Below are 115,343 nucleotides of genomic sequence, written 5' to 3' on the forward strand. Positions count from 1 at the left end.
TTATCTCCGACAATAATGAATCTACAGCGATTAGTTATGATCAGCTAAATAAATTAGTGCTACAAAAAGCTTCTATTTTACACAGTGAGATCGGCAGTAATCGGATAGCCTTGTTAGTGTTTCCAACTTGCCTTGAGTTTGTCACAAGTTTTCTTGCATGCATTGTGTCTAATGTCATTGCGGTTCCACTTCCCCTTCCTAAAAGCACCAAAGATAGAGTGAGTTTTGAGCGTGTACTAGGAGCATTAGATGTCACTGGAGCGAAGACGTTATTGTTGCGTTCATCAGACTTTTCTTTGTTTGCTAATCTCGATTTCAACGTACAGTTATTGGATTTGGATAGTACAAACAGTGGCAATTCGCCCACTTTTATAGCTCCCAATATTGAAGCAAAAGATACCGCTTATCTGCAATTTACATCGGGTTCTAGCGGTGCACCACGAGGTGTTGTTTTATCACATCGAAATGTTCTGGAAAATCTAGCTTCTATTAAGCGGGCATTTAATCATTCTGAGTCAACGGTTACGTTAAGTTGGCTTCCACTGCACCATGATATGGGACTAGTTGGGCATGTGCTACAACCCTTATTTGAGGGAGGGAGTAGTGTCCTTATTCCCCCTTCTAAATTTTTACGTGATCCGCTTTTGTGGCTTCGCTCAATCGATAAATACAAAGCCAATACGAGTGGTGGGCCTGCGTTTGCCTACCAGTTGTGTGCTTCTAAGCTAAAAGAAAATACTGACCTGGATTTAAGCAGTTGGAAAAATGCCTATGTTGGCTCGGATCATATACCTGCAGAAGTATTAAACAATGCATCTGAGTGTTTTAGTCGACATGGTTTTGATTCAGCCAGTTGGTTGCCTTGTTATGGACTGGCTGAAGTCACCTTGTTTGTCGGAGGCACAAACGAGCGTAATGTATTAATGCTGGATGTTGATGCATTAGCAAAAAATCAAGTTTCTGTATTGAACGAAGAGCTGCGCGGTAAACCCATATTTGGATATTGGATTAACTCATCAGATTTTGATGTCAAAATTGTCAATCCAGAAACGCTTATCGAATGTACAGAGGATGCGATTGGTGAAATCTGGCTAAGGGGGCGGTCAATAGGTGATGGGTATTATCAAAATGACGTTGCGAGTCATCAAACATTTAACCGTAAGCTACGTGGCGCTGAAAACGAGGGCTACCTATGTACTGGTGACTTAGGTTTTTTTAAAGATAATCGTTTGTATCTCACTGGAAGAAGTAAAGATTTGATCATTATTCGTGGTGTGAACCACTACCCTCAGGATATTGAGAAGACGGTTTTGATGGCGGATCCAGGCCCTGTTCATCATGAAGTAGCCTGTTTTTCGGTTGAGCGAAAAGGGCATGAGCAGCTTGTGGTGATCCGTGAAAGTCGTAATAGAGGTACAACGAGCGACGAGCAGACAATACGGCGTGAGTTAATAGCGTCAAAAATCGCTGACAATCATGCCATACAGGTCAGTCATGTGGTGTTCGTTAACCCTGGAACTATTGCCCGAACCACGAGTGGAAAAATATCCAGAAGCCAATGTAAGAAAGATTTTTTAGCCAATAAATACCATGATGCTCTTGCGGAGCAATCGAATAGTCAGCAAAGAAAAATACCAAACATGAACAATCGAGTGCCTATTGTGGGTATGGCATGTCGGTTTCCCGGATCCGCTAATAGTCTGGATGAATTTTGGGCGTTGTTAAGTGAAGGTCGGGATGCGATTAGTGAAGTGCCAGCGGATCGTTGGGACGTTGATCAATATTATAGTGAAGTTGCTCAAGCGGGAAAAATGAATACTCGTTGGGGAGGGTTTATAGACGATGTGGATCAGTTCGACCCTCAGTTCTTTTCGATTTCCCCACATGAAGCCGCGGAAATGGATCCTCAACAGAGAATACTATTAGAAACATCATGGCGAGCATTTGAACATGCTGGCATTACGAAAGAGCAATTAAAAGGCAGTAATACGGGCGTATTTGTCGGTATATCCAATGGCGATTATTTACGTTTAAAGTGTAAAAAAGACCCAGACTTTATCGACTTCAACGCCTATTCTGGTTTAGGGAATGCCTATAGCATTGCGGCTAATAGAATCAGTTATGTGTTTGATTTGAGAGGGCCAAGTGTGGCCGTGGATACGGCGTGCTCTTCTTCTTTAACGGCCATTCATGCCGCCGTTAAAAGTATTTTAGATGGCGAATGCGAGACTGCGATTGCAGGCGGTATAAACTTAATGTTGGCACCAGATGCAACCATTCTTTTATCGCAATTTGGCATGATGGCGGATGATGGACGCTGTAAAACGTTTGATAACTCTGCAAACGGTTATGTTCGATCTGAAGGTTGCGGTATGGTCGTGCTTCGACGATCCGAACTGGCTTTGGAAAATAGAGATTCTATCCTCGCTTGGATTTTAGGATCATGGCAAGGGCAAGATGGCCGTAGTAATGGTATTACCTCGCCAAATCCAGATGCTCAAAAGCAGTTGCTATTAAATACTTTAAAAAAGCACAGGTAGACCCTTCTGATGTGACTTATATTGAGGCACATGGAACGGGTACCAAGGTAGGTGATCCGGTCGAGATGGAACAGCTCAATGCTGTTTACGGTCTTGATACTAAAAAAGGTGTTATGTTGGATCAGTAAAAGCAAACATTGGCCATTTAGAGGCGGCGGCAGGTGTTGCTGGTTTGATCAAACTGATCTTAGCCATGCAGCATAAAAAGATTCCAAAACAAATTCATCTTAATGAGCTGAATTCTGATATCGACTTATCACAAAGTCGTTTTTATATCCCGACCACTGAAACCGATTGGCAAAAAGCTGATTCCGCGAGGTTGGCGGCCATTAGTTCTTTTGGTTTTGGTGGTGCTCTTGTGCACATGCTTTTGGAGGAAGGGAGCACTTGCCATGAGCCAAGTTCTCATGGGCAAGAGAGTGGCAATTATCATTGTATTTTGCCCATTTCAGCCAACACATTGGAAGCGATGGATAGCGTCACAAATCAGTGGAAAACGCTGTTAGCTGAGCGAAGATTTTTCTCGTTAAAACAGCTATGTCAGGTAGCGGCGACTCGTCGTTCCCATTTCCGATATCGTGCTTCTGTCGTAGCATCGTCCCAATTTGAATTTAGACAAGCATTATCCAACCTTGATATTAAAGACACAGCAGTAAGTCATCTTGCTGCTATGTCACCAGAAGCCGTATTTTTATTTAGTGGGCAGTCTGGTCATTTTGCAAGTATGGGAAAGTACTTATACCGCAACTTTTCGGTTTTTAAAGACGCATTTGATTTATGTGCGGATGCTTTTGAACGGAAACAACAAAGGTCACTGGTGGAGTTAGTCTTTTGCGACGAACAGGAGCCAGGTAGCAATGGCCTCACAGAGCTCGATGAATATGCGCAACCGGCTTTGTTTGCGGTTGAATACGCATTGGCACAACTGTGGATATCGTGGGGAATCATACCCAAAGTGTTGTTAGGGCACAGTTTGGGAGAAATAACAGCCGCCTGTCTGGCGGGCTGTATGACAGTTGAAGAAACCATGTCTCTTGTTATCGTCCGAGGGCGACTTATGATGCATGCCCCTGGACATGGCGGCATGCTGAGTGTGCTTGCTGGATACGAGGATCTTCGCACAAGTGTTGATTTGGATGCTTTAGAATTGGACATTGCTGCCATAAATGGAGAGTCCATAACCATAGTGTCAGGCCCAATGACATCAATATACGCATTGGAAGAGATACTGAAAACAAGACATATCAATAGTGGCAGGCTAAACGTTGTTCACGCATTTCATAGCCGAATGATGGATCCTATTTTGGATGAGTTCGAACAGGTTGCCGCAGAAATAGACTACAAAGCCCCAGTGTTACCTCTTATTTCAAGCGTCACGGGTAAGTCAATGCTTATGGCTCCGAGTGCTTCTTACTGGCGGCAACATTTAAGAGAATGTGTGCAATTTGATACCGCAATAGATCAAATACTCAAGGATACGTCATCAGCTATTTTTATTGAGATAGGCCCCGGAAAAACACTCACAACCTGTGTTAAACATAACCGGAATGTCTCGAAACATACCGTATTGTGTCAGTCACTTAATGATGATTCTTTAGGTCTTTCAACCATTCTGCAAGCGCTTGGTCAATTATATTTGGCAGGTGTGTCATTAGATTGGAATCGAATTTACGAGGCGACTGAATCTTCTCCATGTGATCTCCCCGAGCATCCGTTTAACCGAAAACGTTACTGGTTTGATGACGTTCCGGAAAACGAAATCGCAACGATTGAAGCCAGTGTTGAAAATACTTTACCAGATATCTATGACATAGTTTGGCAACCACGGCCGCTTGCAGAAATGGTTAAACCTGCGACTAAATCAACTGGTTGGATTATTATCGGACATGGTCGAGGTTATGCAAGGCGTTTACAAAGGCTCCTTGAATCTCAAAATAAGCCTGTGTTTTGTATCGTAGCGGGTAAAGAAAATAGCTTATGGCGAGACATACTGTGGTTTTTAAACTGGGGTAGTGCTTCAACTATATCGATGTGGGATCTTTGTGATTCGGAGGAATATGCAAAAACCTTAAATCGAATTATTAATAAACTGGCACGCTACAATGTCACAAATTGGCGCGTCGTTTACTTAGGAGCAATGGATTTAACAATCAGCACACAAACCTCTACTAACAGTTTAGAACAGGATCATGCGGGCGTTGGCGTATCTGGCTTGCTTGCGCTGATCAAAGGAATCAACAAAGTAGCTTTAAGAACCTCTTTATGGGTTGTGACACAAAATGCGGTTGCCGTGAATGAGTCTACAACCGAAGTTGAATGTGCAGACGTGTCAGTGGCACAAGCGCCTATTTGGGGGTTAATGAAAACCGCTTACTTGGAACACCCAGAATTAAGAGGTGGCTTGATAGATATCGAGGAAAAATTGGCGGATGAACAGCAACTTACCCTGTTGATCGAGCAAATGGAGGGTGGGATTGACGAGGCTCAGGTCGCCTTTAGGAAGGGGATTCGTTATGTGCAAGTACTTGAAACACTGCCATTAAACAACCATTTGCCTTACGTTGCTGATAGTGAATCAGCCTATATTATCACCGGTGGGCTGGGAGGGATTGGTTTAGCTTGTGCTGCTTGGTTGGTTGAAAAGGGTGCAAAACACATTTATCTATTAGGACGTCGTTCACTGCTTGATATAGAAGATCACATTAGCTTTGTTTCAGGCACATATGAGGCCGATTTGAATGTGTTGGATAAGGTTGAGCAATTAAGACAGGCAGGCGCGAATGTAGAATCGATCGCTTGCGATATTCGGGATCATCAAAAGGTATCCGAGGTTATACAGCAAATCAGAAGTGTTAGACCGATAAAAGGGTGCTTCACGCGGCAGGGGTGAATTGGGTAGCGAAGACCATTGACGTTGATCGACAAAAGCTACTCGACTCGATGGCCATTAAAGTATCAGCAGCATGGAATCTTCACCAGTTGACGATAAAAGATGATGTTGATCTATTTGTTTTATTTTCATCCGTCTCGGCGCTCTGGGGGTCTGTTAACCTTGCTCACTATACGGCTTCGAATTACTTTCTTGATGCTTTGGCTCAGCTAAGGCATCAGCAAGGAAGAAAAGCGGTGTGTATTGATTGGGGACCTTGGTCTGATGTGGGGATGAGTGCGAAAGAAGAAGAAACGAAATTACTTGAAATGTTGGGACTCAACCTAATAGCACCTGATCAAGCACTCGCGTTTATGGAACGTTTAATTGTCAATAACCAGCCTCAGGCTGTGGTGGCGAGCTTCAACTGGAAACGTTTTCAGTCTTTTGCTAATTTTTCACTTTCTCCTTCCATGTTTGAAAAGATTACTGTGGAAAGTGCCTTAGTATCATCTTTACCTAACCTAGCAAATTTCTCTAATCTTACTAAAGAACAAGCGCGGGAAGAGCTGCTTAAGATCATTAAAACGCATCTCAGTTCGGTATTGCATCATGCCTCTGATAAGCAATTTGATGACAACACGCGTTTTAATTTTATGGGAATGGACTCGTTAACGGCGATGGCATTGTGCGCGCGTTTAGAAACCCACTTGGGAATCGATATTTCAGCGATGGCCGTCTATAACTACCCAACGATAGGCAAATTAGCGGACTATCTGTATTCGTTAATGGATTGTGGCTCTGAAACGACAGAAGGAGAAGCTGAACAGATTTTGTCTTCTCGTTTTTTTAATGTGCCAAATGTAAACGACAAGGGCTTTAGGTTGTTTTGTTTTCCTTACGCAGGCGGTGGTGCATCGGTTTTTGCTGAATGGCGATCCATGATGAACGCTGAGGTAGATATTATCCCATTGGAATTACCAGGACGCGAAAATCGGATATCTGAGCCATCAATGACGCAAATGCCAGATATAGTGGATGCGATTGTTGAAGAGTTAAAACCTTATATTGGCAAACCATTTGGCTTTTTTGGACATAGTTTAGGTGGGTTGTTGTGTTTTGAGGTCGCTAGAAAGCTGCAAAGCTTGGGGCTGCCACTTCCTGAACCAATTGTGATATCTGGCAGTGTACCCTCTCAGTATCGGAAAAGCGAAGGTCTGCATAGGCTACCTGATAATGAATTACTTGAGGCATTGTCTAATCGGTTCGGTATTGTACCACGGGGCGGTTGGAGTGAAGATTTACAAAAAGCGCTCATTCCCACTTTGAGGGCTGATATGCAGCTCTCCGAAAGCGTGGAAATCTTAGATCATAGCCCACTTAATGAACGTATTCATTTATTTGTTGGACGCGATGATGAGTGGGCACCACCTGAATCCATGAAACATTGGCGGGAGATGACGACAAAATTGCCAGTTATTGAGTTATTTGAAGGGGATCATATGTTCATTCGAGGTGAGGCGAAAAATGATGTGATCCAATGTGTTAAACAGTTGATATCCGAGCGTCGAGAGGAAACCCATATATGAGCAAAGCAAATCAGGCAATTTGGTATGAAATATATGGCGGTCGATATATAAGTGATGATCCCTTTTTCTTTGACGAAAAGGATTTTGAGTGGACGCAAACACTGAAGGATAATTGGCACATTATTCGAGATGAAATGTTAGCATTACTCCAAGAACATCCAGAAAAACTTAAACCGTATTTTAGTAAAAATCTTGTTTTTCCGCCAAAACATTGGAAAACAACGGGCTTCTTTTTTTGGAATTGGCGTATTCATAAAAATTGTCGTAGGTGCCCAAAAACCACAGCAATATTAGAATCCATACCAAATTTAACGGGTGGGAATTTGAGTATTCTTGAACCAGGGGCGAACATTAACCCGCACCAGGGGGATACGAATGCTCATGTAAAAGTTCATATCGGATTATCGATTCCAAAAGGTTTACCTGATTGTGGTTTTCAAGTAGGTGATGAAATTCGTGGTTGGAAGGAGGGGGAATTACTCTTATTTTGCGACGCACATCGCCATACAGCGTGGAATCATTCAGATGAAAGACGGCTGGTGTTTATTATTGATGTTATTCGTCCAGAGTTTGCGCATAAAAAGCAGTCTATCTGTGTCAATGTGTTGGCAACCTCTATGCTACAGTTGCTTTATCAAAATGTTTCTTGGCTTAATCGGCTGCCAGGAAAAACCCATCACGTACTTCATTTTTTGATTCGTAATGTACTGAGGCTTGTGTTACCGATCCAAAATAAGCTTCGGTTGTTATAGTTTATCGGCCTATATATTTTTGAATTAGAATGAAACCGCCTCCCTGAATAACGCATAGGGAGGCGTTTGATTGATTAATGGTTAGCAGATTGTTACTTGGTTAGATAATCACATACAAAATACTTTGTACTTTGGTGCCATCACTCGCGGCTCCTACCAGCGTGTAGGTACCGGCAGAAGGTGCTTCGTACTGCCCATGGTCTATGGCACTCATGTCTTTCCCGTTTAACGTGAGAGAGACAAGGTTTGCAGTAACCCAGCTGATGGTTGACGTGTTTTTTTGCTGTCCGAAGTATTGAATCTGAGGATGAGATGTATCGGCTCCTCCCAAATAGTAAATACTATTATTGCCACCAGGTTGATAAATGGTTAATACGGCAGAACCATCATGTTCGAAAACATATTGAGAACCTAGCCAGTTGTCGGGAATGGTTTTGTGTATGATGCCTGATAGTTGTCCATCGTCATTATTGGCGTATTTGAAGTAAGCGAGTTGAACTTCTTGGATATCAAGTGTTATGGATGTACTGAAGCTATGGCCTTTATTCGTCGGGTCGTAACCTGTCAAGGTTAGGCTGTATTCAGCTGTTCCAGGAAGCTTACTCTTATCATTTGCTGCGTTATATACATCTAGACCAGGGGTGATTGATGGGAACTGAGATTTGGTTGGATTGGTATACCATTGTGAGCGACCTAAAGGACCAGTCCAATAAGCTGCTGTGGCGAACAGGCTGGTCCAAGCTAAATTGTTTGATTCTGTTGGGCCAATGTTCATGCCTCCTTCTTGAGTTTCTTCAGCTAACTCGAAAGAGGTAATGGCAGGAATATGCTTTGTCAAGGTCGCCGTCGCTTTCTGCGGTGCTTTACCAGTTGCGAATACTTGCAAAGTATAGGTTGTCTGAGCGTTCTGGCCTATGGGAGCGTCAATGGTATAGCTTTCGGTATGGGGTGGTTTACCGGATACCGGAAAACTGTCTGGAAATGGTTGTGATGAAGAGCCTGCCACGGTAACCGTTTCGCCTCCGGTCGTCTGCCACCATAGTGTGCTAGTGGCACTTTCTCCGATTGTTAGGGGATCAATCCATGCATAAATACCGAGTTCCTCTTTTACTTTATTCACCGGAATGGATGTGCTTGCTGATAATGAGGTAATGAATTCTTCAATCTCAATCGATGTTGATGCAGCCGTACCTGAGACACTGACATTCGTAAAGGTGACAAGAATACTTTGACCTGGGTTCAGTGTTGTTCCCGACGCAACACTCGATGTAACCTGATATTTACCACTGATTTTTGAAACACTAAACCCAGTTGTATTGGTTGATGCCGTAAAGGTATCCGCCGTTGTCAAATCGTTATCGTTTTGACCTACGGGGATGGTAATTTCTATAGAAGAGGGATCTCTTCCCCCTTCGAATAACAAAGCAGGAGAAGTAATCGGATTGCTAATGGTCAGTGTTAGGTTTGTCGTGGTTGCGATAAAAACCTGTTGTGGTTCAATTAGGTACGTCAGTAAAGTGTTCATTGTTTGATTCCTTTTTAATGGAGACTAATTGGAGTTACCACCAAGATTCTTCGGAGATAAAGTAAGCCAGCCTTCACTTAATGTCGGAGGCAAATCAGATAGAGTGGCAATGCCATTTTGGCTTCCCACATTGTCAGATGTTGTCCATTCGGTGACGTCTGTACGTGCAGCCCATCCCCACTTGCCACGAATTTCTGCCGGTAATGGCATTTGAATCGAAGCCGGATTTGTTAAAATAGGGCCTACCCTGAAACTTGCTTCCATCCTATTGAGTGCACTGATGTATTGACTTGATGACAGTCCGATAGTAATTGCAGGTTGACTTCCCATAATGAGAGGGATTTCTTTGGTTGGATCAACCAGCAGCGTAATGTACAAATCTTCGGCATCCGGTGCTATTTCGATCAAATAATTGGTGGTGACGTATGCTGAATCTGGCGTAGAGGTCATATCCAGAATTTTAGGAATACTTTGCCCAGACATCGGGTGTACTCTTAGTCCCGCTCTAATACCGCTAGTCGGAGTGTAAGCATGGGCTGAATATATAGTGTCGTATTGATTGCCAATAAAATAGCCGATGACACCGTTGGTCTGAAAACCTAGATCTCCAATACGGATATTGAAGTTAAATTGATTGATTGGCGTTTGTTGAGGGTCGTAAATTGGGGTGTTTCCATTACTTCCGACATAATATTGCCCAGTGTTTGCCCGAGATTGATTGTATAAAGGTCTGCCATGTAGGCTGAATTGCACTTTGGCGCGGACAAGAGCGAGGGGTTTACCTAGTAAAACAGATAGATTGCCCGTAGTGGAAACACTGCCTACAGCGTCGTTTGCCCATAATGCCGAGTCGATAATATTAAGTAAATCTCCGTAAGCTGAGCTACTGACAGTTCCAAAGTTTAATAGACTGGTCACGAAACCTTGTAAATGGGAGTTGGATAAGGCATGGCGAGGAACCTAAGGGAGCATCAGATCCAACGGGCTGATCCCACCTTAACCCCGTTGTATTGTTCGATCCCTTCAATAGCAATGATGGATCCTTGGTTTATCCCTTCGGCATCAAAGACAATAAGCGAGTCATCAAGATGATTTGGCATAATCCAGCCGCAGATTGGCGAGGTAAGTACAGATGAGTTAGTCAGTTCTCCATCGTTCTTTGCGTTAACGAAGTTGAGTCTCTGTGCGTGTGGGCTGAATAATTCGTGGTGGTAACTGTGCAACGCTTTCATTTCCAGAACCTTTTGTAACCATGCTCTGAGAGACGAGCATGTCAATAGGATCTGGTTCTTTTTGTGGATTTTGCCCAACGAGTATTTGGCCGTAGGAGTCGACTACCCACAGTTTCATTAATTGAATATGGCCTGCGCGAACAGGAAAGAAAGGTAAAGACCCTGCATCAGAAATGGGTTTGGTATTGGGTGCGGTTCCTGTGTTGGGCTGGAAGTTCCAAGGTCCAGAACCGATTAAATCGATTTGTTCCTGTGTAACCGGAAGCTTAGAAGAAGCAAGTGCATAGGGTTGCATCATATTCATCAGTCGGGTTGTTAGTTGTTCACTAAACCCGCTCAAAGATTGTGCGACCATATCAATGCCACCCACTAAATCAGCGACTAACTCCAGATCGTCACGAATGTAATCAGGTAAATCATCATAGTCTGGGTTGTCTTTAAAGCTTGAAAATTGTGCTTGCAGAGTTTGCGCCGCCTCGGCATTTATAATTGAACGACCGACGAAATTTAAGGCGTTATTCGAAGGATTATCTAACTCAAATGTGTCCTTATATAAATAATCAATTTCGCTCAGCTCCCAGCCTTCTAACTGGTCAGATAAGGGGAAGTGCTTGAAGCGTTTGGTATCCAGCGGACTTGCCAGTCGACGAAAACCGGAGTCCAAGGTTGTGCGCTTCTTAAACTGACCGCTGCGGCGGAAGGAACAATGCCTTCGAATCCGGTTGTGGTTTGTACTAAAAGCTCATTTAATCCACCTGGCTCTGACCAGAGAGACGTTTGCATTGATTTTATGTCATTCGTTAGTTTATTCAGTTCGTCTTGTGAGGGTGTATGGTTTACTTTTTGAAACCAAAGTGTTGCTAGAAACAAGGCACTTGAGGGATCGAGTAAAATACCTTCCAGAATAAAACTACTTATTTCCTTTGGTAAACCAGCTAATACCGAAGTGGGTGAGCCACTGTCTTTTAGTGGTAATATTACTTGGTTGATGGCGAAAATATCGCTGGCTTCTAATGTTGCTGTGTTTTCTTCTGAATTGATCGTGAAAGTCAATTCCAGCCCCGTTATGGTTTGGCCTGTTACTCTCACTCGTAGCGTGTCTTCGCCACCGTAGGTGCCCGGAGCGGACCATTTTGTATCGATATCAGCGCCAGCCACGAGAACCACAGGATTATTAGGTTGAAAAAAGGGCGATTCGGATACGGGTTTAAGAATAAAGTCGCCTCCAAGTTCAGAGACTAACGAATCCTTTTGAAGCTTTATTTTATCGGTAAGGTCAGATAGATCCAATGCAGATGATGACACCGCCTGAGCCATAACATCCAGTGCGGCAGAAATGTCAGGTGTTAGCCAATTTGGTGAGCTTCGGTCTAGGTGGTTGGCTTTGAAAATAACCGCTCCCAGTTCTCCCCGTTGAGACTCAAGAATTCGGTTCTTTTCGTTATATTCTTGCTGTAGTGTATTGAGTTGCGTAAGCGATTCCGTTTGTGATTCCGTTAATACCACTACTTGGGTGTCCGAACTACTGAGTCCATCGCTGTTTGATTCTGAAACCACAGTCCATACTGAACCGCCAGAGACGCTATTAAATCTTGCTTGTTGCAATAGGGCTTCTGTTCCAACCACATCTGTCGTGAGTTGGTTTAGGATGCCGAGTTGGAACGCTTCAATTGCTTTTTCAATAATAGGAATATTGTCTGGCTGTTGCTGATAGGTATTTACAACCAGATTCGCCATATAGGCAGCAATGGCCTCAGCTCCGGTATTACCCATAGCAATAGTAGGGTATTTGATTCCTCCCCAAGTACTCCTGTACCGTATGCAATGTCTTTTCCTTGCCAATTAATGGTTGCGATCAGGGAATGACAGATTAGTTGCTTCGCTAAATTTGGTTGTGCTTCGCTGATACCGTTTGTGTTGCGCCAAGTGGCCCAAGCTTTGGCGGCATTTTGCAATTGCTCTGGAAGGCTAGAGCTAGGCGTCCCAGAGTTGATTCCCCACACATTGGCAAACTCAGACCATGCTTGTATGGCATCAGTGACCTCATTGAGACCAGTACCGATACTCCAATCTAGTTTGTCTAATGCGTCTTGCCAGTCATCCTCATTGTCGGTTGGTAAGGCGTAGGCTGGATCAGAGGTAGGGGCTGAGTACCAACCTGCGACAACATACGCATAGTTTCCGGCCTGATTTGGTAGGTCGTCGTGAAAAGAAAAAACGTTCTTTATGTTATCGTAGCCCGCTGACCAGCTTATATTTCCGGGTACCAGTGCCTTGAGGAAATCTCCGCCGCTATTGAGTGGTGCTGTCCAAGCTTCCAAACTCTGAAATTGGCCAATTGTAGATGGAGCCGCGCCTGACCCGTCTGGGTACTGAGACAAATTAGGGTCAAATGTACTAAGCACGTCCGAATTGATAACGGCAGCGGTTAGAGTAGGTGCAGAAGCGTTATTGGGGTAGGCAATACGCATGACCAACCAACGGTTTGGTGCTAGTGGAAAATCCACCTCTCCAGTGATAGTACTTTGTGTACCATGGCGGAGTGTACTGGGGAGCGTCCACATTAAGTGAGCGCCTGGCGCAGGGCGGTTCGTTGTACTAAAAGGTAGTGGTACCGCATCGGCTCCCATATATAGGTTTTGATAGTTCGTCTGAGTATTTGCCCAATCTCCTACGGATTGTTGATCGGGGAGACCAAATAACAACACATCGCATGCCATTGGAACTAACAGCCTAGGGCCTGGCCAAACAGGTGCTACATTACTCATAATTAGAATCTCCTTTAACTATTCGTTATCCTGCTGATGTGCGGAATGTGGTGTTTGATAGTCCATGAGCCTCAGCACCTCGAACCAACTGAACGGCTATTGCGGCTGGTGTTACGGTGCCATCGTCTGGTAACGCGCTCAGCCCAGGCTGATAACCATCAGGAGTGGTATAAGTGCTGAACGCTGTTCTGATGGCATTTTGTAAATCCAGTACGTTGACAATACCTTCCTGTCCATTGTTGTTATTGCGAAACGTGGCTGGTGCCGTTAAATAGTCGTCTGAACTGCCGCTTGTTTTAAGCTGCTCCCCACCTTTTAATGGTTTGTCTTCAGGCAGTCCTAGACCTCTTACCAGTACCTTGCTTGTTTCTTTTCCATGGTCATCTAGCAGTCCAAAGTGGAGCCCTTCACGCAGCCTATAAACTGTACGTCATCAGGAACACCTGCAAATAAGCACAGTAATACACCGCTGGAGAGGCGATCCATACGCAAAATAGGTAGGGGAATTCCGTCCTTGGTGCCGATGATTTCAATCCCCGGCCAAGCTTCGACGACGATAGATCTAAAAAGAAAACCGGAAATTATCGAATCCGCTTCTTTTAACGCGGATTGATTGCGCATGTCGGTTCGTATCTTAAGGCGTTGAGCTTGGACCTCTGCATAAAGCGCTTCGTACCATGCCGCATTGAACATATTATCCTGAGTTGAAGACACCCCGACACTGATTGCGCCATCTACCAGCCTATCCTGCCAGTTTTCATCAATGTAGAAAAAACGAATGGATTCATGGGGCAGTAAAGCGCTGTAAGGTACCAGATACTCAAATGGTACACCTTGAAGTAACGTCAGTTGTGCTAGCCAATCGACTAGGTCTTTTGGTGGGGCATTTTCTAATGATGAATTATTTGTATCTGAACGCACTTTACTCGTATTAAGTTGACGCAATGCAGAAGTCTGAATGGAAGGTTTAGGCATCGCCAGAGAAAATATAGACTGTCTGTCTTTCCAGGATTTCATGGTTTAGTTCCTGTCTTCATTTTGTTGTTTGGCGAGTGCCACCAGAGGGTCAGAGCTTTCTTTACGGTTTGATTCGCTAACCGTATTAGCTTTTAGTTTTCCTGTGGATTTTATCGGTTTACGCACATTCACTTTCGGGAAAATAGTGGTCTCTGGATGTGCAACAAAATGCATAAAATGATGAAGTTGAGTGATGACGTTATCGTTTGTGTTGTTTAATTCAGCAGGTTTCGAAACGACGTTTAAAGCAGGTGCTATTTTGGATTTAATGCTTGTTTGTTCTGCCGTGGATTGCATTTTTCCGAGATACGTTCGTCGCCAATTAGATAAAGATTGCGAAAAAGCGCCATCGGACAGTGCTAAAAGTCTACCTACCTGCCAGGCTGCGGCATAGGATAAATCGAATATCCCGGTTTTGGGGTCGTACTGTATGGCGTGATCTGAATAATGATAAGGCGCATAATCTGTGACTTGTTTGGTCGGCGCGGGAACACATGGGCCTCTATACCAAGAGGTACTTTGTTCGCCGATACGCAAGTCATTATTGAGCGCTACATAGCCAATTTCAACCGCCTCTTTAGCCGTTTCATTGATCGCATCGTTAGGGTTCCCTGGTGCTTGTAGCAGCTTGACACCACCTTTGCTTGCGACACCCAGCATTAGCTCTCGAAAGCTTCCCTGGCATTTTTGATGCTGTAAATTCCCAACCACCCAAAACGACGACTCGAATAGATTGATCGGCATTGGCGGATTTAGGTGGCGCGTAAGTGGGTAAATGATCTTGATGACCTTCTAAGGAAATCAGAAACGCCGTGCATTTTCCTCCTGCTGCAGGAGGCACTCGATTACTGACCACCACAGAAAACAAACCGTCAGCATCCATACCTAACATGATTTTGTTATCAGTATCTACTTCTCTCGCATGAGATAGCAGCGGAAGCTCTTCTAGAGTAGGGGCTATGTCCAAGAAGAATTGATATTTCATCTCCATAATTTGTGCTGAGGTGTCTGGTCCATTTTCGATGTCTGCATGGCTAATAGCAGGAACAATGACATTGGTTTTGGCCGCGATCACATCCTCTGCTGGCACTGTGGTTGGACCTACCCACTTTCCGCTTGTTGTATCGTAACGACCTATATTAGGTGTTTCGCCCAGCATGTCACTTTCATAAGCCAAAAGAATGGTCATCCATGGAGGCGAGGTGTCGGTCTGAGCCGCGCCAGGTGTCAGTGTTCGAGTCTCAAGGAAGAGCAAAGCGGTTAAACACAATAAAGGGCATTTGCTTATAATAATTCCCCGTTTGACCTTTTGGTGGATAAACGGAATGAATACTGGACGGGTCTATTGTAAATTGTGGTGCGGTAACAAAAAAACTTTGGTTTGAGATGTAAGGATCAACACCTCCTTGTTCAAGATTGTTAATCTGTTGTGTTCCTTTTACCGTATAGCTTCCAGATGCGAGTGGTGGGTGCACGGCGCTAAGAAACCGAATATTGCCTGGGCTTACGGAGCTATTCGATGTTTTAATGGTCATATCGATATCCTTTTCTGGCATTTAACTGACGACACGTTTTGTTAATGACACCTCGGATTGCATAATATGAGGTGCTTTAGGATTGATGGCGGAGCCTCATAAGTAGACTGCTCGAATGGCTTGTTTTTAATGTAGAAACTGGATCAAATACGCTGGCTTGCATGCCTATTACCTCAGCTTGATTATGAAGAGGGCGAACCACAACTTCTGTATAGAGTGAGACTTCCGTCAGCTTATAAATCAAAACGGTATGGTTATTGACTGTTTCAGAGTACACGGACTCTATCGTGACCGAAGTGCCCTGATTAGGTTGAATATCGTGATTAATTGACACGACTATTTGGTCCTGAGGATCCGAAACAATGGCGTTAAGCGTTACTGCAATGTATTGAATCTGATTGCTGAAAATGGTTTTAATCCATCCGGAATGTTCCGTATTATCGGGAGACAGGTACTTGTTCTGTTTTAGTAATCTACTAACGCTGACTAAACCACGGGCGATGTTTTTTCCTCTGATTTTTAGACGGCTTCCATTTTGAGTCTGGACGGCGATATTAGGCGCAATATAGAGTCCACCACTTACTTTCCCTAATACGGTATTCGCATCCCAGCCAACGAGAGAATCAACGCCTTGATTGGCAGCTATACCTTCTAGCGCCACGGAGTTTACATTGCTGTCCAATGCTGCAGTCGCACCAGCTTTTGTTATGGAATCGCTAACCAGATTGCCGTACTTGTCCATACAGACGACCCTGAGGTCGACCGAGCCATCATTGGAGAGCCTCATACGGTTCATTATTTTTTAACGCCCAAAGCAACATTGTCCCTTCATGAACGTTTTGAACCGTATCTCTGTTGCTATGTTGTGCCAATGTACTGTCTTTCGAGTCAACCCAACAATGTTGAATACACTGTTGTGAAACATGGCTACCATAACCCGTTTTGTGGTATTGGCGCCGAATGGCCAGTAGCTTCGGCTTGGCTGGCGCTGTCACCTTGGTTGTCGACGTATTTTTGATTTCAGAAAGCATTATGGTATTCGTGCTAGTGACGCCTCCATTCTGATACAAGCCTATTGGCGCTAGTACAGGAGGCGCTTGCATAACCAAAGCCGCAGACGTTGCCATAACGGAAAGGTTTGGATTTGCTGGTGCTTGCATGCCTAACAAGCGTAATGATTCGAAGACCGTATTTCTTGAAGCAATCACGTCGCTATTCATAATGCTGGCTTGTAATATTTCCAGCGCCTGATCTTGCATTGTTTTGTCGTAGGGTGTGGACGCTGTGTATTGTGGTGTTAAGTAATAGGGAAGAATGCCCTTCGCAAGGTCATATTTAAGATTATCAATCGCAAATTCAGCAATAGCCTGAATCTGAATATAATCGTTAGCGAGTAACTGTATGCCAACAAGAACATCGGAAATAATCATCTCTGATGCATTGGGTGCGTATTGTTTTTCGAGCGATTTACGGGACCATAGAGCCGCTGGAACCCCATTGTTTATCGGTGCAATACTAAGATTGTGTGCCTTCAGGTCAATGGGGGTGTCATCGCCTTCTCGGGTAATGATTATGCTTAATGGCGCATCTAAGGGTGTGGTTTTCCCCATGGGTCTCACGCCAATTTCCGTACTACCTATAGTGTCTTGGAAACCAGTTACTGTTAGTTTGCTAACGGGAATAGCACTCGAAATATTAAAGCTAAATGGCACATTGCGGATTTTCCATAAGCCTGTTTCCGCTCCAGCCTCTGAGCCTGGACCTTGCAGCAATCCATTTTCAACCGTAATTTTGATAACCTGTTGCGTCTTATCGCTAGCCGCATTGGTTAACGTCATAGAGGTGAATGAGCTATTCGCTCCTTGAATGTTTGTCTGGGTTCCGTTATCTGTACTACTAGGCAACAATTTATCAGCGAAGGCTTGCCAGTCTAGGTTATTGTTACTGGTGGCATTTGTTTCATCACCAATTGGAATGGTAAACGAGATAACGTACCAAGATACTTTTGCATGGCCGTGAGTCGGTGGGCCACTAAGATAAAGTGCAGCGCCAAGTTCTGCGCTGATCGTGATGGAAACCCCCGCGATTTCGGTATGGAAAGCCGCACCGATGCTGACACTGATTTCAACGTCAAAGTAGAAAGGTTGCCATTCAATTAAAAAGTTGGCCTGTGCCATTAACCAGGCGCGAAGAGGGCCAGCGGTGAAGACAACATTTAACGCGCCGCCAGCCATAATGGCGGTTGGTACGATGGCGAAGTAAGCGCCACCATTTATGTCTACTCGACCAATATCGCCGACATCCAACAACCATTGGAAGCCGAGTCTAGGCACAACAGGATAGTAGCTTGGGGCAACAAACGCGGGGTGATAACCCCCAAGACTGATGACAAAATCCCCCGCAGAAATAGGCGTACCATCTTCGGCTTGAATGTTCTTCATCCAAAGATAGAAGGCAAATCCGCCGGTTAACTTACAATCTTTCGCAATAATGTATGAATTGGGGGTTAATTGAGCTTCTGCCGATACAACGCCTTGTTCTGGGTTAATACTCACCTTGATCGCAAGCTCAACATAGGCAAGCGCGAGCGATTTAGGTACTTCTGGTGGCAATAAAGCAGAGGAAAGTGCCAGTAAGTCGATTTCAAATACTCGACCAAATTTCAGTATCATAAGCGCTTGAGAGTTGAGCAGTTTATAGGTTGTAAAGCTCAACCCGGCGGCTAGCCAGTAGTCGCCAACGCATGGCGCTATGACGTTGTTGAGTACTTCTAAAGCACTTTCCGGATTCTGTCCTTCACTAAATGAGCCATCATTGACGCCAGAAACCAAGGGAAAATTCTGTACTTCACCGACGGAAGGAATGTCCAAGGAGCGGTTGTAGCCAAATCCAGCCGCTAAACCGGTTACAAAGAAGGCTGGAATACCACCCAGTGGGGCATTTAAGGCACCAAATATGAATAGGGAAGGGGACGTTGCCCCTGTCTTTCCATCGGTGAGCAAGGTGTAGGAACCCATCGCCGAGATAGAGAAAGAGGCCGCCTTGACCAAGGCGGCACCCGTATACATGAGTTGTGGTGTGGTAGTTTTTAACAGCCCACCGCTGATTTCAACCGACCCACCGTTAAAGGTGACATCTAAGCCTTGTAAATCCAGTTTGTAAGACGATAAATCCGCTAATGTTTTGACTGGGATACCAACCGTCAATCCGGTCATGTCGGCTTTTAGACCCGCCAGCGAGACATTGCCCGTAAAGAGGACGTCCAACAAGTAGTCTGCTTGCTCCCATCCCAGACCGACAGAGCCGATAAAGAGTGGTCCAAAGGTTCTGTCTACTTTAACAACAACCGCATTTTCTCCAGCTTTACTGCCAACCAGATTGACGTATAAACCGCCATTATCGTTTTGATCCTGAATATAGCCTGTGCTTAAGCTAAAACTAGGATTGGCTGGTGGGTTTTGTGTGTTGTCTGAGGTGCCCGAGCCGAGTAAGTTTTGTGCGACAGGGTTGCCGCCTCCAGCTTCAGTTAGTGTATTCGGTGCTAAGCTAAGCATCATGTCTTTTAATGATAGCTCTCCACCGTAGGCGGTCACCTTATTATCTTTACCAAGGTCAAAAGTGATCAATCCTCTTGGAGAGACGGAACCTAACTGAAAACGAGAGAGCGACACGAGTGGTGCGCTGGATTTGCCGATGAAATCCAGTCCCGTATTGACCAAATTTAATTCGACGTGATCAAAATCGGGCTTGATGTCTGCACCGCTGCCTGTCACAGGTATATAAACAGAAAGTCCTTTTGCGTTTGCCAGTGCGCCAAGATCACCATTGGCCTGTTTAATCCATTTTGTATCCTCTGCACCGAGTTGAAGGCGGATATAGGGCAGGCTGCTAAACGCCATATCAGCCACTTGTATACGTGCACCAAATGCGTCTGGGTTGGTAGGGCTTGGGCCAACTGTAATTTCACCTTTACCACCATTAAAAGTGATGACGGTAATTTGCGTGCTCAGCATGGCTTTGATCAAGTTACCTATGAAGGCGGAAACGGTGATGCTTTCTAGAGTGTCCAGACTAGATAAAATATATGTCTGATCAGGGGCTTCTCCTTTGACCTGTATTAACTCAGTTTGAGCCAAAATACTGGCGGGAGTCGGTTCGGGTGAACTGCTAAACAGAGGTTGTTCCAGCCATTTTTTGACTGTGTCTTGGTTGAGTAGAACCACAGAAATATAACGAGGCAGAACCTTGGTAACCACCTGTACAACCCAAGATTCTATTCGCGCGGAAAGGTCATTACTTTGTCCGTCTGTTTTCGGGAAAAACTCTGGGAACAACTCTCGATAAAGGCTCGATTTTAGGCTGAGATCCGAGCAATCGCCAAGGGGATCCAACCCCATTACAAGTTGGCCTGATTCGAATTCAAGGGTAATTTGAGGCCTACATCGCCATCCACAGGTAAGGTCAATGCGATACCAAAACTAAATTCTGGATCAAAGCTTCCTGTTAACGGTATGCCGATCCCCGTTGGTGAAATGGCCGTTTTGATGGGCAAATTATCTGGCAATTCGAGAGCGGCCCATAGGCCCAGAAGATTATTTGAGTTTGCTCCTCAGCTCAATGGTGACGGGGATTTTGTCACTGGGCTTATATTTAACCAGACCTTCACTACTGGAAATGGCATTTTTTATTGGCGTAATTTCTGAGAACAAGAGGACGAGCGCGTTAGCCGTGGCGTCTTTATTTGTGCTGTCAAAGCGTTGTAGCAACCAGTTTAACGCCTGTTGTTCAATGTTTTCCGCCGTGAATGGTGACGCCTGTACTAGGTTGTCGATTAATCCCGCTAAATTTAGGTCTGTACCAAACTGTTGCAATTTTTCCGCGAATGCTTTTGTGGCGTCTTTTTGCTTGAGACCATCAAGTACTTTAGGCACCACCATTTTGACAACGGTGGGCGCGAGCATTTTAGTGGCTTGTTCAGCAAGGTTTCCCCAACCCAAAAATGGCAGGATATCCAATTGTAAACCGGATGGAGAATCAACAGCGCCTTGACCGATAGCTAGGGTAAACACATTTTTGTCAAAGCCTGTGTTAACGAACCAGCCGTCAGCCGCAGAGGTACTGACGATAGTATTTCCTACTATGGCTGGTTGGAAGTTTGCATTGAGCGTTAAACCTACAGACAGTGTATTTAATGTCGCCGTTTCTCCTGCAATAGAGAAGCCGCCAGTGGAAGCCTGTATCAGAACCAGATCGTTATTGTCATTGATACTGAAACTCAACGAAAAGTGATAAGGCAGACCCGAAACCGTTAAAGCCGTGTTGGTCGGTGTAACACAGATGTTATTTGTCGATTGCCAACCATCAGGAGCAGCGCTGGTTAAACGTGTGAGAATTTTACCAAACGAAGGAATACTGAATTGTCCATTGGTTCCCAAAACCGAGTCGGATAATAACCAACCTAGAGGGTCGCGTAGTAATCCTGCTAAGGCAGGTACGCGGTAATGTCCAGGGTCTGTTTCGACCACCATACCAAGGCCCTGCAAGACAATTCTGGGCAGAGGGTATTGATTTACTAACTCAGATTCTATGACTGCACCTGTTAATACGTCGAGAGCATAGACAGGAGCCAGTTGTGTGACCTGATTAACAAATTGATCTGCGTCGAATGGATACACTGTTAAGGGAATAGCGGATGGTAGACTTCTATCTCCCCATACTAAATCACAAGCAAAGTTTGCTGCTGGCGCATTTGCAGTGAAGAAAACTTGTAATGCGGTGTCGAGTGACACCGAGACAGGGATCATATCCAGACAAATGTCAGTGGTTAAAGACAAGTTTGGTATATCGAAACTTATTGATCCGTTTATGCCTATTACGTCACCAAGGATAAAAGCATTAGGCAAGGTGCGGACCTGAATACTGGCTCCTTGAACCAATGACATTTCGAAACAAGGTGATGCTTCTGGGAATTGAATACTGGTCTTTCCGGCTAGTGCAGCAACCAGTGTTTGCAGCTTCGCTGTATCCTTGGCTAATAGTTGGGCCTGTTGTTTAACCGTCGATATGGGGTTATTGAAAAACGGTAGAAGAATCGTTGGATTTAACGGATAACCTTCTAACTCATCACCAATAAAGTCCAGAGCTTGGAACAAAGCAAGCACTGGCGTTGGTGGCGTTGTAATTGAGATGCCCAATGCTTTCTGGAGGAGATCATATAGTTGGGAACGTAAAGTGGGATCCACCAATAAGTTAAGAAGACGTGTTTTTGAAAATTCCGTTGGGTTCGCAAATAAGGCTGTCCAGCCTGTCGGATTGATACCATAGAGAGAATCCGCATTTGGTCTTGGGACCGCCATACCAAGAGAAACTAAAAGATTGTACGCTGTTTGGAAAGATGCATTATCAACGGCCGAGCCAGCAAGTGTCGTTATCCCTGCGTTGAGTAGTGTTAAAAAAGATTGCTGGAGTTGAGCGTTGTATTCTTCAAACTCGTCCAGTGTGATGAGCGCTTGAAGCGCCTCGTCAGGAAACTTGACATTTATTAAATTTACAATAGGCGTGACTTGAACCTGATTATTGGAAAAATCACAACTCAGTCCAATGTCAAACGCGCCCAGCTGAACCCCGTGCTGATTTGGAATCAAGTCACCATTCTTGTTATAGACTCTCATTACCAGCGAAGCTGATGGTGTCTCGGCACCCAAAATCACACTGCCATTGGCCATATCAAAAGCAACGGCATTAACCCGACTGGTAATGGTGACTGAAATGTCGTTGTTATAATCAATGTCTAGGCATTTACCTAGGCCTATTCCTAGTGTTTTCTGTTGTGCGACAAACCAATTGAGCAATATTAACCCCGTTTCACCAATCGGAACTTGGAGCGGAGAGTCAAAGGTCATGTCCCCCTTGATATTGGGTGCGGTACTCAAACTGGGTGTAAGCGCCCAACTGAGTAAAGACATAGTTTGGGAGCCTGTTGCTTTATCTGCATACAGTTCGCAAACACGGTCTCTCAACGCTTGTCTTGGATCGGTGAACAGATTCGTCAACTGCAAGGGTGCCAGCGTTGGCCAATTCAACCCTGATGGATAATTGGGTGCTGATGAAACATCCGGTAAAAGACCAGCAAGTGCGGTAAAGGCTAATCCGGGTCGTGTATTGGTATTAATGAGAGCGGCACCCATTAGTCCGGTAAGCATAGGTGCGAATGTATCTGCAGCGGTGGTGACCAGATCATCAAGGCTAGATTTATCGCTGAAATTAATATCTTGTCCTAACACGATTGGCTGATCATTACCAATTGTCAAAGTAGGTTTGCCTGCCAGCAGAGACCAACTCCATCCGTTTGCCCGAGCCCCAACAGGCTGACAGTTTCGCGTTTGTGACTGAAAAGGAAGCATCCGCAATACTTGGCGAGGTATAACCGTCTGGAAGCGAAATCTCAGCATAGGCTTTTGGTAGCCAAACGCCATTCACCTTTGAGTCAGCAAAATTCATGTCTAGAATCTGCAAAACAATGGAAGGATTAACATTGAGATCCGCAACATTGACTTTAGGAGTGAGAGAGACGGCTAGAGACAGTGTTTGTACGTTTCCGCTTTCTGGTGTTTTCCAGATCAATAAATGAGCGGGTAGGGTTGCGTCACCAGTGTCTAGGGACACTGTCCATGGATTGTTTTCAGCACCTTCGCCTGTGACAGAGATGGTTTGCGACGAAGTGGCTGCCGTGAGTAGCCCAGCTAACGCTTGCAATATAAAAGTGAAAGGTGCCGAGTTGTTGACCGTTGTTGAAGAATTGGCGATGTTTTGATAATAATTTCCCATTGCTGCAACGGGGTTCGCCAAACTATTGACGATCTCTGTACTAGATAAAGGCGGTGCAAGATTTTCAGGCCAGCCAGACTCAATAGGGGGAGAATACCAAGCAGTCTGGCGGCATTATCACTGGCTTCATTGCCATTGTTTAAGTTCAGCAGTGTGGTTAACGATTGCGTTAAAACACTGCCTAGCGTCGCTGACGCTGCATTCGAAAAAGAGGAGGGGGATAATAAATCGACGGTTCCCAAATCGTTATCTGGAATGCTAACTCCCGTAAGTTGCAAAGAGGGAACGACCTTGATGGTTCCTCCTGCCCACGCAAGTGCTAAGCCACCCTTTAACATATCGCAACGATAGCCTTCGTAACTGGCCAGTGGACCAGATGCATTTTGCAGACTGATGCTAATATCGAATTGTAAATTAGAGGGTACGAAGTTTGTGCGACCAACGCTGAGCATAAAGGTCGCAAGTTCCAGATCTGCTGCTACACATAGACTAATATCATCGTCAAAGGCATAAGGTGTGGCGTTAAATGATATTCCTGGATACACAATACGCGTTCCATCAGAATTCACATTTGAGCCAATACAAAATGATAACGCGCCAATATTATCGATTGATACGATAGGCGCTTTTAATGGATCTTCCCGTGTACCGCTGCCGTTTATGTTAGCGGTAAGGTTTCCTGTAAACCCAACGACGGCGGCTAACCACGCTTTCAATAGTTCCGTGTTAGCGGTAAGTTCCCTAAACCAGTTTCTAAAAGGTGCTGAGACATCACCAGCTTGCTCGGATGAAAATAAAGTATCCCAGCGAAGAATAGGTAGATCAGGTAAATCAGGGTGATTTGGGATAGTGCTAGAAAGGCCAAAAATTGGTAGTAAATACTGTAATGGTCCTTCTTCTTCGGTGCCTAGTATTTCCGTTAAGGCGGTAACAAAAAGGCTAGCGGTGGTCTGAATGATTTCTGAACCACTAATGGCCGCTAAATCAGCAAGAGAGCGATTACTAGCAACTTTTTCTCCCGGTAGTTTTAAAGAAAGTACATCAATGGACAGCTGGAAAGGATCATCCGAGTTTGCAATATCTAGAGCAGCACTAATTTTGGCACCATTGAAAGACAGATCTCCTGCTTTTATCAGCGGAATACCTTTATCCATAGTGGCCCCAGCACCCGTTAATCCGACCGTAATAGGGTAACCCTTTTCACCTAAAACAGCCGATAAGTTGCCATTTCCGAGCTGTAAAAGAGGAATTAACCCATATCCACTAATGGCTATCTTTTGTTCGTCAGCCGTTAATTCCCACCCGTGCATTACACCTATGCTGAAGGTATAGACGCCTTTCTCGAGGTCATCTTCCATTGTGACAAGGTAAAGACCTGTCGGCTTCTCCGATTCTGGGTTAGGTATGGCGTGCCAATTGCCTAGTAGTCCAGGTGTTTTTGCAGGTATGCCTAATGCATGACCAGAAACCTCACCTAGCAAGGTTGCTAGTAACTCTGCAAACGCTTGAGGATTTTGTTTAATACCATCGGAACTCTTTTCAATCGGGTTTTCAAACCAGTCACCCTGAAGAAGTAACTCATCTGGGTCACCTTGGCTGGCTTTTAATAGCCCCACCATTTCAGCTAACTGAGTGAGGGCAGGGTCTAACCCCGAGATGCTAATGAAATTAGAGTTCGTGGACATGATGCCTACTCCTTAGGATCAAGCAGATTGGAATATGACTTAATGGAATGGTATGGATAACAGTCATTTACCGGAATGCCGGTGACGCTAACTTGCGTATCAAGGCTTGCATAGCCAATCAGCACGTTTGAGAGTTTGGCAAACGGGTCGATGGAACGGTTTACTTGAAAGCATGCCTGGCTAAAAGTATTTGCCATTAAGTTTTTGAGATCAGGGCCTCCGGTTGGTGTCGCACCAAAGGTATAAACTGATGTAATTGATAGTGAGTTGGAGCTTTCAAAATCCAATGCTGCTAGGTTAGCAACCGCTCCGCCTATGTCATGACCCGTAAAGTAGAGATTGGTGCGATCACCAAGTGCTGCTTGAATTTCGCTAAGCAGCTTTTCTTTAAAGGTAGTCGAGTCACCTGTATCACTCGGTCCATAAAATAGATTGGCGGTGCCAGTGTGAACACTGACATTGGTACCACTTATGGTGATGGTTTTGGTTTGGGAGTTGGATACGTAGTCTGCAAATTCTTGCCAAGTACAGGCACCACGAAAGGCAACCGCTAAACTATCCACACTGGTATAAATAGTGGCAAAGTTTATACCATTTGCGGTGATGCTTTTTCCAACGCTATAGGGTGAGATGTTCATGGTTTGCGCATTCGGATGTTGAAAGCGCTGATAACTCACGGCGCATAAATTGGCAAATTGAAAAGCAAGCTGACGACTAAAGCCTGGAACTTGCTCAACGGCACCTGATTGAGAAGGTGGTGGATTTGGGGCGCCATTCATGGCTTTTAGATAGAAGTCTGCAGAGCGTTCTATCCAAGGTACGTCAAACTCTGGCAATGAAGAAGAGAGCCTCGATTAATTCGCCAAGTTCGCTATTTAATTCACTGTTATTATTGAGCGGAAAGAAGTCAATTTTGTTGTCTTCCGTTCCCGCTATTATGGCGTAGCTATTTGGCACCTCGTTTTTTAGATAGGCGGCAAACACTGAATTGGCAATGGCACCTGTTGAAAAGGCATAGCTTTCTACGTTACCTGGCGCGCTCTGTTGAGTGGGGCCTTTGTTGCCAGACCTTAGATCCAGCGCCGCCATTTGCGCCAAAGGGCCAGATAAACTCACCCCTGTGACTCTTAGTTTTTTACCAGAAAGAAACTTGAGACTGTCCCACAACGACGCTCGTACTGCATTATACATGGCGTTATAGGTAAAAGAGATCAGGGAACCAGACGGTGCGCCTGTCCATGAAGAGACAGGCGTGCCTTGAATTGAACCATTCATGTAATACTGCATCCAGCTTGACCAGTCGATACCCAACGCCAAGACGGCGGATGTGCTGGTATCGTTCCCCACGCGACCGGACGCTAAAAAGCCTTTAACACCAGGATACTGAAATGGCTGCGGGGCACAGTTTACAATGGCTAATTTATTCCAACCCGGTGGCAGGAATACATTAGTCAGGTCACTTGAGGTCATTGCCAATTGCGCCAGTGGTAGTAAATCAACCGCGATGGCAGAATCAAAAACTGAATCACTGTCGTCTGAAGTACGGTATCTATCGTTTAAAGGATACATATTAATTACCCGTTAGTTGGTCAGTATTAACGGTTAACCCCAGCATAGGGGAGAGAGAAATATCACCAGTTGATATTGTTTCTGTGATGAGAAGAACTAGATTAGGCCCATCTTCCGACGTCGTGATTGTCAGCCCACCTGCTGGAATCTCAACGTTCTTAATGGCAAAAATAGCGATCTGTTTTTGAGCCATCGTATCGTCCAGTAGGGGTTTAACCGCTGCCACTTTTTGCGTATCTCCCAGTAAATAACTCATCGTCGGAGCTAGCAATTGGTGGAACTCACTTCGGTCGAGGTCTTTTCTAGACTTAGTCGATAACTCTTGTAAGCACGAATGATCATACATATGAGTAATATTGACAGATTTGGAGCCAATCATTTCACGCATTGAGTCCATATCACCTGCAATCGTTAGGAAGGGCACAATGCCTGATGTGGCTGAGGCATCTAAGGTGGTGGCGCCATTTAATCCGGTGTACTGATTTGATGCAGGAACAGCATATTGACTAACGAGTTGAGCGTAAGAATCGATCTCAGCTGCAGTGACACTCTGTTGTCCATTGCTGCCTACTTGGCCTGGGCTACCGCCACCGCCGTTGAGTCCATTTTGTCCAGGCGTTCCTGCATTACCCGTTTTACTTCCATTCGTGCCCGCTGCACCACCAAGTCCTCCTTGCCCACCTTGACCGCTAGCACCACCAGCACCACCAGCACCGCCTAAGGTATTCACTGACACATTAAGAGGTAAGCTATTACCCGTTTGATATTGAACGAGTGCTACGCCGCCGTTACCACCAGCACCACCGTTTCCGCCTGTGCCACCATTATTGCCGTTACCGCCATTACCACCATTCGCCGGTGTCTCGCCTTTACAGGCTGATCCGCTGGTAGTGCCCCCCGCACCGCCATTGCCACCCGTACCACCAGTGCCGCCAGTGCCACCAGCTCCGCCATTGCCACCTGCTAACTCAATATTGACGGTAAGGTTTTGGCTGTAGCTTTTGGCTCGAAAGGTCACCATTTTTGCGCTGGTGCCAGCTTCGCCATTTTGCGCTTCTCCGCCTTTACCGCCTGGAGTCCCCTTCACCGCCTTTTGTGGCGGGTACACAACTGCTACCACTGCAGCTACTTTTTGAAGAGCTGTCATGGCCGTTTTCACCTGTCGCGCCTACAGAGCCAATCGCTCCAGGTTTGCCATCGACACCATTTATTCCATTCGCGATTATGTTTAACAGATTACTCATACTTGTTCCCTCTGTAAGTAGTAGCAAGCACGTGCCTCTTGTATATCAGAACGACAATGTGACGCGTGCTTGCTATTAGAAATGTATGTTTAATTGTTGATTTGATAAGCCAAATCAACGTGTTCAATTAAGCGGTGGTTACATACACCTTGCCGACGGTGCCGTTTTGACCATTGCTTCCAACGGAACCGCTACCGTTATTCCCTGTTCCCTGGCCGGGAGCACCGCCAGTACCACCTGTTCCGGCAAGACCTGTCGAGTAAGTTATGCTTACTTGCGCATTGTTTGAGGCCGTCACATATAAATCTGCCGAGTTGCCACCATTGCCGCCTGTGCCGCCATTGCCGCCAGCACCACCGACACCTTGAACGCCATTACTTGCAGGGGTGCATAAATCTGTGCAATTGCCTGCTTTGCCGCCTTGACCACCAGCACCGCCATTACCACCAGCACCACCAGCACCACCATTGCCTGCTCCGTATAAAATAGTAATTGCACCCGTAACACTGCCCAGTGACACTGATCCACCGCCATAATTTAGGCCATTTGTACCGTCGCCACCTTTTCCCCCAACCCCGCCAGTTCCACCTTGAGAACCATTGGTAGGTTGTTGTGTGCACTTTGCGCCTTTACCTCCCGACTGAGTACTTGTGTTGCCATCTGAACCAGGGCCGCCAGTGCTACCCACACCACCTGGTTGTCCGTTAGAGCCATTGTCTGCGCCAAATCTGAAAGTTGTAGTCATGATCTTGTCCCTTTGAAAAGTAAAAAATGGTTATGAGTTAAAACAGTTGCTCATGCTATTTTTGGGTAAAGACTTGAGAGGTCCATTGTGTGGAGCCACCAATAATCTGGATCTCACCACCTTGTTCTACAGTGACAGTGCCAAAATTCACCACAATTGGTTTGTTATCTTCGCTTTTTAGTATTAAGGGGTTACCCGGAGAAACAGTGACATTTTCCGCCGCAAAAACTGGAATCGTCATTGGTTTAGGGAAGCTGACTTTGTTGATGGCGTCTTCGTATTTTTTTACTTTTTGGGAGTGTCCCATGACGTAGGCAAGTGTGGCGTTGGCAAGGTGATGGGCATCCTGCTTATAGCTTTCGTGTAGATTGCGTTCAAATGAACAGCCATCAGGGGAATCTTTATGCAACTTTAATAAAGTTGAGGAAGGTTCTGGTGGGTAGTTGATGTGATGATCAGATTTAGTACCAGCATCGATTTCATCGTCTTTAACCCCAAGCTTGTCTTTGAGGTCCTTGATACTGGTCGCCATTACCCAACCAGAAGGGGCATAGTGTGATTCGTTGACATTCGACGATAATACAACGCCATTACCGGATCCTGATGTGTTGATTTCAGGAATAATGTCAGCTTGCACAATATTATGTTTTGCAAGTTCGGTTAGTTGATTTTTTTTATGTTCTGCCGTTAATGTGTTACTCATTTTTTAATCCTCTCTATTATGTTTCCATATTGTCTGCCTTGACGATTTACCCTCCCTTATAAAGCATTAAAAAGTAAATAGCGTTCGACAGGTCTTTTAAAAAAATGATCTTGTATTGCTCTTTATTTTCTAAAATTTCAGTATTGTCTTTTTATTATATTTGGACGACTTATAGTTATACTTAAAAGTAAATAAGTAAATTACACAATGTTACACGGATTTTTTGGAGGGCTATCGCATACGAAGAGAGACAAAAAGGCTAATATTTATCAATTACTTGAGTTGTGTTAGATGAAAATTAGCCTGATGAAAGAAGACTAAATTGAAGCGTATTACAGTTTTACCCAGCGGTCAGGTGAGGGCATCAGGAACTCTGGAGTCCCGCCGTCGGTTTGTTTTTTAGCGGTAATCACTAGGTCATATGAAATCGACACCCTTGGGTCATCGCATTGATTTGTTGTTACATCATGGGGTTGTTTGGATGGGAAAATCACAATTCGACCTTCTTTCGGTGCGTAATCAACCTGTTCAAAATTCAGTGCATTAAAATCACAATAGGCTTCAGTCATGCTAGAACTAAGGCTTCCAGAGAGTTCATTATATTTATTGACGTTAAAAAAACGTGTTGCTCCTGGTCGGCTCCAGTTCCTACCGAGACATAGTACACAACACTTAAGTTAGCATTAGGGTGAGTGTGTCTGGATACGCTTTGTCCTTTTTCGGCGATGATGGGCCAGGAACGCTGGGCATAAATATCAATCTTGCTCAGATCCAATCCAAGCGTTTTAAGGTATATCATTGCGTGTTTTTTAACTTCTGTTGTGAGCCAAGAAAAATCTACGTCATTGTGTAGCTGATCTATATCGTGTACATCTCCCGTCCAACTGGATTGATCGTTGGTTCTTTTTGTCACTACTTTGTTTTTAAGTGAGTAGATCTTATCCAGCATGCTGTTTTTATAATCTGCAGAGTTTGCAATATCTTCATAGTATATTGCGAGTGGGAACCAAATATCGATAGCCATTTTTAATTCCTTTTTGATTTATTTTGTAATCGTTGATTTAACATTAATGTTTCACCACTTATGTTTTTACAGTGATTAATCTATTTAATTAGGTTAAAGTGTCGAAATTATTTTTACAACTTTATTTTGTTGTTTTATTTAAATGGAAGAGGTTGAAAGGAATACTGACATGAATGGTTTTAAGACACCCATTGCTGAATTAACCGATTTGTACTCTGAAAAAGATGATATTTCTTTACCCGATATTGAGCAGCATGTCCTATGGCGAAATGCGTATTTTCAGCACTTTTCGAGTCGGGCCGCATGGCAGCAATATCGAGCTGTAATCGATGATCCGCAGTTAAAGCATTGGTGCGAAAAAGAAAGTGGAAATGCTCAATCACTTATCGACTGTCGTGGCTGGAAAGTTTTTAAGGATGCAATAGAGAGAGTCTATAGATACCTTATGAGCGAGGGTGTTGCGCTTGAAAGAGCCACCGTGACATTACCAGTGATTTTAAGTATCGAACAGCATGCCAAGGAAGAGTTCGCCCGCGGCGAGGCATCATTGTGTATTTATATCAGAATTGATTTCAATACGGGCGCACAAATGTGTTTGCAGTCAAAAGAGCGAATGGCTGTAGAAATAGAATGCGGTGCTATGCATATTGTCAGTGGCTATCAACGGCATCGTCTTGCTGGAAAGGGGGTTGTGATGGCTTTTCAGATTGATCTCCCGTCGATTTCAAGACCAGACGTGTTGAATACGACATATGAGTCACAGGATAGCTTAAACGACGAATGGATATTTTACGCGGCGGTTGCTCAACCGATTCATCATCCTCTTGTTAGTTTTGAATGCATCAAAGAGAAAATTGATTGGCTAGAACATCGGGCATACAAGCGTTATCGTCGTCTTGAATGCCCTGTTATAAAAAAATATCTGTTGGAAAACGCTAACCCACAGTTTGCCACCCAAGCAGAAAAAGATGTTGTGAGAGGCTATGGCAATCAGACAAATACAGTTGAGTCGAATCGTTTTCATCTAAAAGAACATATTCTGGTGCTGACGGAGCTTCAGTGCTCAGCATTAGTTCAGTTTATTGATGACAATATCTCTTCCGCCGTCATTGATAGTGTTGATGATTTTCCTGAATATCAGGTCGATGTGTCTTTCGAATTGCTTTCCCAATTGGTTGGAAAGGAAACTTGTCAGACCATTCTTGACCTTCCTAACGTGCTTGATAACTCGCTTTCTCATAAGCTATCGTCTCAGCTCGGGTATTCGCTATTTCTTCGCCTTTATTCGGAAGAAACAAGGCCATTAATACCTTTTCATCACGATATTTGTGCTTACACCTGTGTCATTGCCTTGAACGATCAATCCGATTTTTCCGGTGGCTATTTTGTGATGTTAAATGGCGATAATCTAGAAAGGGCAGCTTGGAAGCAAGGAGAGGCCTTGCTTCATTCGGGTAATCTTGTTCACGGAGTGAGCAAAATGAACGCGGGAAAACGTTACTCACTGGTAATGTTTACCAACTACCTTGACTAAAAATGCTTGAACCTGTAGTAAGTCGTGCCTTTAGGCCGACAAAAAAACCACCACGACAAGTTACGTCTTAATGCTTGATTGAAGACGCTAGGGTTAATAAATCATCGGTGATGCCTCCTTCGCACCTATTTGAATAGATATTTGAACAGCGCTTTAAATAGCGGTTCGAATGAGGCTTTCATCTAAGATGTGTTCTGCTTGAATGGCTATTTGGTCGGCGTAGGCCATCAGCAGCGCCTCGCGTTCTATCCATTGGTCAAATTGTTGGGTGGTGAGTGTTAAGGCCTGAATTTTTTGGCTCATCTTCTCAAACTCTACTCTGTTATCTTCTGAGATACATTGCCAAGCTAAAGCTACTTTATGAAAGGCAGGGCGAATCCAAGGTTTCACGTCTATACCAAGCTCCTGAGCGCGTTCTAAGGCAAGGACTCTTAGCTTTGCTGGTAGCTTGTCTTCTTCCAAGTGCTTAATTGGTTCTGTTGGGCTGGGCAAGTTAATGTCAATTTTGGGTTGGCGTTGTTTAACCACATCATTGATCAGGGTGTACCAAGCATCATTTTCTTGCAGTACATAACTGACGGTTTTTGCTGCTAGAGTGTTGAGGTCTATCTTGGCAATGTCTTTGAGCAAGTGAATAGCGTCTAGTTCTTTCAAAGATTGGCTGTGTTGTTTTAAAAATAGGCGCAATGCTTCTAGCTTATCAGAGGCTATGCCTTGGGTAGAGTGCTGGGTGGAGAGCAGGTCTTGGGCAAAAGAGCATAATTGCGTGTGTGTGCGTTCTGGATACCAGAGGGATTTGAGTTGTTTTTCAAGTATCTCTGCCTGTGCATGGGTAAGTATTCCTTCGTTGCAGGCGCCAGCAAGGTCGTGGCGTAAATCCACCATGGCTCTTGATACCAACATATAGTTCAGCTCGGCGGGACCGTGAGTAAGCGCCACTTCATCATCGTCTTCGTATTCACCGCTGGCATAGCGCTCATATATTTGCCCTGAGCCGACCATGCCAAACACATTTAACTCAGCGGCTCTTAACGCCCCCATACTAGAGCTGCCGTAGACATGAATACCAATGGACATGGCGTGAAGAATTTCTTTATGCCAGACTGCTGGCACCGATTCGAAAAAACCATCAATCAAGACGATGATTTGCGGCTTGTCTAAGGTGGCAAGGTAAAGATCGCCTTGTTTCGCTGGTGGGCGAACATCGGCATTGGGCAGGATCTCTAGGGCTTTTTTTCGGCTAAGAGAAGGGCCTGCAAAGACAATCACGCTTTCCTTACTTTGGCTATTAACGATTTGTTCTCGGCGTTTCTGATGTTCTTGTCGCTCTTGGTTTTCTTGTTTTAAAGAGAAGTTCAGCGCCCGTTGCCCAAAAACATAACCCAATACATCGTGTATGCCTTCCAAACCGGGAGCGATAACGCGCACAACGGGAATATCAAATTCGGGCTTGGTGAGGTCGATCATAATAGGCGCAGGCAGATTGTGTTTTTTCAGTTGAGCAACCAGCAAAGCCAAATCTTCTTCTATGGTGTCATGCAGCCAAGAGTCTATGTGGTTGAAATCAATATAAGAAGGGGTATCCATTAGCTCTGAACGGACTAACTCTTGGTACGCCATGTTTTGACGAGATTTATAGTCTTTTAAACTGGCATCGTCACGGGAGCCAGAGATCAGGGTTAAGCGAGTTTGCACCGCTTCTGTGATGGCGCGCATTATGGCCACATGTTTATCAAGATGAGTGCCAGAGCCAGACATAGGGTAAAGAGGGCGATGCTGGCTTTCTTGTCGATTAATAATGGTGCAAAGAAAGTCGGAATATTCAGGTCCGAGGTGACATTCCACACACTCACCATGACATCCGCGTCTTCAATTTGCTTGATCAGCGCTTGAATCGTTGCATCAGTAATGCTGGACAAATCCACCTTTTGCTTGGCCTGTTGGTGTTTGGGTAGCAAGGACCAGAGCGTCATGGCATCCCGTTCAATTAATTCGCATAAGGCGTGGCTGGTGGCTTCTTCGCGAGTATTGCCCGATGCCAAACCATTGGTACTTAACTGAAAGCAACCACTACCAGGGGCAGGGGTACGGTAAAGTCACAGTGCACCAGATCATAAGGCACATACACCTCTGCTCCGGATTCTAACTCTTTTCCTGCAACCCAAGGACGTTTTGTCTCGGGTGAAAAGGGCATCACATTCATTCTGGGGACTTGAGCCACATCCACCACAGTATGAGATTTGGACAACTCGGTGAAGTTGGTAAATCGCATCGGCAGGTCGATGTGTTCCGCATGATAGGTTTCGATGGCCTCCATCGCGGCCGAGGCCTTGGCTGCCGCCACGGATATGCCCTTGCCTTGGGAAACGGCGACCGCTTTTGCATTAGGGCGACACGCGGTAATCACAGGAATACCAATATCATCCAGCCCAGTGACATTGGCGAGACGGGTAATGCCCATGGCCGCCAAGTGAGGCTGTATTTTATTAAGTGTTTCTTCAGGGGAAACTGTACGATGGGTGCCAGTACGATAGGTTTTCATAGCCTGTGTCCTTGCGTAGAAAGCTTTTTAGACGTTTGTCCTTTCCCTAGATTATTTTGGAAATGGTATAGCCTTGCTAGATCTTGAGGAGAATAACCTTGCCTAAGGTCTAGAGGAATGGGGGGAATCTGTAGGCTTGCTTGTTGCTGGCGGTTTATTATTTTGATATGAGGCATTTGTAATGGATTATCCTTTATCATTATCTTTCTATTTGCTTATCGCTGATTCTATTTACAACGGGCCAGACTTTTTTATTAAATTTAGGCGGATTCGTTAAATGGAGTCCGCCTTTGGTGCTTGATATTAAGTTAAGATTTGAATGTTCTTAAGTTAGCTACATAACATGTGGCGGGGATTGCTCCAACTGAACCAAATTCAATATTATGTTTGGTAGTGGAACCTGACCCAAGATCCTTTGGATTAATTGCTCCTGCCTGTACTTGAGCATCGCCATAATAGGTTTTTAGGTGTTCAATGGAGATGTCTTGATGAGTTGGTGGCGTTTTAGGCACGACTATATACTGATTAATTTCTTCTGCACGAATGTAACTGACGCAATAACTATAGCATTCAGTGCTAGAGCGCGTGTTGTCCGGCTTTTGAAAGAAGGCTACATATAAATTCGCCTCTTTTGGCACAGCTTTTAGTTGGCTTTGCTTGTCTTTAGGTACAGGAAGAAAGGTGTTAGTGGCTATTGGCAGAGCGCCATTGGGGATGGGCGTATCAGCGACGGCTGGAGCGGTGTCGGCGATTTGTATCATATTAAGACGACTCATTTTCAGCTGGCGTAAATCGAGAAAATAACCCGGTTGATAGGTGTCTGCCGGATTGATTCCTGAATTTCCCGCGGCTTGTTCTATATTCCATGGAATCACTTTGGTGACTGCAGGCCCCATTAGATTAGCAGGATAAACCCCTTCCTTGTTTAAAAAGAAGCGTTGAGCAAAGGTGCCATCGACATTGACTTTTTCGATAATGCGGGATTCGTCTGAGTAAAGCTCATAGGGCAGGTACGCAATGCTGTCTTCTGCTAGCATGACATAAATGTCATTCATGGAAGCAATGGCTTCATCGCTAAGGTTTTGTAAGTCTGACATAGCCTTTTCCTTTTTTAGGTCCATTAAAGAAGCCGATGTTCGGCCGCGGTTTCGGTGAGCTTCTCGATGAGAGAAGTTCGTTGAGAAATATTATTAATATCAGACAGCAGCAAGAGTAGCTGTTCGATAGTCTGTGGAAAGGGAACTTGTCTCGGGTCAAGTAATATTGTCGCAAAATTGGGAACTTGATGAATGTGTTTATCCGCAAAGTCATTATTTACACCGCATAGCGCGATAGCCTGTAAATGAGATAACCATAAAAATGGGTATTCTAAGCGTGTTGTCACATCATTCCATTGGATTAAGCATTGTGCCAAATAGGTTGCTGCTTGTTTGTATTTTTTTTGTAAAATAGCTCCAGGCTAGATTAGCTAACGCGACGGCAACATAATCATCCATTTTAGTTTCATGGGCTAGTATTAATGCTTTCTGTGCAAAATCTTGTGTTGAATTTATATTATTCAGTAACCGATAAGAAACTGAAAGGTATGTGTAGCAACGTGTTTGAAGAACTTTATCCTGATTCGCTTTAGAAAAATCAAGAGCAGTATGTAATATTTTTTCAGCTTCAAAATACTCATTGCAAAGATTTAAACTAAAACCAAGAACAAAAAGAGCATTGGATAGTATTCCTTTATCATTGCATTTTTTTGCATATTTTACAGAGTTTCTAGCAATATCTAAATCGTCTGATGTAAGTCTATAGCGTTTATCTCTAAACTGTATATGTAACTTGTCATCATAATATTTGGCAATTTGCTTATTGTCCCCAATGATTTGAATAACAGGTTCAACTTCTGAAAAAATCAACTTCATTTCATCAGTATTTCCTAGCCAATAATGCACATACAAGATGGCGCTTTGTATCTCTAGCCAAATTTTCCACCAGTCGGATTTTTCCGGCGTGTCTGAATGGGGCGCTTTTAATAGTGAAACATGAGCCGCTTGGTAGTGCTTGAGTGCATCATCATGTTGATGAACCACTTCGTAGGTTTTGCCGAGGGCGATTTGTGCCGAGGCTAAGGCTTGGTAGTTGTTTGCTTGTTCTAGAAGGCCGATGAATTCTTGCAGTATTTGTCTGGCATTGTCGTGTTGTCCGTCCCGAGCGAGGCAGTTGGCAAGGCCTTTTAGTATGGCTTTGAGTTGCTCTTGTTGCGTTTTTTTCTGCTGTTGCTCTGGGGCCATCTTTCGATGAGCATTTAAGGCACTTTGGTATAGGTGTATGGCATCGTTGACGGCAAAGGTGGTTTCGGCTTCGCTGGCAGCTTGGTAGTAGTAGGCGCTGGCTTTGTCATGTTGCTGGGCTTTTTCATAGTGTTGTGCGAGGTCGGTGGCGACAAAGCGGTCAATGTTTTCTGTGGTATTGATAATGGATTCAGCAATACGTGCATGTAGCTCTAGTCGTGCCTTTCGCTCAATACTGTCATAGCCTGCGTCTCGTACCAAGGCGTGTTTGAACAGGTAACGGTCACCATCGACGTGACGTTGCTGGATAATGAGTTGGTTGTCGATCAGTTCTGCTAAGTCGTTTTGAACTTGCCGTTCGCTAAAGTGAGACGCGGCGATCAATAGATTGTAATCAAATTGGCGACCAATAGCGGCTGCTAGTTGTAAGGTGTCTTTGGCATAGATAAGGCCGTCGATTTTGTTTTGTATAGACTCGCGCAAGCTGCTGGGAATGTCATCGATTTTTTGTGGATCAATAAAGTCGATAGTACCCTTTGTTAGCTGAACCAATTGACGACGCTTGAGCATGGAAACCAGTTCTTCAATGAAAAGCGGAATGCCATCAGTGCGAGCCACCAGTAGCGTCATTACTCGGCTGGCAATATTGGCCCCTTCAAACAGAGTATGAATGAATTCTTCTGTGGCAGTCTCTGTTAGTTGTTCGAGTGGAATATGGGTCAACGGATTATTTGCAAAGACGGCAGGGGCCGACTGGCGCGAGGTGGTGATAATGCCTTGTATCTTGTCTTGCTTTGCTAAATAAGCAATGAATTCTACAGTGGTAGCGTCTGCCCAGTGAATGTCTTCAAAAATATAAACATGTTCTGCGGACTTGCTGGATTGAGCCGTTTGCTGCTGATAGCAGGTAAGAATATAAGTCAATCCTTCAAATAAGAGGGATTTTTGTACAGTGGGTTCAAGACTGGATAACTGACGGTTTTCAATGTCATTAATGTTTAACCATGCAGCTAAAAGAGTGATGATTTCCGCTGTTGGTCCAGATAAATTCCCCTTTTCTATCAACTGAGTGAGTTGCTTGCCTTGGCTTTGTGGCTGCTCTGTTTGTTGCTGGTCTGTTTTTTTCTGGGCTATTCTTTCCTTGGCTATTTGTTTTTGGTTAAAGAGCGACGTTAGTAGGCGTTTTATAACGGATAGAATAGGAAAAAGAGCATTGTTTTGGTGTTCTGGTAGTGCTTGGAAAATATGATGCGTTCGCTTGGATTCTAGCTGCCGGAACTCATGGATGAGACGTGATTTACCGATTCCCGCTTCACCGTGTAAATGAATGATTCTGCTGTGGTTTGTGGTGTTTTCCAGGGCGCTGCGTAAAATGTCTAGCTCTGTGGCGCGTCCGATCAGTGGGTGGTTGTTGCGCACGCCACGCATAAAGCCAAATGCTTCTATGACGCGTTCGGCGATGAGTTGAGTGTAGTTTTGCTGTGCGCTTTTGTGTTCGGAAAATTGACGCTCGGAAAACTGATAGTAGTTGTCCAGTATGGTTTTGGTGTCAAGGGAGCACAGAATGCTTTGTCCTTGTGCCTGTAATGCTAGATCACTGGCGTGATGGCTGGCAAAACCATCGGGTACAGTATTGCCGCGTTTTAATAAGATGCCAGTGTGAATACCGATATTAAGCTCAAATTCGCAGCCGTGGCGGGCACTCATATAGGACTGTTGTTTTTTGGTTAAGCTGATGATTTCCAATGCGGTGCGTGCGGCTAAACGGGCATCGTGATCAGTGGCAACTGGGTAGCCAAAGTAAAACACAGAAAACCCCGTTAAATTGCCCACATGAAAGCCACCATAGCGCTGGGCGACATCGACGCATTGGCTGCGAGTGGCTTGAAATAGGGTTTCAACCACATCTGTGTCGGCGGTGTCTGTGTTAGCGATATCTTCTTCAAGGTTTTTGACGCGAATACGCAAGGCGAGGGTGGTAATTTGCTTGCGTTCTGTGGCTTGAGTGGCGTTGACGGCTAAATGGTTTGGGTCGTCTTGACGTAATACTAGAGTGTCATCGAGGCCGTGGTTTTGTGATGTGACGGGTAGAAAACGACCTTCTAAGTTGTGGGTAATCAGTTCATTTAATTCATTGTAAAGGGCTTGGGCACTATTGATGCGTTCACTGGCATTTTTGCGTAAGCTTCTTTGCAGTAGTTGGCCCAGTGGATGTGAATGAAGGGCCGCCGGTATCGGCACTGGAATGTCGTTGAGGTGTTTATGATAAATTTCTGCGATGCTGGCACCATTGATGGCTGGGGCACCGGTTAAACATTCAATAAAGACCAGACCCCACATGTAGAGGTCCGCACTGAAAGTAGTGAGTCTCACCGCGTAGCTGTTCTGGGGCGCAATAAGTTGGCGTGCCGATGGACTCTTGGGTGATGGTGAGGGCCTTATAGTCTTCTGCCCTTTGTCCTAGCGTGAGTGTACTGATGCCAAAATCCAATAGTTTTATATGATGCTTTGCCCCAGTCTGCAAGATCATGATGTTAGAGGGTTTGATGTCGCGATGAATGATGCCTTGCTGGTGGGCGTGTACTAGGGCGTCCAGAACTTGCAGCATAATGGCGTGTGTTTCTGCCACACTTAGGGCGCCATGTTGTTTGAGGTAATCGCTGAGTGAAATACCATCCACGTACTCAAAAACACTATAGAGAGTGTTGTCGTCAATGCGGCCTTTATCCAGTAAGCGAACAATATGTGGATGGGACAGCTGGCAAACGAAATTACTTTCTCGTTCAAAGCGAGCCAATTGTTGCTGCCTGTGTTTCTGAGTGGATTGTGTTGCAAATTGGAGGAATTTTATGGCAACGGTTTGTTTGGTTTTTTTATGAATAGCCTTAAATACCGAACCAAAGCCGCCTTGACCGATTTTATGTTGTAGGTCATATTCTTCAGAGTCAAACTGAAGATGGACAAACTCATTCTGTATGGCAACCACCGACATAGTCAGTGTGCTCCTAACATTGTTTCTGACAGAGTTCCTTTGATTACTTCTACTTTAGATGTATTCAGCCTTACTTCCCCATCTTGAAGTTGCAATAACTGACAAGCATCTACACCGCTAAAATTGACGGTGTCACGAATTCTTGTACGTAGGCGATGAAGTCGAATGCGAGTGTTGTCGGGTTCGATGCCAAGTGCTTTAGAGAGATCATCTAGGTTAATCCAGCCGCAATGGCATTCCGAATAGCCTTGGTTTTTATCAGCGATGGATTTGCGAGCCAAACAAAGCAATAAATATAATTGGCTCTGAATACGGTGACCTTCGATCACAGAAGCGCTTTTACTATCCTTTATGTGGAGTTGGATTTCTTCTTCATTATCAGAAACATGTAAACTTAATTCGAGATCATCAAGCGATTTAGCGGTTGGCTTATTTTCAAAGGTTTGGTACTCGATTCGATTGCTTTGTAGGCGATAAAGCGAGTCGTTAATGCAAATACAGTGGCCATCTTGGATGGCCTTGCTTTCTTCTCTTTCATCATCATAAATAATGTACCAACCTTCATTTTCATAAAAAAGATTAAGCGTTTTTTCTACCGATGTGACAGGTCTTTCAAGGTAGATTGCTGCTTTATTTCGTTCCATGCTGACTAATACATCACAGGGTTTAAGGTCATTTACCATGATGAAAGCATCACCCGTTTTAGAAGATAGAATAATTTTGTCTGATTCGTGTAGTAGATGTGGTTGCTCTTTGAGGATTTTGTTGTTGTTGAGCCAGACGCCATTCTTACTTCTGTCCTCTATATACCAGTTGTTGTCTTGCCAATAAATAATGGCATGAATACGCGAAATATCAGCGCCAGCCAGATTAGTGTGGCATTCAGTTGAACGGCCAAAGGTATGGTAAGGGCGTAAATGAATGCATTGGCCAGTGGAGGAAAGCAGAGTGCCGCTTTTAATAGAGGAAATTGAGGAGCCTGACATTTGGGGCAGGTTGGTTACGGAACAAGAAGCGCTAAAAACTTTATTGATATTAGACATGGTCATTAATCCGTTAAATGCGATAGCTAGGAGTTAGTATTAATTATTTTTTTCTCAATACAACTTTAAGTTGTATCTGTACTCTGATGAAAAAAGAAACAGTTTCAAGTGGTAACATTGCTGCAAAAAAGAAAGTGTTTTAATAATATGTGGGTCCAATTTCGGCGGATCTTAAACACAGTGTCTGGTTTTTTAGTACTGAGCAAATGTTAACGCTATACTTAGATCTATAAGTTACTTGGAGTCGGCCGTATCATTTTAATAATGTAATGGTGCTCGCTAAACTAGATGAGTAATCTCATTTATGATTCGGAATAAGTTGACTACTACATCATGATTAATGCGTTAAACCCAAACACTCAATTACTTCTAACCGCAAGCGAAATGACTGAGGCAGACAAAGCCGCAGTGGTGGCGGGTGTGCCTGCGATAGATTTAATGGCCGCAGCGGGGAAAACCGTAGTGGATGCGTTGATGCAGCGTTGGTCTAAGTGTTCTGTTTTAGTGCTTTGTGGGCGGGTAATAATGGTGGCAATGGTTTTGTTGTCGCTCAGTTACTAGGATCCGTTGGCTGGCCTGTGCGGTTGGCTTTTATGGGGGCTGTTGAAAAATTATCGCCTGAAGCCAAATATTTCTATCAGGCTTGGCAAGGTGAGGTTGAAGCCTTAAGGATCCCCACATTTATTTCTAGCACTTGGTTTCCAATAGAAGAAGGTCTAACGCCTCAAATAACATTTTTTCTGTTATTTCATAACGGGAGGTTTTCAGGATCCTTTTGGCTAAATAGCAATAAGACAATACTCGCCTCGTTGTTATCGTATTTGATTGGAAATGACGATGATAACCTTGCATCTCTGCCGCTTTCCCAATGACGTAAAGGCACCATTGAGCAAGTAAGGCAATTAACAGAAGGGTTTGTAATCGCTCAATAGATTGGCTTCGGCTACGTTTTAGTCCTAGCCCATAATATTCGTTCTTCGTGTCTCGGAATGCTTCTTCGATGGTCATTCTGCGCTTATAAATATTGACTAGAGCAAGAGGAGGAAACTCGCCTTTTGGCAAGTTACTGACTAGAAACCAAGGCTCTCTGTTTGCTTTAGAGCACTTCTTATAATTGTTACAGTTTGGTCTTTTAACGGGTTTGCTTTTTTTCTTTGTAGGGCGTGGACTTTTATACAAAACACCACGACAAGGCCATTGTTGTTGTTTTGATAGACGCAAGCCGGACAACTCCATTGGTTTTGTGGTGGCTTGATGATGATAACCGTCAACGAGAGTCCATTGTGGTCGTTTATCCGTTTGGCATTTTACCGTTCCACGTGTACGTGCAAGCCAATACCAATCTAATTGCTCTATTGCTTTGAACCACGGAACCTTAAATCCTGCGTCCGTGCAGATAATAGGGGTACAGTCAGAGGGAAGTATTTGCTTTAAATTATTTAAGAAGTCGACATGTCTTTTATGATTATTCATAGCTCCTTCAGGGTGTACTTCTTCATATAAGGTGAAAGCTCTTCCCTGAAAGGCCACTGAGGCGCGCAGTAAAACAAAGCTAAAATCATAAACACTTGACCAATCAACAATGATGGGCAAGAACTCTTGTGAAGAAAAGTGAGAGGCAAGGGTCTTATAAAATTGATTTCGGCATTGGTGTAATTGGATGTTTCCTAACAGTCGATCAACTCGTTTAATGCAATATTTTTCAATGACGTTAGCGTCTTCTCCTAGTTTTCTACCAATTGCCGTTAGGCTTAATCTGGCGCCTTCTTTAACGGAGGATACTGCATCTGATAAAGCTGTATAGGTTCGCTTATCAATGGAGATTGAATTGTCAGGAAGTAAACTCGATAATAACAATGTGATGCCCCTTGTCTGGCTTATTTTTTGGCGAAAATAGTTTAACCAACAAGTGGGCATCACTCTATATTTGTGGGGATCCTTAAGGTTGAAGCCTATTCTGTTGATTTATTAGAGCAAACTGATCTGGTTATTGATGCCATGTTTGGTGCGGTTTTGACTCGTCCTTTAGAAGGCAAATCTCGCGATATGGTTGACGCTATAATCGCACGAAAAGTGCCCGTTTGTGCGGTGGATGTGCCCAGTGGCGTGGATGGCACAACAGGTGCGGCGCTTGGAGCTGTAGCACCCGCTGAATTAACTGTGACATTCTTCCGCAAAAAACCGGGACATTTGCTGCTCCCTGGTCGTGCATTATGTGGTGAGCTGGTGGTTGCGGACATCGGTATTCCTGAAATGGTGTTGAATGAGTTAAACCTTCAAGCATGGGAAAATAGTCCTGAGCTTTGGTATCGAAATTACCCTTGGCCGCGGACGGATGGACATAAATTCCACCGTGGTCATGCGCTGATTTACGGCGGGGAGAGCATGACAGGCGCCAGTCGTTTAACGGCTCGTGGCGCTATGCGAATCGGGGCTGGGTTAGTGACTTTGGCGGTGCCGATTAAAGCGTGGCCTGTTTATGCGACTGCGATGACGAGCGTGATGGTAGCGAAGCTAGAGGTGAGTCAAGAACAAGAAGATTTTGAAGAGTTGCTATTAGATCCGCGATATAACGCCATTGCCGTTGGGCCTGGGGCCGGATTGGCGGGATTTGAACGGATTCGCACGCGAAAAATCGTGGTCACAGCACTGGAAACGAATCGTGCCACCGTGTTGGATGCGGATGCGCTCAGTGCATTTGCAGAAGACCCACAAACTCTGTTTGACGCCATTAATGGTCCTTGCGTGATGACCCCCCACGAAGGCGAGTTTGCGCGACTGTTTCCTGAAGTTAATAAAAGCCATCCTGACGACAAATTAACGCGAGCGCGTATGGCTGCCAAATTAAGCGGTGCTGTCGTGGTGTTAAAGGGCGCAGATACGGTGATTGTCTCGCCAGATGGCCGAGCAATTATCAATGCCAATGCGCCAGCGTATCTTGCCACGGGAGGATCCGGGGATGTATTGGCTGGCTTTATCGTCGGCTTACTTGCACAAGGCATGTCACCATTTGATGCGGCTTCCATAGCGGTATGGTTGCATGGTGAGGTAGGTAATAATGTTGGCATTGGCTTAATCGCCGAAGATTTACCAGAACATCTTCCCAAGGTGCTCTCGGCTTTTCAGAAACACTGTCTTGGACGTTTTAAAAATAATTAAATACAACAGATATTGTTTTAGTTTTGTTGAGCACGTCGGAGTGTCCGTTTTGGAATATACAGAGCGAATGCTCTCTAGCGATAAAATGTCCATCAAGCAGACTTACAATAGTTAACAAGAAGTGACAATAAAGTGGTAAAAAATATTGAAAAAATAAGGATATTTTAAAGAGGCTTAAGCTAATCTATGTGAATCTCAAACATTACACAAGATTTTATTTTCATCTGACCCTGAGGTATCTTTCTTAAACAAAGGCATCCTTGCTGAAACTCAGCATTTGTCCATTGGGGTATTGCCAACGTTATCGAGAAACTTCGTTGAGCACTTTGTCAGCCCACTGCTGGCCAAACCTGAGGTGAGCTTTTCATTGACCGCTCGTGGCATGAGCGACCTATTAAATGGTTTAACCAATCATGAATTGGACCTTGTACTGACCAATCGTCCTGTTAGTGTCGAAACAAAAGACGCGCCTTGGATTGTGCAACAAGTTTCCCGTCAGCCGCTCGCTATTGTTGGCCCGAAAGAAAGTAAGATACACACACCGTTTTCGCAAGGGTATGAATCGGCTCATTGGATACTACCAGGGAAAAACACCGAAATCCGAACGGCGTTTAACCTGCTTTGTGCCACATGGCAGTATCAGCCTGATGTCAAAGCTGAAGCCGATGACATGGCGATGCTGCGTCTTCTCGCGAGGGACAGCGGCGCCTTAGCCGTGCTACCACCCGTCGTTGTGAAAGACGAAATTCGACAAGGATTGCTGGAAGAATATCAACGCCTACCCGACGCTTACGAACACTTTTACGCCATCACCACACAACGCAAATTTGTGCAACAAGTTTTAATAGAATTGTTGCAGAAGAGCCAAAATATTTAGGCGAGCATTCCCCATAAAGAACGTATTAACATACGGCCACAAGGTCTTTTTAAATTAAATGTGGGAGGGCTGCCCATCTTTGCTAAGGGAGTCAAGTATAAATCTAGCATACAGTTAATGACCGCCTGAGAGCTTCTATATTTATGTAGGACACTACACCACACTTTTCGCGCCTTGATTGATACATTTTCAAACAGCAACAGCTTCATGTATCGTATTTTGATACGTAAATTGAAGTAAGTTGCTAGTTAGGAAACGCCTGTTAGTGATTCCTGATTGCCCATTTTTATAATGGGAGAGAATTTCACCCAGACATCTCCTGTTTCAATATCAAACACAATTCTACGATGACCAAATTCACCAACATGGGCGACCAAAATAGGAACTTCATGTTTGCTAAGTAATTCAAATGCAGCAGCGACATTTTTCTCCCCAACAGGACGTCTGTTGGGATCAGATTGATCAGTACGATATTGTTTTTCATACATATTGCCGCCTCCAAATATTTTCGCCTGATAGTCTCGTAATTGTGTGTGGTTTCGCTTCGCAGAGCGTGCGAACAACGTCATACAATCATCTGCGAATCTAGGGTTTAATCGTTGGTCATTACGTTCAAATCGGTAGGGAAGTGCAAAATGGCACATGCCTCCAATACGTTTTTCTGGATGCCATAGAGCAATGGATATACATGAGCCTAATAGGGTATGTACTTGGGCTTGTTCATTACCAAAATAATAGTCGCCAGCATGTAAAATAATACGCTGCTTTGTAATTTCCATGCTTAAAATGCTTTTAACAAACTGTCGGCGATTTTATCTAGAGGTAATTCATGCTGAGGCTCCTCCTCGTAAAACGGCTTCTTTGGGCATGCCATAGACAACACAGCTATTTTCGTCTTGAGCACACGTCCAAGCACCTGCTTGGTGTAGTTCCAGCATTCCATTTGCACCGTCATCTCCCATTCCAGTTAAAATTGCAGAGACAATATTGCTACCACCGTATTTAGCTGCCGATCGGAATAAAACGTCTACAGAAGGGCGGTGTCTTGAAACAAGTGGTCCTTCTTTTACTTCTACGTAGTAACGCGCCCCACTGCGTTTTAGAAGAGTGTGCTTATTGCCGGTGCTATTAGAGCTTGTCCTCGTAAGACGGCATCGCCATTCTCGGCTTCTTTAACATGAATTTGGCACAGTCCATCTAAACGTTGTGCGAACGAACGAGTAAAGCCTTCTGGCATATGCTGAACAATAACGATACCAGGGCAACCAAGTGGCATGCCCATTAACACTTCTTTTATAGCTTCTGTGCCTCCTGTCGAAGCACCAATGACAATGACTTTCTCCGTTGTTTCCTCCATTGCTTTTAGTGTTGGTAGACGTTTCGATAATACTGCGTCTGCACTTAGTTTTTGTTCGGGAGTATTAGGGCGCTGCAATTTGGAAACACGAGCATGAGATGCTGCTTTGATAGCATCTCTTATCATCTCTTTCGATTCCTCAATAAATCTTTGTGTACCTAAAGTGGGTTTTAAAATAATATCAACCGCACCAGCCTCTAGGGCTTTGGTGGTTGTTAGTGAACCATCTGCGACTAAAGAAGAGCATATTACTACTGGAATAGGGTGTTGCTTCATTAGTTTGGTTAAAAAGGTAATACCATCCATTCGCGGCATTTCTACATCGAGAGTGATGACATCCGGTTTGACTTTTTTTAGTTTTTCCGCGGCCACAAATGGGTCCTGCGCTGTAGCCACTACCTCTATGTCTGGGTCATCGTTCAGAATGGTTTGTAAAGCTTGTCTAACTAAGGCTGAGTCATCAATAATTAAGACTTTGATTTTTGATTTGTTCATAAACAGTCGCCTTATAATTTACGATATATCGTAGGTTGTAAGCGTTCGAACAGGCCTGTGTTATCAATAAGAGATTCTGAATGGCCAATCATCAGAATGCCTCCCTGTTTTAATGCATGGCAAAATCGCTCAGTTAAAAGGCTTCGATCTAGGTTATTGAAATAAATCATCACGTTACGACAAAAAATCACGTCGAAATGCGCTTGCCAATTATGCCAATCGCCAGTGATTAAATTAAAGTAATCAAACTTAACGGGGGCTCTAGCTTCAGGGGCGATTTTTACAATGTTTTTACGTGGGTCTTTACTTCGAAGCAGATAGCGTTGCCTTAACGCCAACTCAATGGGTTCTACTTTCTCGTGTGGATAGATAGCAGTGCGTGCTTTATCTAAGCACTTGGAAGATATATCTGTGGCAGTAATTCGGAAATCAAAACTTGGGTATTGACGCTGAATTTCTAGCATCTCAATGGATAATGTGTAAGGTTCTTCACCACTAGAACACCCTGCGCTCCAGATCTTAAGGGGGTCTTTTGAGTGATAACGATGCTTATCCAAATACGCTTTTAGAAACAAAAAATGGGCATCTTCACGATAAAAATCGGTTTTATTGGTTGTTAGGGCATCCAATAAATTTTGACGCTCTGAGGCTCCTTCGAAATCTTTTAAGGCAAAGTGGATGTAATCCCTTAAATTGCTAAACCCCAGAATCCTTTGGCGCTTACGTAGTCGTGTTTCAATCAAAGTGCGTTTAGACGCAGGCATTTGAATGCCTGCAGTACTTTCTACAAATTCTGAAACAAGACGATGTTCTACCTCACTAATTGGATCAGCTTTTAATGAAGGAAGCGCATAAGTGTCTGACATATTGTTATAGCCTTTCTTATTAGGAATGGTCTGAGTCTCGCATCGGACATTGTTTCAATTGCTTGATTTAAGTCGTCATCAGCAAGAACTTTTGGAAGGTCTAAAATAATAATGAAGTCATCATTATGTTTTCCCATCCCACTAATAAAATGCGCATTAATGCGGCTACCGATTCTTGGTGGCGCACAAATATTGTTGCCTTCTAGTTCTATGACTTCTTTGACTGCATCGGCAAGCAACCCAAGCGCAACGCTTTCACCTTCTAATTGCACATCAACAATAACAATGCATGTATTGACTGTGATGTCCATGACGTCCATGCCAAACTGTCTTCTAAGATCAACAACTGCTACTACTTGTCCGCGTAAGTTGATAACGCCTAAAAGGAATTCAGGCATCCTTGGCACAGGTGTGACCTTGCGATATTCAAGTACTTCTTGTACTTGAATAATGTCCGCACCATATACTTCACCATCTAATAAAAACGTCAGTAACTGGACATTTCGATAATTAACGGCTTCCGCATGCTTAGACGAAATCGAGGTGTTTTTTTCTGTTGTCATAGTGTGCCCCCCAATTTTCTAGGCTTAGTACCGAACAAATTCAGAGTTGTCATCGCCTAGGTCTAAGTCGATGCCGGAGGACTCATGCTGAATCTGTGTCTCTTTTCGAGCCGATAACATGCGTGTTGATTTCGCTGATTTCCCCCGTATGATTTGTAAGCTTACCTTTAGGTGCTTTGCCACTAACGTGTTTGAGTTTGAAGAATTTCATTGTTTCAGTGAGCTGATCAGCTTGAGCAGATAATTCTTCAGAGGTGGATGCCATTTCTTCAGCGGCGGCTGCGGATTGCTGTACAACTTGATCTAATTGTTGTAACGCTTTATTCACTTCGACTGCACCCGCATCTTGTTCTCGTGCTGAAGCGCTAATTTCTTGCACTAAGTCTGATGTTTTTCGGATGTCGGGAAGTAATTGTGCCAACATGGTTCCTGCTTGTTCAGATACTTCTAAACTGCCTTTTGCAAGAGCGACTATTTCCCCCGCTGCTGTTTGGCTGCGCTCTGCTAATTTGCGAACTTCGGCAGCAACGACAGTGAAGCCTTTTCCATGTTCACCTGCTCTAGCGGCTTCAATGGCCGCATTCAATGCTAGTAGGTTAGTTTGACGAGATATCTCTTCAATAATACCGATTTTGTCGGCGATTTCTTTCATGGCTTCAACCGCTTCATTTACGGCTTTACCTGTCGCTTCTGCATCGACGGCAGCTTTGCGAGCAATTTGCTCTGTCTGTTGTGCATTGTCAGCGCTGTGAGCAATATTGGACGCCATTTCTTCCATTGAAGATGAAATTTCTTCCAATGATGCTGCTTGTTCTGTTGAACCTTGTGCAATCTGTTGTCCTGTTGCACTGAGCTGACCACTGCCTGCGGCGACATTGCTGGCTGCTTCAGATACCTCACCTACGATCTGGCTTAAACTCGTGTTCATCGAGCGAAGCACGCCATAAATGTCCGAGTCGCTAGCTTTCGGGTCAAATTCTGAAGTCAGATCGCCTTTGCCAATAAGGTCGGTAATACGACTTACAAGGTTAACACGGCGGATAACTACCCACGCAATTAGTACTGCTAGTATTACTGATATTCCAAAAGCACTCATCAATTCCAGACGCGCGTTTGCGTAGGCCGTATCGCTGAACTCTTTGTCTTGGTTCATGTTGTTTGTATTTATTTGGATAATACCAGCAAGATACTGCTCTGCTTGTTCAAGCTGTTCTCTAGCCGTAGTGGTTGATAGTGCAAATGCTTTAGCATTGCCATTTTCGCGGCTGATGTCTTTAACTTGATTATGCAAGGCCAAGTAGCTGGTGACTGCATTACGTAGTACGGTTAATTGTTGCGAATCATCACTTTGAATCAAAGAATCCATGCGCTTTAAAGAGATATTTAGCTTCTCTATCAGTTGTTTAGCTTCAGTGTCATAATCATTCATTTCATCTTCAGATAGCGACATGATTAGGTTTTTTTCGGCACGCTGAATTTGCAGTAACATAATATTGATATGCAATAGCTCGCGTTGAAGCTCAAGATCTGACTCTCGTTTATCACTAGCTATGTATACCTTAGTACGCATTTCTATATCTGATGCCATATCAGTAATTGCAGTTTGTAATAAATCGAACTGATGGCGGGCATCAAGTTTGCTTAACTGTTCTGCTCGCACATTTGAGTTTAAGCGCGCGAGTCGACGAATTTCTGCATTGATATCTAAATATTTTTGCCAAGATAACTCAAACTGATCCAGCTTCTGTTTGCCTTCATCGTTGGCAATAAAGCGAATCTCTTCAAAATAACCCAGAAGCTCAGCTTGTTTCTTTTGGGCTTCAGCAGCGAATACGTCCATTTCTTCCGCGGTATTTGACAAAATGATATTTTTCTCAGCACGGGAAATGTAAAGCAAGTCTTGGCGCATTTCTTCTGCTAGAGTTACTTTTCGAGCGGAAAAATCGACGATGTTGTTAAGCTTTTCATTTATCCCCGAGAGTGAAAATATTCCAAGGTAGTTGGTTATACCCATTAATGTAAGTAGTAAGATAAACGCTGAGACAATTAATGTTTTTAATGAAACTCGATTCATGTTGAACCTCTTATTTCGCAATCTTTAAATGAATTTGTTTAGATGAATAGTCCCGACCAGCAGCTTCCAGCAAAGCAGCAGGGTCAAGGATCATAGCGACACTTCCATCGCCTAATATGGTGGCACCACTAAATCCTTCTGCCCCTTGGTATAACTTTCCTAATCGTTTGATAACGGTTTGGTACTGACCAACCACCTCATCAACGCAAAAACCAAATCTTTCCTCACCAATGTGGGTTATCACAATTTGTTCATACATAGGCTTTGGTGCATTAACGCCAAACCAATCTCGTAGAATTAAAAAGGAATTTGCTCACCTCGTACTTCAATGATTTGGCGTGTGCGAACATGTGCACGTAAATTGGCAGGCATTTCTATGCACTCTTCAACATTACTAAGAGGGAGTACATAATATTCATCACCAACTTTCACCATTAGTCCTTCAATGATCGCAAGAGTCATGGGTAGCCGAACGGAGAATTCTGTTCCTTCTCCTTCTTTGGAGTGAATGGAAATTGTACCGCCGAGTTCCAGTATGGAGCGTTTAACAACGTCCATTCCAACCCCACGACCAGAAATATCAGAAATGGCTTTGGCTGTTGAAAAACCAGGTTCAAAAATCAATTGGTGAACCTCTGCTGTGCTCAGTTCAGCATCATGTGTGATTAAATGCCTTTCAATAGCCAATTCGTGAATTCGTTTTGTGTCTAGACCTTTACCATCATCTTGTATGGTAATGACAACATGAGAATCTGCATGTCGAGCAGTTAACGTAATACTACCTGTTGCAGGTTTACCTTCTGATAGACGTACATCACTGCTTTCAATTCCATGATCAATACTATTGCGAATAAGATGAATTAACGGGTCGGACAACTTGTCTAACACCATTTTGTCTAGTTCGGTTTCACCACCTATGGTGATGAGTTCAATCTGTTTATTAAGCTCTTTAGACAAGTCTCGGACTAGTCGGCGAAATTTTCCGAATGTGGTGCCGATTGGCAACATGCGAATACTAAATGTCTGATCACGCATCTGAGTTGTCAGTTGATCCAGCTCTTCGGCGATCGATAAAAGGTCTTCATTATATTCAGATGCGGCAACTTGATTTAATCGTGCTTGTACAATCACCAGCTCCCCAACCAGGTTCATAAGCTTATCTAAGCGAGATGATGGGACTCTGATTGTTGGGTCGTTCATCTCTGATGTAGTGATATTGCGTATGGATTTTTGATTCTCGAGATTATTGCTATGACATCCATCTTGCTTATTTGAAGAGATTGTCTCGATATGAATTTTCGCTGGGGTTTCTACAAAGTGTGTTTTGAGTCTCATTGGGTAATTCATCAGAAGATATAGCTTCAATCGAAATTTGCCAATCATCAGCAACGAACATGAAGGTGTCTTCAATAGAGGGTAGAGGTTCATGGGTAATTAAGATAACTTTCCAGCTTAGTACACATTCTTCTGGCTCAAATTGCTCGAATTCCGTTAAACGGCTTATGTCTGTTTCAACATAACATGGGCCAAAACTGTGTAACTCGCGGAGAATTGGTGCGATGTCTAAACCTGATTTAAATGAGTTTAAATCAGGTTTAAAAGAGATTTGAAAACAGCTTTGTGAAAGGGAATCATTTTTTTCAAGTGTATTAATGCTTTGATCTAAAACTTTAGGGCGATCGTTTGAGTTGATTTTGTCATATAATTTGTCTAGATGAATTTGACTAGCCGTAATTTGCGCTTCGGAAAAATCAGTATCTTCTAATAAGCCTGCAATGAAATCTCCTACATCTAAAAACACTCCAATTAAATCAGAATTAAATGACAGCTCACCTTTTCTGATTTGATCTAATACGGTTTCAAGGTGATGTGTAAAACTGGTTAGTTGGTGGTAACCAAACATTCCGCCAGCACCCTTAATAGTGTGTATAGAGCGAAAAGCTGTATTAATCAGTTCTTGATTTTTAGGCGTTATTTCGAGTTCTAGTAACACGGCTTCCAAAGAAGCTAGATGCTCTAATACCTCTGTTTTAAACGTATCGACTGGACCAATCATGATGTCACCAGGTGCGTTAGTGCAGCAGAAAAGTTGGTATGCTCAAGTAGCCTGAGTGTATCTGGTGAACCACCTTGTATTTCAACGGCAATGCCTTGAAGTGCCAAATGATGAGAAAACGCCAACAAAAGCTGAATACCAGCGCCATCCATTTCTTCAATGGGGTCTAAATCTAGAATGATGACGTGTGCGGGATCACATGGCAGCAGTTTAAATGCATTATAAATATTTTTAGTATTAAAAATTGTCATGTCTTTTGGCAGTTGTAGAACACCATTTTTAAGTACTAATTCAGCATTTGGCATATTAGTGATCCATCAAGTCAACTTTGAAATGGCTGATAAAAATACAGGTGGCTGAAATGGTTTTACTAACCATGCTTTAATACCTTGTGCTTTCCCTCTATCTTTTAGCTCTTGATCCGTTTCAGTTGTCAGCATTAAAATGGGAGTAAATTTATAAGTCTCTATTTTTCTGGCATTTTCAATGAAAGTTAGCCCATCCATTTCTGGCATATTGACGTCACTAATAATCAAATGTATTTTTTGGCCATCAAGTTTAGCCAATGCTTGTTTTCCATTTTCTGCTTCGATCACTGTGTAGCCGCTACTTTTCAATACCATGGACACTATTTGTCTGACAGACGCTGAATCATCAGCAACTAGAACAGTTTTAGACATAAAAAATCCTTAATAAACATTTATATTAAAAAAGCCTATCGACTGATTTTTTCAGTTTTGAGGTGATGAGCAACAGCTCAGCGTCATTTTTTAGGCTTTTTTCGTAAGATTCAAAAATCTTTTCTGAATACTTTCCGATAATCGCTAGTAATATTTTTTCTTGTTCTTCGGTTAGGCCATATGTAAAAAACTCGCTTTGAATTTCATCATGCATCTCATCCATAATTGCTACATTTTTCTGCTTTTGTATGGATTGACTTTCACTAAGCTTTTGAATGTGTTCATTACTTTCAAGGATAAGTTCTTTAATGTCTCCAGCAAGAATTAAAGATTGAAGGCGGCTATTAGCGGCTTCTAGTATGAGAGCAAGGTGATCTCTTAGTCGTCCACATTTATCGGGATTTTCTTCTGGCATATTTTTTATAAATTGAGAAATGTCGCCAAAATTTAAAATAAGTCGTTTACCTCTCTGGGTAATTTTTCCAATATTTTGTAAGGCTGTTAGCAGTTCGATTTCTAATGGGGATGTAGAACCATTGGATGAAGAGTGTATTTTTTTCCAAGGTGTACGTAATTCAACTGTATTGGTTAGGCCAAAACTGGAAACAGAACTACTAACCAAAGTCACTAGCTCCTCAACTGAAGGGCAAATTAAACACTGGCGCATAAAATGTATTACAGTAGCTTGCTCCCCTGCATCCATGATGGCAGACATAGCCGTTTCCATTGCGTATTTTGATTGCATTTCAAAATTTTCTTTTTGATCAAATCGAGCGACTGCAAGTTTTATTTTTTCGATTAATTCAAGTGGTTGAAAAGGTTTAGTCAAATAGCCGCTGGCACCTGCATCATAGCCCTGTAGCTTTTCTGCGATTGAACTGTGACCACTTAAAAAGATAATCTCTGTATTATTGGCTTGATCGAGTTTCTTAATTTCTTTACAAGTGGTATAGCCATCCATTTCAGGCATGGAAGCATCCATAAGAACCACTTTTGGAATATTCTCAGAATGGATGAAGTGATTTATAGCTTGAGATCCTGATTTTGCTTTAATAATAGCGAAATTACTTTCTAGTATTGCACTTGTTAGCGAAAGATCAGAAGGTGAATCGTCAACAATCATTATAGTTGATAAGCTATTACTCATATTTTATCTTCTTAAAAATCACTCAATAAAAATTAATTACAGTAAATGTACTTGTAGATAATAAAATAAGAAATATGAAAACTGTTTGGAAATGGTTACTAAAGGTTTCTCGTTCGTTTTTTATTGTAATTCTTGATTTTTATGGTTTTTATTGAGAAGGAGCGCGTAATTTAGGGTCAGATGAGTCTGCCAAAGTGTGGTTCGTTGAGCCTGTCACCCTCCCAAAATCGCCTGCATTTTCTATAACTTCATTGACTTTTATTTGTTCTTTATATAGAACGTTCTTTATATAGAACAAATTTGAGAGATATGATGAATAGACCGATTCTCGGCTCGTTGGGCCGAAATATACAAAAGTTGCGTATGGCAAAGAGCTTGTCTTTGTCTCAGTTGGCGCAGGATGCGGGGCTGGCTAAGTCGAACTTATCTCGCATTGAGCAGGGTGACGGTAATCCGACTTTAGAAACGATTTGGCGGTTGGCGGTGCAGTTGGATGTCCCGTTTGGGGATTTGGTTGCCAGTGTGGAATCACCGTTGGGAGAAAACGGTGTGCAGGTTAGGCTGATTGACCAAGGCAACGACAACCCGAGGGTGGATGTGTATTGGATGTCTTGTGCGCCCAATACCATTAAGCAATCTGAGCCGCATATTGCTGGCACGACAGAAGCCATCACCTTAATCAGTGGGAAATTGCTGGCGGGTGAAAATGATAACTTGCGCTATTTAGACATTGGTAAAACGCATACGTTTGCCGCCGATGTGCCGCATCGTTATCAAACAGACGATTCATGGGCGACCTTAATGATGGTCATTACCTATGCTAAACAGGCTGATGTTAAACAGGACGACACTAAACAGGATCTTTTATCATGAATACAACAACTCAAACTCTTGCCGGAACACCTTGGAAACAAGGGGTAAAAGATGCGATTCCGCTGCTTGGCGGTTACATTCCGGTGGCTATTTCTTTTGGTCTGATTTCCATTCAATCGGGCTTTAGTGTGTTAGAGACGATTCTTATCTCTGCCTTTATTTACGCTGGCGCATCACAGTTTTTGTTTGTTGCTATGGCAGCATCTGGCGCTCCGCTTTGGCTGGTGGTCATCATGACTTTGTTGATCAATGCAAGGCATGTTGTTTATGGTCCAAATCTGTCTCCCTTTTTAAATCAAGACAAGAAGTGGTTGCCATTAATGCATGGTTTGACAGATCAAATTTTTGCGCTGGCTCATGCCCGTCTGCCTCAGCTTCCAGATCAGGCGCGCATAGGTTGGTACGCAGGCGCAGCGGTGTTGGCTTGGCTAAGTTGGGTTTTAGGTACTGCATTGGGGGCGATTGCAGGGGAGAATTGACGCAACGCTGGCCATTAATCAATGATGTTTTGCCGTTTGCATTGCCCGCTTTGTTTTTCGTTTTAATTGTGCCTCGTTGCAATAATCGCTTGTGGTCACTCACGATTGCGATGTCTGCTGTGACCGCTGTTATTCTGAAGGTGCTAGGTTACCCGAATCTCGCTATTCCATTAGCGGCTATGAGCGGTGCAGTGCTGTTTTACGCACTTAAAAACCAACGTATTTTGGGAGGGCAGTAAGCATGGGTATGTCTATGTGGCTGGCGCTGGTCAGCATTGCTATTGGCACGTATTTAATTCGTCTTTTACCGTACATTTGGATGAAGCGAAGCTTGGCGAAAAGACAAACAGAGGATGGCATCGGATCCATGCCGACGTGGTTAACCATTTTAGGCCCAACGATGATTGCTGCCATGTTTGGTACTTCTTTAGTGCCGGCTCACCCTGACATTTTGGCTTGGTTAGCGACAGGCGTTGGAGTACTGGTTACCTATGGCGTGTGGACGCGTACTCACTCTATGGGCTTGCCTATTTTATGTGGCGTCGTGGCATTTGGTGTGATGACCTTGGTGTTTTAGTTCTTCGGTCAATGAGTGAAAGTCATACTAAGTTCTGCATAATACCTCTGAAATTAGCTTTAATTTTTATTGGTATGGAAATAGAGTTGCTTATCAAAGTTAGCCTAATACGAAGAAGGATTATAAAATGATTACGTTTAGAGGTGGTTGCCTGTGTCAGGCGGTTCGATATGAGACAACAGCGGAGCCGTTGAATCAGAGAGTGTGTCATTGTCATGAATGTCAAAAAGCTATCGGTGCGGCTTTTAATGCACGCGTGTTAATGCGTATTGATGATGTGTCTATCACTGGGCCGATAAATACCTATTATTCTTCTGAGACACTTGAACGGGGGCTTGTTCACATTGTGGTTCAAGTGTGTTTTCTCGACGTTCTTCCGCTGGTGTTATTGGCTTGACGGTGGGCAGTCTGGATGATTCATCACTGTTTACACCTGACATGCATTTTTGGGTGTCTTCTAAGCAGCCGTGGTTAGCGTTGGCCGATGGTCTTCCACAGTATCAGGAAGCTCCGCCATCTAAAGGGTATTAATTTTTTAAATAGACATGCGAACTTACGGTCAGATAAAGAATAGAATGCTTTTATCTGACCTGATAAGTTGTGACATGATGGCTACCCAATTATCTAATAGTTGAACAAAACTCAGCATTTTCGTGAAAAAGCATCGTTTGTTTGGTGGCTTTCCTCTGATTAAAATGGCTCAAGTAATAGAATTATATCTATTTATGCCCTGTTATTCGGAGTGATTATTATGAGCGCAGTCGACAGCAAACCTTTATCTTCTAACGTATTAGACACGCTAAAAGTCACCGGTGTAAACGGTTTGTTCGATAAACTGACGAGCCTTTTTAAACGCCGTGAAAAAGTGGTTAAAGCACCAGTCGATATGGAAGTAGATAACTTGGATTGGTATCGTACTTTTCCTATCAAAAAGTAATTTTCTTGTTGGCGATAACCAGTAGGATAAAGACAGTGTTCTCTGGTTTAGCCCTTTGTTGTTAATTATTCTTTCGTTTTTTAAAGCCCCTGCGCAGCGGCATTAAGCTTGCCACTTAGTCTCTTATCTTGCTCATGTGTTTTTGTGTGGCATTTCTTTTTTCTGTGAAATCCCTTTCTAAAACATTTCTTTCTATGGATAGCATGTTGCTTCCACTCAGGGTACATTGGTAACTCGGTCTGTTTTTTTTATAAGATCATCATGGGCTATTTATAAAGCCTTTTAGCGTTATTTTCTGCAATGTTGGCGTTCATATAGGAGTGCTCGATGCAAGCTAAGTTTACCGTTCAAATCGATTCCTTTAAGAAGATTAGTAAGATTTCAAATGCGTGGTCTGGTGAGGATTATAAAGCGCTTCTGACGCTGATGGATTTTGATGACGATGTTGATGCGATGGACGCGGCCGAGCGGCGCGAAATGTGCTTGATGTCGCTAAGTGATCTAAAGCCGGAAGACGCTGCTGTGGTGGTGTTGACGCACTTATTTCCTAAGTTGTCTCGTGGCAAGGTTGAGCAAATGAGTCGTGATATGTTGAATGAATCCTCATGGGAAGAATACCCCGATTGCCTGTATCATGAGCGTTTTTTTAATGCTTATGGACTCTTGCGTGAAGCCTTTAATGGTAAATTCGCCAAGCCAACGGGGGCTGAAATGACGCTGGCCGTCAGCGCAGCGCATGCAGAAGATATGGCTATTTTTGATATCTCTATGCATTCGGCTATTGTGCGATTATTGGCGAGTGGGCAAGGTGATGACGCGCTCATTAATCGTTTATATGAAGACCAAATCAAAGGTAAGCACTTTCCTGAGTCGAAAGGCATTGTGTGGCAGTTAAAACAGATAGCCGATAATGGCGTGGCTCGTCAATTTAGCTTGGTGAGTTCGTCTTTTTGGTTGGAAAACTTTGAGCAAATGGACGCCTTTGAAGCGGTGTCTCATGCGGATGCAGAAGAGTAGCACCACGATGTGAGTGGAGTGGTGTGTACTATCAAAAGCGGATCAAGTGATTCGCTTTTTTCGTTTTCGAGGTTGGCAAACATGAAGTATTTCGATTTAATTCCGACCTGTTTATGAATGCAAGCACTTAATTACGAGGCTCAAAATGACCAATTCACCGATACAAATAGTTTGTCAAAGTTGTACGACAAAGAACCGTGTACCGAAAGACAAGCTGGGCAATAAGCCTCTTTGTGGCAAGTGTAAGAACCCCGTTCTTTCTACCAGTCCTGTCAAAGGCAGTGACCAAAATTTTAGACGTTATATTACAGACAATGATTTACCCGTAGTTGTCGATTTTTGGGCGTCTTGGTGTGGGCCGTGTCAGCAATTTGCGCCTGTTTTTGAACAGGTAGCCGGTGAGATGTCGACAAAAGCGTGTTTTGTGAAGCTGGATACCGAGCAGAACCAAACGACGGCAGGCGGCTTTAATATTCGCTCCATCCCGACTCTGATGATCTTTCATCATGGCAAAGAAGTGGCACGTCTATCCGGCGCTTTACCGAAAGCACAATTCCAGCAATGGTTAGCTCAAAACTTGCCAGCAATCTAAGATGCGTTTGATATTGGCAGGGCGTTAAATGCTGGTGTCAAAGTACATCTCTACAAACTTTTCGTATAACGCTTCTTCTGTTTCACGTCTGTCTGGATCGGGTTTTACACAGTCGATCGGGCAGACAGCAACGCAGGTAGGTTGGTCGTAGTGACCAACACACTCGGTGCATTTATCGGGATTGATGACGTATATTTTTGGCCCCATGCTGATAGCGTCATTGGGGCACTCGGGTTCGCACATATCGCAGTTTATACAACGGTTGTTGATGAGTAGTGCCATGACGGTCTCTTACGCGCTTGCTTTACTATGTGGCTGACGTGTGGTTTGGCCTTGGGATAAGTTGCGCAGCAAAATCCCCATGTTGGCGTCGATACCAGATGGACAAGGTAGGTTCACTATGTGGCCGCTGCCTTTGGCAACGTCGATAGGACGACCTTGTTTGTCGTTTAGCTCGTTCAATGCAAAGGTGACGTTGCCCTTTGGTGTCATCAGCTCTAATGAATCGCCAAGACTAAAGCGGTTTTTCACTTCAATGGTGAGGGCATTGTCGTTGCTGGCGATCACTTCACCAACAAACTGCTGTTGTTCGCTGATGGAATTGCCAGTTTCGTAGTTTTGCAAGTCTACGTGACGATGGCGCTGTAAAAAGCCGTCTGTGTAACCACGGTTAGCAAGGTTTTCTAAGCTGTTCATCAGTGAGGTGTCGAAAGGACGACCCGCTACAGCATCGTCAATGGCTCTGCGGTAGATTTGTGCGGTTCTGGCACAGTAGTAGAAGGATTTTGTGCGGCCTTCTACTTTCAATGAATGCACGCCCATTTTGACCAATCGCTCTACGTGCTGAATGGCGCGCAGGTCTTTTGAGTTCATGATGTAGGTGCCGTGCTCGTCTTCAAAGGCTGGCATGTATTCGTCTGGGCGGCCATGCTCTTGTAGCAAAAACAGTTGGTCGGTGGGTTCCTGAATTTGCACCGCCGACGTTTGCGTTGACAAAGGGCAGCGCTGCTGGCAATGATTTGGCCTACGTCGTCTTGCTTGGCTTCATGGGCGTTGTATTGCCAGCGACAGGCGTTGGTGCAGGCACCTTGGTTCGGATCACGTTTGTTCATGTAACCAGACAGTAAGCAACGACCAGAGTAGGCCATGCAGAGTGCACCATGTACAAACACTTCCAGTTCCATGTCTGGCACTTTTAGACGAATTTCTTCGATCTCATCCAATGACAGTTCTCGCGACAAAATTACGCGGGAAATGCCTTGCTGTTGCCAAAATTTCACGGTCGCCCAGTTCACCGCGTTGGCTTGTACTGAAAGGTGAATTTGCTGATCGGGGAAGGCTTCGCGAACCATCATAATGAGTACCTGGATCGGACATAATGAGGGCGTCTGGTTTGAGGTCAATCACTGGCGCCAAGTCTTGCAAGTAGGTTTTCAGTTTTGCGTTGTGTGGTGCGATATTGCTGACCACATAGAGCTTTTTGCCTAGCTCGTGTGCTTCATTAATACCAATGCCAAGTTTTTCCAAATCAAACTCGTTATTGCGTACTCTTAATGAGTAGCGTGGCTGTCCTGCGTACACGGCATCGGCACCGTAGGCGAAGGCGTAATGTAGATTTTTTAATGAACCTGCGGGGGACAATAATTCTGGACGCTGTAACATGGTATTCACCGATCTATCAAAACGGGCGGAGTTTACCTGCGTGTTGATTGAACTCAAGCGTTGAAGGTGGGATTAGTGATCTAAATAAGGTCCGTTTGATCTAGGTCAAAAGTTGAGTAAGTGAAAGGGGAGAGATAAAGACATCTGCCCCCCTTTTATAGATTGATTACGTTAGAAGTCGTAGGCAGCAGTGACGTAAACGCGACGGCGTTCGCCAACAAATGAGCCTATGGTTTCTGTAAAGCCGCTGACGGCGTATTCTTTATCGAACAAGTTTTTGATGTTTAGCTGGAACTTCCAATCTTCATAGCGTGTTTGCCAAGACAAGTCGTAAACCGTATAAGGCTTGACGGTTTGTCCCTGACGATTGATTTGATCGCTAACATAGTCTGCTCCTAACGCTATGGAGGAGTCTATGCTTGGGAAGTCGTAGCGTGTCCAAGCACCAAATTGATTGTAGGGCGTATTGGCAAAGCGGTCGCCACTGGCATATTGAATGCCATCGGTGGCTTCTTTAACGACAGTATCATTATAGGCATAACTCACGTTGGCGACCCAGCGAGGAGTGATGTCTGCCATGATGTCCAGCTCTACGCCTTGACTGCGAACTTTGCCAAATGAAACCAATAAGTTGCTGTCATTTGGGGCTTCTTGCAATATGTTTTCACGAATGATGTGGTATGCGGCGAGGTTGATATTGAGCTTGTTGTTAAACCAATAGCTACGTACACCCACTTCGACTTGTCGGCTTTCTTCTGGGTCAAACAAACTACCATCGGCTGATTTCTGTTGGTCTGCCGCGTCTTGTGGTACAAATCCAGTGGAAAAAGAAGTGTAAGGTTTCCAGTTGTCATTGATTTTATAGGTCGCACCAATGCGGCTGGAATAACCTGTGTCGTGGTAGTCTAGTTTGCCAGCGCTGGAAGTATGATCTTGATATTCTTCTTCGAAACGATCAACCCGTATGCCAGTCAATAAATCTAAACGTTCGGTTAACTTCCATTGATCTTGAGCATAAAGTCCTAGGCGATCGGTTATGGTGGTTTCATCCGTTTTTAAATGCATAGTATAGCTATTAACATTATCTTGGCCGTAGATAGGATCAGTTAGGCTAAGGTTAGAGACGCCATCGGCTTTGTTTGCATAACTATAGAGAAAACTATTTTTTTGATGGAAATAGTCGCTGCCCACAAGCACTGTATGATCACCTAATTCGGCAATTAAATTGCCAGCCAGCGTAATGCCTTTACGAGTGCGGACTTGGTCACGGTACTGACGCTGAGTGGTATCCACTGTGCCGTCTTTGTCGCTGTCTATTAGCTTGCTAATTTCATGGTATTTCTGAGTCTCTGTATTTTCAAAATAACGCACAGACACATTGCTGTCTAGCCATGAGTTGATACTGTGATCCAAGCGCGCTTGAAAAACTTGCGCGTCTAGTTCTTGGTAATCGCTTTTTTCGTTATTGTTCCATGAGGTATCAGCCAAGAAATTACCGTCGTCATCGGTGGGAATACCGCGTAAGCGCGCACCAGAAATGTATTGGTGAATGTCGGTATACTGAACCGTCAATGTATTATTACTGTCGATGTCCCAAGCGTAACCTAGATCAATAATCTGGTTTTCTTCTTCCACATTGTTGCGGTAAGAGTCTTGGCCGTCGGAATAAATACCAACACGGTAACGTTGCGATGCGTCTTCGTTGGCAGGACCAGAAGACTCAATGCTACCGCTTAGGAAGTCTTTATTCCCCGCGCTGACTTTTAGCGTGTTTTTCTGTTCATACGCCGGTTTTTTCGTCACATAGTTAATGACGCCACCCGGTTCGCCTGCGCCATAGACTGCGCCAGATGGGCCTTTGAGGACTTGTATTTGTTCTATGGTAAACAACTGAGGAATGGAAAAGTCGCCAAAAGGATCGCCTTTTAAACCGTCATAGAGTACTTCGTCTTGGCTAAAACCTCGTAATGTCACTGTGGACACGTTGTTTTGCGACATACCGGAAATAGAACGATACAAGTCGGTGATTTGTCTTGCTGCTTGATCTTCAATGAGTGCTTCGGTTACCACCTGAACTGATTGCGGTGTTTCATCTATGGGGGTTGAGGTGCGAGTGGCTAGGGCGGCTTCATCTTCTTTGTAATGGGATAGAGCGCGGCCTTGTACTTGAAGTGTTTGCAGTTCGATGTCGGATCCTTCCTTAATTTTTGTATCCCAGTCATTGAGATAATCATCATAGGTAATGCTGCTTGAAGTTTCTGCGAAAAGCACACTGGAGAACACAAGTACTCCACAAGCCTGCATCATCATTAAGGAGGTTCTTAACGTCATAATTTAAACCAGATAGAAGATGAAAAGGATGTGTATAGTAATTGTTATGATAGTCATTATCAAATGTGAATGGGCTTACATTACTTACGATAGGTCTATTTAGGTGTGGTTATGGAGTGGATGTGGTTATGTGTTGGATGCGCTTAGGAGTGCTTGCTAAATAAAGCCACCACAGACTCAGATTTAGTCTTGTAGTGGCTTTTGGAAATTAGGCTTTTTCTGCCGCCAGTCTGGAGGCTTTGATGTAGCCTTGCAGCGTATCTTTTAATTGCAGGCGTTGTTTTTTGAGTTTTTCTTCTTCCAGGGTGGTTGAAGGGATAATTTCTTGTTCCATTTTTTCCACTTCTTTTGTTAAGTGGTGGTATTCGTCATAGAGTTTTTTAAAGTGTGCATCGTCCATTTTAAGCTGGTGGATGTCGTCTTTGAATTCAGGAAATTCGTTCACTAAACTATGGTCTTCAATTGGCATAATTGCCTCCTATATTGATTCTATCTTGATTAAGATTAACCTAGTTGTGCTGATTTTCTCTTGATGCTAGTCAGGCTTTGTTCACTCTATAAAAATTTAACCTGCTATTTTTGCATCCGTTTCGGCATCTGTTTTTTTCATGCCTCATCTACTGTTATGGCCTGTTTATTTTGTTTTTCAATGGTGGGTGTAAAGTCTAGGGAAGGTTGCACTTTTGCCTGAGATTCTTTGCCTTTTTTTGACATAAAAAAAGCCGCGGGCTATCGCGGCTTTGCTGTGTGGAATGCTAGTAAGTTGAACTTTAAAAGTTCAACTCCACCCTTGGTTTGCTGCTCTTGGAAAGGTCAATTTCAGGTGAACAAAGAAAATTCGTGATGAAGCGATACCTTCATTAACCAAATAGTCTTTTAAGTGATCGGCGCGCTTTTGCGCCAGCACTCTGGCCTTTTCTTTGCTCTCATCATCGATCGACACAGGGGGGCTGGGAAGACCCAAGTCAAGATAACTGGCGATGCCACATGCTTTAAGCTGACTGTCTTTTTTGTCTTTCATCAATGCGCTAAGCTGCTGCAAGAAAACGGCTTGAGACTCATTTAAGTTACTGTCTTCGGCAGTAAATATCAGCGGTTCTACACGAATTCTCAGGAGCTGGTCTCCTGCAAATTGAGCAATGCTGATGACGTTTGCGTAGGGCACGAAGGTTTGCATTAAATAAGTGCTCGATGCGCTAAACAGTGCTTTTCGAACGGGCAAGAGCAAGAAGTCTTGCCAACCAAATGCAGGGTTTTCGATATCACCAGAAAGTGGAATATCCAAGCCAATATTATTGTCACTGTCTTTTAGGACGCTAACAGCAATATTAAGCGGTACGGCACCCGCCTTGATAACAGTGCTGCTGTCTTGGCGGCCACCCAAATCAAATTCCCTTAATAAAACATGCGATGTTCCATCCAGTATACCATTTTTAGATTTGAGCTTTAGATCTAGGTCTAACTGTCCTGAGTCAATTTGATAACCCAAAATAGTGGCAAGATAAGAGGAATAAGGTGGCAGTTCGGCTTCCTTTATAACGAGCCTCGCTGTCCATGGTTAGTTTGTCGGCAAGCGGCCAAATGGTTACGTCACCTTGTAAGGTGGCATATTTGCCGTTGCGAGCTTTCAAGGCCAGAACAGTGGCTTGATCTTTCTTTTGCGTATTGAGGTTTCGTAAAGACAATGTTTCGATTTCTAATGTGCGCTGTAAGGCTGGCGAAATACTGTTATCTTGCACATAAATACTGGATGAACCTGTCGTGTCATAAGCGTCTAAAATCACATAGTAGGGCGCTTTGAAGGCTGGATTTTGTTCTGCTTGTTGTGTGTTTTTAATGACATTTTTAGCGTCTTCTTCCCTAGGAGACGTTCGGTTTTTTATTGACGTTTGCGGCGCTTTCTGTTGTTCAGTGTCGACAAATACAAGGTTTTTAATACGTTTTTGCGCATCTAATATCAGGTTTACCTTGGCGGAGTCGACAGTGACCTGCTTGATTTTGGCACCGTCTTGAGTTGCGTTTACCTGTTCGATTTTGATGTTGCCAATTTTGCTTAATGCCGGTTGTGCTTGATTGGTATTAGGTTCGGAAATTGGTTCTGAGACGGTTAGGTTGGCAATGTTTAATTGCGCTAGGGAAGCGTCAAAATCTTTGTCTTGTTGGGTAAAAGTCAGACCCGTGATGTCCGCGTTGCGCCAAGAGGCGAGGCGTTTAGTATCACTAAGCAGACTATCTACTGACTCGCTTGTAATATTGATATTGCTGCCTTTTATAGCAGGTGGTTGTTGATTAACTTGCTCTATATTTAATTCGTCTGCAGTCAGGTTGGCAGACCCTAATGAAAATTGTTTTTCATCACTTTGTTTAGCTTTTAAGCCTTTAATACCTATTACTAATTGGTTGTTTTGCACGGCAAGCGTGTCGCCGTTTTTTTGTAGCGAAAGCGTGTTTGTTAAATTAAAAGTGTCGTAGTCTGCTGTGTTACCTGCTTGTTGTACGGATAAGCCATTGCTTTGGATATCCCCAAGTAGTGAGGCAGTCAGTGTGTCAGTGTGATCCATTGTAAAAGCGATGTCGTTTAGTGCAATGTGTAGCTGTTTGTTTTGCACCGCAAGACTTTCTGAGGAAAGGGAAAACTCGCTCATGTCTAATATAGAAGAGGCAAGTTTGGCGCTAAGTCCAGATTGTTCTTCCTGTTTTACATCAAAGGGCGCTCTTAATGCTAAGTCGTCGAATTGTACCTTTTGCTCGGTTTGAGCAAACATAGATTTTCCTAGCTGTAAATCAAGGTCGCCAGTCGCGGTTAATCCCATTTTATTCCGTGCTATATCCAATGGTGTTTTAAGTACTAGGCTGTCAAATTGTGCATTTTTTTCGGACTGAGCAAAGAAAGATTTGTCTAATTGCAAATCAAGGTCACCAGTCGCAGTCAGCCCAAATTCATCATTTTGCTTTATGTCGAATGGCATTTTCAGCACAAGTGTATCAAGTTGTGCTTTTTGTTCTGCTTGAGTAATTAGAGACTGCTCTAGCTGCAAATCAAGGTTGCCGTTTGCCGTTAAGCCCTGTTTATCTCGCATAATAGTGAAAGGCGTATTTAGGGTTAATTCTTCAAATAGTGCAACGAGATCTGTTTGCTCAAAGTGTGTCTGCGTAGATTGTAAACTAAGCGTTCCTGCCGCTGTCAGCTGATCCGCTGAGGTAACATGAATATTGGCTTCTGAAAGTGCGAGCGATGTTGATTTTGATGTGACTTTGTCTTGCTCACCTAAAGGTAAATCTAGACCTTCAACTTGAGTGTTTAGCATGAGGCTTTTGATATCAAAAACAGGAGCGCCATCAACTTGTGTTTGAGCAAACTGAAAACCTCCTGTTAAGTCTACTTGTCCCTTGCTTTCATGATAGGGGGAGGGAAGAAAATGGCGAATACTCTGAATGGGTAAATGTATCTTGGTAATTTGGAGGTCGGCATTAGCTTTTTCTGGAGAATAGTCAAATTGGCTATTTAAGGACAATGTGGCGTTGTTTATTTGAGCGGCCAAAGAAACATTGCCTTGCCAAGACAATCCCTGGCCTGATAAGTCGTTTACTGCAAAGTTGTTTAGGCTGATGGTGTCTATTTTTGCCGGTAGGCTGGGGTCCGGCTGACGAGATAGGTTTACTTGGCTGTTGGTAAATGAAAAATAGGGCAGCGTTATCGCCCACGGCGCTGTTGTTTCAGGCTCAGGCTCGGATTCTTGTTGATCTTCAGGGGCAATGAATTGGGCCGTGTTAATCCCAGCGATGATCCAGTCTTTTCCTTGTTGGACAACTTTTAGATGCAAGTCTTCAATGCTGGCTTCTGATAGATGCACGGTTTTGGTAAAAAGAGGCCATATTTCTACTTTGACAATGGCGCGTTTGAGTGTGAGCGTATCTTGCGTTTTATCTTGAACCACAATGTCTTTTACATCGATTTTAGGCGGGAAAAAATCGACGTCCAGCTTGCCAATCGATAGTGCTTGTCCTTGTTTCTGAATGTAAGACGTTAAATAGTGTTCTGCAATAAAAGGCGTTGCCAACCATAAACTGGTAATAAGTGCGGTTAGGGCAGCAAATGGATAGAAGATAAAATGTCGAAAGTGTCGGCGTGTCATCATAAAGCTTGTCAAAATACCTGTAAAAATTAGCGAGTTTTGTCGTTGTCTTCTGAACGAATTGGCATGCGCAGTAAGTAAGTCATGACACATAAGCCGATTATAAGTAGTCCAAGGGTCGCCCAGAAACGCGATACAACAATCATAGATATGGCCATACCGATCCACATGAAAATAATGGCGCGATTTCGTGCGCGTCGTGGAATGCCGTCAGAAGACTGCCAATCATTCACAATAGGACCAAAAAATTTGTGATTGAGCAACCATGCATGAAATCGCTTGGATGATTTAGAAAAGCACCATGCCGCCAGCAATACGAATGGAGTCGTGGGGAGTAAGGGTAAAAAAATACCAATAATGCCAGATATGAGAGAGAACCATCCCAATAGCAGATACAGAATTCGCTTTCCTTGCATAGATAGGCCCATCTTAGTGAGAAGAAAAACGGGCTTTCACAATATCGCCCGTTTTTATTATGGCGCTATTTTCCTGAATGGAAAATAGCTTCCATGCTCTCTTCTTCTGCATTTTCGACAAGTGGCCAGCCACCAAGACGTTTTAAACGATTGACCATTTCACAGAAAAGCTCTGCGGTTTTTTCGGTATCGTATTTTGCTGAATGGGCTTCTGAGTTGCTAAACGGAATAGATGCTGCTTCACAAGCTTTTGCTAATACGGTTTGTCCAAATACCAAACCCGCTAAACTGGCCGTGTCAAAGCTAGAAAAAGGGTGGAATGGATTGCGCTTAATATCAGCACGTTCAATCGCCGCATTTAAAAAACCGTGATCAAACGCTGCATTATGGCCAACTAATATTGCTCTTTTACAACCCACGGATTTCAGCTCTTTGCGAACTTTGGCAAACATTAGGTTGATGGCTTCGCTTTCTGGCATGTCTTGACGACCAGGAGCAAAGGGATCAATGCCAGTAAAGTCGAGTGCGGCTTTTTCAAGGTTAGCACCTTCAAATGGCTTGATTAAAAACTCTAAGGTTTCATGGATATACATGTCGCCATTTTCATCCATTCGTAGAATGCTGGCGGCCATTTCTAATAAAGCATCGGTTTTTTGATTAAAGCCTGCGGTTTCTACGTCGATAACAACAGGTAGGAAGCCGCGGAATCTATCTTTGATTTCATGGTTTGACAAAAGAAGGTCCTTAATTCTGCCGCTTGATCAACAGTAACGGTATACAATAGGATCGGATCATAACACATTTGATAATGCTTGAACGAGATGTCTAAATGGGAATTCCCCAACAACTTCTAATTCGCACCACATTTTTGCTCACTATGGCCATGCCATTTGCGCAGGCTAATGCCATTATTCATTACCAATCCGGTATTTCGGACTCTGAGTGGCTTCTTTCCGGCGATATATTTTCGTGCAGTTTAACGCATCCGGTGCCGAATTATGGGGAAGGTCACTTTATTAAAGAAGCGGGTGAACCAATGAAATTTATTTTGCAGCCGCAAAATGAAAAATTGAGTTACCGCCAAGTGTACATTATTTCTCAAGCACCAGATTGGTCTCCTGGAGTGAAGCCCGAGACCCTAGATATTTTGTCTTACCCAGGCTACGGTTTGACCGTAGAAGTAGGGGGGATGGTTGCTGAAAGAATGTTGACGAGCCTAGATCGTGGGCGTCACCCTGTGGTGGCGGGAACGGCGTGGGAAAATAGCCGTGAGACTATCGAAGTGGGGTTGTCGAACATTAATTTTGCGCCAGCTTACACCGAATTTAGGCGCTGTTTAGCCAGTTTGTTGCCGGTAAATTACGATCAAATTGCGAGAACGGCGGCGTTATTTCCGACCAATGGGGTGAACCTGACAGATCGGATTAAGGCGCGTTTGGATCTAGTCGCCTTGTATGTTTCTTCAGACCCTAGTGTGGAATATATTTATATTGATGGTCATACTGATTCGATTGGTTCGCGTCGAGATAACCGCGAGCTATCAAAAGAGCGTGCTGAAAGAGTGACGTCTTATCTTTTGGAGAAAGGGGTGCCTGCTGAAAAAATTATTTCCCGTTATCATGGTGATCGATATCCAGCGATGACAAACAATACTGCTTCAGGTCGAGAGCGTAACCGACGCGTAACGATTCGTTTAGAAAAAATAGATGCGAATTGATTTTCTAACTTTTTACGTGTTTTGAAACCGCGTTAAAGCCCTTCTTTACTGATTTATCTGAGCAAAGAAGGGCTTTTTGCTTGCTAAGCAAGAATCGAGATCTTACACTTACAGCCCCTTTTTTAAATTATTAGCGCCGCCATGTACTGGTGTGGGAGCGCGAGCCTCGTTGAGGAGAATAGAGATAATGTCTGACGTGAAGAAGGTAGTGCTTGCCTATTCTGGCGGCCTGGATACTTCCGTAATCGCGAAGTGGCTTCAAGAAGAGTATAACTGTGAAGTGGTTACCTTTACCGCTGATTTGGGTCAGGGTGAGGAAGTTGAACCAGCTCGTGCTAAAGCTCAAGCGTTGGGTATTAAGGAAATCTACATTGAAGATTTGCGTGAAGAATTTGTTCGCGACTTCGTTTTCCCTATGTTCCGTGCTAATACGATTTACGAAGGTGAATACCTGTTAGGTACATCTATTGCGCGTCCTTTGATCGCAAAACGCTTGATCGAAATCGCCAATGAAACTGGCGCTGATGCGATTGCTCATGGCGCGACTGGTAAAGGTAACGACCAAGTGCGTTTTGAACTAGGTGCTTACGCTCTGAAACCTGGCGTAAAAGTGATTGCACCTTGGCGTGAATGGGATCTAACGTCCCGTGAAACCCTAATGGCGTACTGTGAAAAACACAATATCCCAGTGGATTTCTCAACGAAGAAGAAGAAATCTCCTTATTCTATGGACGCTAACCTACTGCACATTTCTTTTGAAGGTGATCAGTTGGAAGATCCATGGACAGAGCCAGAAGACGATATGTGGCGCTGGTCTGTTTCTCCTGAAGAGGCGCCTAATGAAGCGACTTACATTGAGATTGGCTATGAAAAAGGCGACCCAGTGTCTATCAATGGTGAGGCTATGTCTCCAGCGACTATTTTGGCGACATTGAACAAAATTGGCGGTGCAAACGGTATTGGTCGTGTTGACATCGTAGAAAACCGTTTCGTAGGCATGAAAGCGCGTGGTTGCTATGAAACACCTGGTGGCACCATCATGATGAAGGCACACCGTGCGATTGAGTCTATTACGTTAGACCGTGAAGCAATGCACCTAAAAGATGAGATGATGCCGCGTTATGCGAAGTTGATTTACAATGGCTTCTGGTGGTCGGAAGAGCGCCGTATGATTCAAGCTTTGATCGATACGTCACAAAAATACGTGAGCGGTACTGTGCGTCTTAAACTGTACAAAGGCAACGTAAGTGTGGTTGGTCGTCAATCAGCAAACAGCTTGTTTGACAGCAAAATTGCGACATTTGAAGATGATGCAGGTGCATACGATCAAAAAGACGCAGCGGGCTTTATTAAGCTAAACGCACTACGTATGCGTATTGCCGCTCAAAAAGGCCGTGGTTTTCTAGATTCTGATAAGTAATCGTTTGTTACGTTAAAAGTAGCGATTTAGAAAAATAAGCTTTCAAAAAACGCTCCATTCTTGCAGAATTGGAGCGTTTTTTATTTTTGTACACTTGGTCAGTATTCGCTGGTGAATTGACATAGCATGTCGCTTTGCAGAATGAACAGTAGAATGAAATGTGCCGATACGTAAAGCACGCTGATCTGAAGGAAGAGAATTATGACAATTTATAACTTTGGTTCGATTAACCTCGACCACCTTTATCAGCTAGATCATTTTGTTCGCCCTGGCGAAACCATGGCGTCCAATAGCTACCAATGTTTATTGGGTGGCAAAGGAGCAAACCAATCTGTTGCGCTTGCTAAAGCGGGTGCTGATGTAAAGCACGTGGGTGCGATTCATCACAGTGATCAAAGTATTATCGACCAGTTAGAGTCGCTGGGCGTCAATACGGATCTTATTCGTCGTATTGATGTGCCAACAGGGCACGCGATTATTCAGCTGACCAAAGAAGCGGAAAACTCCATCATTTTGTATCAAGGTGCGAATCATGCTTTAACTCAAGAGCAAGTTGATCAAGTCTTGTCGAGTGCTAATGAAGGCGATTGGGTGTTACTACAAAACGAAACCAACCTAATTGAATACATCATGCGTAAAGCGCAAGAAAACAAACTGAACGTGGCATTTAACCCCGCACCGATGGACGTGGAATTGACCAAAAAGGTTCTGGAATTCGTGGACTTGTTGATCGTCAACGAAGTGGAAGCGATGGACTTAATTGGTACGAAAGACATCGATAGCACGATTGAGGCTTTCCCGAAAGCTTACCCTGACTTAGCGGTGTTAATGACGTTAGGCAAAGCGGGCGTTTGTTATTTCAGTGATAATAAAACTTTATCGGTAGAGGCGTTTTCTGTTGACGCGGTAGATACCACAGCGGCGGGTGATACCTTCATTGGTTTTTGTTTATCATCGTTAATGAAGGGTGACGAAATCAAGCAAGCCATGACGCGTGCTTGCGCTGCTTCTGCTATTTGTGTCACGCGTTTAGGTGCAGCATCTGCCATACCTACACAAGAAGAAGTAACGGCTTTTCTTGCTAAACACTAGTAAGCCAAAACGCTTAGAGAATAAAGAGGACGTGAAATATGGCTCGTAAAATTATTATTGATACGGATCCGGCATCGATGATGCGATGGCGATTTTCTTTGCCTTCCAAGCACCGCAATTGGAAGTGCTCGGTTTAACAACGACCTATGGAAACGTGTCTGTAGATTTGGCAACGCAAAATGCCATTACTTTGACAGAAATCGCTAAGGTCGATGTGCCTGTCGCAAGAGGGGTTGCGGTGCCAAGTGTTATTGCACCACGCCCACACCCTGACTTTGTTCATGGTAAAGACGGCTTCGGTAACATCAATTGGTCGGCCCCAAAAGGCAAAGCCATCGACAAAGATGCAGCGCAATTTATTGTGGATACGGTTCGCCAATACCCTGGTGAAGTGACGATTATCGCACTTGGTCCATTGGGCAACCTAGCGAAAGCCCTTGAGCTTGACCCAGAAGTAGCCAGCCTAGTAGACGAAGTGGTTTTGATGGGGGGAACGGCGATTGAGTACGGTAACGTATCACCCGTGGCAGAAGCCAACATCATGAACGACCCTCACGCAGCGGATAAAGTGTTCACTGCGCCTTGGCAAGTCACCATGATTGGTTTGGATGTAACCCATCAGGTGCTGTTGGATAACACTGTTTTAGATCGTATTAGACAAGCGAACCCAACCGAAGGTGGTTTCTTGTATGACTGTGCCCAGCATTACATTAATTTTTACAGTGATCGTTTTGACATCGGAGGCTGCTATTTCCACGATGCCTCTACCATCGCTTACGTTATTGACCCTAGTATCTTCGGTGTTGAGCTTGGTGCCGTGCGCGTTGCTTGCGAAGGCATAGGCATTGGTCAAACGATTTTTGCGCCACAAGGCATGAGCTTTCCTGAGCCGCATTGGAACGATGTGCCTATGACACAAGTCTGTATGGAAGTGGATAGCGAGAAATTGCTCAAACTGTTTGAGACAACCTTGTCTTAACGGGTTAGAATGGCGCAATCTAACGCAAAGGCATGGCAGTATTGTCCATGCCTTTTTTATTTATGAAGAGAAAAATATGAAACTATTAGTCAGAAACCTTGCCCGCAACACCACAGAAGAAGAATTGAGAAGCTTGTTTGCCGTTCACGGTACGTTGCAGTCTTGTACTATTGTGATGGACAAAGAGACAGGTGAATCGAAAGGCTTTGCCTTCGTTGAAATGCCAAAAGTGGGTGAGGCAAAAGTCGCCATCAAAACGCTCAATGGCATGGACGTAGATGGCTCTAAAATTCGTGTGAAGAAAGCGGAAGACACGGTGAAAAAAGACGACAGCGACGCAGAATAAGCTCGATGAGCTTGCCTGTTACCTAAGAATGGGCGTCGGCAAACTCTTTGATAAACTGTCTGTCCTTATCAGAAATGGTGTGGTAAGACAGTTTTATGTAGTGCTTATTATGCTCGTTAAAGACATCCAGTTGTGGGTCGCACAATATTTTGATTGTGGCTGTTTTTCCTTCATGAATCGCTTTTAGCTCTAGCTTTACCATTTTTGATCCTTGTAAACCTTCTGGCGCTTCCACTTCTATCATTTGAGTTGATATGTGTGTGCAATGGATCGGCATAATTTTACCGTTGGTTAAAAACAGTGTCCCTGTCCAAAAACAACGAACATAAGGGGAATGTGAAATAGACATTGCTTTACCTTTTGTAAAATGAAGACTCAGGCCAAAAATGACGCTTTTGGAAGTGCCATTATAGTGCAAGATTGCAAAGATGTGATAGCTAGATAAAATTGATATGGATCAAGATGTTGCGCCATGTCTATGAGCAACATCTTGATTATTGGGGATACATTAGTCTTGTTTAGCTTTGTTTTTGTAGTGTTTCGCCCAGTGCGTTGATCAAGCTGTCTATTTCAGATGGTTCGGTGGTGAAGGGCGGTGCTAATTGAATGGTATCGGCACCATAACGAACGTAATAGCCTTTGTCCCACATGGCCATGGCAATTTGGAACGGACGTTTGGCGGGTTCGCCATTGATGGGTGCAATGGTGATTCCTGCCGCGAAACCGTAATTACGGATATCCGTAATGAGTGGGCTGGCGTCTTTTAGCTGATGCACGCTGTTTTCCCAAGTCGCGCTCATACTATTGACTCGTTCTATCAAGCCTTGTTTTTTAATTTCACTAAGCGATGCTAAACCCGCAGCGCAAGCAATAGGGTGAGCCGAATAAGTGTAGCCATGCGGGATTTCTAACATGTATTCTGGACCGCCATTGTCCATGAAGGTGTCGTAGATCTCCTGCTTGAAAGCCACAACGCCCATTGGAATAACGCCGTTGGTGACTTGTTTTGCCATGGTAATGATGTCGGGCGTCACACCGAAAGCCTCAGCACCTGTTTTTGCGCCCATGCGACCAAATGCGGTAATCACTTCATCAAAGATAAGCAAAATATTGTGTTGATCACAGATCTCGCGCAAACGTTGTAAATACCCTTGTGGTGGCACAATCACTCCAGCAGAGCCTGACATAGGTTCCACAATGACGGCAGCAATATTCGATGCATCGTGCATCATGATTAGATTAAGCAGATCTTCAGCACGCTCTTTACCTTGCTCTGCCATCCCTTTGGAAAACTCACTGCCTGGCACTTGGGTGTGAGGCAAGTGATAGGATTCTAAGCCTTGACCATAAAGTGTGCGGTTCGCAGGAATGCCGCCAACGCTGAAGCCTGAAATGCCTGCGCCATGGTAACCTTTAGCGCGGCCAATGAACTTGGTTTTTGTGCCCATGCCTTTTTTACGCCAATAAGCACGAGCGACTTTTAAAGCCGTATCAACCGACTCTGAGCCAGAGCCCCGTGAAGAAAATCCGGTTTAGTCCTGTGGGCATGAACTCGGTAATTTGCTCAGCCAGCAAAAAAGACTTCTCATGACCGAATTGAAAAGCAGGGGAGTAATCAAGCGTTTTGACTTGTTGTGCGACGGCCTCGTTGATAGCCGCAACGCTATGACCCAAGCCGCATGTCCACAAGCCAGATAAGCCGTCGAAAATCTTTCTGCCATCGGAATCGGTGTAATATTTTCCTGCGGCCGAGGCGATGATACGAGGGTCTTTTTTAAATTGACGATTGCCTGTATAGGCCATCCAATGGGCGTCAAGTTGGGCTTGGGTTAGATTGTGACTCATAGCATCCTCTCTCTATAAAGTGAAATATCAATAGAGTAAGCATGCCGAGCTAGAAAGGTTTAATAAATACGATGTTATTTAAATTTAGGTTAGTCTTTAGTTAACTAAAGAGAGTTGATTAAAAGATTAGGTTGAGGTCTTATCTTTAAATTCGCACAAGTCTTCAATCACGCATGCGTCGCACTTAGGCTTGCGCGCCACGCAGATATAACGACCGTGAAGTATCATCCAATGGTGTGCATCCAAAAGAAACTCTTTCGGGACAAACTTCAGCAGTTTCATTTCAACTTCTAGGACGTTTTTACCTGGAGCAACTTTAGTGCGGTTGCTAAAACGAAAGATGTGCGTGTCGACAGCCATAGCGACTTGGCGAAAGGCGGTGTTAAGGACCACATTGGCGGTTTTGCGGCCAACACCTGGTAGCGCTTCGAGTCTCTTCACGAGTTTCAGGGACGATACTGTTGTGCTTTTCGATGAGGATTTGGCAAGTTTTGATGGCATTTTCGGCCTTAGCGTTAAATAGGCCAATGGTTTTGATGTAGCTTTTTAAGCCATCTACACCAAGCGCCAGCATTTTTTCTGGTGTGTTCGCGACAGGAAAAAGCTTGCGCGTGGCTTTGTTAACACTCACGTCTGTGGCTTGCGCAGAAAATAACACCGCAATCAAAAGCTCAAAAGGTGAGTTGTATTCCAGCTCGGTTACGGGATTTGGGTTTTCAGCTCGTAAGCGAGAAAAATCTCGTAGCGTTTGTCTTTGTTCACGTTTGACTGCCTTTATGACGCTTAAAATTCCCTCCCCTTATCTCTTCCAAGGGGAGGGTTAAAGTGGGGTTTTAAATAGGTTAACTAACTTGTCCAGTCACACGAACCCGTTTTGACGCACTTGGGCCGTCTTTGGCTTTTTGTGTGGCGATACGTTGCTTTTCCCGTTCATCAAGGTAGTTTTTGCCTGCGATTAACAAACCTAAGCCAATAAATGCGCCCGGTGGTAAGACAGCAAACAACACATTAGGATAGTTTTCGAATACCACCCATTTCCACCCAATGGCGACATCACCAAACAATAATTGCATATCAGAAAATAGCGTACCTTGGCCAATCAGTTCGCGCATCGCGCCTAGAGTCACTAGGATAAACATGAAGCCTAAGCCCATCATAAAGCCATCTATAGCCGATGGCAGAACAGGGTTGCGACTCGCAAAGGCATCGGCACGACCGAGAATGGCGCAGTTTGTTACGATCAGTGGAATGAAAATACCTAGAATTTGATAGAGTCTCATAAGTATAAGCCTGCATCACCAATTCGATACAGGTCGTGAATGAGGCGATGATCATCACGAAGGCTGGCAGACGAACCGCATCAGCAACATAATTACGGATGATGGAAACGGCAATATTGGAGTCCCATCAACACAACCATGGTGGCTAAGCCAAGGCCTAAGGCGTTGACCACGGTACTGGTGACCGCCAGCATAGGACACAAGCCAAGCAATTGAACAAGGGCTGGGTTGTTTTTCCAAATGCCGTTATAAATGATTTCTGCGTAATTGGCGCTTGGTTTACTCTCTTCTTGAGTAGCGTCACTGGTTGCTGTTTCTGCGCTCATTTTCATTTGGCTATCCTAATACGCTAACAGCGTATCTTTGTGTTGATCAAAATAAATAAGAGTGTTCTTTACGGCGCGCACCACGGCGCGAGGCGTGATGGTTGCCCCTGTGAATTGGTCAAAATCTCCGCCGTCTTTTTTCACGCCCCAGCCTTTAAGGTCTGGATTGTCTAACGATTTGTTAGAGAAGCTGAGTATCCATTTGGATTTTTTAAGCTCCACCTTGTCGCCCAGCCCAGGTGTTTCTTTGTGACTGATGACTCGGCTACCGGTGACAATACCGTTTTTGTCAATGGCAACCAGCATGTCTAAATTACCGTTATAGCCACGCGGTGCGATGGTCTCGAAAATAATGGCAGTGACTTCGCCGTTTTTACGAGCGATGTGAATTTTAATGCCTTCTTCACTCCCCAATAACGGATCGGCAGGAAGAAAGGCTACGTCTTTGGTTAAATCGTTATCGTACAAATTGGCTGGCAAAATTTCGTTAAAGGCAGAAATTTGCGCTTCCAAAATATTGTCCTTAATGGTGTGATCGGTCAATTGATGCGTGATCGCGATGAGACCTGCAGTCAGCACGGCAAAGATAGCCAGACCTAGACTGTTGCGACGAATAGAGGCCAACAATTCCATTAGTTATCCTCCCCAACTTTTAAGCCTGTTTTGGCTTTTTTGTGGCCGTAGGTTCTGGGCTGAGTGTAGTAATCGATTAAAGGCGCGGCGAAGTTCATCAGTAACACGCCAAATGCCACACCATCAGGGTAGCCGCCCCAAGAGCGAATAATATAAATCAAGATGCCAATGCCGGCACCGTAGATCAGTTTGCCGCGATTACTGGTGCAAGAAGACACAGGGTCGGTGGCAATAAAGAAAGCACCAAACATCGCCGCGCCAGTGGTGAGGTGGAAAAACGGTGTTGCGGTGTTCGTTGGGTCCAATAAATGAAAGGCGCCAGACATGACCAACAAAGCACCCAATAGTGCCACTGGCGTGTGCCAAGTAATAATGCGCAACCCAATCAGAGCAAGACCACCCACAAGATACGCTAGGTTGACCCAAAGCCAGCTATTTAGACTTGGGCCTTGCAGCGCGGCAATGCTGCTAAAGGCCGCTTGGCTATCTAGTAAATCCTTGTGTTTAAAGCCATCTAAGGGCGTTGCCATGGTGTAGCTATCAATCACTGGCAGCTGATGGAAAATCGCCTGCAGGCTTTGCATGAAAGACATTGTTTCACCAGCTGACACCATGCTATGCACGCCTAGCCATTGACTCATTGGCACAGGAAAAGACACCAGTACGATGGCGTAGCCGACCATGGCTGGATTGAATGGGTTATTCCCTAAGCCGCCATAAAGCTGTTTGGCAAAGATAATCGCAAAAGCGACCGCTGTGACCGTTACCCACCAAGGCACAATGGGAGGAAGCGCAACGCCCAATAACACAGCGGTTAATAGTGCGCTGTAATCTTTCAAGAAAAAACCAACCTGACGGCGACGAATCGCCAGAATAGCCGCTTCACTTAATAATGCCGTGATGCAGGCAATCATTAGGTTGACTAACGTGCCCCAGCCAAATAACCAAGTTTGTACCACGATGCCAGGAATGGTCGCTAAAATGACCATCTGCATCACCCAAGCGGTGCGACGTCCTGCACGTTGTGTGTGGGGGAGGTGATCCTCAATAATGCCATCTAACGATTCTCTTGCAGGTTGGTTTGCGAATGAATAAGTTTTTCTAATAGTGCTTCGGCGCTTTGTAGGCGTTGCTCTGTTGTTGCTATCTCTTGCTTAATGTTGTCTGCGTCTTCCGGTGAACTTTCTAGGCGCTTATTCAGTTTATTGATTTGCGCTTTAGCCAAAGCCACGGCGATTTTTTCTTTTTGATCTGGGTTGCTAAATCCATTTCTGGTTCGGCTTTGGCTTCGCTTCTTGCAACTGCATCCGCTGTTTTTTCTGCTGGAGTAGCAACTGGAGCTGCAGTTTGTGTGCTTTCTTCCGCTTCAAGAACGGTAAGTTTTTCTTGCGCTTCTATCAATTTCTTAGGCCATTCTGACGCTTCTATTTCGCTTTCATCTTTGCCTTGTTCTTTCAAAAGCTGGATGTTTTTCTCGGCTTTTTTCACGCCTGCCTTGGCGATGGCAAGATCAATTTTACGTTTCTTAGCGGCATCGGCATCCACACTGTTTGGTGCCACTTCGGCAATTGTTTCTGTCTTTGGCGTCGTGGTTGCTGGATTGGCTAAGGCGTTTTCCAGTTCGTCCGCTCGCTGTTGCGCTTCTTTTAGCTGTTGGCGAATGGCGTCGATTTCGGGGGCTTGAATCTCTTCTGCTTTTTTCAAGGCTTTTTCGACTTTCTTCACCGCCGCTTTGGCAATGGCTGCGTCGATTTTGAGCTTTTTCAGTTCATCGCTGATGGCCGGTTTGCTGTCTGCTTTGTTGTCATTGGCAGGTGCCGCTGCTGGAGCGTCGCTTAGCTTGGCGGCTTTATCTTGTGCTGCTTTTAGGTCTGCCTCAAAAGCGGTAACCTTGTCTTGCAGCTCTTGATCGGCGGGATTGTCTGCTAACTGTGCTTTTAGCTTTTTCAGTTTGACGCCAATGAGTGCCACATCCACTTTGGCCTTTTTCAATTCGTCATTAACCGGCGCAGGGGCAGGTTTAGTCACGTTGGCTTCAGCCGCAATGGGTGCAGCTTCAACTGTTTTGGCGAGCTGATCTTCAAGTAAAGCGACGGCTTTTTCTTGTTCAGTCACTTGTAGCTGCAGGTTGCTGATTTCCTCAACATGTTCGTTTTCTTGTGCTTCAAGCAGCTGTTTTTGTAGCTTTTTCAATTTGGATTTGCTGATGGCGATGTCCACTTTGAGTTTTTTCGATTCGTCAGTCGTTGCAGGCGCAGCAGTGATCGTTGGAGCTGCGTTTGTCGGTGCGGCTTTTTTCTCTTCCGCGGCTTTGCTTGGTGTCGCTTTTTGACGAGCAAGGCGCTTGGCTTCTTTTTCAGCGGCTTCGGCGTCTTGACGAGCTTTGCGTGCCTCAAAGCGTTGCTTAGCCAAATCAGATTTCACGGTGGCTTCACGGGCTTCGCGTATGCTGCTTTTGGTATGGCGATAATACTGCACCAATGGAATGCTACTTGGGCATACATAAGAACAAGCACCGCATTCGATGCAATCAAATAGATTATGGTGTTCGGCTTTTTCGAATTCTTGGCTTTTGCTAAACCACAACAACTGCTGAGGTAACAAGCTGGCAGGGCAGGCTTGTTCGCACATGCCGCAGCGGATGCAGGCTTGCTCAGGTGCGGGTGGTGGAAGCTCTTTTTTACTGGCGGCCAAAATGCAGTTACTGGTTTTGACAATCGGTACAGCGGCGGAATTTAATGTGTAACCCATCATTGGGCCACCCATGATCAAGCGGTTGAGTTTTTTCGGTTCAGATTCCGCGTAATCCAATAAGTGCGCAACTGGTGTGCCAAGCAACACTTCGACGTTTTGCGGTGCTTTTAAGGCATCGCCTGTTAGCGTGGTAAAGCGTGAGATCAGAGGCTTTCCAAACGTAATGGCATCGTGAACTGCCACGCAGGTTCCAACGTTTTGACATAATATGCCGATATCCGCTGGATACTGTCCGCTTGGTACTTCTTTTCCTGTTAATAACTGAATTAACTGTTTTTCACCACCAGAAGGGTATTTGGTTGGCACCACGGCAATTTGAATCTTGCTGTTGCGCTTGCCTAATACGGCTTGTAAGGCCGCAATAGCGGTGGGTTTATTGTCTTCGATGCCAATAACAACGTGATCCGCCTGCACAAGGTGTTGCAGTATCTCGATGCCGAGCACCAATTCTAGGGTTTTTTCACGAATTAGCATGTCATCGGCCGTGATGTAAGGTTCACATTCTGCGGCATTGATAATGAAATGCGTGAGTGGGTTCTTATAGGCGCCTTGAAGTTTCACTTGTGTCGGAAAGCCCGCACCGCCCATCCCGATAATGCCCATTTCAGACAAATACGCCAACACATCGGTTTTACTGATGTCTTGCCAATGATTTAAAGGCTCAAGTGTGGTCCAAGTATCGTGGCCGTCTGGCGTGATAATAATACAAAGGTCGCTTAATCCAGAAGGATGGGCAATCAGGCGTTCTTCAATAGCGGTAATCGTACCAGAAGTCGGTGCGTGTAAAAAACTGCTTAAAAAGCCATTGTTGATGGCGATGGTTTCGCCTTTTAACACCTTATCGCCTACCTTGACTAAAGGGCGAGAGCTTTGGCCTATGTGTTGTCCAAGTGGCAAAATAAGCTCGCTTGGTAGACTCGGTCGACCTAAAGGCAATTGTAAGGATTGAGCTTTGTTTTCCGCTGGGTGAATACCGCCATGGAAAGAAAAAATCTTGGCTGCTTGCATTAGTGTGCAACCTCCGTTTGGCGATCGGTGGCAATAATATTTAATGAGGTTGCGGCAATACCTTGTGGTTTGTCCCAAGACCAAGTTTTCGCTGTCACGCCTACTTCTACCATATCAATACAATCTACAGGGCAGGACTCGACACAAAGGTCGCAACCTGTGCATTCATCTGCAATGACGGTGTGCATTTGTTTCGCCGCACCTAAAATCGCATCCACAGGACAAGCCTGAATGCACTTAGTGCAACCAATGCACTCGTCTTCACGAATCACCGCAACGCGTTTGGCTGTTTCGGTGCCGTGATCGCCGTCTAAAGGAATGGCTTCCACATCTAATAAATCGGCTAACGCTTGGATCGTCGCTTGTCCCCCAGGAGGGCAGTGATTAATGGCTTCGCCGTTGGCAATGGCTTCCGCATAGGGACGACAACCTGGGTGGCCACATTGACCGCATTGTGTTTGCGGCAACAGAGCATCAATTTGGTCAACAATTGGGTCGCCTTCCACATGGAAGCGCACATTGGCGTAACCTAGGATGGCACCAAAAATAAGTGATAAAAGGACTAAAACTCCAATAGCGAGTAGAACGGTTAGCATCGTCGACTCCTAAATCTGTACAAGGGCGGTGAAGCCCATGAAAGCCAAAGCCATCAGACCGGCGGTAATCATACCAATCGCTGAACCTTTAAAAACCGTTGGCACATCGGCCACGTTAATGCGCTCGCGCATAGCAGAAAACAGAACCAATACAAAAGAGAAACCGACCGCAGCACCAAAGCCGTAAAGAATCGATTCGACAAAGCCATTTTGTTTGCTGATGTTCTGTAGCGCCACACCTAATACCGCACAGTTGGTGGTGATTAAAGGCAAGAAAATACCTAATACGCGATAAAGCAGAGGACTGGTTTTATGCACTACCATTTCGGTGAACTGCACAACAACAGCAATCACTAAAATAAAGGAAATGGTCTGTAAGTACTCCAGTCCAAATGGCTGCAAAATATAGGTGTAAGTGAGATAGCTGCATAGACTCGACAATGTCAAAACAAAGGTCGTGGCCATGGCCATACCAATAGAGGTTTCTAATTTGCCAGATACGCCCATAAAAGGGCAAAGTCCCAAAAACTGTACCAATACAAAGTTGTTAACCAAGATGGTACTGACCAGTATCAAGAGATATTCAGTCATCTCACTTCCAAAAATATAGGAGACCTATGCACAATGTTGTGTAAAGGTTTCATTAGGTGAATATGGTGATTTTAGATGCTTTTGCTGAAAAGTATCTTTGAGCGTAACTATACCAATCTGCTTATAACTAACAAGACTAAAGCTTTTGTATTTCTAGTCCGATTTAGTATATAGATAATAAGTTATGCTTATATAAGTTCGGTTTATGTTTCTTTATTAATGCTAATGCCCACCTTATTAAGAATGTTTCTTATTCACTAAGGTGGGCATGGTTATTTATCGCATTATTGAGAACAACACGGATGTTTTCTGTCTTACATCACTCGTTGACCGGGTTTGGCACCAGTATGTGGTTCAAGCAAATAAATCTCTTCCCCACCTGGGCCTGCAGCCAGTACCATGCCTTCTGACATACCAAACTTCATTTTGCGTGGCGCAAGGTTAGCGACCATCACAGTGTGTTTGCCTTCTAGATCTTCTGGCTTATAAGCTGACTTAATACCAGAGAACACAGTGCGAGTCTCTCCGCCGATATCCAACGTCAGTTTTAATAGCTTGTTGGCTTTTTCAACGTGCTCGGCTTTGACGATCAAGGCAATGCGCAAATCCACTTTGGCGAAATCATCAAAATTGATTTCCTCTGCGATGGGGTCTTTGCTTAGCTCTGTTTCAGCAGGCAGTGCAGCGGCTTTTTCGGCGGCGTCGGCTTGAGCTTCTTCTTTGCCTTCTTCAATCATGGCATCGATTTGTGTTTGCTCAATACGACCCATTAAAGGTTTAAAGGTATTGACCGTACGACCAAACAGCAATTCACTGCGATTGTCCCAAGTCAGTTCTTTACCAAGGAAGGTTTCCGCATCGGCGACCATGTTTGGCATCACAGGCTTCAAGTACGTGGCTAAGATGCTGAATAGGTTCAACGCAACCGTACACACGTCTTGTACTTTCGGTAAGGTGGCTTCGTCTTTTGCCAATACCCAAGGCGCTTGAACGGCAATGTATTCGTTTGCCACATCAGCTAAACGCATCACTTCACGAATCGCTTTACCGTATTCGCGGCTTTCAAAATGCTGAGCGATGATGTCGCCAGAATTGATGAAAGATTGAATCATCTCGCCTTCACTTTCAGTGCTGGCCAATTGACCATCGAACTTTTTGCTAATGAAACTGGCGGTACGGCTTGCAATATTGACCACCTTGCCGACCACATCCGAATTGACGCGCTGAATGAAGTCTTGCAGGTTTAAATCAATGTCATCCACGCTGGCGTTTAGCTTCGCAGCAAAGTAGTAACGCAAATACTGTGGATCCAAGTGGTTCAAGTAAGTACGGGCTTTAATAAAGGTACCGCGTGACTTGGACATCTTAGTTCCATTGACTGTCACATAACCATGGGCATTAACTTTGGTTGGTGTGCGGTAACCCGCACAATCCAACATGGCTGGCCAGAATAGCGCGTGGAAGTTGATGATGTCTTTACCGATAAAATGGTATAGCTCGGCATCAGAATCTTTTGCCCAATAATCATCAAAGTTCAAGCCTTCCGTGCGGTCACATAGGTTTTTAAAGCTCGCCATGTAACCAATCGGTGCATCTAGCCAAACATAGAAATATTTGCCTGGTGCATCGGGAATTTCAAAACCAAAGTACGGCGCATCGCGGCTGATGTCCCATTCTTGCAAGCCAGAACCTAGCCATTCGGACAGCTTATTAGCGACTTGATCTTGCAAGGTTCCACTGCGCGTCCATTTTGTTAAAAAGTCTTGGAAGTCCGGTAACTTAAAGAAATAATGCTCAGACTCTTTTTCAATCGGTGTGGCGCCCGAGTAGACCGAGCGTGGATTGATCATTTCCATCGGTGTGTAAGTGGCTGAGCAGACTTCACAGTTGTCGCCGTATTGATCTTCTGCTTTACACTTAGGACAGGTTCCTTTGATGAAACGGTCTGCAAGGAACATCTCTTTTTCAGGGTCGTAAGCTTGTACGATAGAGCGAACCGCTATTTTTCCGTTATCACGTAGCGCTGTGTAAATGCGGTTTGAAATCTCACGATTTTCGTCAGAATGGGTAGAATAATAGTTATCGTAACCGATCAAGAAGTCGTTAAAATCGGCCATATGTTCTTGACGAACGCCATCGATCAATTCTTCTGAGGTTATGCCCTGTTGATCGGCTTTAATCATAATTGCTGTGCCGTGAGCGTCATCCGCACACACTGCAGTACAAAGGTGGCCGCGCATTTTTTGAAAACGCACCCAGATGTCGGTTTGGATGTGTTCCAGCATATGCCCTAGATGGATAGAACCATTGGCATAAGGAAGGGCGCTGGTGACTAAAATTTTGCGTTGCGTTTGTGCCATTTTTGATAAGCCTGCTGGATTAAAAAAGGTCGGGTATTCTAGCAATAAATAGGCACCAATGACGAATAAATAACGTGCCTAGGCTATGGATAGAATGTAGAGAGCGTCATTATAAGACCCAGCTCCCTCTGTGCAAGTCTTCACACTTGCTTTTCCGTAATTTGCCCCCACATTTGGCACAAGTCCCAAAAATTAAATACTATTCGATATTACCGCCTCACTAGGAGTTCCCATGTTAACTGATGCCCAATTACAGGCGAGATTAGAAGCCCTTATTGATGACAACACAGGGCAAGCGTACGGCCCTGTATGGAAAGTCCTCGCGGACAATCATCGTGTTCATGTCACCTTGACCCTAGGCTATCCAACACAAACACAACAAACGGCTTTAGAGACCAAGATAAAAGCCATCATGGCAGATCCCCGTGAATTGGTACTAGACATTGAGTGCCAAATCACAAGCCATGCCACGCAGGGCAACATCGCCGGGCTAAAAGGTGTGAAGAACATCATCGCCGTGGCGTCTGGTAAAGGTGGCGTGGGCAAATCTACCACCACAGTAAACCTTGCCCTTGCCATGGCAAAAGAGGGCGCGCGCGTTGGTATTTTGGATGCTGACATCTATGGCCCAAGCCAAGGCATGTTGCTTGGTTTCGCCGAAGGCACACGTCCACAAGTACGCGAAGACAAATTTTTTGTGCCGCCTACCGCGTTTGGCGTGCAAGTGATGTCCATGGCATTTTTAACCACGAAAGACACCCCTGTAGCGTGGCGTGGCCCCATGGTAACGGGTGCCTTGATGCAGATCTTGACGCAAACTGACTGGAATGATCTCGACTACTTATTCATCGACATGCCACCGGGCACAGGGGACATCCAATTAACCCTAGCGCAAAAAGTGCCAGTGGCGGGTTCCGTTATCGTGACCACACCACAAGACATCGCCTTACTGGATGCTCGTCGTGGTATCGAAATGTTTAACAAGGTGAAAATTCCTGTGTTGGGCGTGGTGGAAAATATGTCGACGCACATCTGTTCCAACTGCGGCCACCACGAAGCCATCTTCGGTGACGAAGGCGGTGCCAGCCTAGCAAAAGAATATAATGTCAATGTATTGGGCAAATTGCCACTTAGCCTCGCCATTCGAGAACAAAGCGACGCAGGTCGCCCCATCGTCGTTAATGCGCCAGAAAGTGATACGGCAGGCATTTATCAGTCGATTGCGCGCAAGCTTGGTGCTACCCTTGCATCCCAACAGAATGAACAAATAGCCATGCCGACCATTGGCATGAGCGACGACTGAGGAAAAGTAATGCGTTTGTGTGACCGAGATATTATAAAAGCCCTAGATGAAGGTTCTATTGTGATTGAACCTCGCCCTGATAACAGCGTCATCAGCGGTGTGTCTGTGGATTTGCGATTGGGTAACTCGTTTCGAGTCTTCCAAGGTCACCCAGCGCCATACCTCGACCTAAGCAGCTCAAAAGCCGACTTAAGCAAAGTCATCGAATCCGTCATGAGCGACGAAATCCTCGTTGAAGACGGCAAGCCTTTCTTCATCCATCCGGGCGAATTGGTGCTTGGCGTGACCAAAGAATCTGTCACTCTTCCTGACAACCTAGTCGGCTGGCTCGATGGTCGCTCCTCCTTAGCGCGCCTCGGCTTAATGGTTCATGTCACCGCGCACCGCATCGACCCAGTGTTGGAGCGGCGGCATCGTGCTTGAATTCCTCAACGGCGGCAAACTGCCCATCGCCCTAAGCCCAGGTATGACCATTGGAGCCATCAACTTCGAGACCATGTCTGGCTCGGCGGATCGCCCTTATAACAAACGCGCCAACGCCAAGTACAAAGACCAAACCTCCGCGGTTGGCAGCCGGATCTCCGGCGAGAACTAGTTTTTCATTGCAAATTTTTTTAAGAAAGAGGCTCCGGCCTCTTTTTTTGTGTCTAAATTCCCTCCCCTTATGTCTTCCAAGGGGAGGGTTAGGGTGGGGTTATTTCTTTGGGCTTTAAAGGATATTTGTTTCTTCTCAATTGCTTTTAGCTGCAGGTTTATTCCGCTCTGCTGAGCGGGTAACTTTTTGCTAGCGCCCAAAAAGTAACCAAAAATTCGCTTTAAGATCTTTAATGCCTGATTTTCTTCGTAGGTGCATGATTACTTCCTACGCTCTAGGGTAGTAAGGCATAGATTGCTTATTTAGTCAGAGATAGATCATCAAACAATGACCCTGAAACTCCATAAAGTCGCGCAACTTCGTCGCGTCGAACTGATTTCTTCGTAGCTAATCGTTTGCAATTTTTTACTTGATATCGCAATGCCAATCGTAGGGCGTGATGAGGGAGGTACGACCGCTTTTCTGTAATATAAGAGCGCCGTTGAAAGCGAAGCTTTCACATGTAGGTCGTCCTTCAGGGCGACGCGGAATTTAGATTCCATTCAAACGCTTTTTATCCCCAACCTTTTTTCCGCTCTGCTGAGCGGGTAACTTTTGCTAGCGCCCAAAAAGTAACCAAAAATTCGCTTTAAGATCTTTAATGCCTGATTTTCTTCGTAGGTGCATGATTACTTCCTACGCTCTAGGGCAGTAAGGCATAGATTGTTTTTGATGATTTTAGAAATGGTATTTTTAACTGACCCTGAAACGCCATAGGGTCGCGCAACTTCGTCGCGTCGAATTGACTGCTTCATAGAGGCAGATTTTCGTAGGGCGGATGAGGGAGGCACGACCGTGATCCGCCGTTTTCTTCGTACCAGATGCAAGTCATTTTCCACAAGGGGACAAGTGCCCGCGAAGGCAGGAATCAATCATTGACGGTCAATGATGGTGTGTTTATTTAGGCTTGGTTCGGTATATCTTTTAGGTTGATAAATGTACAGTTGGTTGACATCATTATCCAAGATAGCGATACTAAGGGTGTAGATGACGTGGCGGTAGAGGCATCCCCACATGAAAAACACCAACCTCATTTGAAGTCGCGGCGGTAGAGGCATCCCCGCAATAAATAGCATCAACCTCAATGGAAGTTCTACTCGAAAAGCCCTTATTTTATAAGGGCTTTTTGTTTTTTATAACAAGGATAGTTATGAAGATCAGGCTGTTAACAGAAGCTGCTTACAATCGAATAATTACACTAAAAGAAACCATGAGTAAAAAAGATCGTGGTTATGGTGTGATTCCAGTCAAGATTCAAAATATCACCTTTGCGATTCCATTCAGAAGCAATATGGCTCATAAACATGGGTTTAAAACCGTATTCCACAATGGTGTATGGAATGGTGTTGACTACTCCAAAGCCATCATCATCACAGAAGACGACCTACAGCCCAAAGCATTCAAACTTCGTAGCGAAGCGGAATACCAAAAAGTAAAAAATAACAGAGACAAAATTCAACGGCAATTTGAAAAATACGTAAACGACTATGTCTCACAGGCCAAAATGGGAAAGCTCCCGAATCTTCAGCGCTTTGGTTATACCACGTTGATAAATTACCATGACGAGCTTGGGTTGTAGATCGTGGCTTCAGTTCCATACGGAATTTAGGTTGCATTCAAACGCTTTGTATTCCCAACCTTTTTTTCATTTTCTCATGCAGTTGTTCTTCAGGACTACAAAAAACTAAATGCACATGCGCACTATTAATTTTTGAGCTAAGCCGCTTCACGGAGCGACAGAGAAGAGTAAGTTCTAAAAAACTGATCAGGTCATAAGGACTGAGGGAATCTCTTGCCTCTCGGGTGAAATCGCGCTAAAAAAGAGCAAATTAAGAATCAATGTAGCGGCGATCAAAGGCGATGTGAAGCGACATAGTCCAGACAGACGCTGGTATTTAGCGAGTTATATAACAGGGAAGTCCTACCATGAAAAAAGCAATCCCCCTATATAGACAACGTAGCCGTTCAACAGTGGGTTATAGCCGCAGCTATGCTGCCGTATAACCCTTAATTATTACAAAATAGGGTTGTCTGATGCCGAAAATTACTACCGAAAAAGACAAGCAAATAAATGAGATTATTGACGCTCCTTGCGGTGTTTGTAAGAGAAGCACCAAGCATAAGATCTTAGCGGATATTGAGTTGGCTGGAAGAGAAGAAACTGATCACGCGCTGCTTTACGGCTGGGATAACGAGTACCAGATAATTCAGTGTCAGGGGTGTGAGACAGTCATGTTTCGGCAGACACATACCAACTCGGAAGACATAGAGCATTCTGCCGATCCAGATGGTTGGGAGGCTGAGTATGTAAAATTCGAAGATTACTACCCAAACCCAGAAAAGAATCGAACTGGGTTGTCTGACGACCATCTTTTTCCCGATAAGCTTCAGAGAATCTACACTGAAACATTAAACGCTTTGAATAGAAACAGCCCAGTACTTACAGGTATTGGCCTGCGAGCAATAATAGAGGCTGCGTGCAAAGACCAAGCTGCGACTGGAAAAGACCTATATGCTAAGATAAATAGCTTGGTCGAACAAAGAGTTCTAACTAAAGAGGGTGCAGAAATACTTCATAAGCTTAGAGTGCTCGGAAATGACGCAGCGCATGAGGTAAAGCCACATTCTAACGTTCAATTAGGGTTAGCTTTTGATGTGGTTGAGCATCTTCTTCAAGGCGTATACATCCTTCCATACCATGCCAAAAGAAAGTTTAAATAGTATAACAATCGGCTGCATAGCGACCGATTTTCCGCCGCTTCGCGGCTCCAAATCAGCGCGTGAGACTCAGCGTTATGTGGAAAGGAGGTAAAGAATGTCATTCATTTCAGGAATCAATGAACCCAAAGATATGCTGCTAAAGCTGGTGAGAGAAGGCAATAGAGTTAATTTTGAAGATAATCCAGAGAATCTGATGGATCACTTTTTTAACTTTTCTGTTACGGCTCATTCTCTGCGAGACTGGTGCATCAATTATCTTTCTCTGCAAGAAAATAAAAAGCAGCTCAACGAAGCATGGGACAACGAAAAGTATTTAGTTATAGCAAAGGATATAGCTAATTCAGTGAAACATTTCAAAATTACAATGTATACCCCTGATGTAAAAGGAACTTCATCTTCAATAATCCAAGGCGTTGTTTTTTACTCTACTGAAAACATACCAGCAAAAATGGAAAAAGCTCGGCAAAGCGCGGAGTATCGAGAGTCTCGAACTGAAGAAAGTCCAAGTTTTATTGTCACATTTACTGATGGCACAACTGAAAACTTAACTGACTATGTTTTTAAAACAGTAAAATATTGGGTTGGCTACTTTGACAGTCATGGCATTCCGAGGCACGTAGTTGATCATCACAGTATTTTTTTAAATAGGCTCTGCTGGAATTTAATCACGTAACAAACTGCAGTTGAGCAAGGTGTTAAACACCCTTCGACGCAATCCCGATTGCGCGACTCTATGGAGTTTCCGAGTCATTAACGGAAAGATTCTCTCCAGCAGCAGAACCAATCTATGCCTTACGATAAAAGTCGTGTTGCTAGACGAGATGTTAAACAATGTAAATGAGACGTTTGGGCGAAAGCCCGAGAAGAGACCTTTTGGTTACTTTTGCGGATCTGGGCAAAAGTTACCCGCCCAGCGGGGCGGAATAAAGGTTGGGAATCCAAAACGTTTGAATGGAACCAAAGAACAACCCCATCCTCCGCCTTCCCCTTGGAAGACAAAAGGGGACGGAACTAAGCTCTCGCCCAGCGGGGCGGAATAAAGGTCGGGAATCCAAAGCGTTTGAATGGAACCAAAGAACAACCCCATCCTCCGCCTTCCCCTTGGAAGACAAAAGGGGAAGGTACTAAGCTCTCGTCCAGCAGGCCGGAATAAAAGTCGGGAATCCAAAGTGTTTTAATGGAACCCAGTTTGCTCACTTCCCCACCAATCGTTATTATCCAGCCCATCTAAATTCACGAAGTGTACCAATCTATGCGTTTGTTAATGTCATCCGTTCATTGAAGTATTGAATCTCTCGATTAAACCTCTTTGTTACGCTATGCAGTCTGTGGGACTCTTTTAAACAGAGAGGATATTTTGATGCTGTATACCCAGTGTTGCGATGGTTGCATCTTGCAGGCTCATAGCCTTAGTGAAGGTGGGGGGGCAAGTGTAAGCCTTGATATTGAGTTGGGGTCTGTTTTAAGTTTTCTTAGTAAAAAAGGCTGAGCGTGATATTTTAGAATGAGCAATACTGCTTAATATGTTTAAAATATTTAAAAGAGTAGAGTATGGCAAAGCCAATTGAGCCGGATCAGATTTTATTGAAAATGCCATCCCTTAGGGCGGTAAAATCCTTTGTTGCTGCTGCGAAGTATTTAAATTTTACTCGTGCTGCCGAAGCACTTTGTGTTACTCAAGCTGCAATCAGTCGTCAAATTAGAGAGTTAGAAGCCGTGTTAGGGGTTTCTCTTTTTAAGCGAACGGGACGAGCGGTAGAGCTGACAGAGGCAGGACAGATATTTTATGATGCGGCATATTTGTCTTTTGTCAATATCGCTCAAGCTGCTCAGCGTATACAGTCGTCAGCAAATAAAAAGAAGGAGTTGAGTATTTGTTGTACGCCTGCATTTTCTTCATTTTGGTTAACGAATCGATTGCCTGATTTTGTTAAAAGGTATCCTGATATTGACATAAATGTCATTTCGACCAGCAGTATGCTGCATACAGAGCCAGGGGTATATCCTGATATTTTTATTAGTAAGTTGAGTGATCCTAGAGAGGGGTATCATTCAGAACCGCTATTTCATGACTTAATTTATCCTGTTTGTTCGGCTTTATATTTGGAGGAACACCCAGAGCTGATTAGTTTTATCAGTATAGATGATGTGACTTTGTTGAATCTGACGCCTTATGGTCGCTCGCAAGTAGCTGAGCATGTGGATTGGGATGTTTGGCTCAATAGCTTGGGGATAGGCTCGGAAGTTACTGGGCAAGTACATTACTTTAATACCAATGATTACAATATGTTAATCCAGTTAGCTGTGTCAGGGCATGGCGTTTGTCTGGGGTGGCATCATCTTGTTGCGCCATTAATTGAACAAGGAATATTAGTGAAAGTGGGTGAGAAAGAAATTACCTACCGAGAGAAAAAACACTATCTATCTTACGCAGAGCGGAATGAAAGTAAGGAGGCTTTACAGGTGTTTCGTAAGTGGTTTATTGCAGATATAGAGAAAAACTTATCGAACTTATTCAAAAAGCGATGTTAGTTGCTTCAGGTGACTTATCCCCGGCTTTTGCTGGGGCAGGGAATTATATTAGCCTTATCTTCCTCCTAACCCTCGCTACCTACCTTTTTATAGACTTTTCTATCTCACCCAAACATTACATGTGATGGGTTTTACCGATTTCTGTTTGGTCGTATAGCGATGTTTCTATGGACTCGCTTGGCTGATTAGAATGCTTGAGTTGTAGTGACGATAGTCTTCTCTTGATGTGGTTTTAAATATGAATGGTTTTATCGGAGATCAAATTAGTATTGTTGTTCGTGGTTTTTATTAACCATAACCTAGCCTTATCAATTGATCGGAGAAATGGTTGATTGTGACAGTTTCGATGCGCTCGGTAATATCAATCTAGGCGTGGTGACTTAGTTCACTATGATATTAGCATACTTCGAAATAAGGTAATTAAAATGAAATTTGCAGGGATCTACACTCCGGTTATCACCCCTTTCTTTGAAGATGGTTCCATCAATTTTGATGCTTTCTTAGAGCATGTTCAGTATTTAAAAGACTCCGGTGTTCATGGTTTGATGATTGGTGGTACGACTGGCGAATACTATGTGGAAACCCTTGAGGAACGTCTTGATCTCCTAATAAAAGCTCGCAAAGTGGTTGGCGCAGATTTGACTATCATTTTTGGTACGGGCTTCTGTGAATCCTCAAGATTCTCTATGGTTAGCTGCACGAGCGAAAGATGCCGGTGCCGATTGCCTTCTCCTTGCAACACCGCCGTACTCTCTGCCAACTCAGAAAGAATTAGCGACATTAGCGTTAGAAATCGACCGTATCGCTGATATGCCGATCATGCTTTATAACTACCCAGATCGTATGGGTATCAATATGGAGCCAGAGTTTTTTGAGCTTGTTAAGGGGGCAAAAAATATCTGCGGTATCAAGGAAAGCTCAGGGGACATCAATCGTTTACATATGCTGATGAATGATTACCCAAATATTCAAGTGACGTGTGGCATGGACGATCAAGCATTGGAATTTTTTGCTTGGGGAGCGAAAGGTTGGGTATGTGCTGGTTCTAATTTTTTGCCGAAAGAACATATTGCACTTTATAACGCATGCATCATTGAAAACGACTTTAACAAGGGTCGTAAAATAATGGCTGCGATGATGCCACTTATGAGTGTTTTGGAGCAAGGTGGCAAGTTTATTCAAAGTGTTAAGCATGGTGTGGCATTTGATGGTCGCGATGCCGGAGTGGTTCGTTCGCCTTTGATGGGGTTGGATCAAGTTGAAAAAGATGCTCTTGAGAAAGTGATTGGTATTTTGAAAAAAGAAATTTCTGAAATCATCGCGTAGCGCTTTTATCGCATTTTGGGGTACTCAATATATAAAAAAAGAGGAAAGGAACATGTCAGATTTTTTAACAACATCAGGCTATCAAAAAATTGCCAAAAATTTAGTATTGCCTACTCGCTGCTTCATTAATGGTAAATCTTATCAAGCGCTCGGTGGTGAAACGTTTACCTCAAAGAACCCAGCAACCGGCGAAGTACTGGCGCATATTACTGCCTGCCAATCTGTTGATGTGGATTATGCTGTCGCATCCGCTAAAAATGCATTTGATTCCGGTGTTTGGAGTGAAATGCATCCAAGTGAGCGCAAAGGCATTTTATTAGCTTTGTGTGACCTGGTTGAGAAAAATCAACACGAACTTGCGGTTATGGAAAGTTTAGATTCAGGTAAGCCGATTTGTGATTGCGAATCAATTGACATACCTGAGTTCGTACACACGGTACGTTGGCATGCGGAGTTGATCGATAAAATTTACGATCAAACCGCTCCTGTTGGGGCGGGGGCAATGTCGATGGTGGTACGCGAAGCGGTTGGTGTTGTTGGTGCTGTTCTTCCATGGAATTTTCCATTGCTCATGTTGGCATGGAAGATTGCCCCTGCGTTAGCTGCTGGCTGCTCTATGGTTGTGAAGCCGGCTGAACAGACCTCGTTGACGGCTATTCGAATAGCAGAATTGGCGTCTGAAGCGGGCTTCCCTGCCGGAGTTTTAAATGTCATTACTGGCGGAGGCGTTGCGGTAGGTGAATCTATTGGTCGTCATATGGATGTGGACATGGTGACCTTTACTGGATCAACTGTAACGGGTCGTCGTTTTTTACAGTATTCCGCTGAATCCAATTTGAAAAAAGTAGTATTAGAGCTGGGTGGTAAAAACCCATGTGTGGTGCTAGATGATGCTGAAGACCTTGATTACGTTGCACAACAAGTTTGTGCGGCCGCCTTTTGGAATATGGGAGAGAACTGTTCTGCAGGGTCTCGTTTGATTGTCCAAGAAGGAATCAAAGATTCATTACTTGAACACATTAAAAAGCGCTCTGCTGATTGGCGTTTAGGGGATCCACTGAACCCTGAAAACAATCTTGGTCCTATGATTGATCAAGGCCATTTTAAAAAGGTGTGTGACTATTTGGAGCTGGGTAAAACAGAAGGTTATGACGTTGTTATTGGTGGTAATTCGGTAGACGGTCGGTTTATAGAGCCAACTATTTTTGCAGGTGTTAAGAATGGTGATCGTATGGCACAAGAAGAGATTTTTGGCCCCATTCTCTCTGTCATTACGGTATCCAGCTTCGAAGAAGCAATGGCCGTTGCAAATGATACTGAATATGGCCTTGCCGCGTCTGTTTTTACGGCAAATTCTAAGCGCGCTATCAAAGCGGCTCGTGCTATTAAGGCCGGAACAGTGACGGTTAACTGCTTTGGTGAAGGTGATATTTCAACGCCATTTGGTGGGTATAAGTTGTCTGGATTTGGTGGTCGGGATAATTCGATTCATGCACATGATCAATATACCGAGCTAAAAACTATTTGGATTGATTTAAACGATCACTCTAAATAGAGCATTGCCTACAGGTACCCGATGCCGTGGTGCTTGATTTATGTCGGCCGTGCGTTGGCACGGCTTATGGCTTTTGTGATGTGGTATTCATTATGGTCAAAACAATAAAGACAAAGCGTCTACCTAAAGATCCTGGACCTGCAGGCTGGAATGAAATTTACAAAGATAAATCCTCATTTCCTGCTGTAGATACGGATATCGAGGTCGATTGGGTTGTGATTGGTGGTGGTTTTGCGGGTCTTGGTGCGGCAAAACGGTTATTGCAGTTATTAGGGAGCAAAGAGCGTATAGCCGTTATTGAGGCGCGAGGTATTGCTCAAGGCCCAGCAGGGCGAAATAGCGGTTTTATGTTGGACCTGCCTCATGAGTTGAATTCTGATACGTACGTAGGCTCTAAAGAACAAGATCTTCGCCAGATCCGTTTGAATCGAGAAGCGATAACGATGGCTGAAAGCATTGCTCATCAATACGGTATGGATAAAGCGTTATTTAGCCGATCGGGAAAAATTACAGCGTCTGCGACAGAGCGTGGCTATCGCAGTATTGAAACTTACGCGAAACATTTGACAGCTTTAGATGAACCTTATGAATTGTTGGGGGCTGATGAGCTTTATTCACTGTTGGGTACTCAGTTTTACACCAAAGGATTGAGAACGGCTAAAACGGCAATGATTCAGCCAGCAGGGTATATACACTCGGCATATAAAGGCTTGGCTTTAGAAGGTGTTCAGGTGTATGAGTGCTCGCCTGTTGTTGAAATGAAACTTAACGACAGTGTGCATACTTTGATTTGTGCGAATGGGTCTGTGAGGGCTAAAAATGTGATTATGGCAGTTAATGGTCACATACAATCTTTCGGTTTTTTTAAACAGTCTTTGCTGCATATTTTTACCTATTCGTCTATGACCCGAGCCTCTTAAAAATCATGAGTTAAAAGCGTTAGGTGGTATCGAAAATTGGGGCGTATTACCTGCCGACCCTATGGGCAGTACAATTCGTAAAATATCAGATCATGCCGGATCTGGGCATCGTATTGTGGTGCGTAATCACGCAACATTGAATCAATCAATGGAGGCGTCAGAAGGTAATTTGAAAGACGCTGCAAGGTTGCAAGACAGGTCTTTCGCACGGCGTTTTCCGATGCTTAAAGGGGTAGATATGGAATACCGCTGGGGAGGACGGCTGTGTTTAACTTATAACTCAGTACCTGCCTTTGGTGAAATAGAAAATAGGGTTTGGTCTGCTTGTTGTCAGAATGGACTGGGTACGGTGAAAGGCATGTTGTCTGGCATGATGGCTGTTGATAAAGCCGTGCTTGGGAAAACCGAGCTACTGGATGAATTTTTAATTTACCAAGAGCCTAAACGCTTACCACCAGAACCATTTTTATCGCTGGGAGCGAATGCCACGCTCAAGTGGAAAGAATGGCTTTCTGGGATTGAACTGTAATTAATTTTTCTACAAGCAGTTTTTGTACAAGCAGTTAGCTGTCACTTGTTGTGACGGCTTTTTTTGTTTTAGGGGGTGGTGGCGATGTTATCGATGACTTCAAGTTATGGTTTTATGGCCGAATATATTATTGGACGCGTCAGGAGTGCAAACCATATTCTGTAAATCCAGAATAAGTTTAACAATAAAGCGTGAAAGCAAGACTTGAACGTTTAAAAATAAAGGAACTGGATAATATGAAAAATGCACTAAATATAGGTTTAAAATATGCAAAATTGATTGCCATGACAACCTCATTGGCCGTGAGCACGATGGGGTCAGCATTTGCGAGCAATGATTCTTATAAATTCAATTTGGCTTTAGAGTCTGGTGACAGAGATTCAGCATCTGGGAAATCCATGCAGATGTGGGCTGATTTGATTAGTGAGAAATCTGATGGCCGAATGAAAGTAAATATTTTCTATCAAGGCGAATTAGGTGGTCAACAAGAATTGTTTGATCAGCTAGTAAAAGGCAACATCGACATGATGTTGACCTGGCCACAAACATCTTACGATGAGCGTTTAGGTGTTAATTACATTCCGTATCTAACGTTAGGTTGGGATGATGCGCTGAAAGCTTATGGCGAAGGTGGCTGGTTAAAAGCTATTTTTGGCCCACTATATAAAGATATTGGTTTGAAATACTTTGGACCTTATCCAGAAGGCTTTGGTGGTGTTGCGACTAAAGGTAAATATGCGACAAGTTATGCCCAAGCCGTAGAGCAAGGATTGAAAGTTCGCTCAGCCCCAGTGTTCCCTCTGCCTCAAACTATCCAAGCTATGGGGTTTCAAGCTGTTCCAATTGACTGGAATGAAGTATACACATCCATTCAAACTGGGGTGGTTGATGGCGATTCCAGTAACGTTATTTACTGGGATTACGAGTATTTTCGTGATCAATTAGACTACTATGTGCACACAAAACACAACTTTTCATCTTATGCCATGTTAATGAATGACGCGACATGGGAAAAGCTTGATGCTTTCGATCAGGCCATTATCGAAAACTCGGCAGCGGAAGTTATTAACAAGCAATTTATTGATGCCAAGATGGAAGATGACAAGTGGATCAAAAAGGCAAAAGAAGATGGCATGAAATACATCGAGCCAAGTGTTGATGATATGCGCATATGGGTGAAGAAGGTACGTGAAGAAGTTTGGCCAATCGCAGAAGAATCATTGGGTAAAGACATCATGGACAAAATTCGCGCTAACGCATCTGTTCCTCAGTAATCCCGTTTAGCAAATCTTGTTCGCGCGTTAAGACAACTAAACAGAGAGCCTCTGTTTAGTTGTCTCCTACCTGATGTATCCGAGGTTTTTTATGTTTTCTCTAAACAGTCTTATTGTGCTGATCGATAAATTAATCACAATGGTAGTCACTCCTATTGTTGTTGGTTTAAGTGCCGCTGTTGCTTTTATCTTGGCTTGGGGAGTATTTAGTCGCTCCATTCTTGACATCCCAGTATTTGGGCTGGAAGAGCCTCGTGCTGATTTCTGCTATGTGGTTGTATCTAATGGGGGCTGTATTAGCCGCCAAAGATCGCTCTCATCTAACTGCTGATTTTGTTTCCGTTATATTTAAGAATAAAAAGCTCATTGCTGGCATGAGTGTTTTAGCAACTGTCATATCACTAATTATGGCGTTGTACTTTGTGTCATGGAGTTACGAACTTTTATCATGGTCTATCAAAAGTCCCAAACTACACCAGTGTTTAAACTTCCTTGGTATCTATCACAAAGCAGTTTGTTTGTTGGTAGTGTTGCGCTAGTTTTTTATCTGATTCGTGACTTTGTCAAAGACTACCAGAAATTTATTAACGCTTAATAACGCTTGGGGAAAATTATGGGTGCTCTATTAGCCATAGCCGCGGTAATTGTATTAATGATGATCGGCGTTCCGGTTGTTTATTCGTTTGCTGCAATGACACTTGTTTTATCGATTGTGTATGATGTTGATGTCTCATCTCTCATGACAACCGGCTTTTGGTCGGTAAATTCTATTATTCTTTTGGCGTTACCTTTGTTTGTTATGACAGGCTATTTGATGCAGGCTGGTGGTATGGCCTCTCGTTTGGTGCATTTTGTTGAGTCTTTGGTTGGAAAGTCTAGAACGGGGATGGGATCCTCTATGGTCGTGGCATGTGGCGTATTTGGTGCCATTTCTGGTACGGCTTCTGCTGCAGTCGCATCCATTGGAACGATTATGATCGATCCAATGGAGAAACATGGTTATAAGCGAGAATACACAAGTGCATTATTGGGGATTTCTTCTTTATTAGGTTTGTTAATTCCACCAAGCCTTACGATGATTCTATATGCGGTTGTGACTCGCCAATCTGTTGCTGCCTGCTTTTTAGCAACCATTGGCCCGGGTATTTTACTGATCATTTTATTGTGTTTTTTAAACTGGATCAAAATGCGAAATGCACCAGGTGAGGCGGTGACATTAACCTTTAGAGAGCGTTCTGAATTAATCAATAAAAGTTTTTGGAAGGCTATACCGGCTTTGATGCTACCTGTGATTATTTTGGGAGGCATTTATGGCGGTGTTTTTACGCCAACTGAAGCGGCAGCAATTGCTGTGGTATATGCTATTCCTGTTGGCTTGTTTGTGTATCGTGAATTGAGCTTGAAAACATTAGTTAAGTGCTTGGTTAGTGCAGCGGCAACTACTGGTGTGATCATGGTTATTTTGTTGTTCTCGTTTGTTTCGAGCCGCATTTTAACATTTGAACGTGTACCACAAGAGTTGACGGAATTTATGATGGACGTGTTTCAAAATAAATTGTTGATCCTATTAATCGTAAATGTTTTCTTGATATTGCTCGGCATGATTATGGATGATGTGAGTGTGGTGGCGATAATTAGTCCCTTATTGCTTCCAGTTATGGTGAGTATTGGTGTTGATCCAATACAGTTTGCCGCCATCGTTGGTACTAGTGTGGTAATTGGCTGTAATAGTCCTCCTATGGCCCCCATCTTATTTATGACCTGTCGGATTGGTAAGGTTGGCATGAGTCAAGTAATGAAACCTGCCTTGTTTTTTATGTTTTTTGCTGCCTTGCCAGTGATGCTGGTAACAACATATTGGCCACCTTTAGCGCTATATCTTCCTAAATTATTCGGGTATTTATAATATTAGCTACGCCCATGTTTTTGTTTTATATAAATAAAATCTGGGCGTAATAGTTTATGGAGGGTCACGATGAGTCAATTAAGTAGTCGCCGCTTTTGTAGCAGTTTAGAAAAAAGTCATTATTATCATTTGGGTGGTCAAAAGGCGAAATTGAATAGGGTACGAGTTGGTTTTTTGTTGTTAGATCACTTTTCTATGGCTAACTTTACTGTTGCTGTAGATGTTTTGGTGACAAGCAATTTGATTCATGAAAATCAAGCGTTTGAGTACATTACAATTGGCTTAGATAAGCCAATTGTAAAAAGCGACTTAGGAATTGAAATCAATACAACATTACTCCTATCGGAAGAAAAGAACGATGAATTACTGTCATTAGATATTGTGATAATTTGCGGTGGATTCCGTAGTGATTTGAGTTACTCCCAGCGTATTGTTAAATTTATCCGACAACAACACTCAAAAGGTGCTTATTTAATCGGCTTGTGGAATGGTAGCGTTTTTTTTGCTCAGGCGGGTTTGGTTGACCATCAGAGCATTGCTATTCATCCAGATAATCATCCTTTTATAAAAGAATGTTTTAAGACTGTGTCGGTCTCTCCGGATTCATATGCTATTTATGAAAACTGTTTAAGCAGTACAGGAGTAATTAGTACATTGCGTTTATTGCTGCACGTATTAGAACTTCTACACGGTGAGTCGTTGGCAAAAGCGGTTGGTGAAATCCTACATTTTGAGCAATTAAAAAATGTTCAGAGTGCTTCGATAGTTAAGCCAAAGCGGGAGAGTGTGTCTTCAGAAGTATTAGAAAACATCTTGATACTGATGGAAAACAATATAGAGGAACCATTAAGTATGCAGGAATTGGTGAAATATGCTCAGCTTTCTCGAAGGAAGATTGAGCGCTTATTTCAGCAGTACTTGAATACAAGTCCTGTACGATATTACATTGAATTGAGAGTTGGATACGCAAAATGCTTGCTACAACAAACCCAAAAATCCATAACTGAGATTGCTTTAGCTAGTGGCTTTGTCAGTGCTAGTCATTTTAGTCGTTGTTATAAAAGCTACTTTGGAGTGTCTCCAATTCAATTTCGTAACTTATTGGCATGAGGGAAGTCGTACTTACAAAACTACAGCCGCATTTGTTCGTATTGCCAAGGGTTCTCTGACATCAGATGAGGCAATGATACAATGACAAGAAATTTTAGAAAGTACACCTTCTCAATTATCGTTGCCCATTGAAAAAATTGAAATTAACTCTTTTATTCTTAAGGCGTTTGCATGTAGCTCACTTCATATTCAATGTTTTGACGCAGTTCAGTGGGTAGGCGTAAGGCGTCTCCGAGACGATCTAGGTAGCGTCGTTCTTCTTCTGTGTCGATATCCACTGCGAGCATGGAGACGAGGTAAATTTCTGTGGCTTGTTCTTCGCTTTCCGATAGGCGTGCGATGGTAATCGGGTCGCTGGTGGCGCTCAGTTGTTCGATTAAGAATGTTTGCTCTTCTTTTGTAATGCCGAGGTCGCTGATTTGTTGTTCGATGCGTGCGCGTTCGGTTGCATCGATATGCCCATCCGCCTTGGCTGCGCTGATCATGGCGCGTATAAGGATCAGATGTATATTTTTGGTGGGTTTGTTTGTGTCTTCTTCTGCGAGGTCGAAGATGCTACCAGCAGGCACGGTGGGTAAGACATTGGAATTTGAGTGCACGTTATGATGCTGAGTTGCCTGTGACGTGTGTGCTGAGTCTTGGCTTGCTTTGTGATCACGCCACGCTTTGTACGCCATTCCGCCGATGGCTGCCATGCCACCATATTTAATCGCTTTGCCACCCATTTTTCGGGCTTTTTTGTTGGTCAGTAGCATCGCTGCCAATCCGCCTGCCGCGGCACCGCCCATCAAGCCACCTGGCATAGAGCCTGATTTTGCTTTAGTGACGGCCTTGTCAATGCCCGAGCCTGCGTTGCCCATAATGCTGTTTAACAATGAGTTAATATTCACAATCGAAAACCTCTTGTTGATATATCTATTCTTTATTCAGACCCAAGAAGCTCGGCAGAGTTCATTTTTCATCGATTGTGCTGCGCCTATTAAGAGCAGTGCTGTCAGCGTGGTAGGAAGTGCGTGCTTGAGAAGCGTGCTAAAATGCCTCTTTTAAGTTGTCGAATGGTGTTTATGTCATTGGAATACCTTGTGTTATTGAGTGGTTATGGTTTGTTGAGTCTGATTACTTTTTGCTTTTATGGTGTCGATAAGTCCGCAGCCAGGCGAGGAAGGCAAAGAGTTCGAGAGTCGACTCTGCATGTTTTGTCGTTAATAGGTGGTTGGCCTGGCGCTTTTTTAGGGCAGAAAGTATTTCGTCATAAAACAAAGAAGTTGCGCTTTATGGTGGTATTTTGGGCGACGATGATAGCGAATATTTTTATGTTGGGGGTTTTTAGCCTTTTTGGTTTTTTCTCTTGTTCTTATTTTGTCTAATCTCGTTATGTTATGTAGTTATCATAGGTTTTTTATCCAAACACCATGGATAATAAGCATTTAGGTAAGCTACGCTTTATTTAAGCTGGCTTTCAGTGTCACCATTATGTTGCCATTTTTTTATGTTTGGGCGTATCCGTTTATGAATAACAATGAACTTGCAATTAGTCTTGCTGATTTGATGGAGCTGATGTTAGACGCTGTTTGCGTTGTTGATCGTTCTGGCCATTTTGTGTTTGTCAGTGCAGCGTTTGAGAATATGTTCGGTTATGCGCCGCAGGAAGTGATAGGTAAGCCCATGGTAGATTTTGTTTACCATGAAGATAGGGGGAAAACACTGAATACGGTCGATCATATCCTAGCTGGTGTGCCATCACCGCGTTTTGAAAATCGTTGGGTAAGGAAAGACGGTAAAGTGGTTTATGTGTTGTGGTCAGCTCGCTGGTCTGAAGAGCATCAAGTAAGAATTGCGGTGGCGCACGATATCACGGAGCGTAAGGAAATGGAGGCTCAGCTTCTTTATGCTGCGGGCCATGATGATTTGACGGATTTGCCTAATCGAACCTTGCTGCTAGATCGCTTACAGGCTGCTTTGGCGTTGGCTGACAGAGAAAGAGAGGGCTTGTCTGTTCTGTTTGTTGATATCGATGGCTTTAAAGAAATTAATGACAATTATGGTCATGCGGTGGGGGATGTGTTGTTGCAAAAAATCGCTCAGCGGTTGGTTGATTGTGTGCGTAAATCGGATACGGTTGGACGTTTGGGGGGGGATGAGTTTTTGATTATTATGAATAAGACTAAGTCGACGGAGTCTGTTTTAGCGGTGGCAGAGAAGATTCGCGCTAAGTTGGCTCAAGTCTTTGTGGCCGACGGTTTGTCATTGCAAGTGTTCGCTAGTATCGGTGTGGCGTGTTATCCAGAGTGCGGCAAAGATTCTCTGGAGGTTGTTCAGGCCGCTGACCATGCGATGTATAAGGCAAAAAACAGTGGTGGTGATAAGGTAATTTTAGCGTCTTCTTGGTGATTTCTACATTCGGTTATTGAAGCCCATCTTGGCGAGAAGGTAATATCTTCTTGTATCTCGTCACACTTCTGTCAGTCTATTTTCTGGTTCAAATTGGCAAATATACTGGAAATACACAGTCAGTTTGATCCGTGGTTTACGATTTGCTTTCTTCAAGCGGTTTTCCGTTTTACTATCGGGTAATTGGGCGATAAGCAAATTTTAGAGTCCTTATAATGTCAGTCTGGTGGCTGATGTTGCGGTAATCATTTAATTATATAGGAAACAATAATGGCGGCTTTTGGTAGCGTGTTTATGCCTAAGATGGCATTGGCAACATTCGAAAATAATCAATGGAGTGAAGCAAGTATTGTTGCGTCGGATAGTATTCAACTACATCCAGGTGCGCATGTTTTGCATTACTCAAGTACGTGTTTTGAAGGTTTGAAGGCGTTTCGTCATGCTGATGGCAGCGTACATGTGTTTCGTATGGACCAGAACATTAAACGTTTAGCACAAAGTAGCCGTCTATTGTCTTTGCCTGTTATCGATGAAGCGCAAGTGTCTAAAATGATTCTCGATGCGGTTGCTGAATTTGCGACAGATGTGCCTGAGCCACCAGGGTCTATGTATATTCGTCCTACTCACATTGGCACTGAGGCTGCGGTTGGTAAAGCCGCGGCGCCAACGTTGACGTCTATGCTGTATGTTTTGTTATCGCCAGTAGGGGACTACTTCACTGGTGGTGCTAAAGCACTTCGTCTTCTATTGGATGAAACCGGCATGCGTTGTGCTCCTCACATGGGGATGATCAAAAGTGGTGGGAACTACGCGAGTGCTTTGGGGCCAATTTCTAGAGCCAAAGCAGAGGTTCAGGCTGATCAAATTTTGTTCTGTCCTAATGGTGATGTTCAAGAAACGGGTGCGGCAAACTTTTTGTTGATCGATGGTAACGAGATTATTACCAAAGGCTTGGATTCTACCTTCCTACATGGTGTGACACGTTCTTCGATCCTAACGCTTGCTGCGGATTTAGGTATGACAGTGACCGAGCGTGATTTGACGGTGGCTGAATTGCTTGAGCGTTCGGCGAAGCCTCAAGTAGAAGCGGTTTTGTCTGGTACCGCTGCGGTATTAACCTCTGTTGGTACCTTTATTCATAATGACAAAGAATACAAAGTTGGTAGCGGTGAGCCTGGACCTATTGCTCAGAAACTGCGTCAAGCATTGAATGATATTCAGTGGGGTAAAGCGGAAGACAAACATAACTGGCTAACCAAAGTCTGCTAAGTTATTAGAGTGCCTCTACTAATGGAAAAAACGGATTAACTTGTGTTAATCCGTTTTTTTTTGTGTTTCTTCGTATTATAAGCTGAGTCTTAGTGAAGCAAACATCGCATTTTGGTCGTTGTTGTTTATTTCAGCGACGTCGTAGTTGGCGGCAATGGAAAAGTTTCTCGTGACGTAGAATCTAAGACCCAAAGCGAAACTAGAATCGGTTTCTGAAAAAACGTCGTCGTATTTGAGTTTTCCTTCCACTTCTAAGCGATCTGCTATAGAGCTACGTAGTCCAGCCGTGAACCTGTAGCCTGTTTCATCATCACTATTATTGTTCCAATCAATATCAACGAATTGTAATATGCCAAACAAGCTAGACGCTCCTCCAATAGGTGTGTATACACCAGCACCAATAGCCATTAAATCAATAGAACCGTATTCTGTTGATTCTGCAGCAATAAAGGCTCCCTTGCCAAACTCAAAGGCACCGGAGAGAGAAGAGAAATCGTCGTTTGCAACGGTGTAATCTGGGTCTATGCTGCCAAACCCATAGTCTATGTATGTGAATGTGTCAGCTTGAGCTGTCATCGATAAGGTGAATGCGGTAGCGGCTAGGCTTGAAAGTAGTATTTTTTTCATTTCTTTCTCCATTTATTCGATAAGAGAAATTCGTTGTTGAAACGAATTTGCACATTTTAGTCCCTCTATGCCATCGGCGGTTGCTGTGCAAAGTTTAGTCGTATTAAAGGGAGTATTTTCTAATAAAACCTTATTTTTGTTTAACTTAATGATATAAAAGGTATTCTTTTTTTAAACACAATATGAATTTACACTGTGAAGGCGATTGCTGATGAAAAAAATGCTAACCAAGCTTTGCTCTCCGATACTAGGAATGTTTGAATCCGAGGAGGGAGAATACGATTATAAACCATCGCATCGAACCATTTTAATTGTCTTGGGAGGGCTTTGTTTGCTGATCGCAAGTGTTTCCTTGATCATGACGCTAAAGACTGGTGAGGTGGCTGGTTTTATACCGATTATGCTATTTTTTCTAACGGGCTTGGTGTGTGAAGTGGTTGGCTGGTTAGGCAGTGATAGAGCGGTGGCAAGAATTTGGAAACGCCGTTAAATGAGCGCTGTATCTTGCTAAGATTTTTGCCGTGTTGAGTTCGAAAAAAGCGACCTTCTGGTCGCTTTTTTGATTTTTGTATTAGTTTCGATCTTTACCGTGGTGGCGCGGCATGTCGTCAGCGCAGTCTTCCATACGTTCTTTTTGCAGTTCAATGAATTTTGCTTTTTGTTCAGGGGTTAAGATACTGAGCATTTTATGCTGTTTGCTCAACATATCTACTTGGCGCTCTACCTGTTTATTTGCCATTTCTTGAGCCAATGCTGTGGCTTTTGCAGGGTCGAATTTGTCAGCCAAAAGTAAGTCGTTTAGTTTGTCAAAATGCGCATCACGCATTGCGTCATCTGCCTGTGGTTTGTCTTTAAATCTTTCTTTCATTGCTTCTTTGTTGGCCTGACGAAGTTCTTTGAATTGTTCTTTCTGGCTATCGGAAAGGTTCAATTCTTGCATCATTTCGCGGTCTAAGCCTGGTCGGCATTCGTCACCAGGCCCATGATGGTCTTTTCCGCCGTAGGCAAATGCGCTACTTGTACTTAATATGAGTGGTAGAACAACAGAAGCTAAAATTAATTTTTTTACCGTTTTCATATTTTCTTCCTTTTATCGGGTATGAGACTTTGATATGTAATTAACAATGCGCTTTTTGCGCATGGGAGTAGAATACAGATTGCTAGGTAAAGAGACGTATTACGAAAGTAAAGTAGGGTAAAGGCAGCATCACTTTGTTTTTTTCGACGTAAAATATCGTCATAGCATGGAGAGTGATTGGCGATTCAAGGCGTATGCGCTCCTTATGTCTCATTGCTTTGCAGGAACCGTTTTTTATATAGGAAAAATGAATGCCACACATTTTGATAATTGATGATGATGTTGAATTAAGCGATTTACTAAAAGAAGTGCTGTCGTTTGAAAACTGTACCGTCTGTACGGCTTACGATGGCGTGGCGGGCTTGGAGTTGATGGATCGCCGTGTTGATTTGGTTTTGCTTGATGTCATGATGCCTAAATTAAACGGTTTTGAAACCTTGAAGCAGTTGCGTGAAAAGTGGGATGTGCCTGTTTTAATGTTGACGGCAAAAGGAGATGAGATTGATCGTGTGGTGGGTCTTGAGCTGGGCGCTGATGATTATTTACCAAAGCCGTTTAGTGAGCGTGAACTGCTGGCAAGGATTCGCGCTATTTTGCGTCGAACTCAAAACAATAAGGAGCCATTGCAAAGTGATGCGATTGTGTATCGCGATATTACGCTGTATCCCGGTAAGCTAGAGGCGTATTGCAATGCTCATTTATTGGATTTGACCAGCACCGAGTTTGCTTTGTTGCATTATTTTTTACTTCATCCTGGCCAAGTATTAACCAAAGAAATGTTAAGCCTTGATGTGCTGGGTAAGCGCTTGGCGGCATTTGATCGAGCCATTGACATGCATGTATCGAATTTGCGTAAAAAGCTACCTGATTGGCCAAATGGTAAACCGAGAATCAAAACCTTGCGCGGGCGTGGTTATTTATTGGTGGAGGGGGATTGATGCGTTTGCCAAAGATCACCAGTTTGTATGGTCGTATTTTTGCGATTTTTTGGTTTACTATCTTTTTGGTGATTTTGGCCGTTTTAGCCTTACCGCATTTTGATCCTCGCAAGAGTAGGGACATCGCGCCGCCGCATTATGAGCAGATGTTGGAGATAAGAAATCGAGTAGAACACGCTTTTTCGTCTGTTCCGGATTTAGCTGTGGTTTTGGAGCATTTAGAGGGACGTTCGCACCGAGGCCCTGGGCCTGATGATAGGTTACGGCTTTTTATTACGGATCGTGATGGCAATATTCAAACCTCAGACCGACGTCCTGATTTTATTTTTAAAGCGTTGCGGAATTTTGTGACCACCATCGATAACCCTCAAAATCCTCAGCAGAAACTCTACGGTAAGACGATGATTTCGGGGCCGCTGCCGATTCGTTTAGCCAATGGTGACTATTATCTTTATATCGGTACTCGATGGAGTGAGCCGCCACATTTTTTATTGCAACTGTTCGATCACCCATTGCGTTTGTTGCTCGCGGTAATGCTGGTGAGTACGCCCTTATTACTCTGGTTGGCTTGGGCCTTAAGTCAGCCTGCTCGTCGATTGGAAAAGGCGGCTCAGCGAGTCGCGCAAGGGATTTTTGAAATTGATCCTGAGTTGGAAAGAGGCACCTCAGAGTTTCGTCAAGCCGGAGCCAGTTTTAACCAAATGGTGGAGGCGGTGAATGTGATGATTTCCCGTCAGCAGCGTTTATTATCGGATATTTCCCATGAGTTGCGTTCCCCTTTGACGCGCCTACGGATGGCGCAAGCGTTAGCCAGAAGAAAGATGGGAGAAAGTCCAGATTTAGCGCGCATAGACATTGAGGCTCAGCGTCTGGAGCAAATGATTGGTAAATTGCTCGAATTGTCGAGTGTACAGGTAGACAGTCATCTTAATCGAGAAGTACAGCCGTTTTCGAGCTTGTGTGAAGCGCTACTAGCAGACTGTCAATTTGAAGCGGAGCAAATGGGCAAGACCCTCTCGGTATCTGAGATTCCTGATCGAATGATAACGTGCCACCCTCAACTGCTGATGAGCGCGCTGGAGAATATTGTTCGTAATGCCATTTATTATGGCAATCAGCAAATTCGAGTCGCTTTGACCGTTGACTCCAATCGTTTGGTTATTCGAGTGGAAGACGATGGTGAAGGCGTTCCAGAAGATGAGTTGGACTCTATCTTTCGACCTTTTTACCGTGTTTCAACGGCGCGGGATCGGCACAGTGGTGGGGCTGGGTTGGGGTTAGCCATTGCCGAAAATGCGATTCGTCAGCATAACGGCACTGTTCGAGCGGCGCGCAGTGAGCTTGGCGGTTTATTGGTTGAAATCATTTTGCCATTGTGAAATTGCGTCCAAATAGAGTGGCGTAATGGAGGAATTTTCAGATTATTTGCTTTTTATGGAAAGGATTAGTGGACAAAGCCATGGATTCAGCTCATATTGGTGTGGTACGTCGTGCTTAGAGAAGGCACGGCTTAGTCTTTTCGTTTGCGCATATGGATACGAAACCGTATTCGAGGCGAATTCTGAATTTCTTCAAGTACTCTGCCCATTACTTATCCTAAAAGTAACATATAAATCTGCTCTTCTGCTTTTATTTGAAATGACGCTTTAATTTAGTAATAAGAACGAAGGGGGAGTCACGTAATTTTTTTACATCATAGGAACCATATGATAAATAGCGCTAAAGAGTTTGTACTACAACGTATTTGTGTGTTTGCTAGCCAAGTGTTCGATCCTAATTCAGATTCACAGGTTGTGAATATACTAAAAAGTAAATTCAATATACGTTTACCGCAAAGACGTTCAATGAACGAGTCTTTATCTTCTACCGTTAGTGACCATGAAATCATTGCCTTGATATTAAAATATCGCTCTATGAACGAATCTTAAGATCGTCACTTGCCTGCTTTTATTTTTTTACGCACAAAAAAATAGCGTTGCCTGATTGTTTGTTCCATGCAATGATTTTGTCGTGTTCATGCTCAAAAACATGAACGTCAAAATAGGGCGTTAATAATTCTTGTAACTGGTTAAAGTTCAACGCCACCATAGGATGTTCGTCAGACCAGACCTGTTTTTTTTCAGCGTTTGTTTTTTCTATGCTTAGCTTGAGCGTTTGTGTCTCCCCTTCGCCACTGTAGTGCCAAGAGGATGCAAAAGAAAACTGGCTGTCTCCCTCTACAACGCTGTGTTTTGCCGATATAGCATTATTTATCTGGTCCTTATCGACAGCGTTAAAGCAAAATACACCACCGACGTTAAGGGCTTTATGAACGCTTTCGATACAGTTTGTTAAACGTCCAATATCGCCGCTGTAATGAATTGAGTACAAAAAACAGGTAATGAAGTCATAGGGAATGGCCACGTTAAATTCACACATGTTACCTAATTCGAATTGCGCCTGAGGGCAACGTTGCTTAGCAATATCGAGCATGGGCTGATTAATGTCCAATCCGCTGCATTGATAGTTTTCTTGACTAAGATAGTGAATGTGAGGGCCAGTGCCACACGCCAAATCCAAATGCCGTTTCCCGCCGTTGCCGAAAATTTGATGAAGACGATGGGCGTTATTGCTTTGAGCGTGATAATTAATATCGGCACACATTAAATCGTAGTAACCAGATAAGTCCGTATAGAGCGCATTGTCAGACATGTTTGCTTCGCTTGGCGGGTAAAAAAAGATGGCGAATCATATAGTAGATACAGTTATACGACTACTGTATTCAGTCGTGCTTTATTGAAAATAGAGGGTAACTGGAGTTTTGCTTCTTAGAGGAGGGTAAAAAAGGGGAGAGTAAAAAAACAGAAGTAAAGTGAGACTTTACTTCTGTTTGTTGGTTTTTCCGCTCTTGTTAAACGAAAATAAAGAATTTGGCAATAAACAAGGCTGCTAAAATATAGACAGCAAGACTGACTTTTTTACCTTGACCAGACAATAGTTTGATAACAGCGTAGCTGATAAAAGACAACGCGATGCCATCTGCTATGGAGTAGGTAAGCGGCATAGTGAATGCTGCAATGAGTACCGGTGCGGCTTCGGTAATATCGTCCCAATCCACATGAGCGAGACTGCTTGTCATCAAAACCGCCACGTACATAAGTGCACCAGCTGTTGCATACGCAGGAATGGAGCCAGCTAACGGTGCAAAGAAAAGGCTTAATAAAAATAACAAGGCTACTACGACAGCTGTTAATCCTGTGCGTCCGCCTGCAGCAACGCCAGAGGCACTTTCGATATAGCTGGTGGTTGATGAAGTACCCAAGGCTGCACCAACAACAGTGGCACTTGAATCAGCAAGCAGCGCTTTTTTCAAACGTGGTAAGTTACCGTCTTTGTCTAATAACTTACCACGTTGACCCACACCAATCAGTGTTCCAGATGTATCGAATAGATCCACAAAGAAAAAGGCAAAAATCACGCTTAGCATACTGATTTGGAAGGCACCTTCAATGTCCATGGCAAGAAAGGTCGGTGCAATGGACGGTGGTGCAGACACCAAACCACCAAATTCATTTTGACCGAATAGCATAGAGAGAACAGTGACCAGTAGTATGCCAATCATAACGGCACCGGTGACGTTTAGATAAGACAAGGCACAGATCACGAAGAAACCAAGCAAGCCATAGATGGCTGAAGGTGATGATAGGTCTCCTAAGGACACCATTGTCGCTGGATTTTTAACAATGATGCCCGAGTTTTGTAGCGCGATCATGGCAAGGAAAAGACCAATGCCCGCCGCAATCCCTAGCTTTAAAGATGACGGGATGGCGTTAATAACCCATTCGCGGATGCGAAAGATACTGATAAAGATGAATAGAATACCAGATAAAAACACCGCCCCTAGAGCTTGTTCCCAGGAATAGCCCATGCCTAGGACAACACCGTAGGTGAAAAAAGCGTTTAAGCCCATACCAGGCGCTAGTGCGATTGGGTAATTGGCATAAAGGCCCATTATCAAGCAGCCAATCGCGGCGGCAAGACAGGTGGCAACAAATACCGCGCCTTGATCCATGCCAGCTTGTGCCAGTATTGAAGGGTTAACAAAGATGATATAAGCCATGGTCAGGAAGGTGGTGATACCACCAACGACTTCATTACGTACCGACGTGTTATGAGCTTTAAGTTGAAAATAACGTTCGAGCATAGGGGAGCCTTTTGCTAGTGGGCCGACGATATTCATTTTATTGTGAGTCCACATGCTAGAATGAAAGCTCACAATACAATGCGCCGAGTAAGTTTTGTCACTGATCATTTGGTCAGTTAACTATTTCGGCGCCAAGTATAAAAAATTCGTGGTGATTTGGGGAGAAAAATTGCAATAAATAATCGTTTTCTTTAAAGCTTGGTGACTTGATAACCGTTAGCTTTGAGTTTTTCTAATAAACTGTCAGGGCCAGCAAGGTGCATAGCGCCTACCATGATAAATTCAACACCAGAGTTTTCTAACATCTGCTCAATTTGGGGGAGCCAAAGATTGTTACGATTAACCAATAGCGACTGATAGACTTCTGGATAATCTTTTTTGAAATCTTTTAATTCTATGTCTGCCATGGCCTCCATATCACCGCTGCGCCAGCTTTGTCTTAGCTTTTCCATGTTGTTCGGCATGTCTTTTATGTCTGTTAGGGCATAATTGATAACATCGTCACTGTCTTTTGTATTAACATCACTGAGTATCTCAACCTGTTTTTCAGGTTCTTCAAGCCAGCCACTTGGCTTTTTATCCTGCTTCGCTTTTTCAGCGTAAAAATAATCCACGCCCTCACTGGTAAATCCTAGATGTTTGAGTTCAATCATACTGAGAGAAATCGCTAAGGCGCTGGGTTTTAAATTTTGTACAGCGGTAAAGGGAATTTGTCGAGCATCGAGGTAAATCTTTAATGACTGGTAGGTGTCAGGAGAGATGATTTTATCAATGGTGGTGCCGTCAGAATAAGAGAGTTCTTTTTTCATTTGCTGCTTAAAAGCATGATTATTAATGACGTCCATATTGGTTTCAAATACAACTTTATCTGCCGCTTGATAGGCTTTTTCGTATGCTAAGGGCAAGGGATAATCTTGCGGGGTTAATAAATGAATGGTACCGCCAATGTAGATGGTATTGGTGCCAGAGGTGACTTTCCAAACAGATGCCGCTTGTGTTTCAAAAGTCGCAGCGGCTAGCAGGGTTAAACCAAGTTTTTTAAGGCGGTTCATAGTTGTCCTAAATAGGGTCGAGATGCTTTTAATTCCTTCAGTGTACTCATCTTATTGGTCAGCGGAAGGGATCGGCGGTGGATGTATTTGTTTTTTCTTATTTTTTGCTCAGCTTATAACAGTGTTCTAGCGTCTTATCAGTGCTTAAATAATGCTATTATCCTGATTCTTTTCCTTGTGAGTGATGTGAGTCTGTAATGAAAAAAGAATGCATTTCTATTGGTTTAATCAACCCTAAAAGCGCATCCAACGTAGGGGCTGTGATGCGAGCTGCGGGTTGTTATCAGGCTGATCAAGTACTGTACTCTGGCCATCGTTATGACCGGGCTGTAAAAATGTCCACGGATACTAAAAAAGTCAGCGCAACCATTCCATTAATAAATATAGAGTCATTGGGAGTGGATACCTTAATTGACGCTGTGACTCCAGATACAAAGATTGTCTGTGTCGATTTGATTCAAGGAGCAACACCGTTACCTGCTTTTTCGCATCCAGATAATGCCCTCTATATATTCGGTCCTGAAGACGGAACGATTGACCAAAAACTGGTAGATAGAGCTGATTTTGTTGTGTTCGTTCCAACAATTGGCTGTATGAATCTTGCTGCATCCGTCAATGTCTTGTTGTATGACAGATTGGCAAAATCCGCCCGTGCTTTAGCAGGCGATGACCTCATTTATCAGAGTAAAGATGTAAATAATAACGTTAAAGTGCGTGTTTGAGTTGTTGTGTAAGGCTTCCTTCCTTTTTATCTATTACTTTTCATATAGTTAACGGAATTTTGACTGTGATATTTCGAGATCAATGTAAGAATGGCTCTAAGCCTGATGGTCATTAAGGAAGGGGGACTAGTATTGGCATTGTGTTAGTTTTCCGTTTTTTGTATCCCCCCTTTTTCCTTTTAGCCACTTCGGAGTTTGTTTGATGAGATAAAAGGAAGACATTCCAATGAAACCGCTTCTGCTATCGATATTGACCGGTTTGGCTTGTTCAGTTTCATCGCTTCATGCGGTCGAGCCTGAGCAGTTAGAAGTACCTTTAGAGCCACTAAGTGCCGAGGTTGAGCTTGGTGTGATTGCGACAACAGGAAATACGGAGAGATCTCAGCCTTAAAAGGGAAGGCCGTTATTAAACAAGATTTTAGAGAGTGGAAAAATAAATACCAGTTAGACGCTTTGTACAAGCGCAACACTTACGAGGGAAAGGATGAGGCGACGGCTCAAAGGGTTTTTTTGTCGGCGCAAAGTGATTATAAACTAAGCCCTGAGAACTCGTCTGTCTTTGTTTTTGGGTCTTACACTGACGATCGTTTTAGTGGCTATGAATACCAGAATACCATTGCGGTTGGTTATTCAAAAAGGTTGTTCGCTAATCAAGATTCATTCTTAGACTACAACATAGGCCCTGGTTATTCCTTTAATCGAACAGACGAAGGGGCGTTGGATGATACCGTCATTGTGCATTTGCAAGTAGAGTACGAATACAACTTTAGTCCAGAGGTGAAATTCACTCAAACATTGGGCAGTGATGTCGCGTTAGAGAGTAATAAAAATACCATTTCAAAATCAGAATCGGCCATTACGTCAAAATTAAGAGACAATCTGAGTATGAAGGCCTCGTATAATATGACCCACAACAGTGAAGCGTTGGATTTGAAGGCAAAAACAGACACGACGACTAGCATTACCATGATCTATTCATTTTAATAGAACGGATTGTTTTTATGCCTTTAAGCTGTCATGTTTGACACTTTTGTTATGTATTGAGCATGTATTCTTATGCGTTATCAAGGGATAAAAGTTACGTTAATTACGGGGTTTTTAGGGGCGGGTAAAACGACCTTAATTCGGCAGCTGTTAACACAAGCGCCTCCTCATGAACGTTGGGCTGTGCTGGTGAACGAGTTTGGTGATATTGGCCTTGATGGCGCCTTCTATGCAGATCTAGGTGTGGCGATTCGTGAGGTGCCGGTGGGTGTGTTTGCTGTACCACGTCGGCTGCATTCCAGTTGGGTTTGAATCAATTAATTCGTCAACATAACCCTGATCGCATTTTTATAGAGCCTTCGGGCCTTGGTCACCCGCAACAAATCATTGCTAAATTACGCAGTGATTCATATCAAGACGTTTTGCTATTCACGGGGGCATTTTGTGTGCTGGATGCTCGACATTTAAAAGACGAACGTTATACAAAACACGACATTTTTCATGACCAGATCGAGTCAGCTGATGGTATTGTTTTTAGTCATGTGGATCGTTATCAGCAAGAAGATATACAGCGTTTAAAAGCTCGTTTTGGGCCGATTTCACTGACATCAAAGCCGGCTCTTTACCTGTCTGATCCTATGCATCTTGATCTTGATGCCTTGGATATAGGTTTGGCTGATTTATCGCATCCAGACTCTATATCGGTTGCTCATAATATCTCTAATTCAGCGTCTGCACAAAAACACCAACATGAACACGAGCATGAACAAGGATCCGGTGAAAATCGTTATTGGTATTATCAAAAAAAGCAGGATTCGATGCAGGTCTTGGGTTGGAAGTGGCCGAAAGAAGAACGGTTTGACAAAGAAGAGGTGATGAAAAGTATCAAATCAATGGCCAATTTGCAGGGCGTTTATCGAATCAAAGGCGTATTTGTCATGCACTTGGGAGACGCGCTTTTTGTCAATGTATCGCGGGGGGAGATCACCTTATCGGCATCCCCTTGGTGCGAATCAAGCCGTTTGGAAATCATAGGTAGCGAAGAAGGGACATGGCCATTTTTTTGTAAGGAGACGCTGTCAATTGCGAGTCATTCTTAGTGTCAGGGAATTTATGCACTCGTAGAGAGTATTTTTAAAATCGGTTGCTTGATGGTCTAGTTTCACTGGAAAAAATCACATCTTGGTCTATTTTGTCATTAACTTTGGCATCTTTTGTTATTGAGAGAAAGCCTCTGATAGAGGAACCTTTCTGATATTAAAGGTTCCTATGAAACATATGGAATAAAAACAATAAGAGGTCACAAGTCATGCCAGAATATAAAGCGCCCTTGCGCGACATCAAGTTCGTAACGGAAGAAGTACTCGATCTTCATGGACACTACGCTAAGTTGCCAGGTGCCGAAGAAGCCACACCAGACATGGTAGCGGCTATTCTAGAAGAAGGCGCCAAATTTGCTGAGCGTGTCCTCTCTCCTCTAAACCGTATTGGCGACCAACAGGGTTGTCAGTTCAAAGATGGCGTGGTCACAACGCCAGATGGTTTCAAAGAAGCTTATAAGCAATATGTGGAGGGTGGCTGGCCATCCTTATCGCATCCTGAAGACATGGGTGGACAAGGTTTACCCGATTCATTGGGTATGTTGGTTACTGAAATGATTGCCACGTCTAACTGGTCATGGGGAATGTACCCAGGCTTAAGTCATGGTGCCATGAACACCATTGAATTACATGGAACGGATGAGCAAAAGCAAACCTATTTGACCAAGTTGGTGTCCGGTGAGTGGACGGGGACCATGTGTCTCACCGAGTCTCCATTGTGGTACCGACCTAGGTATGTTGAAAACGAAGGCTGAGCCGCAGGCGGATGGCAGTTACGCCGTGACTGGGACGAAGATCTTTATCTCTGCAGGCGAACACGATATGGCGGATAACATTGTTCACATCGTATTGGCTCGTTTGCCAGATGCACCTGCGGGTACCAAAGGTATCTCATTGTTTATTGTGCCTAAGCACAACGTTAATAGCGGTG

Annotated in this window: 106 protein-coding genes and 11 pseudogenes (2 of these 117 running past the window's edge); 49 read left to right on the forward strand and 68 right to left on the reverse strand. The window is 43.9% G+C overall.

Features of this window, described 5'->3' with window-relative positions; all coding sequences use genetic code 11:
* From ONZ52_RS12375 to ONZ52_RS12395, 4 genes and pseudogenes are all read left to right on the forward strand, one after another.
* Nucleotides 1-2,540, forward strand: the 3' portion of a protein-coding gene (locus ONZ52_RS12375; RefSeq protein ID WP_265218942.1) for a beta-ketoacyl synthase N-terminal-like domain-containing protein. 79 nt of this gene lie to the left of the window's left edge; 2,540 of the gene's 2,619 nt are visible here — the last part of the coding sequence; its start codon lies beyond the left edge, outside the window; its stop codon occupies nucleotides 2,538-2,540.
* An 11-nt stretch (nucleotides 2,541-2,551) separates the two neighbouring features.
* Entirely contained in the window at nucleotides 2,552-2,668 is a 117-nt protein-coding gene (locus tag ONZ52_RS12380) for a hypothetical protein (RefSeq protein ID WP_265218944.1), read from the forward strand.
* A pseudogene (locus ONZ52_RS12385) lies at nucleotides 2,649-6,998 on the forward strand (thioesterase domain-containing protein). The gene ONZ52_RS12380 and the pseudogene ONZ52_RS12385 overlap by 20 nt, the downstream one beginning before the upstream one ends.
* Complete coding sequence (locus ONZ52_RS12395; protein WP_265218945.1) at nucleotides 6,995-7,750, forward strand: aspartyl/asparaginyl beta-hydroxylase domain-containing protein; 756 nt, start codon at nucleotides 6,995-6,997, stop codon at nucleotides 7,748-7,750. The pseudogene ONZ52_RS12385 and the gene ONZ52_RS12395 overlap by 4 nt, the downstream one beginning before the upstream one ends.
* Before the next feature lie 100 nt (nucleotides 7,751-7,850).
* On the opposite strand, the gene ONZ52_RS12400 is transcribed toward ONZ52_RS12395, so the two are convergent.
* From ONZ52_RS12400 to ONZ52_RS12510, 23 genes are all read right to left on the reverse strand, one after another.
* Complete coding sequence (locus ONZ52_RS12400; protein WP_265218947.1) at nucleotides 7,851-9,275, reverse strand: hypothetical protein; 1,425 nt, start codon at nucleotides 9,273-9,275, stop codon at nucleotides 7,851-7,853.
* Nucleotides 9,276-9,299: 24 nt separating this feature from the next.
* Nucleotides 9,300-10,193, reverse strand: coding sequence for a hypothetical protein (locus ONZ52_RS12405; protein WP_265218948.1), 894 nt, complete (start codon nucleotides 10,191-10,193; stop codon nucleotides 9,300-9,302).
* A 53-nt stretch (nucleotides 10,194-10,246) separates the two neighbouring features.
* Nucleotides 10,247-10,375: a hypothetical protein gene (locus tag ONZ52_RS12410; RefSeq protein ID WP_265218949.1), complete on the reverse strand. Its 129-nt coding sequence runs from the start codon at nucleotides 10,373-10,375 to the stop codon at nucleotides 10,247-10,249.
* A 64-nt stretch (nucleotides 10,376-10,439) separates the two neighbouring features.
* A complete protein-coding gene (locus ONZ52_RS12415; protein ID WP_265218950.1) occupies nucleotides 10,440-11,171 on the reverse strand; it encodes a hypothetical protein in 732 nt (243 codons plus the stop codon).
* Nucleotides 11,093-12,280 carry a hypothetical protein gene (locus ONZ52_RS12420; RefSeq protein WP_265218951.1) on the reverse strand — a complete coding sequence of 396 codons (1,188 nt, stop codon included), beginning with the start codon at nucleotides 12,278-12,280 and terminating at the stop codon, nucleotides 11,093-11,095. The genes ONZ52_RS12415 and ONZ52_RS12420 overlap by 79 nt, the downstream gene beginning before the upstream one ends.
* Entirely contained in the window at nucleotides 12,226-13,275 is a 1,050-nt protein-coding gene (locus ONZ52_RS12425) for a hypothetical protein (protein WP_265218953.1), read from the reverse strand. Before ONZ52_RS12425 ends, ONZ52_RS12420 begins: the two co-directional genes overlap by 55 nt.
* A 384-nt stretch (nucleotides 13,276-13,659) precedes the next feature.
* Nucleotides 13,660-14,292 (reverse strand): hypothetical protein, encoded by a 633-nt coding sequence (locus ONZ52_RS12430; protein ID WP_265218954.1) that lies wholly within the window; start codon nucleotides 14,290-14,292, stop codon nucleotides 13,660-13,662.
* A gap of 3 nt (nucleotides 14,293-14,295) precedes the next feature.
* Complete coding sequence (locus tag ONZ52_RS12435; RefSeq protein ID WP_265218955.1) at nucleotides 14,296-14,952, reverse strand: hypothetical protein; 657 nt, start codon at nucleotides 14,950-14,952, stop codon at nucleotides 14,296-14,298.
* Complete coding sequence (locus tag ONZ52_RS12440; protein WP_265218956.1) at nucleotides 14,894-15,547, reverse strand: hypothetical protein; 654 nt, start codon at nucleotides 15,545-15,547, stop codon at nucleotides 14,894-14,896. Before ONZ52_RS12440 ends, ONZ52_RS12435 begins: the two co-directional genes overlap by 59 nt.
* The gene (locus tag ONZ52_RS12445) at nucleotides 15,534-15,827 is read right to left on the reverse strand and encodes a hypothetical protein (RefSeq protein ID WP_265218957.1); all 294 of its coding nucleotides are present in this window, start codon (nucleotides 15,825-15,827) and stop codon (nucleotides 15,534-15,536) included. The genes ONZ52_RS12440 and ONZ52_RS12445 overlap by 14 nt, the downstream gene beginning before the upstream one ends.
* A gap of 76 nt (nucleotides 15,828-15,903) precedes the next feature.
* On the reverse strand, nucleotides 15,904-16,569 hold the full coding sequence (locus ONZ52_RS12450) for a hypothetical protein (RefSeq protein ID WP_265218958.1): 666 nt from the start codon (nucleotides 16,567-16,569) through the stop codon (nucleotides 15,904-15,906).
* Nucleotides 16,570-16,597: 28 nt separating this feature from the next.
* Nucleotides 16,598-20,224, reverse strand: a complete 3,627-nt coding sequence (locus tag ONZ52_RS12455) for a DUF6603 domain-containing protein (RefSeq protein ID WP_265218959.1) — start codon at nucleotides 20,222-20,224, stop codon at nucleotides 16,598-16,600.
* Entirely contained in the window at nucleotides 20,224-20,391 is a 168-nt protein-coding gene (locus ONZ52_RS12460) for a hypothetical protein (protein ID WP_265218961.1), read from the reverse strand. The genes ONZ52_RS12455 and ONZ52_RS12460 overlap by 1 nt, the downstream gene beginning before the upstream one ends.
* A gap of 28 nt (nucleotides 20,392-20,419) precedes the next feature.
* Nucleotides 20,420-23,137 (reverse strand): hypothetical protein, encoded by a 2,718-nt coding sequence (locus ONZ52_RS12465; RefSeq protein ID WP_265218962.1) that lies wholly within the window; start codon nucleotides 23,135-23,137, stop codon nucleotides 20,420-20,422.
* Nucleotides 23,124-23,582 (reverse strand): hypothetical protein, encoded by a 459-nt coding sequence (locus ONZ52_RS12470; RefSeq protein ID WP_265218963.1) that lies wholly within the window; start codon nucleotides 23,580-23,582, stop codon nucleotides 23,124-23,126. The genes ONZ52_RS12465 and ONZ52_RS12470 overlap by 14 nt, the downstream gene beginning before the upstream one ends.
* The gene (locus ONZ52_RS12475; protein ID WP_265218964.1) at nucleotides 23,570-25,339 is read right to left on the reverse strand and encodes a hypothetical protein; all 1,770 of its coding nucleotides are present in this window, start codon (nucleotides 25,337-25,339) and stop codon (nucleotides 23,570-23,572) included. The genes ONZ52_RS12470 and ONZ52_RS12475 overlap by 13 nt, the downstream gene beginning before the upstream one ends.
* A gap of 5 nt (nucleotides 25,340-25,344) precedes the next feature.
* The gene (locus tag ONZ52_RS12480; protein ID WP_265218965.1) at nucleotides 25,345-26,175 is read right to left on the reverse strand and encodes a lipase family protein; all 831 of its coding nucleotides are present in this window, start codon (nucleotides 26,173-26,175) and stop codon (nucleotides 25,345-25,347) included.
* Complete coding sequence (locus tag ONZ52_RS12485) at nucleotides 26,162-26,908, reverse strand: lipase family protein (RefSeq protein ID WP_265218966.1); 747 nt, start codon at nucleotides 26,906-26,908, stop codon at nucleotides 26,162-26,164. The genes ONZ52_RS12480 and ONZ52_RS12485 overlap by 14 nt, the downstream gene beginning before the upstream one ends.
* 1 nt (nucleotide 26,909) lies before the next feature.
* Entirely contained in the window at nucleotides 26,910-28,055 is a 1,146-nt protein-coding gene (locus ONZ52_RS12490; protein ID WP_265218968.1) for a hypothetical protein, read from the reverse strand.
* 224 nt (nucleotides 28,056-28,279) lie between these two features.
* Nucleotides 28,280-28,897 carry a hypothetical protein gene (locus tag ONZ52_RS12495; RefSeq protein ID WP_265218969.1) on the reverse strand — a complete coding sequence of 206 codons (618 nt, stop codon included), beginning with the start codon at nucleotides 28,895-28,897 and terminating at the stop codon, nucleotides 28,280-28,282.
* 55 nt (nucleotides 28,898-28,952) lie between these two features.
* Nucleotides 28,953-29,600, reverse strand: a complete 648-nt coding sequence (locus tag ONZ52_RS12500) for a hypothetical protein (RefSeq protein WP_265218971.1) — start codon at nucleotides 29,598-29,600, stop codon at nucleotides 28,953-28,955.
* 332 nt (nucleotides 29,601-29,932) lie between these two features.
* On the reverse strand, nucleotides 29,933-30,169 hold the full coding sequence (locus ONZ52_RS12505; protein ID WP_265218972.1) for a 2OG-Fe(II) oxygenase family protein: 237 nt from the start codon (nucleotides 30,167-30,169) through the stop codon (nucleotides 29,933-29,935).
* On the reverse strand, nucleotides 30,166-30,624 hold the full coding sequence (locus ONZ52_RS12510) for a TIGR02466 family protein (RefSeq protein WP_265218973.1): 459 nt from the start codon (nucleotides 30,622-30,624) through the stop codon (nucleotides 30,166-30,168). The genes ONZ52_RS12505 and ONZ52_RS12510 overlap by 4 nt, the downstream gene beginning before the upstream one ends.
* Nucleotides 30,625-30,793: 169 nt before the next feature.
* Here ONZ52_RS12510 and ONZ52_RS12515 point away from each other — a divergent pair, with 169 nt between their 5' ends.
* Nucleotides 30,794-32,158, forward strand: coding sequence for a 2OG-Fe(II) oxygenase (locus ONZ52_RS12515; protein ID WP_265218974.1), 1,365 nt, complete (start codon nucleotides 30,794-30,796; stop codon nucleotides 32,156-32,158).
* Nucleotides 32,159-32,311: 153 nt separating this feature from the next.
* Here the strand turns inward: ONZ52_RS12515 and ONZ52_RS12520 are convergent, their stop codons facing one another.
* The 8 genes and pseudogenes from ONZ52_RS12520 to ONZ52_RS12555 all read right to left on the reverse strand — a co-directional run bounded on the left by ONZ52_RS12520 (nucleotide 32,312) and on the right by ONZ52_RS12555 (nucleotide 41,017).
* On the reverse strand, nucleotides 32,312-33,625 hold the full coding sequence (locus ONZ52_RS12520) for a TfuA-like protein (protein WP_428981180.1): 1,314 nt from the start codon (nucleotides 33,623-33,625) through the stop codon (nucleotides 32,312-32,314).
* Nucleotides 33,620-34,200, reverse strand: a pseudogene (locus ONZ52_RS25405) (YcaO-like family protein); the annotation flags it as partial. The gene ONZ52_RS12520 and the pseudogene ONZ52_RS25405, both read right to left, overlap by 6 nt.
* Before the next feature lie 11 nt (nucleotides 34,201-34,211).
* On the reverse strand, nucleotides 34,212-34,700 hold the full coding sequence (locus tag ONZ52_RS12530) for a YcaO-like family protein (protein ID WP_265218977.1): 489 nt from the start codon (nucleotides 34,698-34,700) through the stop codon (nucleotides 34,212-34,214).
* 308 nt (nucleotides 34,701-35,008) lie between these two features.
* Complete coding sequence (locus ONZ52_RS12535) at nucleotides 35,009-35,797, reverse strand: hypothetical protein (protein ID WP_265218979.1); 789 nt, start codon at nucleotides 35,795-35,797, stop codon at nucleotides 35,009-35,011.
* A gap of 23 nt (nucleotides 35,798-35,820) precedes the next feature.
* On the reverse strand, nucleotides 35,821-36,084 hold the full coding sequence (locus tag ONZ52_RS12540; RefSeq protein WP_265218981.1) for a hypothetical protein: 264 nt from the start codon (nucleotides 36,082-36,084) through the stop codon (nucleotides 35,821-35,823).
* A gap of 1 nt (nucleotide 36,085) precedes the next feature.
* Nucleotides 36,086-39,322 carry an AAA family ATPase gene (locus ONZ52_RS12545; RefSeq protein ID WP_265218982.1) on the reverse strand — a complete coding sequence of 1,079 codons (3,237 nt, stop codon included), beginning with the start codon at nucleotides 39,320-39,322 and terminating at the stop codon, nucleotides 36,086-36,088.
* The gene (locus ONZ52_RS12550; protein WP_265218983.1) at nucleotides 39,300-39,974 is read right to left on the reverse strand and encodes a serine/threonine protein kinase; all 675 of its coding nucleotides are present in this window, start codon (nucleotides 39,972-39,974) and stop codon (nucleotides 39,300-39,302) included. Before ONZ52_RS12550 ends, ONZ52_RS12545 begins: the two co-directional genes overlap by 23 nt.
* A gap of 2 nt (nucleotides 39,975-39,976) precedes the next feature.
* A complete protein-coding gene (locus tag ONZ52_RS12555) occupies nucleotides 39,977-41,017 on the reverse strand; it encodes an FHA domain-containing protein (protein WP_265218984.1) in 1,041 nt (346 codons plus the stop codon).
* A 333-nt stretch (nucleotides 41,018-41,350) separates the two neighbouring features.
* Between ONZ52_RS12555 and ONZ52_RS12560 the strand changes: the two genes are divergently transcribed.
* On the forward strand, nucleotides 41,351-41,578 hold the full coding sequence (locus tag ONZ52_RS12560; RefSeq protein WP_265218986.1) for a hypothetical protein: 228 nt from the start codon (nucleotides 41,351-41,353) through the stop codon (nucleotides 41,576-41,578).
* A gap of 126 nt (nucleotides 41,579-41,704) precedes the next feature.
* On the opposite strand, the gene ONZ52_RS12565 is transcribed toward ONZ52_RS12560, so the two are convergent.
* Nucleotides 41,705-42,874, reverse strand: coding sequence for an IS4 family transposase (locus ONZ52_RS12565; RefSeq protein WP_261599300.1), 1,170 nt, complete (start codon nucleotides 42,872-42,874; stop codon nucleotides 41,705-41,707).
* 72 nt (nucleotides 42,875-42,946) lie between these two features.
* Here ONZ52_RS12565 and ONZ52_RS12570 point away from each other — a divergent pair, with 72 nt between their 5' ends.
* A complete protein-coding gene (locus ONZ52_RS12570; RefSeq protein WP_265218987.1) occupies nucleotides 42,947-44,176 on the forward strand; it encodes an NAD(P)H-hydrate dehydratase in 1,230 nt (409 codons plus the stop codon).
* A 277-nt stretch (nucleotides 44,177-44,453) separates the two neighbouring features.
* Nucleotides 44,454-45,053, forward strand: coding sequence for a substrate-binding domain-containing protein (locus ONZ52_RS12575; protein ID WP_265218988.1), 600 nt, complete (start codon nucleotides 44,454-44,456; stop codon nucleotides 45,051-45,053).
* A 248-nt stretch (nucleotides 45,054-45,301) separates the two neighbouring features.
* Here ONZ52_RS12575 and ONZ52_RS12580 read toward each other — a convergent pair whose 3' ends face one another.
* From ONZ52_RS12580 to ONZ52_RS12630, 11 genes and pseudogenes are all read right to left on the reverse strand, one after another.
* Nucleotides 45,302-45,832 carry a chemotaxis protein CheD gene (locus tag ONZ52_RS12580; protein ID WP_265218989.1) on the reverse strand — a complete coding sequence of 177 codons (531 nt, stop codon included), beginning with the start codon at nucleotides 45,830-45,832 and terminating at the stop codon, nucleotides 45,302-45,304.
* A 48-nt stretch (nucleotides 45,833-45,880) separates the two neighbouring features.
* A pseudogene (locus ONZ52_RS12585) lies at nucleotides 45,881-46,905 on the reverse strand (protein-glutamate methylesterase/protein-glutamine glutaminase).
* An 11-nt stretch (nucleotides 46,906-46,916) separates the two neighbouring features.
* A complete protein-coding gene (locus ONZ52_RS12590; RefSeq protein WP_265218990.1) occupies nucleotides 46,917-47,771 on the reverse strand; it encodes a CheR family methyltransferase in 855 nt (284 codons plus the stop codon).
* The gene (locus ONZ52_RS12595) at nucleotides 47,741-48,334 is read right to left on the reverse strand and encodes a chemotaxis protein CheW (protein WP_265218991.1); all 594 of its coding nucleotides are present in this window, start codon (nucleotides 48,332-48,334) and stop codon (nucleotides 47,741-47,743) included. The genes ONZ52_RS12590 and ONZ52_RS12595 overlap by 31 nt, the downstream gene beginning before the upstream one ends.
* An 82-nt stretch (nucleotides 48,335-48,416) precedes the next feature.
* Complete coding sequence (locus ONZ52_RS12600) at nucleotides 48,417-50,408, reverse strand: HAMP domain-containing methyl-accepting chemotaxis protein (RefSeq protein WP_265218992.1); 1,992 nt, start codon at nucleotides 50,406-50,408, stop codon at nucleotides 48,417-48,419.
* Between the two features lie 10 nt (nucleotides 50,409-50,418).
* Nucleotides 50,419-50,706 (reverse strand): chemotaxis protein CheW, encoded by a 288-nt coding sequence (locus tag ONZ52_RS12605; protein ID WP_265219410.1) that lies wholly within the window; start codon nucleotides 50,704-50,706, stop codon nucleotides 50,419-50,421.
* A complete protein-coding gene (locus ONZ52_RS12610) occupies nucleotides 50,706-51,791 on the reverse strand; it encodes a chemotaxis protein CheA (protein WP_321160337.1) in 1,086 nt (361 codons plus the stop codon). Before ONZ52_RS12610 ends, ONZ52_RS12605 begins: the two co-directional genes overlap by 1 nt.
* Nucleotides 51,676-52,464: an Hpt domain-containing protein gene (locus ONZ52_RS12615; RefSeq protein WP_265218996.1), complete on the reverse strand. Its 789-nt coding sequence runs from the start codon at nucleotides 52,462-52,464 to the stop codon at nucleotides 51,676-51,678. The genes ONZ52_RS12610 and ONZ52_RS12615 overlap by 116 nt, the downstream gene beginning before the upstream one ends.
* Nucleotides 52,461-52,769 (reverse strand): STAS domain-containing protein, encoded by a 309-nt coding sequence (locus ONZ52_RS12620; RefSeq protein WP_265218998.1) that lies wholly within the window; start codon nucleotides 52,767-52,769, stop codon nucleotides 52,461-52,463. The genes ONZ52_RS12615 and ONZ52_RS12620 overlap by 4 nt, the downstream gene beginning before the upstream one ends.
* Nucleotides 52,770-52,781: 12 nt before the next feature.
* Nucleotides 52,782-53,144: a response regulator gene (locus tag ONZ52_RS12625; protein WP_265218999.1), complete on the reverse strand. Its 363-nt coding sequence runs from the start codon at nucleotides 53,142-53,144 to the stop codon at nucleotides 52,782-52,784.
* A 25-nt stretch (nucleotides 53,145-53,169) separates the two neighbouring features.
* On the reverse strand, nucleotides 53,170-54,291 hold the full coding sequence (locus tag ONZ52_RS12630) for a response regulator (RefSeq protein ID WP_265219001.1): 1,122 nt from the start codon (nucleotides 54,289-54,291) through the stop codon (nucleotides 53,170-53,172).
* Nucleotides 54,292-54,603: 312 nt separating this feature from the next.
* Between ONZ52_RS12630 and ONZ52_RS12635 the strand changes: the two genes are divergently transcribed.
* From ONZ52_RS12635 to trxC, 8 genes and pseudogenes are all read left to right on the forward strand, one after another.
* The gene (locus ONZ52_RS12635; RefSeq protein WP_265219411.1) at nucleotides 54,604-55,164 is read left to right on the forward strand and encodes a helix-turn-helix domain-containing protein; all 561 of its coding nucleotides are present in this window, start codon (nucleotides 54,604-54,606) and stop codon (nucleotides 55,162-55,164) included.
* Nucleotides 55,161-55,882 (forward strand): annotated as a pseudogene (locus ONZ52_RS12640) (AzlC family ABC transporter permease). The gene ONZ52_RS12635 and the pseudogene ONZ52_RS12640 overlap by 4 nt, the downstream one beginning before the upstream one ends.
* Nucleotides 55,883-55,884: 2 nt before the next feature.
* On the forward strand, nucleotides 55,885-56,220 hold the full coding sequence (locus ONZ52_RS12645; protein WP_265219002.1) for an AzlD domain-containing protein: 336 nt from the start codon (nucleotides 55,885-55,887) through the stop codon (nucleotides 56,218-56,220).
* Between the two features lie 127 nt (nucleotides 56,221-56,347).
* Nucleotides 56,348-56,617 carry a GFA family protein gene (locus ONZ52_RS25610; protein WP_265219003.1) on the forward strand — a complete coding sequence of 90 codons (270 nt, stop codon included), beginning with the start codon at nucleotides 56,348-56,350 and terminating at the stop codon, nucleotides 56,615-56,617.
* Nucleotides 56,578-56,751, forward strand: a complete 174-nt coding sequence (locus ONZ52_RS25615; protein ID WP_487349004.1) for a GFA family protein — start codon at nucleotides 56,578-56,580, stop codon at nucleotides 56,749-56,751. Before ONZ52_RS25610 ends, ONZ52_RS25615 begins: the two co-directional genes overlap by 40 nt.
* 220 nt (nucleotides 56,752-56,971) lie before the next feature.
* The gene (locus ONZ52_RS12655; RefSeq protein ID WP_265219005.1) at nucleotides 56,972-57,157 is read left to right on the forward strand and encodes a hypothetical protein; all 186 of its coding nucleotides are present in this window, start codon (nucleotides 56,972-56,974) and stop codon (nucleotides 57,155-57,157) included.
* 327 nt (nucleotides 57,158-57,484) lie between these two features.
* Nucleotides 57,485-58,174 carry a hypothetical protein gene (locus tag ONZ52_RS12660; RefSeq protein WP_265219006.1) on the forward strand — a complete coding sequence of 230 codons (690 nt, stop codon included), beginning with the start codon at nucleotides 57,485-57,487 and terminating at the stop codon, nucleotides 58,172-58,174.
* Nucleotides 58,175-58,319: 145 nt separating this feature from the next.
* Nucleotides 58,320-58,766, forward strand: a complete 447-nt coding sequence (gene trxC / locus ONZ52_RS12665) for a thioredoxin TrxC (protein ID WP_265219007.1) — start codon at nucleotides 58,320-58,322, stop codon at nucleotides 58,764-58,766.
* 24 nt (nucleotides 58,767-58,790) lie between these two features.
* Here trxC and ONZ52_RS12670 read toward each other — a convergent pair whose 3' ends face one another.
* From ONZ52_RS12670 to rnt, 8 genes and pseudogenes are all read right to left on the reverse strand, one after another.
* Complete coding sequence (locus ONZ52_RS12670; protein ID WP_265219008.1) at nucleotides 58,791-59,048, reverse strand: YfhL family 4Fe-4S dicluster ferredoxin; 258 nt, start codon at nucleotides 59,046-59,048, stop codon at nucleotides 58,791-58,793.
* A 9-nt stretch (nucleotides 59,049-59,057) separates the two neighbouring features.
* Nucleotides 59,058-60,428: pseudogene (gene trhP, locus ONZ52_RS12675) on the reverse strand (prephenate-dependent tRNA uridine(34) hydroxylase TrhP).
* A gap of 171 nt (nucleotides 60,429-60,599) precedes the next feature.
* Nucleotides 60,600-62,759, reverse strand: coding sequence for a TonB-dependent siderophore receptor (locus ONZ52_RS12680; RefSeq protein WP_265219009.1), 2,160 nt, complete (start codon nucleotides 62,757-62,759; stop codon nucleotides 60,600-60,602).
* A gap of 208 nt (nucleotides 62,760-62,967) precedes the next feature.
* Complete coding sequence (locus ONZ52_RS12685) at nucleotides 62,968-63,228, reverse strand: HP1242/YdcH family protein (protein WP_111606925.1); 261 nt, start codon at nucleotides 63,226-63,228, stop codon at nucleotides 62,968-62,970.
* A 309-nt stretch (nucleotides 63,229-63,537) separates the two neighbouring features.
* Nucleotides 63,538-64,248, reverse strand: coding sequence for a DUF748 domain-containing protein (locus ONZ52_RS12690; RefSeq protein ID WP_265219010.1), 711 nt, complete (start codon nucleotides 64,246-64,248; stop codon nucleotides 63,538-63,540).
* Nucleotides 64,232-66,898 carry an AsmA family protein gene (locus ONZ52_RS12695; protein WP_265219013.1) on the reverse strand — a complete coding sequence of 889 codons (2,667 nt, stop codon included), beginning with the start codon at nucleotides 66,896-66,898 and terminating at the stop codon, nucleotides 64,232-64,234. Before ONZ52_RS12695 ends, ONZ52_RS12690 begins: the two co-directional genes overlap by 17 nt.
* Before the next feature lie 26 nt (nucleotides 66,899-66,924).
* The gene (locus ONZ52_RS12700; RefSeq protein WP_265219015.1) at nucleotides 66,925-67,311 is read right to left on the reverse strand and encodes a YbaN family protein; all 387 of its coding nucleotides are present in this window, start codon (nucleotides 67,309-67,311) and stop codon (nucleotides 66,925-66,927) included.
* A gap of 65 nt (nucleotides 67,312-67,376) precedes the next feature.
* Nucleotides 67,377-68,045 (reverse strand): ribonuclease T, encoded by a 669-nt coding sequence (rnt, locus tag ONZ52_RS12705; protein ID WP_265219016.1) that lies wholly within the window; start codon nucleotides 68,043-68,045, stop codon nucleotides 67,377-67,379.
* 95 nt (nucleotides 68,046-68,140) lie between these two features.
* On the opposite strand from rnt, the gene ONZ52_RS12710 reads away from it, so the two are divergent.
* The 5 genes from ONZ52_RS12710 to ONZ52_RS12730 all read left to right on the forward strand — a co-directional run bounded on the left by ONZ52_RS12710 (nucleotide 68,141) and on the right by ONZ52_RS12730 (nucleotide 72,865).
* Nucleotides 68,141-69,028 (forward strand): flagellar protein MotY, encoded by an 888-nt coding sequence (locus tag ONZ52_RS12710; protein WP_265219017.1) that lies wholly within the window; start codon nucleotides 68,141-68,143, stop codon nucleotides 69,026-69,028.
* A 187-nt stretch (nucleotides 69,029-69,215) separates the two neighbouring features.
* Nucleotides 69,216-70,448: an argininosuccinate synthase gene (locus ONZ52_RS12715; RefSeq protein ID WP_265219018.1), complete on the forward strand. Its 1,233-nt coding sequence runs from the start codon at nucleotides 69,216-69,218 to the stop codon at nucleotides 70,446-70,448.
* Between the two features lie 201 nt (nucleotides 70,449-70,649).
* On the forward strand, nucleotides 70,650-71,540 hold the full coding sequence (locus tag ONZ52_RS12720) for a ribokinase (protein ID WP_265219020.1): 891 nt from the start codon (nucleotides 70,650-70,652) through the stop codon (nucleotides 71,538-71,540).
* A gap of 85 nt (nucleotides 71,541-71,625) precedes the next feature.
* The gene (locus ONZ52_RS12725; protein WP_265219021.1) at nucleotides 71,626-72,519 is read left to right on the forward strand and encodes a nucleoside hydrolase; all 894 of its coding nucleotides are present in this window, start codon (nucleotides 71,626-71,628) and stop codon (nucleotides 72,517-72,519) included.
* Nucleotides 72,520-72,595: 76 nt separating this feature from the next.
* On the forward strand, nucleotides 72,596-72,865 hold the full coding sequence (locus ONZ52_RS12730) for an RNA recognition motif domain-containing protein (RefSeq protein ID WP_265219022.1): 270 nt from the start codon (nucleotides 72,596-72,598) through the stop codon (nucleotides 72,863-72,865).
* A gap of 22 nt (nucleotides 72,866-72,887) precedes the next feature.
* Here ONZ52_RS12730 and ONZ52_RS12735 read toward each other — a convergent pair whose 3' ends face one another.
* From ONZ52_RS12735 to metG, 11 genes and pseudogenes are all read right to left on the reverse strand, one after another.
* Entirely contained in the window at nucleotides 72,888-73,214 is a 327-nt protein-coding gene (locus tag ONZ52_RS12735; RefSeq protein ID WP_265219023.1) for a hypothetical protein, read from the reverse strand.
* 169 nt (nucleotides 73,215-73,383) lie between these two features.
* A pseudogene (gene aptA, locus ONZ52_RS12740) lies at nucleotides 73,384-74,710 on the reverse strand (omega-aminotransferase AptA).
* A 126-nt stretch (nucleotides 74,711-74,836) separates the two neighbouring features.
* Nucleotides 74,837-75,472 (reverse strand): annotated as a pseudogene (nth, locus tag ONZ52_RS12745) (endonuclease III).
* An 80-nt stretch (nucleotides 75,473-75,552) separates the two neighbouring features.
* Nucleotides 75,553-76,316 (reverse strand): annotated as a pseudogene (locus ONZ52_RS12750) (electron transport complex subunit E).
* A 15-nt stretch (nucleotides 76,317-76,331) separates the two neighbouring features.
* A complete protein-coding gene (rsxG, locus tag ONZ52_RS12755; protein WP_265219024.1) occupies nucleotides 76,332-76,949 on the reverse strand; it encodes an electron transport complex subunit RsxG in 618 nt (205 codons plus the stop codon).
* Nucleotides 76,949-77,938, reverse strand: coding sequence for an RnfABCDGE type electron transport complex subunit D (locus ONZ52_RS12760; protein ID WP_321160309.1), 990 nt, complete (start codon nucleotides 77,936-77,938; stop codon nucleotides 76,949-76,951). The genes rsxG and ONZ52_RS12760 overlap by 1 nt, the downstream gene beginning before the upstream one ends.
* 68 nt (nucleotides 77,939-78,006) lie before the next feature.
* The gene (locus ONZ52_RS12765) at nucleotides 78,007-78,180 is read right to left on the reverse strand and encodes a hypothetical protein (RefSeq protein WP_265219025.1); all 174 of its coding nucleotides are present in this window, start codon (nucleotides 78,178-78,180) and stop codon (nucleotides 78,007-78,009) included.
* A complete protein-coding gene (gene rsxC / locus ONZ52_RS12770; RefSeq protein ID WP_265219026.1) occupies nucleotides 78,147-80,711 on the reverse strand; it encodes an electron transport complex subunit RsxC in 2,565 nt (854 codons plus the stop codon). The genes ONZ52_RS12765 and rsxC overlap by 34 nt, the downstream gene beginning before the upstream one ends.
* Nucleotides 80,711-81,307, reverse strand: coding sequence for an electron transport complex subunit RsxB (gene rsxB / locus ONZ52_RS12775; protein WP_265219027.1), 597 nt, complete (start codon nucleotides 81,305-81,307; stop codon nucleotides 80,711-80,713). Before rsxB ends, rsxC begins: the two co-directional genes overlap by 1 nt.
* A 9-nt stretch (nucleotides 81,308-81,316) precedes the next feature.
* Nucleotides 81,317-81,898: an electron transport complex subunit RsxA gene (gene rsxA, locus ONZ52_RS12780; protein WP_111606942.1), complete on the reverse strand. Its 582-nt coding sequence runs from the start codon at nucleotides 81,896-81,898 to the stop codon at nucleotides 81,317-81,319.
* Between the two features lie 314 nt (nucleotides 81,899-82,212).
* A complete protein-coding gene (gene metG / locus ONZ52_RS12785; protein ID WP_265219413.1) occupies nucleotides 82,213-84,258 on the reverse strand; it encodes a methionine--tRNA ligase in 2,046 nt (681 codons plus the stop codon).
* 232 nt (nucleotides 84,259-84,490) lie between these two features.
* Here metG and apbC point away from each other — a divergent pair, with 232 nt between their 5' ends.
* The 16 genes and pseudogenes from apbC to ONZ52_RS12865 all read left to right on the forward strand — a co-directional run bounded on the left by apbC (nucleotide 84,491) and on the right by ONZ52_RS12865 (nucleotide 100,068).
* Nucleotides 84,491-85,561, forward strand: coding sequence for an iron-sulfur cluster carrier protein ApbC (gene apbC / locus ONZ52_RS12790; protein WP_265219029.1), 1,071 nt, complete (start codon nucleotides 84,491-84,493; stop codon nucleotides 85,559-85,561).
* Between the two features lie 9 nt (nucleotides 85,562-85,570).
* Nucleotides 85,571-85,984: a dCTP deaminase gene (gene dcd / locus ONZ52_RS12795; protein ID WP_265219031.1), complete on the forward strand. Its 414-nt coding sequence runs from the start codon at nucleotides 85,571-85,573 to the stop codon at nucleotides 85,982-85,984.
* A complete protein-coding gene (locus ONZ52_RS12800; RefSeq protein WP_265219032.1) occupies nucleotides 85,977-86,156 on the forward strand; it encodes a dCTP deaminase/dUTPase family protein in 180 nt (59 codons plus the stop codon). The genes dcd and ONZ52_RS12800 overlap by 8 nt, the downstream gene beginning before the upstream one ends.
* Nucleotides 86,157-87,345: 1,189 nt before the next feature.
* Nucleotides 87,346-87,774, forward strand: a complete 429-nt coding sequence (tenpIN, locus tag ONZ52_RS12805) for a type III toxin-antitoxin system TenpIN family toxin (RefSeq protein WP_265219034.1) — start codon at nucleotides 87,346-87,348, stop codon at nucleotides 87,772-87,774.
* Between the two features lie 455 nt (nucleotides 87,775-88,229).
* On the forward strand, nucleotides 88,230-88,916 hold the full coding sequence (locus tag ONZ52_RS12810; protein ID WP_265219035.1) for a DUF4145 domain-containing protein: 687 nt from the start codon (nucleotides 88,230-88,232) through the stop codon (nucleotides 88,914-88,916).
* A 94-nt stretch (nucleotides 88,917-89,010) separates the two neighbouring features.
* Entirely contained in the window at nucleotides 89,011-89,589 is a 579-nt protein-coding gene (locus ONZ52_RS12815; protein ID WP_265219036.1) for a hypothetical protein, read from the forward strand.
* An 878-nt stretch (nucleotides 89,590-90,467) separates the two neighbouring features.
* A complete protein-coding gene (locus ONZ52_RS12820; RefSeq protein WP_265219038.1) occupies nucleotides 90,468-91,448 on the forward strand; it encodes a LysR family transcriptional regulator in 981 nt (326 codons plus the stop codon).
* 425 nt (nucleotides 91,449-91,873) lie between these two features.
* A pseudogene (locus ONZ52_RS12825) lies at nucleotides 91,874-92,050 on the forward strand (dihydrodipicolinate synthase family protein); the annotation flags it as partial.
* Nucleotides 92,051-92,114: 64 nt separating this feature from the next.
* Entirely contained in the window at nucleotides 92,115-92,774 is a 660-nt protein-coding gene (locus ONZ52_RS12830) for a dihydrodipicolinate synthase family protein (protein ID WP_265219039.1), read from the forward strand.
* 52 nt (nucleotides 92,775-92,826) lie between these two features.
* Nucleotides 92,827-94,329, forward strand: coding sequence for an aldehyde dehydrogenase (locus tag ONZ52_RS12835; RefSeq protein WP_265219040.1), 1,503 nt, complete (start codon nucleotides 92,827-92,829; stop codon nucleotides 94,327-94,329).
* A 92-nt stretch (nucleotides 94,330-94,421) separates the two neighbouring features.
* Nucleotides 94,422-95,249 carry an NAD(P)/FAD-dependent oxidoreductase gene (locus ONZ52_RS12840; protein WP_265219041.1) on the forward strand — a complete coding sequence of 276 codons (828 nt, stop codon included), beginning with the start codon at nucleotides 94,422-94,424 and terminating at the stop codon, nucleotides 95,247-95,249.
* A gap of 61 nt (nucleotides 95,250-95,310) precedes the next feature.
* The gene (locus ONZ52_RS12845) at nucleotides 95,311-95,778 is read left to right on the forward strand and encodes an FAD-binding oxidoreductase/lyase (protein ID WP_265219042.1); all 468 of its coding nucleotides are present in this window, start codon (nucleotides 95,311-95,313) and stop codon (nucleotides 95,776-95,778) included.
* Between the two features lie 236 nt (nucleotides 95,779-96,014).
* On the forward strand, nucleotides 96,015-97,052 hold the full coding sequence (gene dctP, locus ONZ52_RS12850) for a TRAP transporter substrate-binding protein DctP (protein WP_265219043.1): 1,038 nt from the start codon (nucleotides 96,015-96,017) through the stop codon (nucleotides 97,050-97,052).
* A 91-nt stretch (nucleotides 97,053-97,143) separates the two neighbouring features.
* On the forward strand, nucleotides 97,144-97,383 hold the full coding sequence (locus ONZ52_RS12855; protein WP_265219044.1) for a hypothetical protein: 240 nt from the start codon (nucleotides 97,144-97,146) through the stop codon (nucleotides 97,381-97,383).
* Between the two features lie 282 nt (nucleotides 97,384-97,665).
* Complete coding sequence (locus ONZ52_RS12860; protein ID WP_265219045.1) at nucleotides 97,666-98,958, forward strand: TRAP transporter large permease; 1,293 nt, start codon at nucleotides 97,666-97,668, stop codon at nucleotides 98,956-98,958.
* A 69-nt stretch (nucleotides 98,959-99,027) separates the two neighbouring features.
* Nucleotides 99,028-100,068, forward strand: coding sequence for a GlxA family transcriptional regulator (locus ONZ52_RS12865; protein ID WP_265219046.1), 1,041 nt, complete (start codon nucleotides 99,028-99,030; stop codon nucleotides 100,066-100,068).
* Nucleotides 100,069-100,226: 158 nt separating this feature from the next.
* Here the strand turns inward: ONZ52_RS12865 and ONZ52_RS12870 are convergent, their stop codons facing one another.
* Complete coding sequence (locus ONZ52_RS12870; protein WP_265219047.1) at nucleotides 100,227-100,958, reverse strand: tellurite resistance TerB family protein; 732 nt, start codon at nucleotides 100,956-100,958, stop codon at nucleotides 100,227-100,229.
* Between the two features lie 144 nt (nucleotides 100,959-101,102).
* Here ONZ52_RS12870 and ONZ52_RS12875 point away from each other — a divergent pair, with 144 nt between their 5' ends.
* The 3 genes from ONZ52_RS12875 to ONZ52_RS12885 all read left to right on the forward strand — a co-directional run bounded on the left by ONZ52_RS12875 (nucleotide 101,103) and on the right by ONZ52_RS12885 (nucleotide 103,728).
* Nucleotides 101,103-101,435, forward strand: coding sequence for a DUF1294 domain-containing protein (locus ONZ52_RS12875; RefSeq protein WP_265219048.1), 333 nt, complete (start codon nucleotides 101,103-101,105; stop codon nucleotides 101,433-101,435).
* 142 nt (nucleotides 101,436-101,577) lie between these two features.
* On the forward strand, nucleotides 101,578-102,459 hold the full coding sequence (locus tag ONZ52_RS12880; RefSeq protein WP_265219049.1) for a diguanylate cyclase domain-containing protein: 882 nt from the start codon (nucleotides 101,578-101,580) through the stop codon (nucleotides 102,457-102,459).
* Nucleotides 102,460-102,729: 270 nt separating this feature from the next.
* Nucleotides 102,730-103,728 (forward strand): branched-chain amino acid aminotransferase, encoded by a 999-nt coding sequence (locus ONZ52_RS12885; protein ID WP_265219050.1) that lies wholly within the window; start codon nucleotides 102,730-102,732, stop codon nucleotides 103,726-103,728.
* Between the two features lie 75 nt (nucleotides 103,729-103,803).
* Here the strand turns inward: ONZ52_RS12885 and ONZ52_RS12890 are convergent, their stop codons facing one another.
* On the reverse strand, nucleotides 103,804-104,355 hold the full coding sequence (locus tag ONZ52_RS12890; protein WP_265219051.1) for a hypothetical protein: 552 nt from the start codon (nucleotides 104,353-104,355) through the stop codon (nucleotides 103,804-103,806).
* 211 nt (nucleotides 104,356-104,566) lie between these two features.
* Between ONZ52_RS12890 and ONZ52_RS12895 the strand changes: the two genes are divergently transcribed.
* Nucleotides 104,567-104,845, forward strand: coding sequence for a hypothetical protein (locus ONZ52_RS12895; RefSeq protein WP_265219052.1), 279 nt, complete (start codon nucleotides 104,567-104,569; stop codon nucleotides 104,843-104,845).
* An 81-nt stretch (nucleotides 104,846-104,926) separates the two neighbouring features.
* Here the strand turns inward: ONZ52_RS12895 and ONZ52_RS12900 are convergent, their stop codons facing one another.
* Nucleotides 104,927-105,433 (reverse strand): CpxP family protein, encoded by a 507-nt coding sequence (locus tag ONZ52_RS12900; RefSeq protein WP_265219053.1) that lies wholly within the window; start codon nucleotides 105,431-105,433, stop codon nucleotides 104,927-104,929.
* A 251-nt stretch (nucleotides 105,434-105,684) separates the two neighbouring features.
* On the opposite strand from ONZ52_RS12900, the gene ONZ52_RS12905 reads away from it, so the two are divergent.
* The 3 genes from ONZ52_RS12905 (at nucleotide 105,685) to ONZ52_RS12915 (ending at nucleotide 108,299) form a co-directional block, all read left to right on the forward strand.
* The gene (locus ONZ52_RS12905; RefSeq protein ID WP_265219054.1) at nucleotides 105,685-106,371 is read left to right on the forward strand and encodes a response regulator; all 687 of its coding nucleotides are present in this window, start codon (nucleotides 105,685-105,687) and stop codon (nucleotides 106,369-106,371) included.
* Entirely contained in the window at nucleotides 106,371-107,750 is a 1,380-nt protein-coding gene (gene cpxA, locus ONZ52_RS12910) for an envelope stress sensor histidine kinase CpxA (RefSeq protein ID WP_265219055.1), read from the forward strand. The genes ONZ52_RS12905 and cpxA overlap by 1 nt, the downstream gene beginning before the upstream one ends.
* Before the next feature lie 327 nt (nucleotides 107,751-108,077).
* On the forward strand, nucleotides 108,078-108,299 hold the full coding sequence (locus ONZ52_RS12915) for a hypothetical protein (protein ID WP_111606961.1): 222 nt from the start codon (nucleotides 108,078-108,080) through the stop codon (nucleotides 108,297-108,299).
* 19 nt (nucleotides 108,300-108,318) lie between these two features.
* Here the strand turns inward: ONZ52_RS12915 and ONZ52_RS12920 are convergent, their stop codons facing one another.
* The 3 genes from ONZ52_RS12920 to ONZ52_RS12930 form a co-directional block, all read right to left on the reverse strand.
* Nucleotides 108,319-109,062, reverse strand: a complete 744-nt coding sequence (locus ONZ52_RS12920) for a class I SAM-dependent DNA methyltransferase (protein WP_265219057.1) — start codon at nucleotides 109,060-109,062, stop codon at nucleotides 108,319-108,321.
* 199 nt (nucleotides 109,063-109,261) lie between these two features.
* Nucleotides 109,262-110,554 (reverse strand): NCS2 family permease, encoded by a 1,293-nt coding sequence (locus ONZ52_RS12925; RefSeq protein ID WP_265219414.1) that lies wholly within the window; start codon nucleotides 110,552-110,554, stop codon nucleotides 109,262-109,264.
* Nucleotides 110,555-110,745: 191 nt separating this feature from the next.
* Entirely contained in the window at nucleotides 110,746-111,606 is an 861-nt protein-coding gene (locus tag ONZ52_RS12930; RefSeq protein WP_265219058.1) for a TraB/GumN family protein, read from the reverse strand.
* A gap of 197 nt (nucleotides 111,607-111,803) precedes the next feature.
* Here ONZ52_RS12930 and ONZ52_RS12935 point away from each other — a divergent pair, with 197 nt between their 5' ends.
* The 5 genes and pseudogenes from ONZ52_RS12935 to ONZ52_RS12960 form a co-directional block, all read left to right on the forward strand.
* Nucleotides 111,804-112,328 carry an RNA methyltransferase gene (locus ONZ52_RS12935; RefSeq protein ID WP_265219060.1) on the forward strand — a complete coding sequence of 175 codons (525 nt, stop codon included), beginning with the start codon at nucleotides 111,804-111,806 and terminating at the stop codon, nucleotides 112,326-112,328.
* A gap of 226 nt (nucleotides 112,329-112,554) precedes the next feature.
* Complete coding sequence (locus ONZ52_RS12940; protein ID WP_265219062.1) at nucleotides 112,555-112,719, forward strand: hypothetical protein; 165 nt, start codon at nucleotides 112,555-112,557, stop codon at nucleotides 112,717-112,719.
* Between the two features lie 14 nt (nucleotides 112,720-112,733).
* Nucleotides 112,734-113,312, forward strand: a complete 579-nt coding sequence (locus tag ONZ52_RS12945) for a DUF481 domain-containing protein (protein ID WP_265219415.1) — start codon at nucleotides 112,734-112,736, stop codon at nucleotides 113,310-113,312.
* Between the two features lie 72 nt (nucleotides 113,313-113,384).
* A pseudogene (locus ONZ52_RS24730) lies at nucleotides 113,385-114,412 on the forward strand (CobW family GTP-binding protein).
* 209 nt (nucleotides 114,413-114,621) lie between these two features.
* Nucleotides 114,622-115,343 (forward strand): annotated as a pseudogene (locus ONZ52_RS12960) (acyl-CoA dehydrogenase C-terminal domain-containing protein); it runs 1,086 nt beyond the window's last position.

This window comes from Marinomonas rhodophyticola, from assembly GCF_026113935.1.
Classification (GTDB): Bacteria; Pseudomonadota; Gammaproteobacteria; order Pseudomonadales; family Marinomonadaceae; genus Marinomonas; species Marinomonas rhodophyticola.

Bases quoted from the DNA above. Each gene is read 5' to 3' on its own strand.
- ONZ52_RS12695 (WP_265219013.1), bottom strand. From the start codon at position 66,898: ATGATGACACGCCGACACTTTCGACATTTTATCTTCTATCCATTTGCT.
- ONZ52_RS12645 (WP_265219002.1), top strand. From the start codon at position 55,885: ATGGGTATGTCTATGTGGCTGGCGCTGGTCAGCATTGCTATTGGCACG.
- ONZ52_RS12530 (WP_265218977.1), bottom strand. From the start codon at position 34,700: ATGAAAACCTATCGTACTGGCACCCATCGTACAGTTTCCCCTGAAGAA.
- ONZ52_RS12760 (WP_321160309.1), bottom strand. From the start codon at position 77,938: ATGGTCATTTTAGCGACCATTCCTGGCATCGTGGTACAAACTTGGTTA.
- rsxA (WP_111606942.1), bottom strand. From the start codon at position 81,898: ATGACTGAATATCTCTTGATACTGGTCAGTACCATCTTGGTTAACAAC.
- ONZ52_RS12485 (WP_265218966.1), bottom strand. From the start codon at position 26,908: ATGTATCCTTTAAACGATAGATACCGTACTTCAGACGACAGTGATTCA.
- ONZ52_RS12920 (WP_265219057.1), bottom strand. From the start codon at position 109,062: ATGTCTGACAATGCGCTCTATACGGACTTATCTGGTTACTACGATTTA.
- ONZ52_RS12590 (WP_265218990.1), bottom strand. From the start codon at position 47,771: ATGTCAGACACTTATGCGCTTCCTTCATTAAAAGCTGATCCAATTAGT.
- ONZ52_RS12810 (WP_265219035.1), top strand. From the start codon at position 88,230: ATGCCGAAAATTACTACCGAAAAAGACAAGCAAATAAATGAGATTATT.
- ONZ52_RS12680 (WP_265219009.1), bottom strand. From the start codon at position 62,759: ATGACGTTAAGAACCTCCTTAATGATGATGCAGGCTTGTGGAGTACTT.
- apbC (WP_265219029.1), top strand. From the start codon at position 84,491: ATGTTAACTGATGCCCAATTACAGGCGAGATTAGAAGCCCTTATTGAT.
- ONZ52_RS12610 (WP_321160337.1), bottom strand. From the start codon at position 51,791: ATGATTGGCAAATTTCGATTGAAGCTATATCTTCTGATGAATTACCCA.
- ONZ52_RS12685 (WP_111606925.1), bottom strand. From the start codon at position 63,228: ATGCCAATTGAAGACCATAGTTTAGTGAACGAATTTCCTGAATTCAAA.
- ONZ52_RS12730 (WP_265219022.1), top strand. From the start codon at position 72,596: ATGAAACTATTAGTCAGAAACCTTGCCCGCAACACCACAGAAGAAGAA.
- ONZ52_RS12710 (WP_265219017.1), top strand. From the start codon at position 68,141: ATGGGAATTCCCCAACAACTTCTAATTCGCACCACATTTTTGCTCACT.
- rsxC (WP_265219026.1), bottom strand. From the start codon at position 80,711: ATGCAAGCAGCCAAGATTTTTTCTTTCCATGGCGGTATTCACCCAGCG.
- ONZ52_RS12555 (WP_265218984.1), bottom strand. From the start codon at position 41,017: ATGTCTAATATCAATAAAGTTTTTAGCGCTTCTTGTTCCGTAACCAAC.
- ONZ52_RS12865 (WP_265219046.1), top strand. From the start codon at position 99,028: ATGAGTCAATTAAGTAGTCGCCGCTTTTGTAGCAGTTTAGAAAAAAGT.
- ONZ52_RS12425 (WP_265218953.1), bottom strand. From the start codon at position 13,275: ATGAGTAATGTAGCACCTGTTTGGCCAGGCCCTAGGCTGTTAGTTCCA.
- ONZ52_RS12625 (WP_265218999.1), bottom strand. From the start codon at position 53,144: ATGTCTAAAACTGTTCTAGTTGCTGATGATTCAGCGTCTGTCAGACAA.
- ONZ52_RS12815 (WP_265219036.1), top strand. From the start codon at position 89,011: ATGTCATTCATTTCAGGAATCAATGAACCCAAAGATATGCTGCTAAAG.
- dctP (WP_265219043.1), top strand. From the start codon at position 96,015: ATGAAAAATGCACTAAATATAGGTTTAAAATATGCAAAATTGATTGCC.
- rsxB (WP_265219027.1), bottom strand. From the start codon at position 81,307: ATGCTAACCGTTCTACTCGCTATTGGAGTTTTAGTCCTTTTATCACTT.
- ONZ52_RS12835 (WP_265219040.1), top strand. From the start codon at position 92,827: ATGTCAGATTTTTTAACAACATCAGGCTATCAAAAAATTGCCAAAAAT.
- ONZ52_RS12545 (WP_265218982.1), bottom strand. From the start codon at position 39,322: ATGTGGGGTCTGGTCTTTATTGAATGTTTAACCGGTGCCCCAGCCATC.
- ONZ52_RS12400 (WP_265218947.1), bottom strand. From the start codon at position 9,275: ATGAACACTTTACTGACGTACCTAATTGAACCACAACAGGTTTTTATC.
- ONZ52_RS12820 (WP_265219038.1), top strand. From the start codon at position 90,468: ATGGCAAAGCCAATTGAGCCGGATCAGATTTTATTGAAAATGCCATCC.
- trxC (WP_265219007.1), top strand. From the start codon at position 58,320: ATGACCAATTCACCGATACAAATAGTTTGTCAAAGTTGTACGACAAAG.
- ONZ52_RS12620 (WP_265218998.1), bottom strand. From the start codon at position 52,769: ATGCCAAATGCTGAATTAGTACTTAAAAATGGTGTTCTACAACTGCCA.
- dcd (WP_265219031.1), top strand. From the start codon at position 85,571: ATGCGTTTGTGTGACCGAGATATTATAAAAGCCCTAGATGAAGGTTCT.
- ONZ52_RS12840 (WP_265219041.1), top strand. From the start codon at position 94,422: ATGGTCAAAACAATAAAGACAAAGCGTCTACCTAAAGATCCTGGACCT.
- ONZ52_RS12715 (WP_265219018.1), top strand. From the start codon at position 69,216: ATGTCTGACGTGAAGAAGGTAGTGCTTGCCTATTCTGGCGGCCTGGAT.
- ONZ52_RS12510 (WP_265218973.1), bottom strand. From the start codon at position 30,624: ATGGCTATCGATATTTGGTTCCCACTCGCAATATACTATGAAGATATT.
- ONZ52_RS12735 (WP_265219023.1), bottom strand. From the start codon at position 73,214: ATGTCTATTTCACATTCCCCTTATGTTCGTTGTTTTTGGACAGGGACA.
- ONZ52_RS12550 (WP_265218983.1), bottom strand. From the start codon at position 39,974: ATGTCGGTGGTTGCCATACAGAATGAGTTTGTCCATCTTCAGTTTGAC.
- ONZ52_RS12395 (WP_265218945.1), top strand. From the start codon at position 6,995: ATGAGCAAAGCAAATCAGGCAATTTGGTATGAAATATATGGCGGTCGA.
- ONZ52_RS12940 (WP_265219062.1), top strand. From the start codon at position 112,555: ATGAAACCGCTTCTGCTATCGATATTGACCGGTTTGGCTTGTTCAGTT.
- ONZ52_RS12615 (WP_265218996.1), bottom strand. From the start codon at position 52,464: ATGATTGGTCCAGTCGATACGTTTAAAACAGAGGTATTAGAGCATCTA.
- ONZ52_RS12445 (WP_265218957.1), bottom strand. From the start codon at position 15,827: ATGACCATTAAAACATCGAATAGCTCCGTAAGCCCAGGCAATATTCGG.
- ONZ52_RS12925 (WP_265219414.1), bottom strand. From the start codon at position 110,554: ATGCTCGAACGTTATTTTCAACTTAAAGCTCATAACACGTCGGTACGT.
- cpxA (WP_265219055.1), top strand. From the start codon at position 106,371: ATGCGTTTGCCAAAGATCACCAGTTTGTATGGTCGTATTTTTGCGATT.
- metG (WP_265219413.1), bottom strand. From the start codon at position 84,258: ATGGCACAAACGCAACGCAAAATTTTAGTCACCAGCGCCCTTCCTTAT.
- ONZ52_RS12670 (WP_265219008.1), bottom strand. From the start codon at position 59,048: ATGGCACTACTCATCAACAACCGTTGTATAAACTGCGATATGTGCGAA.
- ONZ52_RS25610 (WP_265219003.1), top strand. From the start codon at position 56,348: ATGATTACGTTTAGAGGTGGTTGCCTGTGTCAGGCGGTTCGATATGAG.
- ONZ52_RS12725 (WP_265219021.1), top strand. From the start codon at position 71,626: ATGGCGATTTTCTTTGCCTTCCAAGCACCGCAATTGGAAGTGCTCGGT.
- ONZ52_RS12505 (WP_265218972.1), bottom strand. From the start codon at position 30,169: ATGACTGAAGCCTATTGTGATTTTAATGCACTGAATTTTGAACAGGTT.
- ONZ52_RS12900 (WP_265219053.1), bottom strand. From the start codon at position 105,433: ATGAAAACGGTAAAAAAATTAATTTTAGCTTCTGTTGTTCTACCACTC.
- ONZ52_RS12515 (WP_265218974.1), top strand. From the start codon at position 30,794: ATGAATGGTTTTAAGACACCCATTGCTGAATTAACCGATTTGTACTCT.
- ONZ52_RS12700 (WP_265219015.1), bottom strand. From the start codon at position 67,311: ATGCAAGGAAAGCGAATTCTGTATCTGCTATTGGGATGGTTCTCTCTC.
- ONZ52_RS12660 (WP_265219006.1), top strand. From the start codon at position 57,485: ATGCAAGCTAAGTTTACCGTTCAAATCGATTCCTTTAAGAAGATTAGT.
- ONZ52_RS12600 (WP_265218992.1), bottom strand. From the start codon at position 50,408: ATGAATCGAGTTTCATTAAAAACATTAATTGTCTCAGCGTTTATCTTA.
- ONZ52_RS12455 (WP_265218959.1), bottom strand. From the start codon at position 20,224: ATGGGGTTGGATCCCCTTGGCGATTGCTCGGATCTCAGCCTAAAATCG.
- ONZ52_RS12635 (WP_265219411.1), top strand. From the start codon at position 54,604: ATGAATAGACCGATTCTCGGCTCGTTGGGCCGAAATATACAAAAGTTG.
- ONZ52_RS12500 (WP_265218971.1), bottom strand. From the start codon at position 29,600: ATGAGTAACACATTAACGGCAGAACATAAAAAAAATCAACTAACCGAA.
- ONZ52_RS12435 (WP_265218955.1), bottom strand. From the start codon at position 14,952: ATGCTGGGTGTCGCAAGCAAAGGTGGTGTCAAGCTGCTACAAGCACCA.
- ONZ52_RS12915 (WP_111606961.1), top strand. From the start codon at position 108,078: ATGATAAATAGCGCTAAAGAGTTTGTACTACAACGTATTTGTGTGTTT.
- ONZ52_RS12905 (WP_265219054.1), top strand. From the start codon at position 105,685: ATGCCACACATTTTGATAATTGATGATGATGTTGAATTAAGCGATTTA.
- ONZ52_RS12875 (WP_265219048.1), top strand. From the start codon at position 101,103: ATGCCTCTTTTAAGTTGTCGAATGGTGTTTATGTCATTGGAATACCTT.
- ONZ52_RS12630 (WP_265219001.1), bottom strand. From the start codon at position 54,291: ATGAGTAATAGCTTATCAACTATAATGATTGTTGACGATTCACCTTCT.
- ONZ52_RS12885 (WP_265219050.1), top strand. From the start codon at position 102,730: ATGGCGGCTTTTGGTAGCGTGTTTATGCCTAAGATGGCATTGGCAACA.
- ONZ52_RS12845 (WP_265219042.1), top strand. From the start codon at position 95,311: ATGGGCAGTACAATTCGTAAAATATCAGATCATGCCGGATCTGGGCAT.
- ONZ52_RS12895 (WP_265219052.1), top strand. From the start codon at position 104,567: ATGAAAAAAATGCTAACCAAGCTTTGCTCTCCGATACTAGGAATGTTT.
- rsxG (WP_265219024.1), bottom strand. From the start codon at position 76,949: ATGGAATTGTTGGCCTCTATTCGTCGCAACAGTCTAGGTCTGGCTATC.
- ONZ52_RS12410 (WP_265218949.1), bottom strand. From the start codon at position 10,375: ATGCCAAATCATCTTGATGACTCGCTTATTGTCTTTGATGCCGAAGGG.
- ONZ52_RS12890 (WP_265219051.1), bottom strand. From the start codon at position 104,355: ATGAAAAAAATACTACTTTCAAGCCTAGCCGCTACCGCATTCACCTTA.
- ONZ52_RS12450 (WP_265218958.1), bottom strand. From the start codon at position 16,569: ATGGACAAGTACGGCAATCTGGTTAGCGATTCCATAACAAAAGCTGGT.
- ONZ52_RS12935 (WP_265219060.1), top strand. From the start codon at position 111,804: ATGAAAAAAGAATGCATTTCTATTGGTTTAATCAACCCTAAAAGCGCA.
- ONZ52_RS12930 (WP_265219058.1), bottom strand. From the start codon at position 111,606: ATGAACCGCCTTAAAAAACTTGGTTTAACCCTGCTAGCCGCTGCGACT.
- ONZ52_RS12535 (WP_265218979.1), bottom strand. From the start codon at position 35,797: ATGTCAGACTTACAAAACCTTAGCGATGAAGCCATTGCTTCCATGAAT.
- ONZ52_RS12430 (WP_265218954.1), bottom strand. From the start codon at position 14,292: ATGAAATCCTGGAAAGACAGACAGTCTATATTTTCTCTGGCGATGCCT.
- ONZ52_RS12855 (WP_265219044.1), top strand. From the start codon at position 97,144: ATGTTTTCTCTAAACAGTCTTATTGTGCTGATCGATAAATTAATCACA.
- ONZ52_RS12860 (WP_265219045.1), top strand. From the start codon at position 97,666: ATGGGTGCTCTATTAGCCATAGCCGCGGTAATTGTATTAATGATGATC.
- ONZ52_RS12495 (WP_265218969.1), bottom strand. From the start codon at position 28,897: ATGACTACAACTTTCAGATTTGGCGCAGACAATGGCTCTAACGGACAA.
- ONZ52_RS12720 (WP_265219020.1), top strand. From the start codon at position 70,650: ATGACAATTTATAACTTTGGTTCGATTAACCTCGACCACCTTTATCAG.
- ONZ52_RS12475 (WP_265218964.1), bottom strand. From the start codon at position 25,339: ATGTCCACGAACTCTAATTTCATTAGCATCTCGGGGTTAGACCCTGCC.
- ONZ52_RS12595 (WP_265218991.1), bottom strand. From the start codon at position 48,334: ATGACAACAGAAAAAAACACCTCGATTTCGTCTAAGCATGCGGAAGCC.
- ONZ52_RS12880 (WP_265219049.1), top strand. From the start codon at position 101,578: ATGAATAACAATGAACTTGCAATTAGTCTTGCTGATTTGATGGAGCTG.
- ONZ52_RS12580 (WP_265218989.1), bottom strand. From the start codon at position 45,832: ATGGAAATTACAAAGCAGCGTATTATTTTACATGCTGGCGACTATTAT.
- ONZ52_RS12520 (WP_428981180.1), bottom strand. From the start codon at position 33,625: ATGATCGACCTCACCAAGCCCGAATTTGATATTCCCGTTGTGCGCGTT.
- tenpIN (WP_265219034.1), top strand. From the start codon at position 87,346: ATGAAGATCAGGCTGTTAACAGAAGCTGCTTACAATCGAATAATTACA.
- ONZ52_RS12420 (WP_265218951.1), bottom strand. From the start codon at position 12,280: ATGGGTAATACCGGAGCTGAGGCCATTGCTGCCTATATGGCGAATCTG.
- ONZ52_RS12560 (WP_265218986.1), top strand. From the start codon at position 41,351: ATGATTAATGCGTTAAACCCAAACACTCAATTACTTCTAACCGCAAGC.
- ONZ52_RS12490 (WP_265218968.1), bottom strand. From the start codon at position 28,055: ATGACAGCTCTTCAAAAAGTAGCTGCAGTGGTAGCAGTTGTGTACCCG.
- ONZ52_RS12655 (WP_265219005.1), top strand. From the start codon at position 56,972: ATGAGCGCAGTCGACAGCAAACCTTTATCTTCTAACGTATTAGACACG.